Annotated in this window: 121 protein-coding genes and 1 tRNA gene (2 of these 122 running past the window's edge); 33 read left to right on the forward strand and 89 right to left on the reverse strand. The window is 62.2% G+C overall.

Features of this window, described 5'->3' with window-relative positions; genetic code table 11:
• The 21 genes from cysE to fabF all read right to left on the reverse strand — a co-directional run.
• Nucleotides 1–466 carry the 5' portion of a serine O-acetyltransferase gene (gene cysE / locus K3756_RS09925; protein ID WP_259987027.1) on the reverse strand. The gene continues 347 nt to the left of window position 1, outside the view, so the window shows 466 of its 813 coding nt (coding positions 1–466); its start codon is at nucleotides 464–466; the stop codon falls past the left edge of the window.
• An 84-nt stretch (nucleotides 467–550) separates the two neighbouring features.
• Nucleotides 551–838, reverse strand: coding sequence for a hypothetical protein (locus K3756_RS09930; RefSeq protein ID WP_259987028.1), 288 nt, complete (start codon nucleotides 836–838; stop codon nucleotides 551–553).
• A complete protein-coding gene (locus K3756_RS09935; RefSeq protein ID WP_259987030.1) occupies nucleotides 838–4770 on the reverse strand; it encodes a glycoside hydrolase/phage tail family protein in 3933 nt (1310 codons plus the stop codon). Before K3756_RS09935 ends, K3756_RS09930 begins: the two co-directional genes overlap by 1 nt.
• Entirely contained in the window at nucleotides 4770–5210 is a 441-nt protein-coding gene (locus tag K3756_RS09940) for an NlpC/P60 family protein (RefSeq protein WP_259987031.1), read from the reverse strand. The genes K3756_RS09935 and K3756_RS09940 overlap by 1 nt, the downstream gene beginning before the upstream one ends.
• A complete protein-coding gene (locus tag K3756_RS09945) occupies nucleotides 5207–6097 on the reverse strand; it encodes a DUF2163 domain-containing protein (RefSeq protein WP_259987032.1) in 891 nt (296 codons plus the stop codon). The genes K3756_RS09940 and K3756_RS09945 overlap by 4 nt, the downstream gene beginning before the upstream one ends.
• Nucleotides 6094–6726, reverse strand: a complete 633-nt coding sequence (locus K3756_RS09950; RefSeq protein ID WP_259987033.1) for a DUF2460 domain-containing protein — start codon at nucleotides 6724–6726, stop codon at nucleotides 6094–6096. Before K3756_RS09950 ends, K3756_RS09945 begins: the two co-directional genes overlap by 4 nt.
• Before the next feature lie 18 nt (nucleotides 6727–6744).
• Complete coding sequence (locus K3756_RS09955; protein ID WP_259987034.1) at nucleotides 6745–7407, reverse strand: phage tail tape measure protein; 663 nt, start codon at nucleotides 7405–7407, stop codon at nucleotides 6745–6747.
• On the reverse strand, nucleotides 7404–7607 hold the full coding sequence (locus K3756_RS09960; protein WP_259987035.1) for a rcc01693 family protein: 204 nt from the start codon (nucleotides 7605–7607) through the stop codon (nucleotides 7404–7406). The genes K3756_RS09955 and K3756_RS09960 overlap by 4 nt, the downstream gene beginning before the upstream one ends.
• The gene (locus tag K3756_RS09965; RefSeq protein ID WP_259987036.1) at nucleotides 7604–7918 is read right to left on the reverse strand and encodes a gene transfer agent family protein; all 315 of its coding nucleotides are present in this window, start codon (nucleotides 7916–7918) and stop codon (nucleotides 7604–7606) included. The genes K3756_RS09960 and K3756_RS09965 overlap by 4 nt, the downstream gene beginning before the upstream one ends.
• Nucleotides 7915–8349, reverse strand: a complete 435-nt coding sequence (locus K3756_RS09970; RefSeq protein ID WP_259987037.1) for a phage major tail protein, TP901-1 family — start codon at nucleotides 8347–8349, stop codon at nucleotides 7915–7917. The genes K3756_RS09965 and K3756_RS09970 overlap by 4 nt, the downstream gene beginning before the upstream one ends.
• A 40-nt stretch (nucleotides 8350–8389) precedes the next feature.
• Entirely contained in the window at nucleotides 8390–8800 is a 411-nt protein-coding gene (locus tag K3756_RS09975) for a DUF3168 domain-containing protein (RefSeq protein ID WP_259987038.1), read from the reverse strand.
• The gene (locus K3756_RS09980; RefSeq protein ID WP_259987039.1) at nucleotides 8797–9135 is read right to left on the reverse strand and encodes a phage head closure protein; all 339 of its coding nucleotides are present in this window, start codon (nucleotides 9133–9135) and stop codon (nucleotides 8797–8799) included. Before K3756_RS09980 ends, K3756_RS09975 begins: the two co-directional genes overlap by 4 nt.
• Nucleotides 9132–9722, reverse strand: a complete 591-nt coding sequence (locus K3756_RS09985) for a hypothetical protein (protein WP_259987041.1) — start codon at nucleotides 9720–9722, stop codon at nucleotides 9132–9134. The genes K3756_RS09980 and K3756_RS09985 overlap by 4 nt, the downstream gene beginning before the upstream one ends.
• A gap of 186 nt (nucleotides 9723–9908) precedes the next feature.
• Nucleotides 9909–11084: a phage major capsid protein gene (locus K3756_RS09990; RefSeq protein ID WP_259987043.1), complete on the reverse strand. Its 1176-nt coding sequence runs from the start codon at nucleotides 11082–11084 to the stop codon at nucleotides 9909–9911.
• Nucleotides 11081–11710, reverse strand: a complete 630-nt coding sequence (locus K3756_RS09995) for an HK97 family phage prohead protease (protein ID WP_259987044.1) — start codon at nucleotides 11708–11710, stop codon at nucleotides 11081–11083. Before K3756_RS09995 ends, K3756_RS09990 begins: the two co-directional genes overlap by 4 nt.
• 23 nt (nucleotides 11711–11733) lie before the next feature.
• Nucleotides 11734–11916 (reverse strand): hypothetical protein, encoded by a 183-nt coding sequence (locus tag K3756_RS10000; protein ID WP_409202440.1) that lies wholly within the window; start codon nucleotides 11914–11916, stop codon nucleotides 11734–11736.
• A 40-nt stretch (nucleotides 11917–11956) separates the two neighbouring features.
• Nucleotides 11957–13129 carry a phage portal protein gene (locus K3756_RS10005; protein WP_259987046.1) on the reverse strand — a complete coding sequence of 391 codons (1173 nt, stop codon included), beginning with the start codon at nucleotides 13127–13129 and terminating at the stop codon, nucleotides 11957–11959.
• Nucleotides 13130–13305: 176 nt separating this feature from the next.
• A complete protein-coding gene (locus K3756_RS10010) occupies nucleotides 13306–14532 on the reverse strand; it encodes a DNA-packaging protein (RefSeq protein WP_259993534.1) in 1227 nt (408 codons plus the stop codon).
• A 55-nt stretch (nucleotides 14533–14587) separates the two neighbouring features.
• Nucleotides 14588–14938 (reverse strand): hypothetical protein, encoded by a 351-nt coding sequence (locus K3756_RS10015; protein ID WP_259987047.1) that lies wholly within the window; start codon nucleotides 14936–14938, stop codon nucleotides 14588–14590.
• A gap of 238 nt (nucleotides 14939–15176) precedes the next feature.
• Nucleotides 15177–16361 (reverse strand): endolytic transglycosylase MltG, encoded by a 1185-nt coding sequence (gene mltG / locus K3756_RS10020; RefSeq protein ID WP_259987049.1) that lies wholly within the window; start codon nucleotides 16359–16361, stop codon nucleotides 15177–15179.
• Entirely contained in the window at nucleotides 16362–17621 is a 1260-nt protein-coding gene (gene fabF / locus K3756_RS10025; RefSeq protein ID WP_259987050.1) for a beta-ketoacyl-ACP synthase II, read from the reverse strand.
• A 170-nt stretch (nucleotides 17622–17791) separates the two neighbouring features.
• Between fabF and K3756_RS10030 the strand changes: the two genes are divergently transcribed.
• Entirely contained in the window at nucleotides 17792–18289 is a 498-nt protein-coding gene (locus K3756_RS10030; protein ID WP_259987052.1) for a DUF421 domain-containing protein, read from the forward strand.
• Here K3756_RS10030 and K3756_RS10035 read toward each other — a convergent pair.
• The 5 genes from K3756_RS10035 to fabD all read right to left on the reverse strand — a co-directional run bounded on the left by K3756_RS10035 (nucleotide 18286) and on the right by fabD (nucleotide 21657).
• A complete protein-coding gene (locus K3756_RS10035) occupies nucleotides 18286–18819 on the reverse strand; it encodes a GNAT family N-acetyltransferase (protein WP_259987055.1) in 534 nt (177 codons plus the stop codon). The two genes, K3756_RS10030 and K3756_RS10035, sit on opposite strands and share 4 nt — an antisense overlap.
• 176 nt (nucleotides 18820–18995) lie before the next feature.
• Nucleotides 18996–19229, reverse strand: coding sequence for an acyl carrier protein (locus K3756_RS10040; RefSeq protein WP_025052678.1), 234 nt, complete (start codon nucleotides 19227–19229; stop codon nucleotides 18996–18998).
• Nucleotides 19230–19432: 203 nt separating this feature from the next.
• A complete protein-coding gene (gene fabG / locus K3756_RS10045; RefSeq protein ID WP_259987057.1) occupies nucleotides 19433–20170 on the reverse strand; it encodes a 3-oxoacyl-ACP reductase FabG in 738 nt (245 codons plus the stop codon).
• On the reverse strand, nucleotides 20163–20735 hold the full coding sequence (locus K3756_RS10050) for a hypothetical protein (protein WP_259987059.1): 573 nt from the start codon (nucleotides 20733–20735) through the stop codon (nucleotides 20163–20165). Before K3756_RS10050 ends, fabG begins: the two co-directional genes overlap by 8 nt.
• Nucleotides 20725–21657, reverse strand: a complete 933-nt coding sequence (fabD, locus tag K3756_RS10055) for an ACP S-malonyltransferase (RefSeq protein WP_259987062.1) — start codon at nucleotides 21655–21657, stop codon at nucleotides 20725–20727. Before fabD ends, K3756_RS10050 begins: the two co-directional genes overlap by 11 nt.
• A gap of 155 nt (nucleotides 21658–21812) precedes the next feature.
• Here fabD and K3756_RS10060 point away from each other — a divergent pair, with 155 nt between their 5' ends.
• Entirely contained in the window at nucleotides 21813–23012 is a 1200-nt protein-coding gene (locus K3756_RS10060) for a cytochrome b/b6 domain-containing protein (protein WP_259987063.1), read from the forward strand.
• Nucleotides 23013–23132: 120 nt separating this feature from the next.
• On the opposite strand, the gene K3756_RS10065 is transcribed toward K3756_RS10060, so the two are convergent.
• Nucleotides 23133–23702, reverse strand: coding sequence for a YceI family protein (locus K3756_RS10065; RefSeq protein WP_259987064.1), 570 nt, complete (start codon nucleotides 23700–23702; stop codon nucleotides 23133–23135).
• Nucleotides 23703–23847: 145 nt separating this feature from the next.
• On the reverse strand, nucleotides 23848–24342 hold the full coding sequence (locus tag K3756_RS10070) for a hypothetical protein (RefSeq protein WP_259987065.1): 495 nt from the start codon (nucleotides 24340–24342) through the stop codon (nucleotides 23848–23850).
• Between the two features lie 289 nt (nucleotides 24343–24631).
• Here K3756_RS10070 and rpsF point away from each other — a divergent pair, with 289 nt between their 5' ends.
• The 4 genes from rpsF (at nucleotide 24632) to K3756_RS10090 (ending at nucleotide 26634) form a co-directional block, all read left to right on the forward strand.
• On the forward strand, nucleotides 24632–24985 hold the full coding sequence (gene rpsF / locus K3756_RS10075) for a 30S ribosomal protein S6 (RefSeq protein ID WP_259987066.1): 354 nt from the start codon (nucleotides 24632–24634) through the stop codon (nucleotides 24983–24985).
• Between the two features lie 27 nt (nucleotides 24986–25012).
• Entirely contained in the window at nucleotides 25013–25240 is a 228-nt protein-coding gene (gene rpsR / locus K3756_RS10080; protein ID WP_005852865.1) for a 30S ribosomal protein S18, read from the forward strand.
• A 12-nt stretch (nucleotides 25241–25252) separates the two neighbouring features.
• Nucleotides 25253–25894 (forward strand): 50S ribosomal protein L9, encoded by a 642-nt coding sequence (gene rplI, locus K3756_RS10085; RefSeq protein ID WP_259987068.1) that lies wholly within the window; start codon nucleotides 25253–25255, stop codon nucleotides 25892–25894.
• A 263-nt stretch (nucleotides 25895–26157) separates the two neighbouring features.
• A complete protein-coding gene (locus tag K3756_RS10090; RefSeq protein ID WP_259987069.1) occupies nucleotides 26158–26634 on the forward strand; it encodes a lytic transglycosylase domain-containing protein in 477 nt (158 codons plus the stop codon).
• Between the two features lie 91 nt (nucleotides 26635–26725).
• On the opposite strand, the gene tig is transcribed toward K3756_RS10090, so the two are convergent.
• Both tig and K3756_RS10100 read right to left on the reverse strand, forming a co-directional pair.
• A complete protein-coding gene (tig, locus tag K3756_RS10095) occupies nucleotides 26726–28057 on the reverse strand; it encodes a trigger factor (RefSeq protein WP_259987071.1) in 1332 nt (443 codons plus the stop codon).
• A gap of 134 nt (nucleotides 28058–28191) precedes the next feature.
• Nucleotides 28192–28476, reverse strand: a complete 285-nt coding sequence (locus K3756_RS10100) for a DUF2312 domain-containing protein (protein WP_259987073.1) — start codon at nucleotides 28474–28476, stop codon at nucleotides 28192–28194.
• Between the two features lie 123 nt (nucleotides 28477–28599).
• Here K3756_RS10100 and K3756_RS10105 point away from each other — a divergent pair, with 123 nt between their 5' ends.
• The 5 genes from K3756_RS10105 (at nucleotide 28600) to K3756_RS10125 (ending at nucleotide 31088) form a co-directional block, all read left to right on the forward strand.
• Nucleotides 28600–28839, forward strand: a complete 240-nt coding sequence (locus K3756_RS10105) for a hypothetical protein (protein WP_259987075.1) — start codon at nucleotides 28600–28602, stop codon at nucleotides 28837–28839.
• A 63-nt stretch (nucleotides 28840–28902) separates the two neighbouring features.
• Complete coding sequence (locus tag K3756_RS10110) at nucleotides 28903–29781, forward strand: MBL fold metallo-hydrolase (protein WP_259987076.1); 879 nt, start codon at nucleotides 28903–28905, stop codon at nucleotides 29779–29781.
• 24 nt (nucleotides 29782–29805) lie between these two features.
• Nucleotides 29806–30222 (forward strand): YeeE/YedE family protein, encoded by a 417-nt coding sequence (locus K3756_RS10115; RefSeq protein WP_259987077.1) that lies wholly within the window; start codon nucleotides 29806–29808, stop codon nucleotides 30220–30222.
• The gene (locus K3756_RS10120) at nucleotides 30222–30653 is read left to right on the forward strand and encodes a DUF6691 family protein (protein ID WP_259987078.1); all 432 of its coding nucleotides are present in this window, start codon (nucleotides 30222–30224) and stop codon (nucleotides 30651–30653) included. Before K3756_RS10115 ends, K3756_RS10120 begins: the two co-directional genes overlap by 1 nt.
• Nucleotides 30654–30662: 9 nt before the next feature.
• On the forward strand, nucleotides 30663–31088 hold the full coding sequence (locus tag K3756_RS10125; RefSeq protein WP_259987079.1) for a TIGR01244 family sulfur transferase: 426 nt from the start codon (nucleotides 30663–30665) through the stop codon (nucleotides 31086–31088).
• A 271-nt stretch (nucleotides 31089–31359) separates the two neighbouring features.
• Here K3756_RS10125 and K3756_RS10130 read toward each other — a convergent pair whose 3' ends face one another.
• The 5 genes from K3756_RS10130 to K3756_RS10150 all read right to left on the reverse strand — a co-directional run bounded on the left by K3756_RS10130 (nucleotide 31360) and on the right by K3756_RS10150 (nucleotide 37401).
• On the reverse strand, nucleotides 31360–32505 hold the full coding sequence (locus tag K3756_RS10130) for a FliM/FliN family flagellar motor switch protein (RefSeq protein ID WP_259987080.1): 1146 nt from the start codon (nucleotides 32503–32505) through the stop codon (nucleotides 31360–31362).
• A gap of 97 nt (nucleotides 32506–32602) precedes the next feature.
• The gene (locus tag K3756_RS10135; RefSeq protein ID WP_259987081.1) at nucleotides 32603–35320 is read right to left on the reverse strand and encodes a sensor histidine kinase; all 2718 of its coding nucleotides are present in this window, start codon (nucleotides 35318–35320) and stop codon (nucleotides 32603–32605) included.
• Nucleotides 35320–35604 carry a hypothetical protein gene (locus tag K3756_RS10140; RefSeq protein ID WP_259987082.1) on the reverse strand — a complete coding sequence of 95 codons (285 nt, stop codon included), beginning with the start codon at nucleotides 35602–35604 and terminating at the stop codon, nucleotides 35320–35322. The genes K3756_RS10135 and K3756_RS10140 overlap by 1 nt, the downstream gene beginning before the upstream one ends.
• 5 nt (nucleotides 35605–35609) lie before the next feature.
• Entirely contained in the window at nucleotides 35610–35996 is a 387-nt protein-coding gene (locus K3756_RS10145; RefSeq protein ID WP_259987083.1) for a response regulator transcription factor, read from the reverse strand.
• 109 nt (nucleotides 35997–36105) lie between these two features.
• Nucleotides 36106–37401: a helix-turn-helix domain-containing protein gene (locus K3756_RS10150; RefSeq protein WP_259987084.1), complete on the reverse strand. Its 1296-nt coding sequence runs from the start codon at nucleotides 37399–37401 to the stop codon at nucleotides 36106–36108.
• 235 nt (nucleotides 37402–37636) lie between these two features.
• Here K3756_RS10150 and K3756_RS10155 point away from each other — a divergent pair, with 235 nt between their 5' ends.
• The 8 genes from K3756_RS10155 to aat all read left to right on the forward strand — a co-directional run bounded on the left by K3756_RS10155 (nucleotide 37637) and on the right by aat (nucleotide 45654).
• Nucleotides 37637–38983: a substrate-binding protein gene (locus tag K3756_RS10155; protein ID WP_259987085.1), complete on the forward strand. Its 1347-nt coding sequence runs from the start codon at nucleotides 37637–37639 to the stop codon at nucleotides 38981–38983.
• A gap of 150 nt (nucleotides 38984–39133) precedes the next feature.
• On the forward strand, nucleotides 39134–40165 hold the full coding sequence (locus tag K3756_RS10160) for a branched-chain amino acid ABC transporter permease (protein ID WP_259987087.1): 1032 nt from the start codon (nucleotides 39134–39136) through the stop codon (nucleotides 40163–40165).
• A 3-nt stretch (nucleotides 40166–40168) separates the two neighbouring features.
• Complete coding sequence (locus K3756_RS10165) at nucleotides 40169–41395, forward strand: branched-chain amino acid ABC transporter permease (protein ID WP_259987089.1); 1227 nt, start codon at nucleotides 40169–40171, stop codon at nucleotides 41393–41395.
• 12 nt (nucleotides 41396–41407) lie between these two features.
• On the forward strand, nucleotides 41408–42169 hold the full coding sequence (locus tag K3756_RS10170) for an ABC transporter ATP-binding protein (protein ID WP_259987092.1): 762 nt from the start codon (nucleotides 41408–41410) through the stop codon (nucleotides 42167–42169).
• A gap of 11 nt (nucleotides 42170–42180) precedes the next feature.
• The gene (locus K3756_RS10175; protein WP_259987094.1) at nucleotides 42181–42933 is read left to right on the forward strand and encodes an ABC transporter ATP-binding protein; all 753 of its coding nucleotides are present in this window, start codon (nucleotides 42181–42183) and stop codon (nucleotides 42931–42933) included.
• A 199-nt stretch (nucleotides 42934–43132) separates the two neighbouring features.
• Nucleotides 43133–43648 (forward strand): acetyl-CoA carboxylase biotin carboxyl carrier protein, encoded by a 516-nt coding sequence (gene accB / locus K3756_RS10180; protein WP_259987096.1) that lies wholly within the window; start codon nucleotides 43133–43135, stop codon nucleotides 43646–43648.
• Between the two features lie 12 nt (nucleotides 43649–43660).
• The gene (accC, locus tag K3756_RS10185; RefSeq protein ID WP_259987098.1) at nucleotides 43661–45013 is read left to right on the forward strand and encodes an acetyl-CoA carboxylase biotin carboxylase subunit; all 1353 of its coding nucleotides are present in this window, start codon (nucleotides 43661–43663) and stop codon (nucleotides 45011–45013) included.
• Between the two features lie 5 nt (nucleotides 45014–45018).
• Entirely contained in the window at nucleotides 45019–45654 is a 636-nt protein-coding gene (gene aat / locus K3756_RS10190; protein WP_259987100.1) for a leucyl/phenylalanyl-tRNA--protein transferase, read from the forward strand.
• On the opposite strand, the gene K3756_RS10195 is transcribed toward aat, so the two are convergent.
• The 7 genes from K3756_RS10195 to K3756_RS10225 all read right to left on the reverse strand — a co-directional run bounded on the left by K3756_RS10195 (nucleotide 45618) and on the right by K3756_RS10225 (nucleotide 49844).
• Nucleotides 45618–45974, reverse strand: coding sequence for a DUF2155 domain-containing protein (locus tag K3756_RS10195; RefSeq protein ID WP_259987101.1), 357 nt, complete (start codon nucleotides 45972–45974; stop codon nucleotides 45618–45620). The genes aat and K3756_RS10195 overlap by 37 nt on opposite strands.
• Before the next feature lie 45 nt (nucleotides 45975–46019).
• Nucleotides 46020–46403: an NADH:ubiquinone oxidoreductase subunit NDUFA12 gene (locus tag K3756_RS10200; protein WP_259987102.1), complete on the reverse strand. Its 384-nt coding sequence runs from the start codon at nucleotides 46401–46403 to the stop codon at nucleotides 46020–46022.
• 62 nt (nucleotides 46404–46465) lie between these two features.
• Nucleotides 46466–46828 carry a RidA family protein gene (locus tag K3756_RS10205; RefSeq protein ID WP_259987103.1) on the reverse strand — a complete coding sequence of 121 codons (363 nt, stop codon included), beginning with the start codon at nucleotides 46826–46828 and terminating at the stop codon, nucleotides 46466–46468.
• 52 nt (nucleotides 46829–46880) lie between these two features.
• Nucleotides 46881–47339, reverse strand: coding sequence for an SRPBCC family protein (locus K3756_RS10210; RefSeq protein ID WP_259987104.1), 459 nt, complete (start codon nucleotides 47337–47339; stop codon nucleotides 46881–46883).
• Nucleotides 47336–47680, reverse strand: a complete 345-nt coding sequence (locus tag K3756_RS10215; RefSeq protein ID WP_259987105.1) for a helix-turn-helix transcriptional regulator — start codon at nucleotides 47678–47680, stop codon at nucleotides 47336–47338. Before K3756_RS10215 ends, K3756_RS10210 begins: the two co-directional genes overlap by 4 nt.
• A 120-nt stretch (nucleotides 47681–47800) precedes the next feature.
• The gene (clpX, locus tag K3756_RS10220) at nucleotides 47801–49066 is read right to left on the reverse strand and encodes an ATP-dependent Clp protease ATP-binding subunit ClpX (protein WP_259987106.1); all 1266 of its coding nucleotides are present in this window, start codon (nucleotides 49064–49066) and stop codon (nucleotides 47801–47803) included.
• A 139-nt stretch (nucleotides 49067–49205) separates the two neighbouring features.
• Nucleotides 49206–49844, reverse strand: coding sequence for an ATP-dependent Clp protease proteolytic subunit (locus K3756_RS10225; RefSeq protein WP_259987108.1), 639 nt, complete (start codon nucleotides 49842–49844; stop codon nucleotides 49206–49208).
• Between the two features lie 185 nt (nucleotides 49845–50029).
• On the opposite strand from K3756_RS10225, the gene K3756_RS10230 reads away from it, so the two are divergent.
• From K3756_RS10230 to K3756_RS10245, 4 genes are all read left to right on the forward strand, one after another.
• Nucleotides 50030–51223, forward strand: coding sequence for an FAD-binding domain-containing protein (locus K3756_RS10230; RefSeq protein ID WP_259987109.1), 1194 nt, complete (start codon nucleotides 50030–50032; stop codon nucleotides 51221–51223).
• A 77-nt stretch (nucleotides 51224–51300) separates the two neighbouring features.
• Nucleotides 51301–51768, forward strand: a complete 468-nt coding sequence (locus tag K3756_RS10235; protein ID WP_259987110.1) for a DUF1203 domain-containing protein — start codon at nucleotides 51301–51303, stop codon at nucleotides 51766–51768.
• A 157-nt stretch (nucleotides 51769–51925) separates the two neighbouring features.
• Nucleotides 51926–53956, forward strand: a complete 2031-nt coding sequence (locus K3756_RS10240) for a PhoX family phosphatase (RefSeq protein ID WP_259987112.1) — start codon at nucleotides 51926–51928, stop codon at nucleotides 53954–53956.
• 142 nt (nucleotides 53957–54098) lie between these two features.
• Nucleotides 54099–54347 (forward strand): peptidase, encoded by a 249-nt coding sequence (locus K3756_RS10245; RefSeq protein ID WP_259987114.1) that lies wholly within the window; start codon nucleotides 54099–54101, stop codon nucleotides 54345–54347.
• Here the strand turns inward: K3756_RS10245 and K3756_RS10250 are convergent.
• Nucleotides 54326–55408: a zinc ABC transporter substrate-binding protein gene (locus K3756_RS10250; protein WP_259987116.1), complete on the reverse strand. Its 1083-nt coding sequence runs from the start codon at nucleotides 55406–55408 to the stop codon at nucleotides 54326–54328. The two genes, K3756_RS10245 and K3756_RS10250, sit on opposite strands and share 22 nt — an antisense overlap.
• Nucleotides 55409–55492: 84 nt before the next feature.
• On the opposite strand from K3756_RS10250, the gene K3756_RS10255 reads away from it, so the two are divergent.
• From K3756_RS10255 to pcaG, 6 genes are read left to right on the forward strand one after another with little or no spacing between them, the layout of a single operon-like run.
• Nucleotides 55493–55975 carry a transcriptional repressor gene (locus tag K3756_RS10255; RefSeq protein WP_259987118.1) on the forward strand — a complete coding sequence of 161 codons (483 nt, stop codon included), beginning with the start codon at nucleotides 55493–55495 and terminating at the stop codon, nucleotides 55973–55975.
• Entirely contained in the window at nucleotides 55972–56724 is a 753-nt protein-coding gene (locus K3756_RS10260) for a metal ABC transporter ATP-binding protein (RefSeq protein ID WP_259987119.1), read from the forward strand. Before K3756_RS10255 ends, K3756_RS10260 begins: the two co-directional genes overlap by 4 nt.
• Nucleotides 56724–57515 (forward strand): metal ABC transporter permease, encoded by a 792-nt coding sequence (locus K3756_RS10265; protein ID WP_259987121.1) that lies wholly within the window; start codon nucleotides 56724–56726, stop codon nucleotides 57513–57515. The genes K3756_RS10260 and K3756_RS10265 overlap by 1 nt, the downstream gene beginning before the upstream one ends.
• Before the next feature lie 56 nt (nucleotides 57516–57571).
• Entirely contained in the window at nucleotides 57572–58741 is a 1170-nt protein-coding gene (gene pobA, locus K3756_RS10270) for a 4-hydroxybenzoate 3-monooxygenase (RefSeq protein WP_259987123.1), read from the forward strand.
• Complete coding sequence (gene pcaH / locus K3756_RS10275; RefSeq protein WP_259987124.1) at nucleotides 58741–59475, forward strand: protocatechuate 3,4-dioxygenase subunit beta; 735 nt, start codon at nucleotides 58741–58743, stop codon at nucleotides 59473–59475. Before pobA ends, pcaH begins: the two co-directional genes overlap by 1 nt.
• The gene (gene pcaG / locus K3756_RS10280; protein ID WP_259987125.1) at nucleotides 59475–60062 is read left to right on the forward strand and encodes a protocatechuate 3,4-dioxygenase subunit alpha; all 588 of its coding nucleotides are present in this window, start codon (nucleotides 59475–59477) and stop codon (nucleotides 60060–60062) included. Before pcaH ends, pcaG begins: the two co-directional genes overlap by 1 nt.
• 64 nt (nucleotides 60063–60126) lie before the next feature.
• Here the strand turns inward: pcaG and K3756_RS10285 are convergent, their stop codons facing one another.
• The 9 genes from K3756_RS10285 to K3756_RS10325 form a co-directional block, all read right to left on the reverse strand.
• On the reverse strand, nucleotides 60127–60528 hold the full coding sequence (locus tag K3756_RS10285; RefSeq protein WP_259987126.1) for a RidA family protein: 402 nt from the start codon (nucleotides 60526–60528) through the stop codon (nucleotides 60127–60129).
• Between the two features lie 15 nt (nucleotides 60529–60543).
• Entirely contained in the window at nucleotides 60544–61734 is a 1191-nt protein-coding gene (gene kynU / locus K3756_RS10290; RefSeq protein ID WP_259987127.1) for a kynureninase, read from the reverse strand.
• Nucleotides 61735–61754: 20 nt separating this feature from the next.
• Entirely contained in the window at nucleotides 61755–63377 is a 1623-nt protein-coding gene (locus K3756_RS10295; protein WP_259987128.1) for an AMP-binding protein, read from the reverse strand.
• 3 nt (nucleotides 63378–63380) lie between these two features.
• Nucleotides 63381–64529, reverse strand: a complete 1149-nt coding sequence (locus K3756_RS10300; RefSeq protein WP_259987129.1) for an acyl-CoA dehydrogenase family protein — start codon at nucleotides 64527–64529, stop codon at nucleotides 63381–63383.
• Nucleotides 64530–64585: 56 nt separating this feature from the next.
• Nucleotides 64586–65386, reverse strand: a complete 801-nt coding sequence (locus tag K3756_RS10305) for an enoyl-CoA hydratase family protein (RefSeq protein WP_259987130.1) — start codon at nucleotides 65384–65386, stop codon at nucleotides 64586–64588.
• Nucleotides 65376–65834, reverse strand: coding sequence for a MarR family winged helix-turn-helix transcriptional regulator (locus K3756_RS10310; protein ID WP_259987131.1), 459 nt, complete (start codon nucleotides 65832–65834; stop codon nucleotides 65376–65378). The genes K3756_RS10305 and K3756_RS10310 overlap by 11 nt, the downstream gene beginning before the upstream one ends.
• Nucleotides 65831–66562, reverse strand: a complete 732-nt coding sequence (locus K3756_RS10315) for an SDR family NAD(P)-dependent oxidoreductase (RefSeq protein WP_259987134.1) — start codon at nucleotides 66560–66562, stop codon at nucleotides 65831–65833. The genes K3756_RS10310 and K3756_RS10315 overlap by 4 nt, the downstream gene beginning before the upstream one ends.
• Nucleotides 66559–68850 carry a bifunctional salicylyl-CoA 5-hydroxylase/oxidoreductase gene (locus K3756_RS10320; protein ID WP_259987135.1) on the reverse strand — a complete coding sequence of 764 codons (2292 nt, stop codon included), beginning with the start codon at nucleotides 68848–68850 and terminating at the stop codon, nucleotides 66559–66561. Before K3756_RS10320 ends, K3756_RS10315 begins: the two co-directional genes overlap by 4 nt.
• 126 nt (nucleotides 68851–68976) lie before the next feature.
• Complete coding sequence (locus K3756_RS10325) at nucleotides 68977–69852, reverse strand: hypothetical protein (RefSeq protein WP_259987137.1); 876 nt, start codon at nucleotides 69850–69852, stop codon at nucleotides 68977–68979.
• A 122-nt stretch (nucleotides 69853–69974) separates the two neighbouring features.
• Here K3756_RS10325 and K3756_RS10330 point away from each other — a divergent pair.
• Nucleotides 69975–70050 (forward strand) — tRNA-Thr (locus K3756_RS10330).
• Between the two features lie 86 nt (nucleotides 70051–70136).
• Here the strand turns inward: K3756_RS10330 and K3756_RS10335 are convergent.
• Complete coding sequence (locus K3756_RS10335) at nucleotides 70137–70547, reverse strand: hypothetical protein (protein WP_259987139.1); 411 nt, start codon at nucleotides 70545–70547, stop codon at nucleotides 70137–70139.
• Nucleotides 70544–70822: a hypothetical protein gene (locus K3756_RS10340; protein WP_259987141.1), complete on the reverse strand. Its 279-nt coding sequence runs from the start codon at nucleotides 70820–70822 to the stop codon at nucleotides 70544–70546. The genes K3756_RS10335 and K3756_RS10340 overlap by 4 nt, the downstream gene beginning before the upstream one ends.
• 59 nt (nucleotides 70823–70881) lie before the next feature.
• Here K3756_RS10340 and K3756_RS10345 point away from each other — a divergent pair, with 59 nt between their 5' ends.
• Nucleotides 70882–71535, forward strand: a complete 654-nt coding sequence (locus tag K3756_RS10345; RefSeq protein WP_259987142.1) for a hypothetical protein — start codon at nucleotides 70882–70884, stop codon at nucleotides 71533–71535.
• A 24-nt stretch (nucleotides 71536–71559) separates the two neighbouring features.
• Here K3756_RS10345 and K3756_RS10350 read toward each other — a convergent pair whose 3' ends face one another.
• From K3756_RS10350 to K3756_RS10395, 10 genes are all read right to left on the reverse strand, one after another.
• Nucleotides 71560–72528: a hypothetical protein gene (locus K3756_RS10350; protein WP_259987143.1), complete on the reverse strand. Its 969-nt coding sequence runs from the start codon at nucleotides 72526–72528 to the stop codon at nucleotides 71560–71562.
• A complete protein-coding gene (locus K3756_RS10355) occupies nucleotides 72525–73193 on the reverse strand; it encodes a winged helix-turn-helix domain-containing protein (RefSeq protein ID WP_259987144.1) in 669 nt (222 codons plus the stop codon). Before K3756_RS10355 ends, K3756_RS10350 begins: the two co-directional genes overlap by 4 nt.
• Before the next feature lie 27 nt (nucleotides 73194–73220).
• Nucleotides 73221–73934: a hypothetical protein gene (locus tag K3756_RS10360; protein WP_259987145.1), complete on the reverse strand. Its 714-nt coding sequence runs from the start codon at nucleotides 73932–73934 to the stop codon at nucleotides 73221–73223.
• On the reverse strand, nucleotides 73918–74712 hold the full coding sequence (locus K3756_RS10365) for a terminase large subunit domain-containing protein (RefSeq protein ID WP_259987146.1): 795 nt from the start codon (nucleotides 74710–74712) through the stop codon (nucleotides 73918–73920). The genes K3756_RS10360 and K3756_RS10365 overlap by 17 nt, the downstream gene beginning before the upstream one ends.
• Complete coding sequence (locus K3756_RS10370; protein WP_259987147.1) at nucleotides 74702–75319, reverse strand: hypothetical protein; 618 nt, start codon at nucleotides 75317–75319, stop codon at nucleotides 74702–74704. Before K3756_RS10370 ends, K3756_RS10365 begins: the two co-directional genes overlap by 11 nt.
• Nucleotides 75316–75579 (reverse strand): hypothetical protein, encoded by a 264-nt coding sequence (locus K3756_RS10375; RefSeq protein WP_259987148.1) that lies wholly within the window; start codon nucleotides 75577–75579, stop codon nucleotides 75316–75318. Before K3756_RS10375 ends, K3756_RS10370 begins: the two co-directional genes overlap by 4 nt.
• Complete coding sequence (locus tag K3756_RS10380; RefSeq protein ID WP_259987149.1) at nucleotides 75572–75952, reverse strand: hypothetical protein; 381 nt, start codon at nucleotides 75950–75952, stop codon at nucleotides 75572–75574. The genes K3756_RS10375 and K3756_RS10380 overlap by 8 nt, the downstream gene beginning before the upstream one ends.
• Nucleotides 75953–76119: 167 nt before the next feature.
• A complete protein-coding gene (locus K3756_RS10385) occupies nucleotides 76120–76740 on the reverse strand; it encodes a hypothetical protein (protein WP_259987150.1) in 621 nt (206 codons plus the stop codon).
• Complete coding sequence (locus K3756_RS10390) at nucleotides 76740–78086, reverse strand: DUF4055 domain-containing protein (RefSeq protein WP_259987152.1); 1347 nt, start codon at nucleotides 78084–78086, stop codon at nucleotides 76740–76742. Before K3756_RS10390 ends, K3756_RS10385 begins: the two co-directional genes overlap by 1 nt.
• Nucleotides 78083–78355 carry a hypothetical protein gene (locus tag K3756_RS10395; protein WP_259987153.1) on the reverse strand — a complete coding sequence of 91 codons (273 nt, stop codon included), beginning with the start codon at nucleotides 78353–78355 and terminating at the stop codon, nucleotides 78083–78085. The genes K3756_RS10390 and K3756_RS10395 overlap by 4 nt, the downstream gene beginning before the upstream one ends.
• Before the next feature lie 225 nt (nucleotides 78356–78580).
• Between K3756_RS10395 and K3756_RS10400 the strand changes: the two genes are divergently transcribed.
• On the forward strand, nucleotides 78581–79327 hold the full coding sequence (locus K3756_RS10400) for a hypothetical protein (protein ID WP_259987155.1): 747 nt from the start codon (nucleotides 78581–78583) through the stop codon (nucleotides 79325–79327).
• A gap of 358 nt (nucleotides 79328–79685) precedes the next feature.
• Here K3756_RS10400 and K3756_RS10405 read toward each other — a convergent pair whose 3' ends face one another.
• The 14 genes from K3756_RS10405 to K3756_RS10470 all read right to left on the reverse strand — a co-directional run bounded on the left by K3756_RS10405 (nucleotide 79686) and on the right by K3756_RS10470 (nucleotide 97162).
• A complete protein-coding gene (locus K3756_RS10405; protein ID WP_259987157.1) occupies nucleotides 79686–82766 on the reverse strand; it encodes a hypothetical protein in 3081 nt (1026 codons plus the stop codon).
• A 147-nt stretch (nucleotides 82767–82913) separates the two neighbouring features.
• Nucleotides 82914–83174 (reverse strand): AlpA family transcriptional regulator, encoded by a 261-nt coding sequence (locus K3756_RS10410; RefSeq protein ID WP_259987159.1) that lies wholly within the window; start codon nucleotides 83172–83174, stop codon nucleotides 82914–82916.
• Between the two features lie 146 nt (nucleotides 83175–83320).
• Nucleotides 83321–84481, reverse strand: a complete 1161-nt coding sequence (locus K3756_RS10415) for an integrase family protein (RefSeq protein ID WP_259987161.1) — start codon at nucleotides 84479–84481, stop codon at nucleotides 83321–83323.
• 476 nt (nucleotides 84482–84957) lie between these two features.
• A complete protein-coding gene (locus K3756_RS10420; RefSeq protein ID WP_259987163.1) occupies nucleotides 84958–86568 on the reverse strand; it encodes a long-chain fatty acid--CoA ligase in 1611 nt (536 codons plus the stop codon).
• Nucleotides 86569–86708: 140 nt separating this feature from the next.
• Nucleotides 86709–88172, reverse strand: coding sequence for an aldehyde dehydrogenase family protein (locus K3756_RS10425; protein ID WP_259987165.1), 1464 nt, complete (start codon nucleotides 88170–88172; stop codon nucleotides 86709–86711).
• Nucleotides 88169–88633, reverse strand: a complete 465-nt coding sequence (locus K3756_RS10430) for a potassium channel family protein (RefSeq protein ID WP_259987167.1) — start codon at nucleotides 88631–88633, stop codon at nucleotides 88169–88171. The genes K3756_RS10425 and K3756_RS10430 overlap by 4 nt, the downstream gene beginning before the upstream one ends.
• Before the next feature lie 79 nt (nucleotides 88634–88712).
• The gene (locus K3756_RS10435; RefSeq protein WP_259987169.1) at nucleotides 88713–89159 is read right to left on the reverse strand and encodes a GAF domain-containing protein; all 447 of its coding nucleotides are present in this window, start codon (nucleotides 89157–89159) and stop codon (nucleotides 88713–88715) included.
• Complete coding sequence (locus tag K3756_RS10440; protein ID WP_259987171.1) at nucleotides 89156–90748, reverse strand: ABC transporter substrate-binding protein; 1593 nt, start codon at nucleotides 90746–90748, stop codon at nucleotides 89156–89158. The genes K3756_RS10435 and K3756_RS10440 overlap by 4 nt, the downstream gene beginning before the upstream one ends.
• Before the next feature lie 25 nt (nucleotides 90749–90773).
• Nucleotides 90774–91508: an ABC transporter ATP-binding protein gene (locus K3756_RS10445; RefSeq protein ID WP_259987172.1), complete on the reverse strand. Its 735-nt coding sequence runs from the start codon at nucleotides 91506–91508 to the stop codon at nucleotides 90774–90776.
• Nucleotide 91509: 1 nt separating this feature from the next.
• Nucleotides 91510–92367, reverse strand: coding sequence for an ABC transporter ATP-binding protein (locus K3756_RS10450; protein WP_259993535.1), 858 nt, complete (start codon nucleotides 92365–92367; stop codon nucleotides 91510–91512).
• A complete protein-coding gene (gene nikC, locus K3756_RS10455) occupies nucleotides 92367–93278 on the reverse strand; it encodes a nickel transporter permease (protein WP_259987173.1) in 912 nt (303 codons plus the stop codon). Before nikC ends, K3756_RS10450 begins: the two co-directional genes overlap by 1 nt.
• A gap of 9 nt (nucleotides 93279–93287) precedes the next feature.
• On the reverse strand, nucleotides 93288–94301 hold the full coding sequence (locus tag K3756_RS10460; protein WP_259993536.1) for an ABC transporter permease: 1014 nt from the start codon (nucleotides 94299–94301) through the stop codon (nucleotides 93288–93290).
• A 141-nt stretch (nucleotides 94302–94442) separates the two neighbouring features.
• Nucleotides 94443–96044 carry an ABC transporter substrate-binding protein gene (locus K3756_RS10465; protein WP_259987174.1) on the reverse strand — a complete coding sequence of 534 codons (1602 nt, stop codon included), beginning with the start codon at nucleotides 96042–96044 and terminating at the stop codon, nucleotides 94443–94445.
• A 56-nt stretch (nucleotides 96045–96100) separates the two neighbouring features.
• Nucleotides 96101–97162, reverse strand: a complete 1062-nt coding sequence (locus K3756_RS10470) for a dipeptidase (RefSeq protein ID WP_259987175.1) — start codon at nucleotides 97160–97162, stop codon at nucleotides 96101–96103.
• Between the two features lie 129 nt (nucleotides 97163–97291).
• Between K3756_RS10470 and K3756_RS10475 the strand changes: the two genes are divergently transcribed.
• The gene (locus K3756_RS10475; protein ID WP_259987176.1) at nucleotides 97292–98194 is read left to right on the forward strand and encodes a LysR substrate-binding domain-containing protein; all 903 of its coding nucleotides are present in this window, start codon (nucleotides 97292–97294) and stop codon (nucleotides 98192–98194) included.
• On the opposite strand, the gene K3756_RS10480 is transcribed toward K3756_RS10475, so the two are convergent.
• The 11 genes from K3756_RS10480 to K3756_RS10530 all read right to left on the reverse strand — a co-directional run.
• On the reverse strand, nucleotides 98195–99157 hold the full coding sequence (locus K3756_RS10480) for an ABC transporter ATP-binding protein (RefSeq protein ID WP_259987177.1): 963 nt from the start codon (nucleotides 99155–99157) through the stop codon (nucleotides 98195–98197). It lies immediately after the preceding gene.
• A complete protein-coding gene (locus tag K3756_RS10485; protein WP_259987178.1) occupies nucleotides 99157–100131 on the reverse strand; it encodes an ABC transporter ATP-binding protein in 975 nt (324 codons plus the stop codon). The genes K3756_RS10480 and K3756_RS10485 overlap by 1 nt, the downstream gene beginning before the upstream one ends.
• Nucleotides 100131–101075: an ABC transporter permease gene (locus K3756_RS10490; RefSeq protein ID WP_259987179.1), complete on the reverse strand. Its 945-nt coding sequence runs from the start codon at nucleotides 101073–101075 to the stop codon at nucleotides 100131–100133. Before K3756_RS10490 ends, K3756_RS10485 begins: the two co-directional genes overlap by 1 nt.
• The gene (locus K3756_RS10495) at nucleotides 101075–102055 is read right to left on the reverse strand and encodes an ABC transporter permease (protein ID WP_259987180.1); all 981 of its coding nucleotides are present in this window, start codon (nucleotides 102053–102055) and stop codon (nucleotides 101075–101077) included. The genes K3756_RS10490 and K3756_RS10495 overlap by 1 nt, the downstream gene beginning before the upstream one ends.
• Before the next feature lie 51 nt (nucleotides 102056–102106).
• Nucleotides 102107–103672: an ABC transporter substrate-binding protein gene (locus K3756_RS10500; protein WP_259987181.1), complete on the reverse strand. Its 1566-nt coding sequence runs from the start codon at nucleotides 103670–103672 to the stop codon at nucleotides 102107–102109.
• Between the two features lie 137 nt (nucleotides 103673–103809).
• Entirely contained in the window at nucleotides 103810–105390 is a 1581-nt protein-coding gene (locus K3756_RS10505; RefSeq protein WP_259987183.1) for an ABC transporter substrate-binding protein, read from the reverse strand.
• Between the two features lie 141 nt (nucleotides 105391–105531).
• Nucleotides 105532–106677, reverse strand: a complete 1146-nt coding sequence (locus tag K3756_RS10510; protein WP_259987184.1) for an iron-containing alcohol dehydrogenase — start codon at nucleotides 106675–106677, stop codon at nucleotides 105532–105534.
• A 4-nt stretch (nucleotides 106678–106681) separates the two neighbouring features.
• Nucleotides 106682–108049, reverse strand: coding sequence for an aldehyde dehydrogenase family protein (locus tag K3756_RS10515; protein WP_259987185.1), 1368 nt, complete (start codon nucleotides 108047–108049; stop codon nucleotides 106682–106684).
• Nucleotide 108050: 1 nt separating this feature from the next.
• Nucleotides 108051–109415: a glutamine synthetase family protein gene (locus K3756_RS10520; RefSeq protein WP_259987186.1), complete on the reverse strand. Its 1365-nt coding sequence runs from the start codon at nucleotides 109413–109415 to the stop codon at nucleotides 108051–108053.
• A gap of 70 nt (nucleotides 109416–109485) precedes the next feature.
• Nucleotides 109486–110523 carry a TRAP transporter substrate-binding protein gene (locus tag K3756_RS10525; protein WP_259987187.1) on the reverse strand — a complete coding sequence of 346 codons (1038 nt, stop codon included), beginning with the start codon at nucleotides 110521–110523 and terminating at the stop codon, nucleotides 109486–109488.
• 63 nt (nucleotides 110524–110586) lie between these two features.
• Nucleotides 110587–110898 carry the 3' portion of a TRAP transporter large permease subunit gene (locus K3756_RS10530; RefSeq protein WP_259987188.1) on the reverse strand. It continues 1014 nt past the right edge of the window, so only the last 312 of its 1326 coding nucleotides appear in the window; its start codon lies off the right edge, out of view; it ends in the stop codon at nucleotides 110587–110589.

The following is a 110898-nucleotide window of genomic DNA, read 5'->3' on the forward strand; positions in this document are numbered from 1 at the left end:
CGATCCGGGCAGCCGGATGGATATCGACACCGAAGATTTCGGAAATCCGCATCTGGAAGAAATAGGCGAGATCGAACTTGCCCTGCGTCCAGAGATAATGCCCCACGCGATAGGCCTGTATCGCCTGATAGCCTTTGAAATACAGGATCGGTTGCAACAACCGGTGGCATGCCGGATCACGCTCGAATATCGCCACCAGATCGGCGCGAGCGGCCTGAACCAGCGTCGGATCATCCGCATAGGCTTGCTCGACGACTTCCCTGACGACCATCATCGACATCTCGTTGGAGGCCAGCTTCGCCGCGACACGGTACGACAGGGCCTTCTCGATCGAGGCATGGTGCAGGATCGTTGCATGGACAAATCCACCAATCAGCGGCTCGTCGGCCACCGCCTTTTCTGCATCGCTGCGGATCTGATCCCAGACGGGATCGACAGATGTGATCTTGCTTTGAAGTTCGACCATTGGACGGCTCCTCGAAAAAAGGTCTGTTCCCTCTATTTAACATGAAACCTCAAAACGCAAACCCTTCGGGGCGCATCAGCTCTCTCAACCCGCGTCCGGCCGCGCATCCAGCGCCGCCAGAACCAGCACGTGGCACTCGCGGTATCCAGCATCGCTCAACGCCCGTCCGAAAGCATGGTCACGTCCCCGGCACGCTCCCCGCAGGCTGCCATCGCCCCACTGCGGGTGGAGCTTGCGCAAACGCTTCACGTATTTGTCCGCCGCATGGGCCTCGATCAGCAGTTGACGCGCCAGCGCCGCGCGGTCCCGCGGCGCCACGGCCAACAAACACCGCGCCGCAGCCAGCAAATCACCGGTCTGAACCGCGCGCATCACATGGTCAACGCGATGCGGCGGTAAGGCCCGGCGCCATAGGCTGCTGACACCTGCGCGACCGCAATCTCCAACCCTGCCGCCCCCCCGTCGGCCGCCACGTCTTGCGCCGCATAAGTGTATTCGGGGGACGAAACGGTGACCTGCCGTACGGTTTGCCCGTTGCGCGAAATTACCAGATCATAGCTTTCGGTCTCTTCGCCCAGCGGCACCTCCATACCGTCCCAGGGATCTCCGTCGACGCGGGTGCGCCGGACCCACGACACATCAATCCCGGAATCAATGCGCATACGGGCGCGCAGATGCACCGGCACATACGGGCGCAGACCGTTACCGTCGAAAGCACGCTGCAGATGGGTATAGCTCGGATCATCTACCGACCGCAGGGCCGGACCGATCCGGAAAAACTGCGACACACGCCGCAAATTGCGCTGCAGTTCGATCTGTTGCGGCACCCCATTGAAAAGCACAACCGTAGAGCCGACAGGCCACGCCTGCGGCATCAGACCATCGGACCCGGCCTGCCCACGCAAGCGTTCGCTGAGCAGATAAGTCTGCGGTGCCAGCAGATCGGCCTTGCGGAACTGGAAGATCTCCCAGTTGTCGCTTGACCCGTCCCCGATGGCCGCCAGATTTGCACCGCTCAAAAGCGCGGCTTCGCTTACGGTTTCAAGGGTACCGCTGAACAGCTGCACCTCCAACGGAGCGCCCCTGTCGATGAGAGCGGGGCTGGCCGCCCGCATACTGGTGCGCGTGCGCCCGATGATAGCGCGGCTCGGAAGGATTGTGTTCACGGCATAGTTTTCATCTGTCGCAGAGCTGTAGAGCGCGACACTTCCCGGCCACGGTTGTGCAGTCGCGGCGATATAGGGCGCATGGGGAACCTCGTCTCCGCGCAAGAGCGGAATATCGAGGAAGAAAGGCTCGACCGGGATCGGCGCCACAAACGCCCGTGTCGCCGCCAGATCATCCTCAAGCGGTGCGGGATCATAGACTTGCGGATCGATCCGTACCGCTTCAAGCTTCTGATACGCTCCCTGCTCTACTCGGTCCACGCGGTAGCGGGCGGGCTCTTCGTCTCCCTGCCCCGGCAACTCCACAACATCACCCGAGCGGACCGACAGGCCGCTGAGAGGCAGCGAGAACGTGACAGTGTCGCGGGCGATGCGTGCCTCGTTCAACCATCTTTCGGTGACCTGGCGCCCTTCGCGCCGCGTCAACGCCATCGAAAACTCGCTTGCCGAAACAGCGTGGGTTTCCTCGTCAGGCAACACCGCTTCTTCGGCGATGACGTCGTAATCCCCATCGGCCTGAACGAACCGCAATCGGATCCGCCCCGAAAGTGCGGCTTCGGCATCACGTGTCTGCACCTGTACGCCGTCTTGCTCGTCACTCACGACAAACCGCTCGGGATCCAGAGGCAGCTCGCGCAACCCGTCACGCATCAAAAACGTCAGCACCCCGTCGCGCTCTACCGCATCAAACCCGAAACGGACCATCAAAGGCTGCAAGGCACTGCGTGCGTCGGCGACATCGGTGACCGCATACCCGCGCACATATCCGTGCAGACCCGATGTATCATAGGCCAGAACGCCCGCCTCGCGGCAAATCTCGTTCACCACGGATGCCAGTGTCCGTGCGGACGTGCGACCGTTCAGCCAATGCCCCTTGGCGTAGCTCTCCCCGTCGCTCCAGAGACCGCGATTGTTGGGAAAGAAAGGAAACGGGCGCGTGTCCCACGCCCAGACAAAGGCGCGTTGCATGTCGATCATTGTACCATCGTACTCGGCACTCTGGGGGTTGTTCCGGGGTTCTGACCAATAGTCGATCGTCGCACGCAGGTACTGCATCTGGATCAGGTCATCGCGGGCACCATCGCTGAAATGCGGCAGGCTGCTTTCGGAACTCCGCAGATCCGTGAACCTGTTGGGCTCGTTTGTACCTTTGTCGACTGCCGCACATCCGAACTCGGTAAACCACACAGGCTTCGATGACGGCTGCCATTGCGTTGGATCATTCAGCCGCACACCGCCAACGCGGTTGTGATGCAGATTGCTCCACCAGTTGCGGATATCCTTGTAGCGGTAGATCCACGGCTCATCAAAAGCACCGTCGGTAATCGGCTCGCGTATCTGCGCCTCGCGTTCCTCTTCGGACGGGTAATACCAATCGTAACCTTCACCGCCCTCGATGTTGGATTGCAAATAGCCTAGCGCGTGGATGTCATCCCAAGACTGCGCATCAAGGTGATCGACGCCTTCGCGCCAATCCGACAGGGGCATATAATTGTCGATCCCGATGAAATCGATGTTTTCATCCGCCCAAAGGAGATCGAGGTGGAAAAAATGGTCACCGCTTCCGTCCTGCGGTGTAAAGCCGAAGTATTCGCTCCAGTCCGCCGCATAGCTGAGGCGCGTGTCGGGCCCGAGGATACTGCGTACCTGCGCCGCGAGGTCCCTAAACGCGTCTACGGCGGGGAATGTCTCGCGGGAACTACGGATCTGCGTAAGCCCCCGCATTTCCGACCCGATACAAAACGCATCGACCCCGCCAGCAGCGGCGCACAGGGCGGCATAATGCAGGATGAACCGCGACAGGCTCCATTCCTGCGGACCGGTGTAGCGCACGCGGTCACCTTCAATGCGGAAATCCTGTGCAGAGGCGGTCCCGAAGAACCGTTGCACATCAGCGGCCGCCTCTGCGGTTTGGTCCGCACTACCTTCACGTCCTGGCGCACGGTCGAGCGTGATACGCCCCCGCCAGGGCAAAGCCGCTTGCGATTGTGCATCGCTATAGGGATCGGGCAGCGTGTTTTGCCCTGTCTGGTCCATCAGGATGAAAGGATAGAACATGACTGCCTTGCCAGCGGCGTTCATGGCCCGGATGGCCTCGACCACGGACTGGTCCGCAGGGGTGCCACCGTAAATCGGGCGGTCATCCTCAGCCCTTGCAATCACTCCTGCAGAGCCTCGCGTCAGGTCAGAAACCCGCCACGGAATTTCGTCCCCATCAATGTCGGGGTCCTCAACCTTGGGCCGCACCGTACAATGGCCACAGCGCAAGTCATCACCGAACCACGATACAACAAGGGATGCCGCCTCCAGCGCGGGCAATTCCTCGCCCAAGGCTTCCAGCGATGCGGTGAAATCCGTGACACCGGCAGGCGAATTGATGTTTGCGCTCCAGCGGGCCCTGTCATCGCCTTTATAGGTGACCGGTGTGGTGGCCAGCGCGTATTCACCCGTACCCGGGATCATCGCGACCCCCTTCACCGCGTGCGGTAACGCATGTGACGCGTCAGGTGCGCCGACCTGCTCGGGGCGCATCACCTCGAAGGAAAACTGCGGCACGCGGTTGCCGAATTGCCCCAGCGCCAGATCCTCGAACACCACATAGGCGGTCCCGCGGTACGCCGGTACCATACCGGCGCCCTCAATGGCCTCCATCACGGGATCAGGATCCTGTGTCATGCTACCGGTATAGACCCGCATGTTCAGATCACGCGGCGACATCTCCTCGCCATCGGCCCATATCCGTCCCACGCTGGTAATTTCGCCTTCGCACAGGGCGATCGCCATGTTCACGGCATAGCTGTATTCGGTCGTCTTCGGTTTGGGCGGACCGCCCTTGCCGCCCCCGCTTGTCGAGGACGTCTCCGAAAAATCGGACGCCCAGATCACCTGTCCGCCCAACCGCAAACGACCGTAGAGTTGCGCAACCGGATCGCCCTCGCCCGCACTGGTCAATCTGAACCGGTCAACGCGGCCCGTCTCGATTGCCTGACTGCCCTGCCCGAGAATGCGCTGATCGACCACACGCCCCAACGTCGCGCCAACGGCACGGCCCAAGGCCACCGATGACAACCCCGCAACCGTACCACCGATTGACCCACCTACCGCGGCCCCCGCCGCCGAAAGAACTACCGTCGCCATCAGATGACCTCCTTGGGAAATTCGAAACACGCGACAACGCGCCGTCGCCACGGGGCGCTCAAGGCGCTCTCCACCACTCCATGACCGGAATAGGCATGAATGAAACTGGGGCGACCGCCCTTTTGCGAAAGAATGCCGAGATGCTTGGCCACAGCGCCCTGCCGCATCCGGAACAACACCACATCTCCGCAAACGCCTTCGGCCACGGGTTTGGAGCGCAAGTGGCGCAATGCGGCCGCCCAGAGACGTTCCTCGCCCTGCGGCTCCGACCAGTCCATCGAATAGGCGGGAACGGTCTCCGGTTCCGCACCGAACCGTTCACGCCAAATGCCGCGCACCAGACCCAGACAATCGGTTCCCGCCCCTTTGAGCGCAGCTTGATGGACATAAGGCGTCCCGATCCAGCTGCGGGCGGCCTGCACTATCTCGGCCCCGCTCACCGGCGCGATCCGCCAGTGTTGGCGCCGCTGCTGCGCGGCACCGCCACAGACCAGTCCTCACCGGGCAGATCGGGAAATCCCTGAAAGTTGACGAAGTTGTTGAACTTCAGCCGACAGCTTTCCTGACGCTTGTCGCACCCTGCGACCAAACGCACCTGCGTGCCGGTCTCAACGGCCCCCTTCATCGGCTCCCAAAGCTCGATCACTCGGGTCTCGCCCTCGATCCTGTCTGCCTTGATCGTTTGCCAAAGTCCCGTCGCGGGACCGCTCAGCACCTCGAACCGGCCACGGGTGAACCAATCGGGGTCAAATCCCAACAGACCGGTCCACCGAAATGTCCGGCGCTTTTCGACCTGCGCGACATCAAGCGTGCGAAAATACCCCTCGCGGCCCAAATTGAAGCGGCACGCGCCATCACCCAGAACCGCGGTGCAGGGCTTTTGGTACACACGGCCCAGCGGACGATTCAACGCTTCGGTCAACCCACGAAGCTCTGCACGAAACGCGCCATCGCTGCGTGTCAGCTCGCCAATCGTGCCACGAAAGCTCAGCCAATGTTGATCGGTATCGGCCCAATTCACCACCCACGCACGCACTTCGGCACCGTCAAAGCGGCCCTGCTCGATCTCGTCCTCGCGCAACGACGCATCGCTCAACGCCCCCAGGGCTTCGGTATTGTCCACCGACAGCCCCGTCGACTGCGCAAGCGCCAACGCGCTCAAACCCGTGTCCGCCCGGAATTCGAGGCCGGCAAACCGCAACGGCCGATCGTGATCCGTGAACGCGAATTCCTTTCCGTCCCGACGTGTAATTGCCCACGCGTGGCAGACGGTCGTCAAACCTCCGGCCAAATGCGCGGCAAGCCCCTCGTTGAACACCGCCGTCATACCCGCACCTCGATCACCGGAATATCCGGCACCTGGCCCGCCTGAAAACTGGCCACACTCGCCTGAATGCGGTCACTGTCAAACCGGACCGGCACGTCGAACTCATAGCCCGCATAGACCCGCGTATCGGGGTCTGGTGCGTGATTGAACCGGATCAGGCCACGGGTCGTATCCACCTCGAAATCAACGCTTTCGGACAGCTGATCCTGCTCGACCGAAATGACGACACTGCCAGCAACGGGCTTCTCGATCGGGCGCGCGTAAGAATGCACGCCGGAACGATAGGTCTTGATCAGCTGGAATTCGGTCGTAACGCCGTCACCCGTGGCAATCTGCTGGTCTTCGGATGTCACCTCGCGCGAGGGGCGTGCCGATTTGTAATCCGCCCAGTCCTTCCAGCGAAAGCCATACATCTGCCCGTAGCGGGCCTCGTAAAACCCGATGACGTTCTCCAGATCATCCAAGGACCGCAGCCCCAGCCCCGCGTCATAGACGCGCCGCGAATGGGCCCAGGGTGTGTTGCGCTCCTCGTAGCCGTTGCTGAGCGGCACCACGTCGACGCGCCGCTGTGGACCACCCAATGCGCCGAAACTCAGGTTTGGCGGAAATAGAACTTCGTGAAACTGCATTGCGTGCCCCTTCTTGAATTAACGGTTGCGCTGACCCGAGCTGAGCGCGCGGCTCATCTGGGCTGCGATCTGTGCGCGGCTGCGTTGAAAGCCTTGCACATCCGGTGTCGAAATGTTCATGGTGACCGAAACGTTCTGACCACCTCCGCCGCCGGCGCGGACGCCCAACTTTCCGTCGGGCCCGCGGGAAAGCGGCATGATGGCTTCGGGTCCGGCTTCGCCCATTACGCCCAGGCCTCCGCGCATGCCAAAGTGGGTGGCCTGACTGATCACGCCTCCGTCGGCAAAGGGCATGACCTTGCCCTGGCTGAACGGCGCACCGTTGGCAAAGGGCAATACCCCCTGCACAAGCCCGCCAACCCCTTGGGTGATAAGACCGCCAAAATGGTCGGTCACGGGTTTCACGGCGGCATTATAGGCCGTACGGGACAGCGATTGCGCAACGGTCGTCAGCGCATCGGACAGCTTCACACCGTCCAGAACGACCCCGTCGAACGCTTTGCGCAGACCTCGGCTCAACCCTTTCTCGAAGGTCGCCATATCCTGCCCCGTCGCAGCAAGCGACGCGCGCATCCGGCGCAATTCGCTGTCAAATCCGGCAACCAGCGGCCCGGTCTGGGCCAATGTCTGGTTCAGCGTGCCCGCTTCATCGTTCAGACCATCGAAATTCTCGTCCGTCATTCTTGCGATCCTTTCACTTGATCGGGATAGGCCGCCATAAGGGCCGCCAGCCCGTCGCTCAGCAGTGGCCGCGATCCGCCCGCGTCACCCAGCATCATTTGCAACTCTGCAGGGGTCAGCGCCCAGAACGCGTCCGGGCTCAGCCCCACCCCCTGCAACCCGGCCCGCAACAATGCGGGCCAATCAAAGCCGCCACTCATGTGTCGAGCGCGAAGGCCCGCGCCAGTAGCTCTGCCGCGGCCCGCGCCGCAGCAACAGGCCCGCCTTCAATGTCCGCCTGCGCCAGCGCAGTTTGGGTCACTTGCGCGCCGCCTCCCCGTAGACCCGCGCCCAACAAGGCCAAAACGTCACGGCTGGTAAATTGGCCGCTCTCGAACCGCTCCACCAAAGACACCAGTGACGGCTCGGCAAGCGCCTCCTCAAGCTCGGCCAACGCGCCCAAGGTCAGCTTCATGCACTGGCGTTCACCGTCGATCACCAGTGCGACCTCGCCCCTCCAAGGATTGGTCATGGCGCAACCACATCCTCGACGTCAGGCACGAAGTTCAGCTGGCCCGCCGACTGAAGGCTCAGCTCATAGGTGGCCTCCCCGTTCAGCTGGCCGGAATACTCCAGCGATGACACCTGGAAAGGCCCTTCGACGATGCCGAAATCCGGGATCACGATCTGGAAATTCGGGGTCAGCCCGTCGAAAAACAGCTGGCGTGCCCGCTCGTCGGTGCTTTCGTCGCGAAACACACCCGACCCGCTGATCGCAGCAGAGCGTACGCCGGCCCCGCCCAGCAATTCGCGCCAGCCACCGGCACTGTCGAGCGATGTCACCTCGACGGCCTCCGCGTTAAAGCTGACCCGCGTGGCACGCAGGCCCGCGATGGTTTCAAAATTGCCGTCTGTCGTCATGTCGACCTTGATCAAAAGGTCCTTGCCTGCTTGAACAGCCATCTCGTCTTCTCCTCGTGAAATGCCTTTGGGCGGTTAAGTTTCAGTCGTCCTGGAGCCGCGCCACAAAGCGCAGATCAATCTGGCGGGTCTGGGCGCCGTCGCGGCGCTGCGCGGTCGCCCGCTCGAAATTGAGAAACACCAGCGTGCCGCGATCCAGCGTCAGATCCGCTCCGTGCAACGCGTCGCACACCGCACCGGCTGCCTGCTTGGCCGTGGCGAAACCGGGGGCTGCGGTGATGATCGACACGGCAAAACGGTGGCGCGCACCGGCGCCCGTGCCGTCGGATGCATCCGTGACCTGCTCATCGCCCAAGCGGATGTAGATATCGGGCAGTGTCCCCGCCGGAACCGCGTCATAAATCGCGCCGCCGACCAAGGCATCCAATGCCGTATCACTGCTCAGCGCGGCGAAAACGGCCGCCTGCAAAGCCCCTGAAAGCGCATAGCTCATACCACCGTCTCCTCTTCGGCGCTGCACAGCAGATACCGCCCTTCGGGATCGCGCTCGGCGACGGCGGCGATGGTGTAGATCCGGTCGCCCTCGCGGAACCGCTGTTGGGGCATCGGACGGGCCGGATCGCCAACCGGGGCGCCGCGCACCGTTATCCGCAGACCACTGCGGCTGACCGGTGCACCGGCCTGCGCCGTCTCGCGCCCCGCGCGGGCCACGACCTCGGCCCACATGGTCCCCAGCGGCACCCAGCCCTGCACATAGCCCCCCGCCCCGTCGCTCAGCTGATCGGGATGCTCCAGCACCAGCCGCCTGTTCAACCGTGGCGCGCTCATGGCTTGGCCCCCAGACGCATCATCCGGAACCGCTCGATCAGGCTGGTCACACCGAAGGGCATGCACCCGTCGGACAGCGCAGTATCGTGGCGGTATTCATAGAAATGCGCGGCCAGCATCAGAACGGCCTGCTGCAGATCACCCGGCAGCCCGGCCCAGTCGCTGGCGAACCCAGCCACCAGTTGCACGCGCAGCTCACCGCCCTTTTCGGGACCCGGCAACGCGGTGCCTGTGGGCCGGATGCGCGGGCTGTGGCCATCACGCTCCAACCAGTACACCGCCGGATCGACAACCGTGGCCATACCCGTCCGGCTGATCAGCGCCAACTGGGCAATCTCGCCCACCGGTGCGACGGGAATGGACTGGGCCGTCGCATCCGACCACCCGGCCAGCGTCCAGCGGAAAGTACGCCGCATCAGCGCCTTGCCGGTACGGGCCTCGATGGCCGCCATTGCAGCCCGCAAGAAGCCGCGCAGCACTTCGTGTTGCACATCCTGCGTGCCAAAACCGCTGCCCATGCGCATATGCGCCTTGAACGCTTCAACCGGCAGGGCCGCGTCCGGTACGCTTGTTTCTTCGATCAACATGCCAAAGCCTCTTTCCTGTCCCCTCGAATTCTCACCACCCCGGCCCCCGGTGCCGGACGCACACCCGTCATCGCATCGCTCGGTTGGAGGGGAGCAGCTGGACAATGCGATAACGGTATTGCTTGGGCGTACGCCCGGGCCATGGGGCGAAGATCCATCGCCTTCGCCCCACCTTCGACGCCGCGCTTAAGCGGTGCCGAATTTCAGCAGTTTGATGGCCGCAAAGTCGCTCACATCGCCGCCCACGCGCTTGGTGGCATAGAACAGGACATGAGGTTTGGCGCTGAAAGGATCGCGCAGGATGCGCAGATCGGGGCGCTCGGCGATCGTGTAACCCGCCGCAAAGTCACCAAAGGCGATCGACAGCGAATCCGCCGCCGGATCGGGCATGTCCTCGGCGATCAGCACAGGATACCCCATCAAACGGGCAGGCTCGCCCGCGGCCAGACCGTCGGACCACAGGAAACGACCATCCGCATCCTTGAGCTTGCGCACCTGACCGGCCGTTTTCGAGTTCATCACGAAGGAGCCGTTGGCGCGGTACTGCGCACCCAGCGCATAGACCACATCCACAATCGCCTCACCCGTGACCTCTCCCGCAACATCGGTCGGCACATAGCCCAGATTGCCCCAGGCCCACACGTCATTGTCGACCGTGGCATGGGTCAGGAAACCCTTGGGCTTGTCGATGCCATCACCGGCGACAAAGGCGTTGGCCTCTGCGCGGGCGAACTTGTCAGCGATGCGGCCCGCAAGCCATGCCTCGATGTCGAACGCCGCATCGTCCAGCAAACGCTGCGACGCTTTGGGAAGGGCGCTCAGCTCGTGCAGCGGTACGGTGATACGGTCGATCTGGGGCGTGTCGCTCTCGGCGACGGAGCCCGTCTCGCTCGCCCAACCGGCACCGACGTCGGTGTGATCGACCAGCACGTCGTACGATGTGGCCTCCACGTTGACGACAGTGGCAATCGCACGGATGGATGCCGTGGTGCTCAGCACCGACTGCACCGTCTGCGACGTCTGCGGATCGACAAGGTAGCCACCGTCGGAATTGACGGCCGTGGACATTGCCTTGCCCTCCAGCTCAAGGCCGCGCAGGCCGTCGTCGTCGCCGGTACGCACATAGGCGTTAAAGGCTTTCTGATGCGGCGCACCCGCATCAACAGCACCACCCAAAGGGGGACGTGCAGCAGTCATTGTCTTGCGATCCAGCATGGTCATACGCTCTTCCGTTTGTTGAAGTTTGGTCTCAATGTCGGCCTGAAAGCCCTTGAAGTCGTGGACAAATCCCGTCACGGCACGTCGCACGTCCTCTGCTGGGGACACCTGAGCGTTCCCAGTCTTCTGTTCGGTCCTGCTCATGGGCATTCCCCTTTGCTTGGTGGTTGCAGCGGCATGTTGAGATCGGCCCGCGCCGCCTCGAACGTCGCCGCCATGTCGCGCAGGATGCAGTCCAGCCCGACAAAACTGTCGGCCTTGGCCCCCACCCGCGCACTGGGCAACATCGGGAAGGTCACCAGCGACACCTCCCAAAGCTCCAGTTCCTGCAAGAGCCGCTGGCCCTTGGTATTCTTGCTGGCCCGCACGGTGCGGTACCCGATCGACAACCCGTCGATGGCCCCCGCATTGATGAGGGCAATCGCCTCACGGCCCTTTTCGACCGATGCCAGGATACGGCCCTTCACAAACAGACCGCGCGCATCCTCGCGCACTTCATCCCAGACGCCGATGGGCTGCGCGGCATCATGCTGCCATAGCATCTTCACGCCACGGTCGGCCTCCCGCAGGGCCTTCAGGCTCGCCGCATAAGCCCCCGCTTCGACCACATCATTGCCTTGATCGGGATCGCCGAAAAAGCTGGCGTAGCCACTGATCTCGACACCCTCGTCAACCTGCGCCACCGCATCGAGCGCCATAAACTTGCGCTCCAGTCCGGGCAAACCTCCTCCGGTCTCCGGGCCCAGCCCGAAGCTCATACTCGTCTGCATGTCGCTAACTCCTTATTCGCGTCTCAGCCCGCTACCGGGGCCACCACCAGAAATGACTGCACAGCCTGCGCCAGGATCACGGCGACGACCCCGTACACCGTCAGCCAAAGCCGTTTTTCCAACCGCTCCATCATCTGCTCGATCCGGTCGAGCCTGCGTTCAAGGTTGGCGAAATGGATGCCTGTGACCTGTTCATGGGCCTGCAGCCGCATTCCCGGTGCGCATTGAAACCGCTCCACCGGCAAATCACTCATCCGCTGCGACCGCCGGCAGCCCCAGCAGGCTGCGCTTTTCCGCGTCGCTCAGAAAGGCGGCTGAGGCCACGCGTTTCCATTGCGCATCGCGTTCCGCGCTCAACGCCGGCACCTGGTCCAGGTCGGGCTTCAGCTGCACGTCGTCGCCGGTAAACTCCGACAACCAATGGCTCAGCACGGCCGTCACACGGGTGGCCAAGGGCAACACCGTCAGGCGGTAAAACGCCCGGTGCGCCTCTTGGTAGTTTGCATAGGTGGCATCCCCCTGCACCCCGATCAACATGGGCGGCACGCCCAGGGCCAGCGCGATCTCGCGCGCGGCGGCTTCCTTGGTTTTCTGGAACTCCATGTCCGAGGGCGAGAACCCCATCGGCTTCCAGTCCAGCCCCCCCTCCAGCAGCATCGGCCGACCGGCATTGCGCGCGCCCTGATGGTGGGTTTCCATTTCGCTGACCAACCGTTCGTATTGATCCGTGCTCAGGCTGCCTTGCCCTTCGGCCCCGCGGTACACGATGGCCCCCGATGGCCGCGCCGCATTATCAAGCAGCGCCTTGCTCCAGCGGGATGCAGAGTTGTGGACATCGACCGCCGCGGCCGCCGCCTGCATCGGGGCAAACCCGTAATGATCGTCCTGCGGGTGGAAATTGCGGATGTGGCAGATCGGGGCCGCAGCACTCACGTCAAAGCGGTGCTTGCGCCCGCCGACCGCGTACTCATAGGCCACCGGCCATCCATCGCTGCCCGGCACCACAGACATCCGCTCCGAGCGCAGCACGTGCAATTCGACAGGCGCGCCCATATCGGCACCCACCGCCTCGACGTATCCATCCCCCGACAGCAAAAGCTGGGCATAAAGCGCCTCAAGCAGCTCCGCGCGGCCCTGCGCCCCGTTGGGACGGGCCATCAGGGACAGCAGAGGATGGGTCTCGAAGCGGCGTGTGTCGTCCTGCAACACCAGCGGCAGCGCCGCGGCCGCCTCCGCAATCAGCTTCACCGACCGGAACCCGATGGGGTTACCCGCAAAACCGGTCCGCGTCAGCGATTGTGTGTCGCGCGGGCTCCACGCCACACGGCCGTTGGTCTGCATCGCAACCACACGCCCGGTCGCCGACGCCTTCGCTTCCGGCACCTCTGCCGTTCCACGCCGTAGAAAATCAAACACCATGCCGCGCTCCTGATCCATCGTCCCGAAAATTTCCGCCAGACCCTCTGGCCTGTCCGCTTCGAAAATCAATTTCTCACCGAAGCATTAACGCGCGCACACCAGTGCGTACGCCGCCCGCGCAACACGAAAAAAGGGGGCCCGAAGGCCCCCTTTTCCATTCCTATGCCCATCCTGCGCTACAGGCTGCGCACACCGGGTTGGCGCCACGACGCCGCAGGCGCGATCATCAGCTCATGCAAGGCCCAGACAAGCGCGTCGACACGGTCGGGCGATCCGCCGCCCTCGTATCCTTGCGCGGTCATGCGCACCATCTGGTCCTCCAGCGCGTCAAGCCCCGCCACATGGGTCACGCGTCCCTGCTCGTAAAGCGCGGCAACCGGTTCCGCGCGTGCGACCTTGCCGCGCGACGCATGAACACTCTTATAGGGCACCAGCGGATCAATCTGGCGAATGACCTCCTCGACAAGCTGGCCGCCCTGGTTGACCTCTGCCACCAACCGGTCGGCGCCGTAGTGCTCCATCGCGGTGATGGCCGCCCGCGCCCAGCCGCTCGGGCCCATACCCTGCACCGTCGCGTCCCCCAGAACATAGGCACGCCAATCCTGCGGCGGTCCTTGCTGGACCACGCCCGCAACCACGATGCCGCATTCGTCCGATCCCGCCCCCGCGGTCGTGGCAGGATCAACGGCCACGACAATACGGTCGAGCGTGGGCACCTTGCGGGCCCGCAAATTCTCCAGCATCCGGGACGACCACAACGCGCCGTCGGCATCGGCCAGCAACACGCCGTCCAGTTCCTGACGGCCCAACCGTGTGCCTTCGTACCGCGCGCGCACCTCCTCGAGAAACGATGCCGCCAGATTGGCGCGATTGGCCTCTGTCGGGGCTTGCGTGACCACCGTCGATGGCGCATCCAGCAGGGTCTTGAGCACCCCGACATTGCGGGGCGTGGTGGTCACACACACCCGCGGATCATCGCCCAGCCGCAGCGCGAACTGCAGCATGTCCCACGTCTCTTGCGCCTTTTTCCATTTCGCCAGCTCATCGACCCAGGCCCCGTCGAATTGGGGCCCGCGCAGCCCTTCGGGATCATGCGCGGAATGCACGGTGGCAATCGCTCCGTTGGGCCAGACCAACCGCTTGCGGGAGGCCTCCCAACTCGGCTTGCGGTCGTCAGGGGTGCACGCAAGGATACCGCTGTCGCCGAAAATCATGACCTCGCGCACCTGATCGACGGTTTCGCCGACCAGCGCGATGCGTTTTGCCCGTCCTGTGTCCAGCGGCAGCGATCCCTCGACCATGCTGCGCACCCATTCCGCACCGGCGCGCGTCTTGCCTGCACCGCGCCCCCCCATGATCACCCAGGACCGCCAATTCCCGTCGGGCGGCAACTGGTGATCCATCGCCCAGAACTCGAACAAAAAAGGGAGAGCACGAAGCTCTCCCTCATCCAGTCCCTCAAGGAACGCCGCCTGGATCGGCGGTGCAGCGGAGGCGATCCAGCTTGCACCCGATGTCAGCCCGTGCCCGGTCGAGATCGAGCGCGTGCCCCCCGCGGGCAATACCGGCTTGTTTGTTTCTGCAGTCATTCAGCAAAAGCTCCGCTTTCTGGCAGCGACCAACCGCATCACCAACACTGGCAATGGTCTTGGACGCCGCTGTTCCATTGATTTCCTCCCCGGCTTGGGCCCGTTGTTTCAGGCTCTCTAGTTCTACCCGCAGATCGGCGAGTGCACGGCGCACCGAAAGAAAAAGCTCTTCGGTTTCCGCCAACTCGGCATCTGCGTGGGCCGGGGTGAGTACAGTCATCTTGTCAGATGTCCTTTCGCTTGGGGTCTCCAACCGACAGGCACGAAAAAACGGCCACTGACATCCGTCAGGGCCGATCACCCACGCCTCCTAGCGTATTACAATCTATACGGGAAAGCGTACGCAAAGTCAAGGTTGAAGGGGTTAACAAGCCCTGCCGGCGGCGTGCGCCCGCTTCACCAAATGGCCCTTCGTGCCCACGAAAAAGGGCCGCTGCGCGGCCCCGTTTCACGTCTGATCAGTTCCCGCTGGCAGAGGCATCTTCAGCCGCCGCCGCGGCCCGCTCGGCCTCGATCTCGCGCCAGCGCGCGACATTGCGGTTATGCTCGTCCAATGTCTGGGCAAACGCGTGACCGCCTGTCCCGTCCGCCACGAAAAAGATGAACTCCGTCTCCGGCGGCTGTGCAGCGGACATCAGGCTGGCACGTCCCGGGTTGGCGATGGGCGTCGGCGGCAGCCCTTCGATCACGTAGGTATTGTACGGCGTCGCCGCCCGCAGCTCGCTGCGGCGCAGCCCCCGGCCCAGCACACCTTCGCCATTGGTGATGCCATAAATCACCGTGGGGTCGGTCTGCAGGCGCATGCCCTGGTTCAGGCGGTTTACGAACACGCTGGCCACCTGCCCGCGCTCCTCGGCCACCCCTGTCTCCTTCTCCACGATGGAGGCCAGCGTCAGCAGATCCTCTTTCGTCTCGATCGGCAGATCCTCGTCGCGGGCCTCCCACGCCGCATCCAGAAGCCGCACTTGGGCCGCCTGCATCCGTGCGATGATGGCACCGCGGTCGTCGCCCTTGCGCACTTCATAGCTATCCGGCGCAAGCGATCCCTCCGCGGGTGTTTGCGCGATCTCACCGTCCAGCACGTCCATCTGCTGCAAGGCATTGGCCACCTGCCAGCTTGTCACACCTTCGGCCATCGCCACACGCAGGCGCGTGTCAGCCTCGGCCAGTGTTTCGGTATAATCTGCGGGCGTTTCATCCTCGGCGGGATCAAACTGCACCACTTCGCGGAACTGGTTGGTCGCGGGGTCGAGTTCACGGACCTGCACGCTGATACGGTTCACACCGATGCGGTAGACGACTTCGGTGCCACAGGTGCTGGCGCCGCCGCGGGTCACCACATCGACAATCTCGCGCATGGTCGATTCCGGCTCGACAAGGAACGAACCGGCCTTCAACTGGCCCGTCTTTTCCTCGTAATCCGCACCGACCCTGAAAATCGCCGCCGAACTGACAGCCCCCTCATCGGCAAGCTGTTCGGACACCCGTCGCATGTTGCTGCCGCTCTTGACCTGCAGACAGATCGCCTCGCTCAGCGGACCGGGCGTGTCGTATTGCGCCCGCCCCCACAGAATGACGCCGCCCAGCAGAAACAGACCCACCATCAGAAAGGTGATCGCATTGGCCGCAACGTGTCGCCACATCTAGTCGACCTTTCCGAACAAAACGCTCGCGTTGGTGCCGCCAAAGCCGAAGGAGTTGCTGAGTGCGACGTTGATTTCACGCTTCACGGCGGCGTTGGGGGCAAGATCGATCGCTGTCTCGACGGCCGGATTGTCAAGGTTGATCGTCGGCGGGGCAATCTGGTCGCGGATCGCAAGGATCGAGAAGATGCCCTCGATCGCGCCTGCCGCCCCCAAGAGATGGCCGGTCGCAGACTTCGTCGATGACATTGTCACCTTGCCCGCATCGGGGCCCATCATCCGCTCTACGGCACCCAACTCGATGGTATCGGCCATCGTCGATGTGCCATGGGCATTGATATAGTCGATGTCCTTCGGCTCCAGACCAGCATTGCGCAGGGCCGCGCGCATGGACCGCTCGCCGCCTTCGCCGTCCTCGGACGGGGCGGTGATGTGATAGGCATCGCCCGACAGACCATAGCCGATCACCTCGGCATAGATCTTCGCGCCGCGCGCCTTGGCGTGCTCGTATTCTTCCAGCACCACGATGCCCGCGCCCTCGCCCATCACGAACCCGTCGCGGTCGGCGTCGTAGGGGCGGCTGGCCGCTTTCGGATCATCGCCGCGCTTGGTCGACAGCGCCTTGCACGCGTTGAAACCGGCAATCCCGATCTCGCAGATCGCAGCCTCGGCGCCTCCCGCGACCATCACATCCGCATCTCCGTGCTGGATCAGACGGCTCGCGTCCCCGATGGCATGCGCGCCGGTCGAACAGGCCGTCACCACCGAATGGTTCGGCCCCTTGAAGCCGTATTTGATGCTGACCTGACCGGAAATCAGGTTGATCAGCGCACCGGGCACAAAGAATGGGCTCACCCGCTTGGGTCCTTTTTCCGCCATCATCACGGCGGTGTTGGCAATCGAATTAAGCCCGCCGATGCCCGACCCGATCAACACACCCGTGCGCTCGAGGCTCTCGCTGTCCTCCGGCGTCCAACCGGCGTCTTCGATGGCCTGTTGCGCCGCGGCCAGACCGAACAGGATAAAGGTATCGACCTTGCGCTGGTCTTTGGGAGCCATATAGGTGTCGGCACAAAAGGTGCCGTCGCTGCCATCGCCCAACGGCACTTCGCAGGCGTATTGCGTGACCAACTTGCTGGGGTCAAAGTTGGTGATCGGCCCCGCACCCGACTGGCCGTCGAGAATACGGCGCCAGCTTTCTTCGACCCCGTCCGCCAACGGCGTGACCAACCCCAACCCAGTGACAACCACTCTGCGCATAATTTCAGGCCCTTCGGTATGAATTCCTTGTCGCGCTATACAGTGGGGATGGCGGGCAGTTCAAGCCTCCTGCCGCGACACCGGCAACCGGCTGCGCGATGTGTCGCCGCGCGGGGCGCGGAACCATCGGGCAACGTGCGGGGTTGAACCGGACAATCCAAGAGGGCCAGATGCCGGAATTCCTGTTTATCGTACTGCGCACCATCGTTGCCCTTGGCGTGATCATCGCGCTCACCCGTTACTTCGGGTTGCGCAGCTTTTCGAAAATGTCGGGCTTCGAATTTGCGGTCACCGTGTCCATCGGCTCGGTCCTCGCGGGGGCCGTCACCACGCTCGACACACCGCTGTTTGTTTTCGTCATCGCGTTGGCTGCACTGTTTGCGGTGCAATACGGGCTGGCGCGCTTGCGCACCTTGAACGACCGCGCTCAGCAGGCGCTGGACAATGACCCCCTGATGATCCTCGAAAACGGTGAAGTGCTGGACGAAAATCTGGCACAGGCCGGCATGACCCGCGATGATCTGTGGGCCAAGCTGCGCGAGGCGAATGCCTATGACATCTCTGCCGTCTTTGCGGTGGTGGTCGAAAACACCGGTGACATCAGCGTGCTGCACGGCCCGTCCGAAAACGGCCCCAGCCCCGAATTGCTCGACGGTCTGCGCCGCTAGACCGGTGGCCCGTTGCGCACCATCAACTGCACCCGATCGCCCTCTACCTGCGTCTCGCGCATCGCGACATAGCCCAGCTCGGAGGCAAGGCGCAGCGATCCGTCGTTCTCGGGCGTGATCATGCACACGGTGCGGCCCGCCACGATCCGGTCAAACCAGTCGTGCGCGGCATTCGCAGCCTCCAGCCCCAAACCCTGCCCCTGCGCATCCGGCGACAGGATCCACCCCGCCTCGGGATAGGGGTCGAAATCGGAGCCAAGCCCGCGTGAGCCGAAAAAGAAACCGGTCTGGCCGCTCATCTGGGTCTGGCCGTGGACCTGCACCGCCCACTGGCCAAAGCCCGCGATCTGCCAATGGCCCGCGTTGCGCAAAAATGCGTCCCAACTGCGCGCCTTGGGCCACGGCTTGCCGCTGATGTGCGTGACAACGGCGGGCGTGGCCCAGATGTCCGCATAGCGGTCGAAATCCTCACGGCGCATGGCCCGCAGGGTCAAGCGTTGGGTATTGATGGTTGGTACGGTGCGCGACATGGCGGTGAATTTCCTTCACTCTGACGGTCGGTAGGGCCTGCTGTACCGTCAGATTATCAACACGATGCCGCGCAACAAGCTTAAATCGCGTTAAAATAGAAAAACGGCGCCGTTCCGCATAGGAAGGCGCCGTTTTGTGTCTCAAAATCCACCGGTTGCCCGGCAGAGCCCGCCGCTTAGGAGGCTTCCTTGATGAACTTGACCGCGTCACCGAAGGTCTGGATGTTCTCTGCCGCGTCGTCCGGGATCTCGATGCCGAATTCTTCTTCAAACGCCATCACCAGTTCAACGGTGTCCAGGCTGTCTGCGCCCAGGTCGTCGATGAACGAAGCGTTCTCTGTCACTTTGTCCTCTTCAACACCAAGGTGTTCCACAACGATCTTCTTTACGCGTTCTGCGACGTCGCTCATTCTTTAGTCCTCACATTTGGGCCAGTAGGCCCCTTTGGGTGCCTGCCCGCCACGCGAACGCGAGGGGCAGAAAATGCCCCAAAAGGGGCGGCTCGTTACCCTTGCTTGCACAAGGTGGACAGCACAATCAAGCACTGGTCCGGATAAATCTGCGCCCCCTTTAGCATAAGACACGAGGGACGCAAACGCTTTCGCAAAGCGCCTTACAACATGGCCATGCCACCGTTCACATGCAAGGTTGCGCCCGTAATATATGCCGCTTCATCGCTGGCCAGATACACGACCGCACCGGCAATTTCGCCCGGTGTGCCCATGCGGCCTGCGGGAATCTGGCCCATGATTCCCGTTTTCTGATCATCGGTGAGCTTCTCGGTCATCGCCGTTTCGATAAATCCCGGGGCAACCGCATTGACGGTGATGCCGCGGCTTGCCACCTCGTAGGCCAGCGATTTGGACATGCCCACCATCCCTGCCTTCGACGCCGCATAGTTCGCCTGTCCGGGATTGCCCGTGGCCCCCACCACCGAACTGATGTTCACGATCCGGCCCCAGCGGGCTTTCATCATCCCGCGCATCACGCCCTTGCACAGCTTGAATGTCGCCGTCAGGTTCACGTCCAGCACCGACTGCCATTCGTCGTCGGACATCCGCATGAACAGGTTGTCGCGGGTGATGCCTGCGTTATTGACCAGAATATCAACCGATCCCATCGCTTCGGCGGCCTGCTTGGGCAATGCCTCGACCGCCGCCATATCGCTCAGGTTACACGGCAGCACATGCGCCCGCGCGCCCAGATCCGCCGCAAGCGCCTCCAAAGGCTCTGTGCGTGTGCCAGACAGGCCGACGGTCGCGCCCTGTGCATGCAACTGGCGGGCGATATCGGCGCCGATGCCCCCCGACGCGCCGGTCACCAACGCATTTTTACCTGTCAAATCAAACATCTGTCCGTCCTTCCGTGTTCAAGGGGCGCAGCGGCGCTGTCAAAAGCCCCGACTGCGAAACCTCCGTCTCGCTCAGTGCATGTATCCGGTCTGCGCCTGCGTTACGCAAGCCAAAGGCGCTTTGGGTGGCCGGTCCGGCCATCCGCGCGGCAAATGCGGCCAGCGCCGGATCGTCCCATCCGACGGGCACGATTTGCGCACCGGCAACCGCTTCGCGGGTCACACCGCCCAGAAAAGGCGCGATCGCGGCTCCCGCAACGCGGCTGTCGCTTTGCAGATGGGTCGACAATCCGCCCGCCCGCACGCGCATCCCCATGGCGATTGCGGCCGCCACATCGTGACGCCCGCCCATATCCTGCACAAAAATCTCTGTAATCTGCGGGTTCTGCGCAAGGATCGTGGCAAAATCATCCGCCGTGCGTGCCGTGATCCGGCCCGACATCAGCAACCTGTTGCCTGTGCCTGTAAAGCTGGTGCGCGGCAAAACACGCGCGCGCACGCCGCACCCCGTCATCATCGCCAGCGCGCCCAGCATCACGGCCCTGCGGCCGGTCTCAGCCCTCAAGGACGGCCTTCACATCCGCCGCCACACCCACGTTGCGCAGCGTGGCGTCCTTGTGGATGCGCCGGATCATGCCCAACAGCGCCTTGCCCGCGCCAATCTCCCAGAACTCGGTCACGCCATTGGCGACCATCCACTCCACCGACGACCGCCAGCGCACCCGGCCCGTGACCTGCTCGACCAACAGGTTCGGCACCTGTGCGGCATCGGTCACGGCGGCGGCGGTGACATTGGCCACCAGCGGCACGCGCAACGCGCCGGGCGTCACCTCGCCAAGCGCCGCGCGCATTTCGTCGGCGGCAGGCTGCATCAGGGCACAGTGGAACGGGGCGGATACCGGCAAAGGCAAGGCCCGCTTGGCCCCCGCCGCCTTGGCCAGCACGATCGCGCGCTCCACCGCGTCCTTGTTGCCCGAAATCACGTTCTGTGTGGGGTCGTTTTCATTGGCCAGCTGGCACACATCGCCCTGTGCCGCCTCTTGCGCCACCGCGGCCACCGCATCCGCGTCCAGCCCCAGCACGGCTGCCATGGCGCCCTGCCCCACGGGCACCGCCGACTGCATCGCCTGACCGCGCGTGCGCAGCAATCTTGCCGTATCGGCCAGACCGTACACACCGGCCGCACAAAGCGCGGAATACTCACCCAGCGAATGGCCCGCGACGAAAGACGCGCGATCGATCTCCACGCCCTCTGCCTCCAGCGCCCGCATCGCGGCAATCGACGTGGCCATCAGCGCGGGCTGCGCATTCTGCGTCAGGGTCAGCTCTTCGATGTCACCCTCCCAGATCAGGGTGCTGAGCTTTTCGCCCAAAGCCGCGTCGACCTCCTCAAAGACCGCCCGCGCCGCGGGATAGTTTTCGGCCAGATCGCGGCCCATGCCGATGCTTTGTGCGCCCTGACCGGGAAATACGAATGCGATGCTCATGAACGGGACCCTTCCGTCGTGTGTTTTGCCTTGGTTTACCTGCCGTCGCCCAATTCAACAAGGGCGCACACAAACCGTGCGCGCCTCCCCATTGCGGCCACCGGTCACCTGCGTATCCTGCCGGGGCAAAGCTACCCTCCCGAAGGATACACACCATGCCCCTTTCCAACACCACGACCCGCTACGGCAGCGTGACCAAAGGTTTTCACTGGCTGACGGCCCTGCTGGTGCTGACGCTCATCCCCGTGGCGGTGATCGCGAACCGCCTGCCCTATGACACCTCCGAACAGCTGGCGCAAAAGGCGTGGCTGTTTTCGCTGCACAAGACGCTGGGCGTCACGGTGTTTTTCGTGGCGCTGCTGCGTATCGTCTGGGCGGTCGGGCAGCCCAAACCGGCGCTGCTGAATGCCGATCGCAAGCTGGAGAGTTTCGTCGCCGAAGCGGCGCACTGGCTGCTCTACGGCTCGCTGGTGCTGGCGCCGCTGTCGGGGTGGATCCACCACGCGGCCACCAGCGGTTTCGCCCCGATCTGGTGGCCCTTTGGCCAGTCGCTGCCGCTTGTGCCCAAATCCGAAAGCGTCGCGGGCGTGTTTGGCGGTCTGCACTGGGTCTTTACCAAGGTCATGGTCGTGACGATCCTTGCCCATATTGCAGGCGCGCTGAAACACCATCTGGTTGATCGCGATTCCACCCTGCGGCGGATGCTGCCCGGCCAGGCGACGCTGCCACCGCTCTCGGCGGCGGACCACTCCAAAGGGCCCCTTGCCGGTGCGCTTGCCGTCTGGGCACTGGCCCTCGGTCTGGGCTGGGCTCTGGGCGTCTATGCGCCGCACGGCGAGACGGTCGCCGCCGCTGAACTGGCCGAGGTCGCATCGGATTGGGAGGTTCAGGAAGGCGAGATCGCCATCACCGTGACCCAACTGGGCTCCGAGGTAACCGGCAGTTTTGACAGCTGGACATCGGCGATTGCCTTTGACCCCACCATCGACACGGGCAAAATGGGCAGCGTCGAGACACAGATCGCCATCGGCTCGCTCACGCTGGGATCGGTCACGGCGCAGGCGCTCGGCCCCGATTTTTTCAATGCGCAGGCTTTCGAGACAGCCACCTATTCCGGCGATATCTTCAAAGCACCCGACGATTACGAGGTTCGCGGCACCCTCACGATCAAGGACACGTCCGTTCCCCTGACCCTGCCGTTCCAGCTGACGCTCGACGGGGAAACCGCCGACATGCAGGGCCGTCTGACGCTGGACCGGCGCGATTTCGGGATCGGCGACAACATGACAGACGAAAGCTCGCTCGCCTATGCGGTGGACGTGCGCATTGCACTGCAGGCCACCCGCGCGCCTTGACCTGCGCAAAACGAAAGGCCGGCCCCCGCAGCGGCCGGCCGATTTTGAGTATTTATGGCCAAATGAGAAAACGCCGCCCCGTATTTCAGGGGCGGCGTTTGTCGGGACGGGGCAGAAGGTTTATTCGGCCTTCATCGCCTCAATCGAAATCGTCACGTCGACTTCGTCGCTGACATTCGGGGCGAAGGCGCCCACATTGAAGTCCGAACGGAGCAGTGTCGTTGTCGCGTCAAAGCCGGCCCAGGCCTTTTGCGCCATCGGATGTGTGCCCGTCTGGTTCAGCGTGGCATCCAGCACCACCGATTTGGTGACATCGTTCATGGTCAAATCGCCGGTGATCTTGGCGGTGTCGTCGCCCGTCACTTCGATGGCGGTCGAGGTGAAGGTGATCACGTCCTCATCGGTGGCGCCGAAGAAGTCATCGGACATGAAGTGCGCCTCGCGCTGTTCCCAGCCGGTGAACATCGATTTTGTCGGCATGGAGACGGTCACGGTGGAGTTGGACGGATCTTCGGCGTCGAACATGATTTCGCCTTCGAAACCGGAGAACATGCCGAATGTGGTCGAGAAACCAAGGTGATTGTAGGAAAACAGAACCTGGCTGTGGCTGCTGTCGAGCACGTATTTTTCCGCCGCGAAGGCCATGCTGGCAGAAGCGGACATCAGGGCGGCAAGGACGAGGGATTTCATAGGGCGTATCTCCTGTTTGGTGTAAGATACGGCACTATGTGATCCATCCGGGCGCGATCGCAACTGCGCAGCGCTCCACAGGTTCTGCGCAAAAGCGAACATTCGCCGGTGCGCGGATGCACAAAACCCTTTCAACAGTCGGTGTTCAGGCCAGTTTTCCGACCCCGCGCAGGGCGCCGATCAATTTGGCGTGTGCGGCGGCATTGCTGAGCATGATCTCGGCCAGCATCCGGCCATCGGCGGCAAAGAACGCCAGCTGGCGGCCATCCTGCTGCACTTTTTCCAGCGCCGCGAAGCTGTGGCGTTCGATCAGGCGGCGGCCGCCGTTCGACTGTTCGCGCACCAGCCGCAATTCGGAGGCGGCCGCGTCGATCTCCACCGTGGGCGCGAGGGGCGACAGGCTGTTTTGCCACAGGCCGATGCCTGCAAGGGCCGCGATGGCCGACAGGCTCAGCTTGAACAGCATCATGTCCGGCTCCCAGCTGGCACCGGGGGCCATCCACAGACCGACGGTGGTGATGACAAGGGCAACGGCAAAGACGCGCTGCAGGATACGGATCAACATCCGCGACCCGTCGACCGTACGCACGAGGGCGAGGTTGGGTACATCGGGCTGGGCGAAATCAGCTGTGGCAGTCATCTTATTTCCCTCGTCAGTTGTTTTCCAAGAGTTGGACGGGAAAAGAGACCAAATCGGGGCAGCTGTGCGGCGCGGGTCGGGCGATCCTGGGGTATTTACACACAGTGTCGCGGTATCACGCGCGCCGTTGGTGCGATACGCCACGCTGGGCGCTTGCACGTCTGGCCAAACCGTGTATATGCGGGGCTTCTCTTGCACAGAGACATGAACCGCGCAGTCTCTCGTGGGGGGGCCGCAAGAGGAACACAGCCCCGCCTTTGAAATGCGCCTTGAAATAAGTGGAGCACACATGCCGCTATATGAGCATGTCATGATTGCGCGTCAGGACTTGTCCAACACGCAAGCCGAAGGCCTTATCGAACATTTTGGCACCGTCCTGTCCGACAACGGCGGGAAACTCGTGGACAGCGAGTACTGGGGCGTCAAGACGATGGCCTACAAGATCAACAAGAACCGCAAGGGCCACTACGCCTACCTGCGCTCCGATTCTCCCGCGCCCGCGGTGCAGGAAATGGAACGCCTGATGCGCCTGCACGACGACGTGATGCGCGTGCTGACGATCAAGGTAGACGAACACAAAGAGCTGCCTTCCGTGCAAATGCAAAAACGTGACGAGCGTGAAGGCCGTCGCGAACGCCGCTGATCTGGCTTGAAGAAGAGGACCTAACCCATGGCTGCAAAACCATTTTTCCGCCGTCGTAAAGTCTGCCCCTTCTCGGGCGACAATGCACCGGCGATCGACTACAAAGACACACGTCTGCTGCAACGCTATATTTCCGAGCGTGGCAAGATCGTGCCATCCCGTATCACCGCGGTATCCGCCAAGAAACAACGCGAGCTGGCCCGTGCCATCAAACGCGCCCGTTTCCTGGCCCTGCTGCCCTACGCCGTGAAGTAAGGAGAAACCGACATGCAAGTTATCCTTCTTGAACGTGTTGCCAAGCTTGGCCAGATGGGCGACGTCGTCGACGTCAAACCCGGCTACGCACGCAACTATCTGCTGCCCCAGCAGAAGGCCCTGTCCGCGTCCAAAGCGAACATCGAAGCCTTCGAGACGCAAAAGGCACAGCTTGAAGCACAGAACCTGGAGACCAAGAAAGAGGCCGAAGCGATGGCCGACAAACTCTCCGGTCAGCAGTTCATCGTGATTCGTTCCGCTTCCGACGCAGGCGCGCTCTATGGCTCCGTCACCACCCGTGACGCTGCCGAAGCGGCCACCGAAAACGGCTTTACCGTCGACCGCAAGCAGGTCGTGCTGGGTGCGCCGATCAAATATCTGGGCGTCCATGACGTGCAGGTCGTTCTGCACCCCGAAGTCGAAGCCACAATCGAGCTGAACGTCGCCCGTTCGCCCGAAGAGGCCGAGCTTCAGGCATCCGGCAAATCCATTCAGGAACTGGCCGCGGAAGAAGAAGCCGCCGCTGATTTCGAGATTGCCGAACTGTTTGACGACATTGGCTCTGCGGCATCCGAAGACGACGATCTGGCGGAATCCGCCGGTGTGTCGCCCGACGACACGCCAGACAACATCGTCGAAGGCGCGCGCGACTGATCGCCAGCGCCCGATCGCGAAGAAATCGAACGCCGCGCAGCTTCTGCGCGGCGTTTTTCGTATCACACCCGCCGCTGTTGGGCACAATCACCACCACAGGACACCCGCCATGATGAACAGTCCGTTCGACGCGTAAAGGCCCCCTGCCTGAGCCCGCGGCCTCCGGCAACTCCCCGCCGACCCCGCCGCCTGCGCGGCAATGGCGCTTGCCCCGTGCCCCCCGCTCGGCGATCAAGGCCATGCAACAACCCGACAGAGCGATCATGCCCCACCCCACACGCCGAACCTTTCTTACCCTCCTGTGCGGTGGCGCATTGGGGGCATGCGGCGCCCGCACGCCAGAACCGGCCGCACCGCCAGCGCTCCCGCTCTTTCCCAACGAAACGCCGGAATTGCGGGCCAAGATCAACTATTGGGCGGATTTCTACGATCTGCCCCGCCCGCTGGTGCACAAACTGGCCGTGCGCGAAAGCACCCATAACCCAAAGGCCCGCAATGGCCCCTACTACGGGCTGCTGCAAATCCTGCCCGCCACCGCGCGGACGATGGGGTTCCGGGGCCAGCCTTCCGATCTGCTGGACGCCGATACAAATCTGGAATTTGCGTTGAAATACCTGCGCGGTGCGTGGCTTTTGTCGGACGGCGATCATGCCACCGCAATCCAGTGGTACGCGCGCGGCTATTATTACGAGGCCAAGCGCCGTGGCATGCTGGTCGAAACGGGGTTGCGCCCCGGCTGAGCAGCCGCCCATCTTCCAACAAAAAAGCCCCGCAGCGTAAACTGCGGGGCTTTCATTATGGAAAACGGCCCGCAGGCCCCGCCCATAAGGCTTACTCTTCTTCCAGCGCTTCTACAGCTGCCTGAAGATCGTCCTTGGACACTTCCTTTTCGGACACGGTCGCTTTTTCGAACACGTGATCGACAACCTTGTCTTCAAACAGCGGCGCGCGCAGCTGTTGCTGCATCTGCTGGTTTTGTTGAACGAATTCAAAGAACTGGCGCTCCTGACCGGGGTACTGACGCGCCTGGTTCATGATCGCCTGGGTCATCTCGGCGTCGGACACCTCGACTTCGGCCTTCTGGCCCAGCTCGGCCAGCAACAGGCCCAGACGGACGCGGCGGGCGGCCAGCTTCTTGTGCTCGTCGGTGGGTTCGATCTCGGGGTGATCGTGGCCTTCGACTTCGGGGTTTTCCTCGTGCCACAGCTGGTGGGCAATCTGGCCCGCTTCCGCATCCAGCAGCGACGGCGGCAGATCGAAATCAACCAGCTTGTCCAGCTCGTCCAGCAGGGCACGCTTCATCACCGCGCGCGACGCGCCGGTGTATTCGGCTTCCAGACGCTCACCGATCTGGGTTTTCAGACCGGCCAGATCCTCGGCACCGAACTTGGTGGCCAGCTCGTCGTTGATCTCGGCGGCAACGGGTTCCTTGACCTCTTTGATCGTGCAGGAGAACACGGCCTCTTTGCCTTTGAGATGCTCGGCCTGATAATCGTCGGGGAAGTTGACGGTGACGTCCTTTTCTTCCTCGGCCTTCACACCGACCAGCTGCTCTTCGAAACCGGGGATAAAGCTGTTGGAGCCCAGCACCAGCGGGTAATCCTCGGCGGAACCGCCCTCGAATGCCTCACCGTCGACCTTGCCGACGAAATCCATCACGACCTGATCGCCGTCTTTTGCCTTGGAGCCCTTCTTGCGGGCTTTGAAATCCTGCGCCGTCTCGGCCAGCGAGGACAGCGCCTCGTCGATGGAGGCGTCATCGGCCTTCACAACCAGCTTTTCCAGCTTGATGCCGGACAGATCGACCTCGGGGATCTCGGGCAGCGCCTCATAGGACATCGTCACTTCGACGTCGTCGCCTTCTTTCCAGTCCTCGTTGGTCATCTTGACCTCGGGCTGCATCGCGGGGCGATCGCCGGACTTCTCGAAATGCTCGTTCATCGCGCCGTCGATGCTTTCCTGCATCGCTTCGCCCATAACGCGCTGGCCGAACTGCTTTTTCAGCAGCGCCATGGGCACCTTGCCCTTGCGAAAGCCTTTCATTTCAACTTCGGGCTGGGCTTCTACCAGCTTTTCGTTGACCTTGGCGTCCAGCTCATCCGCCGTCAGCGTGATGGCGTAACCGCGTTTCAGACCGTCGTTCAGCGTCTCTTTGACCTGCATGTGTGCTCCATAGCGTAGGGCCGCGCGCGGGCGCGGGGCATCAAAATTTGTGCTCTTCTATTGAGGCTGCGCCCAAGGCGCAAGGGGCCATTGCAGCGTGCCGGAATTGGCCGGTTGCAAAGGCCCCGGCGGGCTCACATGCCCAGGGCTTCCTTGTACATGTCCAGCACCGCTTCTTCTTCGGCGATGTCGTCGGGCTCGCGCTTGCGCAGGGCAATCACCTTGCGCAGCACCTTGGTGTCATAGCCGCGCGATTTCGCCTCGGCCATCACTTCCTTTTGCTGCTCGGCAAGGTCCTTCTTCTCGGCATCCAGCCGCTCGATCCGCTCCACGAACTGGCGCAGCTCGTTGGCGGTGACGCGGTACTGCGCGTCGCCGGGGGCGTCCTCGGTGACGGGATTTGTGCTCATATCGCTCATGGGCGGCTCCTTTTGGGGGTCAAACGTGGGGGGATTGGATCGGTTGGCTGCCTGACTATCGCGGCCCGCCCGCCCCCGCAAGCCGCACTTGCCGGGGCGGCGGGATTATCCTAAAGCGGGGCCATGGAACAAGACGCCTCTCCCGCCCTCGACGCCCTGATCTGGGCCGGAACAGCCGTGTCCCTTCTGGGGCTGCTCGGCCTGATCTACTGCATCATCCGCGTTAGCCGCGCCAAAAAGGCAGGGCTGAACGACGAAGAAATGCGCGACGTGCTCAAGAAAGTCGTGCCGCTCAACATGGGCGCGCTGTTTTGCTCGGTCATCGGCCTGATGATGGTGATCGTGGGCATCTTCCTCGCCTGACCCGCACCTGCCTCTTGTGGCAACGCCCCGCCCTGCGTATCCTCACCGGCAGGAGGACCCCCCATGAGCGACGCCATTGCGACCCCCTTGGTCACCGCCTTTTTCGACGAGGCCACCAATACCGTCAGCTACGTCGTGCAGGACCCGCAAGGCAGCGCCTGCGCGATCGTGGATTCAGTGCTTGATTTCGACCACGCCGCAGGCCGCACCGATACCGCCTCCGCCGATCGCCTCATCGCCTTTATCACCGACAACAATCTGCGCTGCGAATGGATCCTCGAAAGCCATGTGCACGCCGATCACCTCTCCGCCGCGCCCTACCTGCAGGAACATCTGGGCGGGCGCATCGGCATTGGCGGCGAAATCACCACCGTGCAGGATACTTTCGGCAAGGTCTTCAACGAAGGCACCGAGTTCCAGCGCGACGGCTCGCAGTTCGATGCGCTTTTCCGCGATGGCGACAGTTTCCACATCGGACAATTGCGCGCCGACGTGATGCACACACCGGGCCACACGCCCGCCTGCCTGACCTACGTGATCGGGGATGCGGCCTTCGTGGGCGACACGCTGTTCATGCCCGATTTCGGGACCGCGCGCTGCGATTTCCCCGGCGGCTCGGCGCAGGATCTCTACACCTCGATCCAGCGCATCCTCAGCCTGCCCGACGACACCCGCATCTTTGTCGGCCACGACTACAAAGCACCCGGGCGCACGGAATTCGCGTGGGAAACCACCGTGAAGGCGCAAAAGGATGCGAATGTGCACATTGGCGGAGGCCGCGCTGCGGATGACTTCGTCGCCCTGCGCGAAACCCGCGATGCCACCCTGCCGATGCCGAAACTCATCGTGCCGTCGCTGCAGATCAACATGCGGGCGGGCCACATGCCCGAACCCGACGACAGCGGCACGGTGATGCTGAAGCTGCCGATCAACAAACTCTGATTTCACACGACAAAGGACGATCCCATGCCGATGGACTGGATCTGGGGCGCGGTGGGCGGTTTGCTCATCGGCAGCGCCGCCGCACTTTATCTTCTGGGCAACGGGCGCATCATGGGCGCCAGCGGCATTATCGGCGGGCTGATTGATGGCTCGGCTTCGGCGCAATGGCGCGAACGGGCGGCCTTTGTCGCGGGTCTGATCGGGGTGCCCGCCCTGCTCTTTGCCGCAGGCGCGCGGGTTGATACCGGTCTGACATCCAACTGGGTCCTTATCATCGCGGGGGGTCTGTTGGTGGGGCTGGGCACGCGCATCGGGAACGGCTGCACATCGGGCCACGGGGTCTGCGGCATCTCGCGGCTCAGCCTGCGGGGCATCGTCGCAACATGCGTCTACATCGGCGCAGGCGCGCTGACCGTCGTGGCGCTCCGGGGGATACTGTGATGCGGTTGGTGATTGCGCTCGCCGCCGGTGGCCTGTTCGGCCTTGGCCTGCACCTGTCGGGCATGACCGACACCACCAAGGTGCAGGGATTTCTCGACTTTTTCGGCCAATGGGATCCAACACTGATGTTCGTGATGGGCGGTGCGATCCTGCCCATGGCCGTGGCGTGGCGGCTGACCCGCAGCCGCCAGCCGCTCACCGCCGATCATTTCCCCGCGCCGCCCGCCACCACGCTCGACCGCAAACTGGTGCTGGGCGCGGTGATGTTCGGTGCCGGTTGGGGGCTGACGGGTCTATGCCCCGGTCCGGCCATCGCCTCGCTCGGATACGGCGGTGCGGGCGGCGCGGGCTTCTTGCTGGCCATGCTGGCGGGGATGGCGCTGGCGCCCCGCGCCCGCGCACTTCTGGACAGCGCCGCAGTGCAGCGTTAAGCTTCGCGCATGGATATTCGCAAGCTGACCCCCCGCTATTTTGTTGCCCCGCAAATCTCGCCCGACCAGATGGGCGCGCTCAAAGAGGCGGGCATCACGCGCATCCTGTGCAATCGCCCCGACGCCGAGGTCCCCCCCAGCCATTGCGCCACCGAAATGCAGCGGGCCGCCGAGCAGGCCGGCATCGAATTTTGCGAACAGCCCCTGACCCACCAGACCATGACCGAAGAGGTCATCGCCAACAACCGCGCCCTTGGCGCCGATCAGGAAGGCGTGACACTGGCCTACTGCGCCTCCGGCACACGGTCCTGCATCGCGTGGGCGCTGGGACAGGCGGGCATGATGTCGGCGGATGACATTATCGAAGCGGCAGCCGCAGGCGGTTACGACCTGCAACAAATGCGCCCCTATCTCGAAGCGCAAGAAGCAGACTGACGGTCGTCCGACCCTACGGAACTGTTTAAAGGCTGAACGCCGAAAACGCCGCCGGTCCGGCCACACCACAGTTCACTGCACATCAAAGCGCAGCCCTCCCCGAACGACCGCGAAGGCAATCCCGCTGACCGTTCGGGTCGATCTGACCGCGCCCTAGACGCGTGCCTTTCGCGGCACCTCTCAGCCTCCGGCCTTTGCCGCGCGCAGTCATTCCCGTCGGGACAACCGGCGCAGAACCTCTATTTCGCGCCCTACCGCGCCCTGCACCGGGTCACGCTTCCTTTCGCAACTGCGCTGCCGACGGTGACGCAGTCTGTGCCCCGTCGGCTGCATCATCGAGCCCTTCCAGATCGGACATATCGGGCAAATCGCCCGCCATCACGTCCTTGGAAACGGGCACCGCTGCGCTCATCTGCACCAGATTCTGGGTCTGCGGTGGCGCCGTGTCTGCGGTTACATCGGGCAGGTCCAGCTCTGCGCGGTCCGATGCGCGGCGGCGCGGATGGATGTGGGGTTTGGGCATATGCTCGAGCTGCAGCGCGCGCGTGCCGTTCAACTGGCCCAACACGCCACGGCTGATCATACGGCCCGTCATATCCTGCACCATCGCGCTGTCCATCGTGTCGGTGCCCAGATCCAGCACCGATCCCGCCTGCATCCCGGTCAGCTCGGACAGCGGGACCTCGATCTGCGCCAATGCCACGCGCAGATCGGCGTGCACCCGCATCGCGCTTTCGGCCAGCTGCGGTCCCGTGCGCGGCGCGGCACAGGTCTCGGAATCACCCGCGCGCGTCTCGTCCGGGGGCGGGCTGCGCCGCGGCGGGGGCGGCACCGGCATCAGCAGGCTGATCGCGCCCTGACACAAGCCAGCAGCCACATCGACCGTCATAGACATCTGCCTGAATTCCGCAGCCTCCAACCCGATCAGGGCCTGACGCGCCGTCGGGGCCCAGATGCCGAAACGGTATCCGGCAAGCAGCCGTTGCTCCTCGGCGTCTTCCAGCTGGTCGGCGGCCTGCCGGATCAACCGCTCGATAAAGGGCGCGGCCAGCCCCGCGTCGATCCCCGTCAACGCCCGTTCGCTGGGCGCATCGGGCTTGTTCAACTGCCCCGTGGTCTGCTGCTGGGTCAACACGGTGACAAGGGTGCGGTCCAGCGTGGCCAGCCCGACGCGACCGTCGGTATGATCCAGCAACAACAGCAGGTGATCGGTCTCGAACGCACCGTCCAGCTGGTCATTGCGCAGCGCCCGTTCGGTGACCGACATCGCCGCCAGCGCCAGATCCATCCGGTCCTCGGCCAGCTTGGCCAGCGTCAGCCGCAGCGCCTTGAGCGGTGACATGCTGCGTGTCTGCTGCAACACGCGGCCCGCCCGTGTCTTGCGCAGCAACACCGATCCCGACTGTTCCGATGACATGGTTTCTCCCGCGCATGGGCGCATTCAGCGTATCTCACCCCCAGTGCTACCCGCAAAAGGGTTAACCGCCCCTGAACGCCGGTCCGATTTCTGCCGCTCAGGCCGGCATCATCAACCGGTACGACGGCTCCGGCGCGGCGGGCGTGGCGGGCAGCAAAACCTCGAATGTCGCGCCCCCCCGCCCCGGCACATAGCGGATATCACCGCCCAAGCGGGTCATGATCTCGCGGCAAATCGCCAGCCCCAGACCCGCGCCTTCGTTGCCACTGCTGTCAAGCCGGGCGAATTTTTCAAAAATCAGCCCCTGTGCGTCGTCGGCAATGCCGCTGCCATTGTCGGCAAACGCCACGATGACCGTCTCGCCCTCACGGCGCACCGCAATATCCAGCGCCGGATCGGACGCGTCGCAATATTTGCCCGCATTTGTGATCAGATTGATGAAAACCTGCGCCAGCCGGTCACTGTCCGTGACCAAATCCACATCCTCGCCCGCCGGGCGCCGTGTCACCTCCAGCGCCCGCCCCATCCCAACGGTGGCTGTCGTCACCGCATGATCGAGCACGTCCGACAGGTTGACGGCCCGCGCGTTGAGGCTCACCTGACCGTTCTCGAGCACAGACAGATCCAGAAGATCATCCAGCAGACGCGTCAGTCGGATCGCTTCGGTGTGAATGATCGAGGCATAGCGGGTCTTTTCCGACGGGCTCAGACTGTCGGCATCGCGCAGGATTTCCGAAAACGACCGGATCGAGGTCATCGGCGTGCGCAATTCATGGCTGATCTGGCTGAGAAATCCGTCCTTTTGCAGCGACAGCTGGGTCAGCTTTTCGTTGGCGCGGCCCAGCTCGCGGGCGGTTTCGGCCAACTGGCGCGACTTGGCCTCGAGCCGACTGGAATACTCCAGAATCTGGGCGGATTCGTCCGCCACCGCCATCAGATCCTCCACCGAAATGGACTGGCCCCCGACAATCTGGCTGATCATCGCGTTCGCCGTCGCCGCCCCCACCGATGCAGCGAGTTCACGCTCCAGCGCCTGCACAAACTCCGGCGTGGGCGCGGGCAGACGGCCGCCTTGGCCTTGCGCCTCCGCCGCCCCGTCGAAAAAGGCCTGCGCCTCCGCCGCGCCCAGAATCCGCTGCGACATGATCATCAGATCCTCGCTGCCCGCCGCGGCGGCATTCCACCCCCGCGCCGCGCTGGAATGGTCGAACACATTGACAAACTGCGCGCCCTGCAACCGCTCCAGCGGCAGCGGAAAGGTAAAGATCGACACCGCCACAAAGGCCGCGGTGTTCAGCGACAGGCTCCACCAGACCGCATGCACCGTGGGGTCCAGCCCCGCAATCCCGAACAACGCCTGCGGGCGCAGCGCGCCAATGCCCCACGGCCCCTGCTGCATGAGCGTGCTGGACAACACCGCATCGGCGCCGAAACTGGGCAACAGCATCGTCCACACCCACAGCGCAAACCCCACGCTCAGACCCGCGATCGCACCGGACCGCGTGGCCCCACGCCAGAAAATCCCGCCCAGCAGCACCGGCAGGAACTGCGCGACCCCACCGAACGAAATCAATCCGATCGCGGCCAGCGCCCCCGATCCGCCCGACGCGCGATAGTAGAAATAGCCAAGCGAGATGATCAGCAGGATCGACAGCCTGCGCGCGCGGATCACCACCTCGCGCACGTCGCCCGACTGTTGCGCCCCGTCGTTGCGCAGCTTGAGCCACACAGGCATCACGATGTGGTTCGACATCATCGTCGACAACGCCAGCGTCGCCACGATCACCATGGAGGTGGCCGACGAAAACCCGCCCAGAAACGCCAGCATCGCCAACCCGTTCTGCCCTTGGCTCAGCGGCACGCTCAGCACGAACAGATCGGGGTTGGCGCCCTGCGGCATCAGATCAAGCCCCACAACCGCGATCGGCACCACGAACAGGCTCATCGCCATCAGGTACAGCGGAAAGGCCCAGCTCGCGATTTGCAGATGCCGCTCGTCGTCGTTCTCGACGACCATCACCTGAAACATGCGCGGCAAACAGACAAAGGCCGCCGCCGCCAGCACGATCAACGCGCTCCACCGCCCGCCGTCGGTGCGCCACACGCCAATCTCGGAGGCATCGATGCGGGCAAATGTCTCGGCCACACCCCCGGCCAGCCCCCAGACCACGAAAACCCCCACCGCCAGAAGCGCGACCAGCTTGACCACCGCCTCCACCGCCACGGCAATGACGACCCCGTGGTGACGTTCGTTGGCGTTGAGGTTGCGGGTGCCGAACAGAACCGTGAAAATCGCCAGCCCCGCCGCCACCCAAAACGCCGCCGACACGGTGTTGAGCGGGCTGGTCGCTGCATCCGCCGCAGGGGCCGCGAATATCGACAGCGACAGCGTGACAGATTGCAGTTGCAACGCGATATAGGGGGTGACCCCCACCACCGCCATCACCGTCACCATGATCGCCAAAGTGTTCGATTTGCCATAGCGCGCCGAGATCAGGTCAGCCACCGACGTGACCCGCTGGGCCCGCCCGATGCGCACCAGACGGCGCAAGATCCACCACCAGCCGATCATCACCAGCGAGGGGCCCAGATAGATGGTCACATACTCCAGCCCCGACCGGGCGGCATATCCGACCGCGCCGTAAAACGTCCACGCGGTGCAGTAGATCGACAGCGACAGCGTATAGACCAGTGGCGACCGCAGCAGCCAGTTGCCGCGCCCGCGCAAAGCCGCCCGCTCGGCCAGAAACGCCACCACGAACAATCCCGCCACATAGATCAGGCAGACCCCGACCAGCTGGTTCAGCGATACCATCACCCGTCGCCTTCGCCGCGCAGCGGTGCATCCAGATCCTGCGGATCCTTCATGCGTCGCCACAGCAACGCAGAGGCACAGATCGCCAGCAACCAGATCACGAACACATAGCTCAGCGCCTGCGACATGGTCGTGGCGTTCCCGGCCTGCGCTGCATCACCGCGCGGCCACATCAACGGGACCAGCCACAGTATCAGCACCACGAACGGCAACACCCTGAGCGCATCGATCATGCGGCGCGCGCGATAGCTTTTGCGGTGCAGGAAAAGCGGCGTCTTGGCCATCGGGGTTACGCCGCGCCGCTGGTGCGGTCCTCGGTCAACTCGCGCACCGCGGCCAGCATGTCCTCGTTGGAAAACGGTTTGGTCATGAAGCGGCTCGCCCCCACCTGCATCGCCATGTCACGGTCGCGGGCGTGGCCGCGCGCGGTCAGCATCAGCACCGGCAAATCACTCAGCGCCGTGTCACTGCGCAGCTCCGCCAGAATCTCGAACCCCGATTTGCCCGGCAGCATCACGTCCAGCATGACCAGATCGGGCCGCGCCGCACGGATCACCTCCGCGGCACTCGTGCCGTTTGCCAGCGTCTCCACGCGCCAGCCCTCGCGGCCCAGCAAAAAGCGGATCGCCTCGGCGATGTTGGTCTCGTCCTCCACCAACACGACGTGTTTTGTCATGTCACGCATCCTCCCCAATGCGGACGGGGAGCGATATGCTGTGCACCACGGTCCCCGACAGGCCAAGGATGCACCAGTCGCGCAGGCCTGTCAAAACGTCAAAGCCGCGTCAGGCGCTCAATATCGACAATTCGCGGCGCGCCGCACAGCTGGCGTGCGGGCATATCCGGCAGGTTGCCCCGACATCGCGGGCGGGCAGCGCCGTGTCGCCCACCGGCACCGGCAACAGCAGCATCACCCCCTGCATCATCGGCGGCGCGTTATAACGCGCGCCGCCCTGCGTATCTGCCACCGCCACGGCATCGAACCGGGTCTGGTCGCGGCCCAGCTGCCCTACCCGTTCGCGCAACACCATGCCGCCGCCTGCCAAGGCACCGAAAAGCGGCCACAGGGGGCAACACGCGCCGAACCGCGGCACGCTGAACCCGTCGACGGGCTTGCGGAAAATCACCGTGCCGGAGCGGTCGCACACGACCAGCCCCGCGCCCATCTCCGCCACCGCGGCCAGACGGCGCAGCACCACCGGCACCGGCACCCGCAGCCACCGCGCCAGTGCCACAGGATCGGGCGCCTGACCGGGCTCCAGCGCGCCGCGCAGCGCCGCCATCGGCAACAACCGCGCGTCCTGCGCGACCTGCGTCAGCACACCGCCCAGGATATAGCGGCCCGTCGCACTCATCCGCGGTGCCTCTGCCTGCAACAGCGCCTCCACCGCCTGCGCACTCCCCCCCTCTTCGAGCGTGTCGAAATGATAGCCGTGGGTGTCGAGAAAATGCTCGACCTCCTCCTGAGCGGAGCGTGCGGTGTCCTCCGTCTCCTGCTCCAGCTCGAGATATTGGACAAGCGCCTGCGCGCTGTCGGCCAACCGGCGGCTGTCGGCATCGATGTTGGTATGGAACCGGTCGCGCCACTCGGGCTCGAGCGTCTTTGTCTGCGCCAGAATCTCCGCGGTGGAGCGGATCGCCGACACGGTGGTCAACAGCTCGTGCATGGAAGCCGCCAGATGCGGATCGTGGGTCATCCGGTCGCTCAGTGTCTCGACCGTGCGCTCCAGCGTGGCAATCCGGCGCTGGCTCTCGGCGAGCGCCTCCGCCCAGCCGGGGAAACGCCCCGCGAATTCATCGGCACGCGCGGCCTCGTCCTGCGACAGATCCGAGGCCACCGCCGCCTCGCGCAGATGCCCCAGAAGCGCCGCTTCCGCGCCTTCGGTCAGCGCCTGCGGCTCCACCTGCAACTGGGCCGCAATGTCGAGCAACAGCTTGCCGCCGATTCTGCGCCGGTTGTGCTCGATCAGGTTGAGATAGCTGGCGGAGATGCCGATCCGGCGCGCCAGATCGGCCTGTTTATAGCCCAGAACGCCGCGCCGTTCGCGAATGCGGCTGCCGGTCAGCCCCTCACGTGCCATGCGCAACCACAAGGGTAATATCGCCCGAATTCAGGGACTTTCTGCAATGCAACATCATGAAATTTACAACCCCCACCGGATATCGGTTCATTTATTTACAAATAAATCGTTTCCATCAAGGGGCTTGTTGATGCGTTTTCAGGTCACGGCGATACTGCTTTTGCACAAATAGTGCCAGCACCACCGGTCACAAGAATGCCGAGGTGCATGTTTCAACACTTTCGGGAGGACATTCATGTCAATCTTCAATCCGACACGTCGGGCACTGATCCAAACCGGCGCCGTCGCCGGTGCGGGCCTCGCACTGCCGACGTATCTGCGCGCCGACGGCCACTCCGGCTTTACCAACGCGCCAACAGGCTCCACCGTGACGCTGGGCTTCAACGTACCCCAAACCGGCCCCTACGCCGAAGAGGGCCTGGACGAATTGCGCGCCCAGGAACTGGCGGTCGAGCACCTGAACGGTGAAGGCGATGGCGGCATGATGAACACTTTCAGCTCCAAAGCGCTGAAAGGGAACGGCATTCTGGGCAAGAAAGTCGAATACGTCACCGGTGACACACAGACCAAATCCGATGCGGCACGCGCTTCGGCCAAGTCGATGATCGAAAAAGACGGCGCCATCATGATCAACGGCGGCTCGTCCTCGGGCGTGGCCGTGGCCGTTCAGGGCCTGTGCCAGGATGCGGGCGTGATCTTCATGGCGGGTCTGACCCACTCCAACGACACCACCGGCAAGGACCGCAAGGCCAATGGCTTCCGTCATTTCTTCAACGCCTACATGTCCGCCGCCGCGCTGGCACCGGTGCTGGAAAAAGCCTACGGCTCCGACCGCCGCGCCTACCACCTGACAGCCGACTACAACTGGGGCTGGACACAGCAGGAATCGATTGCCGCGGCAACCGAGGCCATGGGCTGGGAAACCGTTCAGGACGTGCGCACACCGCTGGCGTCCACCGACTTCTCCTCCTACATCGCGCCTGTCCTGAACTCCGGCGCGGACGTGCTGGTGCTGAACCACTACGGCGGGAACATGGTCAACTCGCTGACCAACGCGATCCAGTTCGACCTGCTGAGCAAGCAGGCCAACGGCAAGGACTTCCAGATCGTCGTGCCGCTCTACTCCGAACTGATGGCCGCCGGTGCGGGCGAAAACGTGCAAGGCGTGATCGGCTCCATGAACTGGAACTGGCAGCTGCAGGACGAAGGCTCCAAGGCGTTCACCAAATCCTTCGGTGAAAAATATGGCCGTCCGCCCTCGAACTCGGCGCACACCTGCTATGTGCAGACACTGCTCTATGCGGATGCGGTCGAGCGGGCCGGCACCTTCAACCCGTGCGGTGTTGTCGAAGCGCTCGAAGATTTCGACTTCGACGGCATGGGCAACGGTCCGACCACCTACCGTGGCGCCGACCACCAGTGCTTCAAGGACGTGCTGGTCATGAAGGGCAAGGACAACCCGACCAACCAGTACGACACACTGGAAATCGTCGAAGTCACACCGCGCGCGCAGGTCGAGTATGCACCCGACCACCCGATGTTCGCCGGTGGCGATCTGGGCGAATGCAACCCGGGCGCATAAGGCGTCCCGCCCCGGCGCGCGACCGCGCGCCGGGGCCACTTTAACCAGTATAAATTACAGCGTTGCCAAGTGCTTGGCGCGCAAACTTCAGGCAGGGCCACCGCATCGCGCGGGCGGCGCTATAGGATCCCTTTCGCTTAGGTGGAGACAATGGACGCAATCCTTCTTCAAATTCTGAACGGTCTGGACAAGGGCTCCGCGTATGCGTTGATCGCCCTCGGTCTGACGCTCATCTTCGGCACGCTCGGGGTGGTGAACTTCGCCCACGGCGCTCTTTTCATGATAGGGGCGTTCTGCTCGGTGACGCTGCAACGTGTCCTGACGCTCAGCTCGGTCACCGAAGACCCCACGCAAAAGGACTTTCTGGGCAATCCGCTCAAGGTCGAAACACCCTACGTCCAAAGCTGGTTCGGTCCCGAGACGGGGGCCGCGATCATCGACTGGTCGGTGCCTCTGGCGATCCTTCTGGCGATCCCGGTGATGCTATTCATCGGCTTCGTGATGGAACGCGGGCTGATCAAACACTTCTACAAACGCCCCCACGCCGACCAGATCCTCGTGACTTTCGGTCTGGCGATCGTGCTGCAGGAAGTGATCAAGTATTTCTACGGGGCCAACCCGATCCCCACCCCTGCCCCCGACGCGTTCAAGGGCAGCTTCGACTTCGGGATGCTGCTGGGCATGGATCCCAATGCGGTGATCTACCCCTACTGGCGGCTGATCTACTTCGGCTTCTCGGCGCTGATCATCGGTCTGGTGTTCGCCTTCCTGCAGTTCACCACCTTCGGGATGGTCGTGCGGGCCGGTATGGCCGACCGTGAAACCGTGGGTCTTCTGGGCATCGACATCGACCGCCGCTTTACCATCATGTTCGGCATCGCCGCCGCGGTGGCGGGGCTGGCCGGGGTCATGTACGCGCCGATCAACTCGCCCAACTACCACATGGGCATGGACTTTCTGGTGCTGAGCTTCGTCGTGGTGGTCGTGGGGGGCATGGGCTCTCTGCCCGGTGCGGTGCTCGCGGGCTTCATGCTGGGCATCCTCGAAAGCTTTGCTTCCATGAACGAGGTCAAGGCCATCCTGCCCGGTATCGACCAGATCATCATTTATGTGGTGGCCATCATCATCTTGCTGACACGTCCACGGGGCCTGATGGGCCGTCGCGGCGTGATGGAGGAATAATCCATGTTCGGACTAGCCAAACGCGATCTTTCGCTTCTTCTGGTGGTGACGGTGCTTGCTCTGTTCGCCCCCTTCATCCTCAACCCTTTCCCCGCCGACAGCGCCATGGCGCAGTTCAACGCGGGCTATCCCGACCTGATGCAACGGTTCGTGATCTTCGGCATCTTCGCCATCGGCTTCAACCTGCTGTTCGGCCTGACAGGGTACCTGTCGTTCGGCCACGCGGCGTTCCTCGGCGTGGGGTCCTACGCGGTGGTATGGATGTACAAGCTGCTCGATTACAACGTGCTGCCGGGCCTTGTGCTGTCGGTGCTGATCTCGGCGCTGTTCGCGCTGGCGATCGGCTTCATCAGCCTGCGCCGCTCGGGCATCTACTTCTCGATCCTGACACTGGCCTTCGCGCAGATGATGTTCGCGATCAGCTATTCGGACCTTCTGGGCCGCTTCGTGGGCACGACCATCACCAACGGTGAAACCGGCCTGCAGGTCTATACCTCCGATCCGCAGATCCTGATCAACGAATGGGAAACCGTGCCGCACCTGCTGGGCCTGTTCGAGATGCGCTCGACCTACCGGATGGACCTTGGCGCGTGGTCGTTCGATTTCAACGCGGGCTACTACTTCTGCGCGATCATCATGATCCTAGCCTTCTATCTGGCGATCCGTATCTTCCGCTCGCCCTTCGGCATGATGCTGCGGGCGGTGAAATCGAACCAGCAGCGGATGAACTATACCGGCCTGAACACCAAACCCTACACGCTGGCGGCCTTCGTGATCTCCGGCATGTACGCGGGCCTCGCGGGCGGTCTGATGGCGGCGATGGATCCGCTGGCCGGCGCCGAACGGATGCAGTGGACCGCCTCTGGCGAAGTGGTGCTGATGACCATCCTCGGCGGTGCAGGCACGTTGATCGGGCCGGTGCTGGGCGCGGGCTTCATCAAGTACTTCGAGAACATCTTCTCCAAGATCAACAAGGCCACGCTGGAAGGCTGGTTCGCCTTCATGCCGGAGGGGCTGCAGGACATCTTCGTGTCGCTGCTCTACCCCTTCATGGGCAAGGGCTGGCACCTGACACTGGGCCTGCTGTTCATGCTGGTGGTGATCTTCCTGCCCGGTGGTCTGGTCGAAGGCGGCCAACGCATCGGCCGTGTCTTCCGCCGCCGTGACCGCAAATCGCAAGACGCCGAACTGCAAGCCGCAGAACAGCGTCAATCACCCCCCGCCGAATAAGGAGCGCTGACAATGGGTATTCTTGAAGTCAAAAATGTCGGCAAACGCTTCGGCGGCCTTCAGGCGCTGGGGGATGTGAACCTCAGCGTTGCGGAAAACTCGGTGCACGCGATCATCGGGCCGAACGGGGCGGGCAAATCCACGCTCCTGAACTGTCTGGTGGGCAAACTGATCCCGGATTCGGGGTCGGTGATGTTCGACGGGCAATCGGTGCTGGGGCGCAAACCCTACGAGATCAACCAGATGGGCATCTCCCGCGTGTTCCAGACGCCCGAGATTTTCGGCGATCTGACGGTGCTGGAAAACATGCTCATCCCCTGCTTTGCCAAACGCGACGGGGCCTTCCAGCTCAACGCGATCAGCCGGGTGGTCAAACAGGGCGATATCCTCGACAAGGCCGAAGAGATGCTGCACGACATGAATATGGCCGACAAACGGATGATGACGGCCTCGTCGCTGTCGCGCGGCGACAAACGGCGGCTCGAAATCGGCATGTGTCTGGCACAGGGGCCGCGGCTGCTGCTGCTGGATGAACCGACGGCGGGCATGGCGCGGGCCGATACCAACAACACCATCGACCTGCTCAAACAGATCTCCGAGGAACGCGACATCACCATCGCGATCATCGAGCATGACATGCACGTGGTGTTCAGCCTCGCACAGCGCATCACCGTGTTGGCGCAGGGCACACCGCTGGTCGAAGACACGCCCGAAAACATCAAGGGCCACCCCAAGGTCAAAGAAGCCTACCTTGGCGAAACCCAGGCCGCGTGAGGACACAGAACATGACCACCGCAACACTCGATAAAAACGCAAACCACGCCAGAACGGCGCCTGCCTTCCTGTCGGTCTGGGACATCCACGCCTACTACGGCGAAAGCTACATCGTCCAGGGCGTCAGCTTCAACGTCCACGAAGGCGAGATCCTCGCCCTTCTGGGGCGCAACGGGGCGGGCAAAACCTCGACCCTGCGCACCATCGCCCAGATCGGCGATCCGGAGCTGAAGAAAGGCGAGGTCTGGCTCGACCACCAACCGCTGCACACCATGAAAAGCCATCAGGCGGCGGCGGCAGGGTTGGGCCTCGTGCCCGAAGACCGGCGCATCATCGCGGGCCTCACGGTCGAGGAAAATCTCAAACTCGCGCAGATCGCCCCGCCCGTGGGCTGGTCCATCGAAAGGGTCTATGAGCTTTTTCCCCGTCTGGGCGAGCGCAAGAACCAGGAAGGCGTGACCCTGTCGGGCGGTGAGCAACAGATGCTCGCCATCGCCCGTGCGCTGTGCCGCGACATCAAGGTGTTGCTGCTTGATGAACCCTACGAAGGGCTGGCACCGGTGATCGTGGATGAAATCGAAAAAACGCTCGAAATCATCAAATCGCAGGGCATCACCACCATTCTGGTCGAACAGAACGCGGTGCGGGCGCTGAAACTGGCGGACCGCGCGGTGATCCTCGACACCGGCGGCGTGGTCTTTGACGGCTCGGCGCAGGAAGTGCTCGAAAACGAACAGTTGCGCGCGGAATATCTCGCCATCTGACGCCCCCGGTTTTCCCGTAACGATTTCGCCCTGCCGTTCGCGGCGGGGCTTTTTTCTGCCCGGCCCGCCTGCCCCGGCCGCAAACCCCTGTGGCCCCTGCGTAAAGTCGCGGCTTTCCTTGCTGTTGTGCATGCCATATAAGCGGCCCGAGCAACGGGCCACCTCAAAGGCCCCCCTTCGCAACGGTCGAGGACATTAAATGACAAAGAACACCCACGACGCCGATGTGGCCTTTATCAAGGCGCTGGCCGAACTGCTGAACGAAAACGACCTGACGGAACTGCAGGTCAAACGCGATTACGCCGAAGACGACAGCCTCAATGTCCGGGTCTCGCGCAAACCACCCCAACAGGTCGTCGCCCAGCAGATGCACGCCGCACCCGCGCCGATGGTGTCTGCCGCACCCGCCGCCGCCATGGCCGAACCGGCCGCCGGCGCAAGCGCCGCTCCTGCCGCGGCCACCGACGATCCTGCATCGCACCCCGGTGCCGTTTCCTCGCCCATGGTCGGCACCGTCTACATGCAGCCCGAACCCGGCTCGCCCGCCTTCATCAGCGTCGGCGCACAGGTCAGCGAAGGCGACACGTTGCTGATCGTGGAGGCGATGAAAACCATGAACCACATCCCCGCGCCCAAATCCGGCACGGTGAAACGCATTCTGGTCGAAGACGGGGCCGCCGTCGAATTTGGCGCGCCGCTCGTCATCCTCGAATAAAGGGGGCGGTTCATGTTCAAAAAGATACTGGTCGCCAACCGCGGTGAAATCGCCCTGCGCGTGATCCGCGCCGCGCGCGAAATGGGCATCGGCAGCGTCGCCGTGCACTCCACCGCCGACAGCGACGCGATGCACGTGCGCATGGCCGACGAATCCGTCTGCATCGGCCCGCCGTCCTCGACGCAATCGTACCTGTCGATCCCCTCGATCATCGCCGCATGCGAAATCACCGGCGCCGAGGCCATCCACCCCGGCTACGGCTTTTTGTCCGAAAACGCGGGGTTTGTGCAGATCATTCAGGATCACGGCCTGACGTTCATCGGCCCCACCGCCGACCACATCCGCGTCATGGGCGACAAGATCACCGCCAAGGACACGATGAAAGAACTCGGTGTGCCTTGTGTGCCGGGCTCCGACGGCGGCGTGGACACGCTCGAGGATGCGCTGAAGATCGGCGAGGAATTCGGCTATCCCGTGATCATCAAGGCGACCGCCGGCGGCGGCGGCAAGGGCATGAAGGTCGCGACCTCGGCCAAGGATATGGAAAAAGCCTACCGGACCGCACGTGCGGAGGGCAAATCCAACTTCGGCAACGACGAAGTCTATATCGAGAAATATCTCACCACGCCGCGGCACATCGAAATTCAGGTGTTCGGCGATGGCAAAGGCCGCGCGGTCCATCTGGGCGAGCGGGACTGCTCGCTCCAGCGGCGCCACCAGAAGGTGTTCGAGGAAGCCCCCGGCCCCTCCATCACCCCCGAGGAGCGCGACCGCATCGGCAAGATCTGCGCCGACGCCGTGGCCCGCATCAACTATATCGGCGCGGGCACGATCGAATTTCTGTATGAGAATGGCGAGTTCTACTTCATCGAAATGAACACCCGCCTGCAGGTCGAGCATCCCGTGACCGAAGCCATCTTCGGCGTCGATCTGGTGCGCGAACAGATCCGCGTCGCCGAAGGGCTGCCGATGTCGTTCACGCAAGAGGACCTGCAGATCAACGGCCACGCCATCGAGGTGCGCATCAACGCCGAAAAGCTGCCCGATTTCCGGCCCTGCCCGGGCAAGATCACCCAGTATCACGCCCCCGGCGGTCTGGGCGTTCGGATGGATTCGGCGCTCTATGACGGCTATTCGATCCCGCCCTACTACGACAGCCTGATCGGCAAGCTGATCGTGCACGGACGCGACCGGCCCGAAGCGCTGGCCCGGCTCAACCGCGCCTTGGGCGAATTGATCGTGGACGGCGTCGACACCACCGTGCCGCTCTTCCACGCGCTCTTGCAGGAAGAGGCCATCCACAAGGGGGATTACAACATCCACTGGCTGGAACACTGGCTCGAAACCAATCTGGGCTCCGGCTGAGCCATATGGGGGAGATAACACCCGAACTGCTGCTGCATGGCTACAGCGTCGGTATCTTCCCCATGGCCGAAAGCCGCGACGACCCCGAGATTTTCTGGGTCGATCCGCGGCAGCGGGGCATTCTGCCGCTTGACGGATTCCACCTGTCCCGCTCGCTGCGCCGCGCCATGCGGCACAGCACCCGGCGCTTCACGACCGACCGGGATTTTGCGGGCGTGCTGGCGGGCTGCGCGAACCGCCGCGACACATGGATCAACGAAGAAATCCGCGACCTCTACCTCGCGCTGCACGCCAACGGCCATGCCCACTCCGCCGAAGTCTGGGAAGACGGCAGGCTCGTCGGGGGTGTCTACGGGGTCGTACTGGGCGCAGCCTTCTTTGGCGAAAGCATGTTTTCGGGGGCGACAAACGGGTCAAAAATGGCGCTGTGCTGCCTTGTAGATCATCTGAACTCGGGCGGCTTTACCCTGTTCGATACACAGTTTCTGACGGCGCATCTGGCCACGCTGGGGGCCATCGAAATCCCCCGCGCCCAGTATCAGGCCAAACTGGCGCACGCCAAGGCCCGCACCGGCATCTTTCGCCAGGCCGATTACACCGGTTTTCAGGATGTCGTGCAGCGCATGACCCAGATGTCGTAGCGCGGATGCTCCATCGCGTTCAGCGCGGGCGCAGAGGCGATCATCCAGCCGCTGAACACTGTGCCGGCCTGCCCCACCTCGGACACTTCCAACGCCACGAAAGCATCGCCCGACGGGTTGCCCGCGGGATAGCGGCACTCCTTGACGACGACCTGCATCCGGCCAATGCGTGCGCCCTGACCGCTGGGTACCGTGATGTCGACCGTATTGCCCGACGTCTTGTCCAGCGCCCGCAGCACCGCGCCGCTGGCCGTCGTCGCCTGCTGGGCCGAAACGGCCGAGGCGGCGAGCATACCAAAAGCTAGGAGAAGGCGGCGCATGTCTTTATCCGATCTCGAAAGGGAGAGAGGGCAGCACGTCGGGGCTTACTCGGGGCTCCACGCCTCGTAGTCGCCACGGTCGGCGGGGTTTTCGCGGCGGATGGACCCGGCAGGCGCATAAGCCAATGCCGTGCCGGTCAGGTTTTCCTGATGCGGCTTTTCCCAGTCCTTGCGCACCAGCGGCCGGTCGGTGGGCGGCTCGTCCCATGTGCGGTGCAGCCAACCGTGCCACTCGGGCGATACGCGGCTGGCCTCGGCCTCACCGTTGAAGATCACCCAGCGGCGGCTGTCGTCCGCGTTGCGGTAAAAGACGTTGCCCTGATCGTCCTCGCCCACTTTCTCGCCCTTGCGCCAGGTGAAAAGCTGGGTGTTGAGGGTCTGACCATTCCACCAGGTCACGGCCCGCAGCAATGTGTTGAGAAGTCCCATGGGTGCCTCCGAAATAGGGTGATCCCGATATGGCCTACCTTGCGGCAAAGGTCCAGTGCTGGTTAGCCCGGCAACAGCGCCGTCACCTCGATTTCGATGCGGTATTCGGGGTCGATCAATCCGCATTCGATCATCGTGGCCGCGGGCGGGTGCGCCCCGAACGTCTGGGAAAGCAGGGGCCAGCACGGCGCGAACTCTTCGCGGTCGGGCAGCATATAAGTAACGCGCAACACATCGGACCAATCCGCGCCCGCCTCGCGCAGGGCGGCATGAATGATCGACAGGGCATCGGCGCATTGGTCCGTGACCGTATCACCCTGCCCTACGGTGCCCGCCACATGGACAAACCCGCCCGCCACGACGGCCCGGCAATACCCGACCTGCGGCTCGAACGCGCCGCCCGAATGAATACGCCTGATCGCCATGATTGCCCCCTTTGCGCGTGTCGGCCCATTTGGCCGCAGGGCGCGGGCGGGGTCAATGGGCGCGCAGGTGCTGCACCAGATTGTCGAGCGCATGGGTCCAGCCGCCCTCGACCTCGCCCAGCATCTCGTCGCCGACGAAACTGACCACCTGCACGGTCACCCGCAAGGCGGTGCCCGCCCCGTCGGCAGTCACCTCGAAGGTCGCAAGACTGGTGCCCAGCGTCTGGCCCTCTGCGGCAAGGGTCTCGACATAGACCAGCAGGCCGGGTGGCTCCATCAGCACCCAATCGGTCGTCACATCGACGTAAGGCGTGTCGCGCGGTCCGCAGCGGGCGTGTTCACGCAGCCCTGCGGCGGGCGGGGGCGCATCGGGGTCGATCTCCACCACGTGGCCGGTGTCGGGCGGTCCCCATGCCATGCGGTCTGCGGGATGGGTCAGCGCCTCGAACACCCGCGCGGGCGGTGCATCAAGGGTGCGGTCGAAGCGGAGCTCTCCGAATTGAGCGGTCATTGGCGTTTCTCCTTTTCAGTGGCGTCGAGATGGGCGGCCAGCCGGTCAAGGCCGCTGCCCCAGCGGGCGTGTTCGCGGGCCAGCCAGTCCTGCAGCGGGCGCAAGCCCTCGGGCTGCAGCTGACAGGTCCGCACGCGCCCGGATTTGCGGGTGACGATCAACCCCGCCCGCTCCATCCGGTCGATGTGCTTGAGAAAGCTGGGCAGGGCCATGTCATGGGCTGCCGCCAGCTTAGATACTGCCTGCGGCCCCTGCCCCAGCGCCCGCACCACCGCGCGGCGCGTGGGATCGGCAAGGGCTGCCAGCAGGGGCGACAGGAGATCAGCATTTTGGTTAGCCATAAGGCTAACTATCACATCGGAACGCCGGTGTCACCTGCGCCCTTTACCCTGCACCATCCGTTTCGCCAAAACGCGAAAAGGCGGGGACCAGCCCCGCCTTTCAAAAACATTTTCAGATACTTAGCCTGCGCTTGCGGGCTCTTTTTCGGCCTCGGCGTGGATCATCAAAGGCGCCGCATCGGAATTCACGGCCTCTTCATTGACGACAACTTCGGTCACCGAATCCAGTCCCGGCAATTCGAACATCGTATCGAGCAGGATGTCCTCGAGGATCGACCGCAGACCCCGTGCACCGGTCTTGCGCTCGATGGCGCGTTTGGCGATGGCACTCAGCGCGTCTTCGGTAAAGGTCAGCGTCGTGTCCTCCAACTCGAACAGACGCTGGTACTGTTTGACCAGCGCGTTCTTGGGCGCCGTCAGAATCGTCACCAGCGCATCTTCGTCCAGATCCTCCAGCGTCGCCAGAACCGGCAGACGACCGACAAATTCCGGGATCAGACCGAATTTCAACAGATCTTCGGGTTCCAGCTCCTGGAAAGTCTCGCCGATACCCGCATCGCTGTCGTCGCGCACGTCGGCACCAAAGCCCATCGCGCTGCCCTTGCCACGGGCCTTGATGATCTTGTCGAGACCGGCAAAGGCGCCACCGCAGATGAACAGGATGTTGGTGGTGTCGACCTGCAGGAATTCCTGCTGGGGATGCTTGCGCCCGCCCTGCGGCGGCACGGAAGCCACGGTGCCTTCCATCAGCTTGAGCAAGGCCTGCTGCACGCCCTCGCCCGACACGTCGCGGGTGATGGAGGGATTTTCGGATTTGCGCGTGATCTTGTCGACCTCGTCAATATAGACGATGCCGCGCTGCGCGCGCTCCACATTGTACTCGGAGGCCTGCAGCAGCTTTAGGATGATGTTCTCCACGTCCTCACCGACATACCCCGCCTCGGTCAGCGTGGTGGCGTCCGCCATGGTGAACGGCACGTCCAGAATCCGCGCCAGCGTCTGCGCCAGCAGCGTCTTGCCGCAGCCTGTGGGGCCGATCAGCAGGATGTTTGATTTCGCCAGCTCGATCTCGCCGCCCTTCTGGGCGTGGTTGAGCCGCTTGTAGTGGTTGTGCACGGCCACCGACAGAACACGCTTGGCCATCGCCTGACCGATCACGTAATCGTCCAGAACCTCGCAGATGTCCTTGGGGGTGGGCACGCCGTCCGTCGCCTTGAGACCGGACGCCTTGGTTTCCTCGCGAATGATGTCCATGCACAGCTCGACACACTCATCGCAGATGAACACGGTCGGACCCGCGATCAACTTGCGTACTTCATGCTGGCTCTTGCCGCAGAAGCTGCAATAGAGGGTGTTTTTGCCGTCGCCGCTGGATGAATTGGCCATGTGAACCCTTTCAGGTCTTTGTGAGTGCGGTGCCGCCCGATCGTAATGCAACCGGGCCGCAAAATATGCTGTTTTCCAAGTCTAAGGCAGCACCGGCGGTCCTACAACCTCATAAACCCCGCCGGTGCCCGCTTGTGGCTTACTTGCCCTTCTTGTCGTCGTCGTCCGCCTTGCCGCGGCTCTCGACGATCTCGTCGATGAGACCCCAGTCCTTGGCTTCTTCGGGCGACATGAAGTTGTCACGCTCCAGCGCATTCTCGACCGCCTTGAGCGTCTGGCCGGTGTGCTTGACGTAAATCTCGTTGAGGCGCGTCTTGAGCTTCTGGGTTTCCTGGGCGTGGATCATGATGTCGGTCGCCTGACCCTGGTATCCGCCCGAAGGCTGGTGCACCATCACACGGCTGTTTGGCAGCGAGAACCGCATGCCCTTCTCGCCCGCCTGCAACAGCAACGACCCCATCGATGCCGCCTGCCCGATGACCAGCGTGCTGACCTTGGGGCGGATGTACTGCATCGTGTCATAGATCGACAGACCCGATGTCACCACGCCACCGGGGCTGTTGATGTACATCGAAATCTCTTTCGACGGGTTCTCCGCCTCGAGGTGCAGCAGCTGCGCCACGATCAGGCTGGACATGCCGTCATGCACCGGCCCATTGAGAAAGATGATCCGCTCCTTCAACAGGCGCGAGAAAATGTCGTAGGCCCGTTCGCCGCGGCTGGTCTGCTCGACGACCATGGGAACGAGATTCATATATGTTTCAACGGGATCGTGCATAATCGGGGTGCCTTTGTTATCCGCAACACGGGACCATACCCGCCGCTGCTTTGAGCAAAGACTAATGGCGCTGCGGGGGGGCTTCAAGGGGGCGCGAACCATTGCCGCGTGGTAAGGCGTGCCCGGGCGCAACCTGACGTTGATCAGGCTTGAAGCAGTCGCCCCGCGCCCTACCTCGCCTCGCCATGACAGATGCACTCGAACACTTCCCGCCCACCCGTGCCGCAGCCACCGCGCGGCTCGACGGTTTCGCCCCCGACGCGGGGCGCGCCTATGCCGCCAAACGCAACTTCGATCTGGGTGCGGGCGCGCACAGCCACGTATCAACGCTGTCGCCTTACGTGCGGATGAAACTGCTCGACGAAGCGGATCTGACCCGCGCGGCGCTGGACCATCACGGGGCCGATGCGGCGGAAAAATTCATCGCCGAAGTCTGGTGGCGGACCTACTGGAAAGGCTGGATGGAACAGCGCCCCGCCGTCTGGGCCCAGTACCTCGACGATCTGCAGCGGCTGCGCAACGACATCCAGACGCAATCGGGCCTGCGCCAGCGGTGGGAAGCGGCCTGCACCGGCGACACGGGGCTCGCGCCCTTCGACCACTGGGCGCGCGAACTGGCGCAAACGGGGTATCTGCACAACCACGCGCGCATGTGGTTCGCCTCCATCTGGATCTTCACGCTCGATCTGCCGTGGCAATTGGGCGCAGACTTCTTCCTGCGCCACCTGCTCGACGGTGACGCGGCGGTCAACACGCTCAGCTGGCGTTGGGTCGCGGGCGTCCAGACGCAGGGCAAGACCTACCTCGCCCGCCCCTCCAACATCGCCAAATTCACCGATGGCCGCTTTGTCGGCGTGCAAGGGCTCGCCACCGACGCGCCGCCGGTGGCTGGCCCCAAACCGCCCGAGCGTCAACCGCTGCCCGACATTGCCGCCTGCGCGGGCGCACCGGGGGACCGCGTGGGGCTCTTGCTGCACAGCGACGATATGATGGCACCGTTCCTCGCGGCGCACGGCATCACGCCCGCCAGCGTCGCCTATCTCGACCGGACCGCCGCGCAAAGCCCGTGGGCCACGGCCGCGATGGTCACCGATTTCCGCGCCGCACTCGTGGCCGACGTTTGGCCCGATGCGCAGCACATGACCGAAGCAGCAGAGGTCACCGACTGGGCGGCCAAATCCGGCCTCGATCACATCATCACCCCGCACGCACCGGTCGGTACGGTCCGCAGCACGTTGAAATCGCTCCGTAAATCCGACGCGACCCCGCCCATCAGCGAAGTCCGCCGCGCCATCGATACCGCGGCATGGCCGCACGCCACCGCCGGTTTTTTCAAATTTCGCAAGCAGATCCCCGAGCTTGTTGACCAGTTCGTCTGAATGCGCAGGAAACGGGTTTCGCCCAAGCGCCTCCCTTTGGCACATCTTCCGGCACCACAACCTTTCAGGAGCCTATGATGTCCTTTCGTATCCGCGGGCTTGATCCCGCCCCCTTCGCCCCCCTCTTCGGCCAAAGCGACAGCCAGCTTGCCGCCCGGAACATCCACCGCAGCCGCGTCGACAGCAGCCCCGGCGTGCCCGACCGCATCACCATGACCGATCTGGAAGTCGGCGACTCGGTGCTGCTGCTCAACCACACGCACCAGCCGCACGCCTCGCCCTACCGCGCCGCGCACGCGATCTACATCAAGGAAGGCGCGCAAGACGCCTACGACCGGACCGATCACATCCCCGAGGTGTTGCAGCAGCGCACCCTGTCGCTGCGGGGCTTTGACACGGATGGCATGATCGCCGACGCCGCGCTTGTCGACGGCGCCGATTGCGCCGACGCGATCGAGACGTTGCTGGCCGATCCGCAGGTCGCCTACATCCACGCGCATTTCGCCGCGCGCGGCTGCTACGCGGGTCTGATCACCCGCGCCTAGGTGCTATTGGCAGGATTCCGCCACCGGACGAGCGCGTTGCCCGATGGCGGATTTTCTCGGTATAGTTGTGTCACCCACTTGTCACGGCCCTGTCACAAACCTGTAGCGCCCGCGCGGCAGGCTCAGCCAGACCCACACGCCAGACCGGAGCACGCACATGACCCGCAAAGAAATCCTCAACGATCCCGCCATCGGCAACAAGGCCGAAGCCTTCGAGGCCTTCGACGACATTCCCACCAATCCCAACCTGCAGCGCACCATCGGCGAGGTCATCTCCGAACGCTATTCGCGGCGCGAACTGTTCCGCGGCGCACTTGCCGTCAGCGCCACCACCGCGCTTTTCGGCACCTCCGCGCTGATCGCGCCCAAGGGGGCCGCCGCCGCAAGCACCAGCCGCTACAACTTCTCCGAACTGGCATGGGGCAACGACACCACCCACCACGTCGCCGACGGCTACGAGGCCGACATCCTGCTGCGCTGGGGCGATCCGATCACCGCCGACGCGCCGGAGTTCGACGTCATGAACCAGACCGCGGACGCGCAGTTGCAGCAATTCGGCTACAACAACGATTACGTGGGCTTTACCGCGCTGGACGACACCGGCACCCGCGGCCTGCTGTGCGTGAACCACGAATACACCAACGAAGAGGTGATGTTCCCCGGACTGGGCCGTCAGGACCGCGCCGGTTTCACCGGCATGACGCGCGAACTGGTGGACATCGAAATGGCCGCCCACGGCGGCTCGGTCGTGGAAATCGCCAAGGGCACGGATGGCAAATGGGCGCTGGTGCGCGACAGCCCCTATAACCGCCGCATCACGCCCCACAGCACCGACATGACGTTCTCGGGCCCTGCCGCGGGCCATCCGCGCATGCAGACCAACGCCGATCCCGACGGCATGACCGTGATCGGGACCGTGAACAACTGCGCGGGCGGCATGACGCCCTGGGGCACCTACCTGATGGCCGAAGAAAACTTCCACGGCTATTTCTGGACCGACAAGGTCGACGCCGAGGGCAAACCGGACGTCACCGGCATGGAAGAAGCCACCGCCCGGCGCAACGGACGCTACGGCGTGCCGGGCATGTGGTACGCCTGGGGCAAATACCACGACCGCTGGAACATCGACCGCGAACCCAATGAACCCAACCGCTGGGGCTGGATCGTCGAGGTCGACCCCCGCAACCCCGACGCGCTGCCGATCAAACACACCGCGATGGGGCGCTTTCGCCACGAAGGGGCCGAAACCACCGTGTCCTCCAGCGGCAAGCTGGTGGTCTACTCGGGCGACGACAACCGCTTCGACTACATGTACAAATACGTCTCTGGCGGCACGGTGACCGGCGATGAAGGCTTCGGATCAACGCTGATGTCGGACGGCACGCTCTATGCCGCGCGCTTCGATGCGGACGGCACCGTGACGTGGCTGCCGCTCGTGCACGGGACCGGCCCGCTGACGGCCGAAAACGGCTTTGACGATCAGGCGGACGTGCTGATCGACACGCGCATGGCGGCCGATCTGATGGGCGCCACCCCGATGGACCGCCCCGAAGACGCGCAACCGCGTGGCGACGGCACGATTTATGTCATGCTGACCAACAACTCCAAACGCAAACCCGATCAGGTCAACGCCGCCAACCCCCGCCCCGAAAGCGCCTTTGGCCACATCATCGAGATCAAGGAAGACGGCGGCGATCACGCGGCCACCACCGGCACCTGGTCCATCCTGGTGCAATGCGGCGATCCTGCGGTGGCCGAAGTGGGCGCGATCTGGAACCCCGACACATCGGAAAACGGCTGGTTCGGGTCACCCGACAATGCCGCCATCGACGCGGACGGGCGGCTGTGGGTGTCGACGGACCAAGGGTCCAACTGGGCCAAGACCGGCAAATCGGACGGGCTCTACGCGCTCGAAACCGAAGGACAAGCGCGCGGCACGTCCAAGCTCTTCTTCCGCTGCCCCGTGGGGGGTGAAATGTGCGGCCCCTATTTCACCGACGACAACGAAACGCTATTTCTGGCGGTCCAGCACCCGGGCACCGACGGCACCAAGGATCTCGAAGGGTTCGAGCGCGCCTCCACCTTCGAAGATCCCGCCACGCGCTGGCCCGATTTCGACCCCGACATGCCGCCGCGCCCCTCCGTGGTGGTGGTCACCAAAACCGGCGGCGGCAAAATCGCCCTCTGACCGTCGCGCAGATGTCCAACGGCCCCGCCCCACCGGCGGGGCCTGACGCGCGACCGCCCCCTTGCCCGGGGGCCCGGCCTGCTTTATTCTGCGCCCGGCAGACCGCCGGGTCCACGGCGCTGTTTACCTGAAAGTTCTGGAAATGACGCTTTTGAAGCTGGCTCGGTTCGAGCAGCCGTTGAAGTGGGTGGCGCTGGCGCTCGGCCTGTGCAGTACCGTGTCGATCGTGCAGGACAGACAACTGGCCGCGATGCTGTTCGGCCTGCCGTTCTGTCTGATCTGGGTGTTCTGCGGCTGGCTGCGCACCGAACCACAGCTGAAATACATCAACATCGTGTTCAGCGCGCTCTACGCCTACGGCATCGTGCGTTACTTCGTGCTGGGTGCCTGACCGCCCAGACACGCGACCAACGCCTGCCCCAGATTGCGCAGCATTCCAACGTAGGAATCGCCGCCCAACGGGTCGAGCGTGCCAATTGCCGTGTCATGACCCTCGACCGCGACCTGCAACAGGGCAGGATCGATCTGCGGCTCGGCAAAGGCACAGCGCACGGGCGTTTCGCTCAGCGCATCGCGCAGCGCCTGCACCCGCGCGGGTCCGGGGCTGACCGCATCGCCAAGCGACACAGCCCCCACCGCCTCGATCCCGAAACGGGCCTCGAAATAATGAAACGCATCGTGCAGCACCAGAAACGGCACATCCTGCACCGGCGCCAGCTCTTCGGCCAGCGTCTGGCGCAGCGTCTCCAGCTCGGCCTGCAGGGCTTGGGCATTCGCCGTATAGGTTTGCGCATTCTGCGGATCCTGTTCTGAGAGGGCCTGCGCAATCGACGCTGCCCAGACCGCCCCGTTCACAGGGTCCAGCCACGCATGCGGATCGACACCGTCATGCCCGTGATGGTCGCCATGGTCCGCGTGATCTTCGTGGACCGCATGATCCTCGTCCGCGCCGTGGGCCTCATGGTCCCCGTGATCATCGTGGTCCTTGTGGTCGCCGTGATCCTCATGGTCCTCGTGATCCGCATGATCGCCATGGTCCTCGTGACCGTCATGCCCCTCCGCGCCCTCACCGTGACCGTGGTCATGCGCCTCAAAGGTCACCCCCGTCCGGAATTCCAGCAGCTGCGTTCCCTCCACCTCCAGCAATGTCAGCGTCGTGGCATCCGCGCCCAGCGTCTCTATCGGGTCGCGCATCCATCCGGTCAGTGACGGGCCGATCCAGACCACCATATCCGCCTGCCCCAGCGCACGGGCGTCCGACGGGCGCATCGCGTAATCATGGGGCGACGTGCCCGGCTGGACCAGCACCTCGGGCGTTCCTACCCCATCCATCACCCGCGCCACGATCGCCGCCACCGGCGCAATATCCGTGACCACCTTGGGCACATCGGCGGCAACCGCCTGCGTGCTTAGCGTAAAACCGGCCAGTGCGGCGCGCAGGAATGGGGTCATCATCTCTCTCCAAAATCAGGATTCGGCATCTTGCTAACAGCGATGTTATAACATATCAATCCCCGACAAACGGACGGAGACATCATGTCTGACCCCATCGCCTTTCATGACCACGATCACACCGCCTGTGTCGCATCGACCCTGCGCGAGGCCGAAAGCCATTGCGCGGACACCGGTTTGCGGCTGACCCCCGTGCGCCGCCGGGCGCTGGAAATCCTGCTGGCCGAGCACCGGGCGCTGGGGGCCTACGACCTGCTGGCGCATCTGACCGCCGAAGGGCTGGGCGCGGGTCCGCCCGTGGCTTACAGGGCGCTCGATTTTCTGGTCAAGGCGGGGTTCGCCCATAAGATCGAAGCGCTCAATGCCTACGTGGCCTGCGCCCATCTGGGCCGCGATCACGCCCCCGCCTTTCTGATTTGCCGCGCCTGCCAGTCGGTCGCCGAGGCGGGCACCGATCCGGCCGCCGGCCGGTTGGGCGACGCGGCCCGCGCCGCGGGCTTCAAAATCGAACGCACCGTGGTCGAGGCACAGGGCCTCTGCCCCGCTTGCCAGGAAGACACTGAATGACACTGATCGAAACACGCAATCTCACGCTCGGCTACGGCGGCAACACCGTGCTGCGCGGCGTGAACCTCAGCCTCTCGGCGGGCGAAATCGTCACCATCGTCGGGCCCAACGGGTCGGGCAAATCCTCGCTGCTTCGGGCGCTGATCGGGGCGCTGCCCGCCACCTCCGGCAGCATCAGACGGCGGGACGGTCTGCGCATCGGCTACGTCCCGCAAAGCCTGTCGATCGACGCCACCCTGCCCATCACCGTCACCCGGTTTCTCGGCCTGCCGCGGCGGGCCGCCCCCGACGCCACCGCCGCCGCGCTTGCCACGGCGGGTGCCTCCGATCTGGGCAACCGCCAGCTTGCGGCGCTGTCGGGCGGGCAATTCCAGCGGGTCCTGCTGGCGCGGGCGCTCCTGTCGGACCCCGACATCCTGATCCTCGACGAAGCCACCCAGGGGCTCGACCAACCCGGTGCCGCCAGCTTCTACCGCCAGATCGAAGCGGTGCGTGCCGCACGGGGCTGCGCGGTGCTGATGGTCAGCCACGATCTGCACGTGGTGATGGCCGCCTCCGACCGGGTCCTGTGCCTCAACGGGCACGTCTGCTGCGAAGGTGCGCCGCACGTTGTGGCCGACGCCCCCGAATACCGCGCCCTCTTCGGCACCGGCACCCAAGGCGCACTAGCGCTCTACCGCCACCACCATGATCACGACCATGACCATGACCACGATCATGCGCACGACCATCACGAAGGAGCGGCCTGATGCTCGACGATTTTGCGATCCGCGCGCTGCTGGCCGGGCTGGGCGTGGCGCTGGCCGCGGCACCGCTGGGGTGTTTTGTGATCTGGCGGCGCATGGCCTACTTCGGCGACGCCACCAGCCACGCGGCCCTCTTAGGCGTGGCGCTGGCGCTCGCCACCGATTTGCCGGTCTTTGCAGGCGTGCTCGCGGTGGCGCTGGCGATGGCACTTCTGGTCTCGGGGCTGGGACAGCGGCAACTGGGCACCGACGCGCTGCTGGGGGTGCTGGCGCACGCCGCGCTGGCGCTGGGTCTGGTGGCCGTGTCTCTATCGGGACAGGTGCGCGTGGACCTCGACAGCTATCTCTTCGGTGAAATTCTCGCCGTGACACGCGGCGATCTGGTGGTGATCTGGTCAGGGGCCGCGGTGGTGGTGGGGCTGCTGGCGTGGCGCTGGCAGGCACTGTTGACCAGCACGCTCTCGCCCGATCTGGCCAGCGCCAGCGGGCTCAACCCGCGGCGCGAACAACTGGTGCTGACGCTGGCACTGGCCGTGACGGTCGCAGTGGCGATCAAGGTCGTCGGCGCGCTGCTGATCGCGGCCATGCTGGTGATCCCCGCCGCCGCCGCACGGCCCCTGGCGCGCACGCCCGAAACCATGGCGGCAGGCGCCAGCGCGCTGGCGGGGGCAGCGGTGCTGGCAGGGCTCTGGGGCTCGTTCCGGCTCGACACACCGACCGGACCCAGCATCGTGGCGGCCGCGGCACTGGCCTTTGCCCTGACCGCAGCCATCGGGGCCGTCCTGCGGCGCTAAAACCGCTGGCCTTTCACGGCAAAGCGAATACCCTGCCCGCAAAAGGCGGAGGTATCATGCGAACGCAAGTGGTGATAATCGGCGGCGGGCCGTCGGGGCTGTTGCTGGGACAACTGCTGCATGGCATCGGCGTCGACGCGGTCGTGCTGGAACGGCAGACACGCGCATACGTGCTGGGCCGGATCCGCGCGGGCGTGCTGGAACAGGGGCTCGTGGGGCTGCTGGAACAGGCAGGCGTCGCCGGACGCATGCACGCCGAAGGCTTTGTGCACGACGGCACGCTGATCGCGCATGACAACGACATGTTCCGCGTGGATTTCGCCAAACACACCGGCGCGCGCGTGATGGTCTATGGCCAGACCGAAGTCACCCGCGATCTGTATGACGCCCGCGCCGCATGCGGTGCGCGCACGGTCTTTGACGTCGAGGATGTGCGCATCACCGGGGCCGACAGCGACGCGCCCGAGGTAAGCTACACGGTCGCAGGCACCCGGCACACCGTGTCGTGCGATTTCGTGGCAGGCTGCGACGGCTTTCACGGGGTCAGCCGGCGCAGCATTCCCGAAGAGACGCGGCGCGAATACGAAAAGGTCTACCCCTTCGGCTGGCTGGGCATCCTGTCGCAAACCCCACCCGTCAATGACGAGCTGATCTACGCAAACTCGCCGCGCGGCTTCGCGCTGTGCTCGATGCGCAACGCAAACCTCAGCCGCTACTATATCCAGTGCAGCATGGCCGACCGGGTGGAAAACTGGTCGGACGACGACTTCTGGACCGAACTGAAACGCCGCCTGCCCGATCAGGTGCTGTCACAGTTGCACACCGGCCCGTCGATCGAAAAATCCATCGCCCCGCTGCGGTCCTTTGTCACCGAACCGATGCGCTGGGGGCGGTTGTTCCTGTGTGGCGATGCCGCGCATATCGTACCGCCCACGGGGGCCAAGGGGCTCAACACCGCCGCCTCCGACGTGCATTACCTTTTCGAGGGCCTCAGCGCCTTCTACCGCGACAACGACCCCGAAGCGCTCGACCGCTACTCCGAACGCGCCCTCGCCCGCGTCTGGAAGGCCGAGCGGTTCTCGTGGTGGTTCTCGACCCTGATGCACCGCTTTCCCGATCAATCGCCGTTCGATCTGCGGATGCAGGTGGCCGAACTGGACTTCTTGCGCTCCAATGACGCGGCCCAACGCGCCATGGCCGAAAACTACGTGGGGCTGCCCTACTGATGACCGACACACCGCCCACCGGATACCTCCCGCGCGATCCCGCCAGCCACCCGCGCCGACGCCATCCCGGCTATAAATCCAGCCTCAAGCGCAGCCCGACCCACGCGCCGCTGGTCCTGCCCACCTCCGCCTCCGAAGAAACCGGGCCGGTGTTCGGCCATGCGGCGCTGGGGCCGCGCGACGGCGATCTGCTGCACAATTTCGGACCGCAGGATCAATCCGCCATCGGGCCGCGTATCATCGTGCACGGGCAGGTCCGCGATCAGTTTTCCCGCCCCGTCGCAGGCGCCCTGCTCGAGCTGTGGCAGGCCAACGCGGGCGGGCGGTACCGGCACAAGAACGAAGGCTACATCGCCCCGCTGGACCCCAATTTCGGGGGATGCGGGCGCGTGATTACCGATGAACAGGGCCGCTACGAGGTGCGCACGGTCCAGCCCGGCCCCTACCCCTGGCCCAACGGCCCGAATGACTGGCGGCCCGCGCATATCCATTTTTCGGTCTTCGGGCACGGCTTTGCCCAACGGCTGATCACGCAGATGTATTTCGAGGGCGATCCGCTCATTGCCCGGTGCCCCATCGTGCAGGCCATCGCCGATCCCGCGGCGGTCGATCGGCTGATCGCGCCTTTCGATCTCGACCATACCGCACCGATGGACGCGCGCGCCTACCGCTTTGACATCACCCTGCGGGGGCGCCACCAGACCCATTTTGAAAACCGACCCGAGGGGCTGTGATGAGCGATCTTCCCGAAACCGCGAGCCAGACCGCCGGACCTTACGTGCACATCGGCTGCACGCCCAACGCGGCGGGTCTCACCGGCGTCTATCCCGAAGATATGGGCGCACGGATGATCACCGCGCAGGCGACAGGGCCGCGTATCGCGCTGACCGGTCTGATCCTCGACGGTGACGGCGCGCCGATGGGCGACGCGATGATCGAAGCCTGGCACCCCGATGCCGCGGGCCGTTTCGCGGGCGATCCGCTGGCCGACCCGCACGCGACGGGCTTCGGGCGCGCCGCCACGGATGCCACCGGCCGTTACCGGTTCGAGACGATCAAGCCCGGAGCCATCGCATTGCCCGCCGGTGGGATGCAGGCCGCCCACATCACCCTGTGGATCGTCGCACGCGGCATCAATATCGGCCTGCACACCCGCGCCTATTTCGCCGATGATCCGGCACTTGGCGCTGATCCGGTTCTGTCTGGCATTAAGGACCGTGACCGGGTCGGCACCCTGCTGGCCCATCCCGATGGCGGGGGCACCTACCGTTTCGATATCCGGGTGCAAGGTGCTGACGAAACGGTGTTTTTCGACGCCTGAGAAAGCGTGCCGCCGGTGTATGCACAGACGGTGTACGCGCGGTGCACAGCGTGTGACACTATCCTCAGCCCGTTGAAATCACCGCCGTCGCCTCGATCTCGACCTTGGCTTCGTCCTCGATCAGCCCCGCCACCACGACCATCGCCATCGCGGGAAAATGGCGGCCCATCACCGCGCGATAGGCCCGCCCCACTTCCGCCTGTGCGGCAAGGTATTCGGCCTTGTCGGTGACGTACCACGTCAGGCGCATGATGTCCTCGGGCGTGCCGCCCGCCGCTTCGACCACGTCCCGGATGTTGCGCAAGGCCTGGGTCATTTGTCCAATGAAATCATGCGCTTCGAACCGTTGATCGGCTGTCCAGCCGATCTGGCCACCAACAAAAAGATGTCCGTCCGCGCTGAGCATTCCGTTGGCATAGCCCTTTGCGGGGGCCCATCCTTCGGGCTGGATGACTTGATGCGACATACGTGGCTCCTTTTCTCAGGTGACTTTGCCGCGGATCTTGTATTTTTCCTGATCCCACAAGCGGTTATCCATCACGTCCTTGATGACGGCGACCGCGGCACTGACGTCTGCGGCATCGATATACATCGGCGTGAACCCGAACCGCATGATATCGGGCGCCCGGAAATCCCCGATCACACCACGGTCGATCACCGCCTGCATCGCGGCATAGCCTTCGTCGAAGGACCACGACACCTGACTGCCCCGCGTCCGCGGGTCGCGCGGGCTGGCCAGCGTCAACTGCGGCACGTCACGCTCGATCTCTTCGATAAACTGCTCCTGCAACGCGACCGACGCCGCGCGCAGCGCGTCCATGTCCACGTCTGCCCAAAGCTCCATCGCGACCTCGAGTGCTGTCAGCTGGATCACGGGCGGCGTTCCGACGCGCATCCGCTCGATGCCCGACCCTGCCTTGTATTTCAGATCAAAAGCAAAGGGTTGGCGGTGGCCAAGCCATCCGCTCAGCGCCGGTTCGACCTTATCGGCCAGATCGGGGCGCACGTAGATGAACGCCGGTGCGCCCGGCCCCCCGTTGAGATATTTATAGGTGCACCCGATGGCAAACTCGCATCCCGACCCCGCCAGATCGACCGGCAAGGCCCCGGCGGAATGGGCCAGATCCCACACCATCACGGCACCGCTCGCATGCGCCATTTCGGTCACCGCGCGCATGTCGTGCTTGCGCCCTGTGCGGTAATCCACCTCGGTCAGCATCACCGCCGCGACACTGTCGTCTATCGCCTCTGCCACCTCTTCGGGGGCGACGGTTTTCAGCGTGTAGCCCTGCTCCAGCAGCCCGACCAGACCCTCTGCCATATACAGATCCGACGGAAAATTGCCGGTATCGCTGAGGATGACACGGCGGTCGGGGTTCAGCTTGACCGCCGAGGCCAGCGCCTGAAACACCTTGATGGACAGGGTGTCGCCCATCACCACCGATCCCTCGGGTGCGCCAATGATGCCGGCCACCATGTTACCCACGCGGGACGGCTGGTCCATCCAACCGGCCTTGTTCCAGCCGCGGATCAGCATCTCCCCCCATTCCGCGTTCAACATCTGCTGCACACGTTCGGGCACCTCGCGCGGTATTGGCCCGAGTGAGTTGCCATCCAGATAGATAACGCCTTCGGGCAGGACAAATGCCTCTTTACGCAGGATATTGGACAAGTGCGGGTCTCCTTCGGGGATCATTTGAAGTTCTGTTCGCGCAGGGCGAACCGTTGGATTTTGCCCGTCGCGGTCTTGGGCAACGCCTCGATAAAACGCACATCGCGCGGGTATTTGTAAGGGGCGATCGTCGCCTTCACGTGATCCTGCAATGCCTTGACGGTTGCCGCGTTCGCCGCTGTGCCTTCGGTCAGCACGACATGCGCCTGCACGATGCTGCCGCGCGCGTCGTCGGGGGCGCCCACCACGCCGCATTCGCTTACTGCCGGATGCGACAGAAGTGCGGCCTCCACCTCGGGGCCCGCGATATTATAGCCCGCAGATACGATCATGTCATCGTTGCGGGCGGCAAAATGCAGATACCCCTGCGCGTCCATCACAAAGCTGTCGCCCGTCACGTTCCAGCCGTCCTGAACATAGCTTTGCTGGCGATCATCATCGAGATAGCGACACCCCGTGGGCCCCCGCACGGCCAGGCGGCCGACAACGCCGTGCGGCACTTGCGCGCCCGCCGCATCGATGATCTTCGCCTCATATCCGCGCACGGGTTTGCCGGTGCAGCCCGCACGGTGATCGTCAAAGCGGTTCGTCACGAAAATATGCAGTATCTCTGTCGCGCCAATGCCATCGAGCATCGGCTTGCCGGTCTTTTCCTGCCACTCATGATACACTGGCGCTGGCAACGTTTCGCCCGCACTGACGGCGGCGCGCAGGGAGGTGAGGTCCGCGCCCTCTTCCATCGCCTGCAGCATCGCGCGGTAGGCGGTCGGCGCGGTGAAACACACCGTCGCCCGGAATTTTTCGATGATTTCGATCATATTCGGCGGGCTCGCCGTTTCCAGAAGCGTCGCCGCCGCCCCGAAGCGCAGCGGAAACACCGCCAGCCCCCCAAGCCCGAATGTAAAGGCCAGCGGGGGCGACCCCACAAACACGTCATCGGGGGTCACCTGCAGGACCTCGCGGGCATAGCCATCCGCGATGATCAACAGATCGCGGTGAAAATGCATCGTCGCCTTCGGATCGCCCGTCGTGCCCGATGTAAACCCCAGTAGCGCCACATCATCCTGCGCGGTATCGACCGCGTCAAAATCGACCGGCTTCTCCAGCGCCAGCCGGTCCAGCTCCGCATCGTGATTGGAGGTGCCGTCGAAGCCCACAACCGTGCGCAAATGCTCGGATGTCTTGGCGCAGGCGGCCATCTCGTCCATCAGACGGGTGTCGCAGAGCGCGTGACTGATGCGGGCCTTGTCGACAATCGCGCCAAGCTCGACCGCGCGCAGCATCGGCATGGTATTCACGACCACGGCACCCGCCTTTGTCGCGGCAAGCCAGCAGGCAACCATTGCCGGATTGTTGGCCGAGCGGATCAACACGCGGTTGCCCGGTTTCAACCCGAGGTTCTCGACCATCGCTCTCGCCAAACGGTTGGTCCAGTCCGCCAGCTCCTTATAGGTGCGCCGACGGCCGTTTCCGATCAGCGCCGTGCGGTCCCCAAACCCGCGCCTGACCATATCGTCGGTCAGGGCAACGCCGACATTCAACCGTTCGGGATAGTCAAAACCCGCCAGCAGAAGATCCGGCCAAAGGGCGGGATCGGGCAGATTGTCACGCGCAAAACTGTCGGTGTGACCGGAGCGGTGCATGGCTCAGCTCCCCCCCAGCGTCTGGCGGGCAATCACGACGCGTTGCACGTCCGATGCTCCCTCATAGATGCGCAAAGCACGGATCTCGCGGTACAGGCTTTCCACCATCTGGCCGCTGCGCACCCCGTCTCCACCGTGCAATTGCACGGCTGTATCAATCACTCTCTGGGCATGGTCCGTCGCAAAAAGCTTGGCCATCGCCGCCTCGCGGGTCACGCGGGGTGCGCCGGCGTCCTTGGTCCATGCCGCGCGGTACACCAAAAGCGCCGATGCATCGATGTCCACCGCCATATCCGCAATGTGGCCCTGCACCATCTGCAAATCAGCAAGAGGCTTGCCCTGAACGTGCCGCGCCGTGACCCGTGCGATGGCCTCATCCAACGCGCGCCGCGCAAACCCCAAAGCGGCAGCCGCCACCGTCGAGCGGAAAACATCAAGAACGGACATGGCTATCGCAAAGCCCTGACCCGCCTGTCCCACCAACGCCGAAACCGGAAGCCTGCAGTCGCTGAATTGCAAGGTGGCCAAAGGATGGGGCGCCATGACCTGCAACCGCTCCGTGACCGCGAGCCCCGGCGTGTCTGCCGGTACGACAAAGGCCGACAGCCCCCGCGCACCGGGCCCCTCGCCGGTGCGGGCAAACACGGTATAGACATCCGCGATGCCGCCGTTCGAAATCCACGTCTTTTTGCCGTTCAACACAAAATCATCGCCGTCACGCTCCGCCGTCATGGTCGAATTTGCAACGTCCGACCCCGATTGCGGCTCCGTCAGCGCAAATGCCGCAATTGCCGCTCCCGTGCGCGTCTTGGGCAACCACGTGGCGCGCTGCGCGGCTGTCCCGAAAAGCGATATGGCCCCTGTACCCAACCCCTGCATGGCAAAGGCAAAATCCGCCAACCCATCATGACGGGCCAGCGTTTCGCGGATCAGACACAGGCTGCGCACATCCAAAGGCGCATCATCCGAAACTGCAGAGTGCTCGAGCCATCCGGCACGGCCCATACGCGCAACCAGATCGCGGCAGGCGACATCGACGTCGCTGTGGTCCACGTCAGCCAACTGCGCCGCGGCCCACGCGTCTAACTCATCGGCCAGCACCCTGTGGCGCGGCTCAAAGAACGGCCAGTCCAGAAAACTTCGGTCAGACATGCCACCCTCCGTGCACCTTCATTTTGCCTTTAAACTCACATCCCGACCGCGCCACTCTAGTTGCCCTCGAAAACGGGCGTCTGCTTGGCCACAAACGCCTCATAGGCCCGCGTGAAATCGGCGGTTTGCATACAGATCGCCTGCGCCTGTGCCTCTGCCTCGATGGCCTGCTCAATCGACATGGACCACTCCTGCGCCAGCATTGTCTTGGTCATCATGTGGCCGAAATTCGGGCCGGCGCGCAGACGCCGCGCCATGTCGGCCGCCGCTGCGTCCAGATCGTCTGCCGCAACGACCCTGTTGTAAAATCCCCAGCGTTCGCCTTCCTCGGCCGACATGGACCGACCTGTGTACAACAACTCCGCCGCGCGGCCCTGTCCAATCAGCCGCGGAAGGATTGCGCATGCCCCCATGTCACACCCGGCAAGACCGACGCGGGTGAACAAAAACGCACATTTCGCACGGTCCGACGCGATCCGCAGGTCCGAGGCCATCGCGATAATGGCGCCCGCGCCCACGCACACGCCATCGATGGCTGCAATCACCGGTTTGCCACAATTGACGATGGCCTTGACCAGATCTCCGGTCATGCGGGTGAACTGCAACAGCTCTTTCATGCTCATCTTTGTGAGCGGTCCGATAATATCGTGCACGTCCCCGCCAGAACTGAAATTGCCTCCGTTAGACCCAAAGACCACCACATCGACGTCATCGGCATAGACGAGGTCGCGAAACCAGTCGCGCAGTTCCGCGTAGCTTTCAAAGGTCAGCGGGTTCTTGCGGTCCGGCCGATCCAGACGCAGGGTCGCGATACGGTCTTCGATCACGCATTGGAAATGGGTCACATCACTGCGCATGGCTGAATTCCTTTTCATCGCGGGTGTCCGCGAACCTGTTGAGTGTCTGGGCAAGTGCGCGGGCGTCTTGCGGGCTGAAGCCTGCCAAAAGCTCATTGATCCAGGCTTCGTGGGCTGCGGCCTGCCGCGCAAACTCCGCCGCCCCCGCCGCCGTGAGCCGCAGCAACATCGCACGGCGGTCGTCTGGCACGGGCACCCGCTCCACCAGCCCTTCGTCGGCCAGACGATCGGCGATGCCGGTGACATTGCCGTTCGACACACGCAAAAGGCTCGAAAGACGGCTCATCTTGAGGCCCTCGGGATGCCGCGAAAGGGCGGCAAGCACATCGAACCGCGGCAATGTCGTATCATGCTCGAGACGAAAGCGGTTGCGCAGGTCCCCCTCGACCGCACGGGTGATCTTCAACAGCCGCAACCACAGGCGCAGGCGGTCCTTGGCACCGCTCATACCTCACCGCCAGACAGCGTGAGGGTGTGACCGTTCACCGATCCTGCTGCATCTGACAAAAGGTACTGAACGGCGGCAGACACTTCAGCGGTTTCGACAAAGCGGTTCTGTGGATTCGATTTCTTCAAGATGTTCTTCGCTTCTTCTTCATTTTTTCCAGTGGCTTGCACGATGTTACTCACGCTATGCGTTAGGAGCGGTGTATCGATGAACCCCGGACAGACGGCGTTGACGGTGATGCCACTGCGCGCCAGTTCCACGGCGAGCGCGCGGGTCAGCCCCACCACGCCATGTTTGGCCGCAACGTATCCCGCCACATACGGATACCCCTTGAGCCCGGCGGTCGAGGCCACCGCGATCAACCGGCCCTTGCCCGCCTGTTTCATCCCCTCTAGCGCCGCCTGCCAGACGTTGAACACACCCGTCACGTTGACGGCCAGCATGGCGGTCACATCCTGTGCGGTCATCCGGTCGAACGGCGCGGAATGGGCGGCGCCTGCGTTGGCGACGACACCGGTAATCGCGCCGCGCGCGGCTGCCGCGTCCGCAAAAGCCGCGCGTACCGCATCGGGATCGTTCACGTCGCAAATCGCATAGGGCAGTTCTTGCGCGGCAAGCGGTGCGTCGCGCCGGCCCATGATGGTCACCGCCGCGCCACGCGCCGCGATGTCATGCGCGATGCGGGCACCCACCCCCGTCCCGCCGCCGGTGATGACAACGTGGCTCATACCTGCTCCATATCCGCGGCGCGGTCCGCAAGGCGCCAAAGCTGGTCGCGCCCCGCCTCATAGGGGCGTGGCCAGGCCGCGTGACGGTCGCCGATGCGGGCCCCTTCCCGTAGTGTCCAGTAAGGATCGGCAAGATGCGCGCGTGCAAGGCACACCAGATCGGCCCTGCCTGCCATCAGAATGGAGTTGACGTGATCGGCCTCGTAAATATTGCCGACGGCCATGGTCTTGATCCCCCCGTCGTTGCGAATGCGATCGGAAAAGGGGGTCTGGAACATGCGGCCATAGACCGGCTGCGCCTGCGTCGAGGTCTGCCCTGCCGACACGTCGATGATATCCGCACCGGCAGCTTCGAACATGGACGCGATGGTCACCGCCTCTTCGGGCGTGACCCCGTCATCGCCCGCCCAATCGCTGGCCGAGATGCGCACCGACATAGGCTTGCCCGAGGGCCAGGTGGCACGCATCGCAGCGAAGACTTCGAGCGGATAGCGCATACGGTTTTCCAGCAATCCCCCGTAGGCATCGTCGCGTTTGTTCGACAGCGGCGAAATGAAGCTCGAAATCAGATATCCGTGGGCGGCGTGCAGTTCGATCATGTCGAAGCCCGCCCGCTCGGCCATTTGGGTGGCGGCCACAAAATCCGCCTTGATCGCGTCCATATCGGCGCGGGTTGCCGCCCGGGGCGTCTGGTTTTCGTCCGACCAGGGTATGGCCGAGGCCGACACAAGCGGCCAATTGCCGTCTTTCAGTGGCAGGTCCATGCCTTCCCACCCGATGCGGGTCGACCCCTTGCGCCCGGCATGACCGATCTGGCAACAGATTTTGGCTTCCGTCTCGGCGTGGACAAAATCGGTCAACCGCCGCCACGCTTTTTCGTGCGCGGGATCGTAAAGGCCCGGACATCCCGGTGTGATGCGCCCTTGCTCGGAGACGCAGGTCATTTCCGTATAGAGCAGGCCCGCGCCGCCCTTTGCCCGCTCGCCGTAGTGGATCAGGTGCCAGTCGGTCGGCGTGCCGTCGACCGCCTTGTATTGTGCCATTGGCGACACGACGATGCGGTTCTCCAGCGCCATGTCGCGCAGCTTGAAGGGCGCAAACATCGGCGGCCGCACAGGGCCGTTCGCGCCCGCGCCTGCCTGCTCCATGAACCACCGCTCGGCCCCTTCGAGCCATCCTGCATCGCGCGTCCGCAGGTTTTCGTGGCTGATGCGCTGCGAGCGGGTCAGCATGGAGTAGTTAAGCTGCACCGGGTCCAGATCCAGATAACGCTCGACATCCTCGAACCATTCTACGGAATTGCGCGCCGCGGATTGCAGGCGCAGCACCTCCAGACGCCGGACTTCTTCGTATTTCTCGAAAGCGCGGGGTAAATCGGGCTCGATGCTTACATGCTCTGCAAGGCTGATTGCGGATTCCAGCGCCAGCTTGGTCCCCGATCCGATCGAAAAATGGGCCGTCGCCGAAGCATCACCCAGCAACACCACGTTTTCATGGCTCCAGCGTTCACACAAAACGCGGGGGAATTTGATCCAGGCCGATCCGCGGATGTGGCTGGCGTTGGTCATCAACGCGTGCCCCCCGAGGTGATCCTTGAAGATGTCCTCGCAAATCGCAATCGTTTCCTGCTGTGTTTTCTCGCCGAAACCGTAAGCGTCGAATGTCTCCTGACTGCATTCGACGATGAACGTCGCCGTATCGGGATCGAATTGGTAGGCGTGCACCCAGACCCAGCCCTTGTCTGTTTTCTCGAAAATGAAGGTGAATGCATCATCGAATTTCTGGTGTGTGCCCAACCAGACGAAGGGACACCGGCGCACGTCGATGTCAGGCTTGAAGGTCTCTTCGAACTCCATCCGTGTTTTGGAGTTGAGACCGTCACAGGCCACCACCAGATCGTAGTCATCCATGTAGGCGGAGGCGGACTTCACCTCTGTTTCGAATTGCAGATGAACGCCCAACGCGCGGGCACGCTCCTGAAGGATCAGCAGCAGGCGCTTGCGCCCTATACCACAGAACCCGTGGCCCGAACTGGTGACCGTATGCCCCTTGTGGTGCAGGGCAATGTCATCCCAATAGGCAAAATGGGCGCGGATTTCATCGGCGGATTCGGGATCGTTCCGAGCGAGATTGTCGAGCGTTTCATCCGACAGAACAACGCCCCAGCCGAACGTATCGTCGGCCCGATTGCGTTCGAGAACGGTCACCTCGGCGTCCGGCTGCCGCAGCTTGAGAGAAATCGCAAAATACAGCCCCGCGGGCCCGCCGCCCAAGCAAATCGCGCGCATTCATCTCTCCCTCTCACATCGTGATGCCAAGAAACGTAGCGCGCTGGCCCCGTTGCTTCAAGGGAGAATATTTCATATCTAAAGCAAATTGGCGTGCCGTTACCTCAGGCCGCTTCCGTTTGGCACTCAAGCTTGCAGCACCCGCACCTGCGGCATTTGGGAAATCACCTCCAGATCGCGGTCGTAGAGATCGGTCAGCTCATCGACCAGCTCTTCGGTCCACCCCGGCATGTCCAGCTCTTCCTCGACCTTTTCGTCGATCGCATATTTGTCGAGAAACGCTGCAATGGCGCGGCGCTTCTGGTGCTCTGTCATGACCGGATGGTCCTTGAGATAGGCACGGAACCGCTTCATCCCCTCCGCCGTCATGATCGATGCCAGCAGATCGAACCCGCCAACGATCTTTTCGTTTTCCGGAATGAGCGCCATCTGCCGGATGATATGGGCCCAAATCAGCGGAATATCCTCGTTGCACCATACGGTCAGACGCGCGTCGGGCACCGCCTCGCTGATCAGGCCGATCGTTTCGGACCAGCGGATGTCATGCGGGCGCCGCCCACCCCAAAAGGCGGTATCCTCCTGCTGGTTGGCCTTTGAGTAGAGCAGTGGAAGCAGCCCTGCCGGATTGCGGATCGCCATGAAAATCTCGATCTGGTCCGTGGGGAAAAGCTGTGCCATGCGGGCCATGCGGACCGGTGCCGCAGGATAGAGCACTCCCCCCTGCATGGCGGTGCGCGGTGTGCGGAAGAAATGCGGATCCGACAGGATCACCCGCTCGGCAGTGTGGTCGTCGAGGATGGCGTCAACAAGAACATCGCGCGCGCCCTCGGACGCGGGCGTGTTTTTCATCGCGTTCAGCGTGTCGCGCAGGATTCCGCGGTATTTGCTGGGCCCGGGCACCGCCACGCCGCGCTTCGCGAAATCCTCGGCATTGCGCAGCAGGCATTTCATCAACCGTTCGTCCTCGGTGAAATGTACGCCTGTATGCAGGACCAGTTCCATGTCGCGATGCCCTTCTTATTGTCGGGGTTTTCTACCTAAATACGGGGCGGGTGTAAAACGTGATGAAAGGTCAAAAAAGTCTCTTGCGTGCGGCGCAGGAAGCCATTAAACGACCGCCCAGTGCCCCTATAGCTCAGCTGGTAGAGCAACTGATTTGTAATCAGTAGGTCCGCGGTTCGAGTCCGTGTGGGGGCACCATTTTTATTATATATATCAATAAGATGAGAGCCGCCCGCCAAGGCGACCCTCGTTGTTCTGGTAGGCTCCGCAACAATTCTACAACATTAGTCAGCTTCGCCTTCGGAATCGCGTTGTGCGAGTTCATCGTAACGGTCTTTGGCGTAGCGATAAGAAACGCCGTCAAGCTGTTCATGCCAGACTCCGATCAGGAAGCCAGAGTCGTAGTGCTTGTCCAAGATGCGCTTGGCTTCTTCGATCTCTGACAACGCTTGCGCGTCAGTCATTGGTGGCTTTTCGCGTAGGTCTTCTAGGATGTCCGATAGCAGCGAGGCCAAGTCATCGAGCTTGCTCAGTGTCGGCTTGTGATGAGCCAACACTTCCAGCAGGTCTTGGTCAAAGCCGTCAGCCAAGTTGATGGCGTGGCCATTTGACTCTATCGTGGCTTCGCACCAGTTGTCGGATTCCTCCACGATCTGCATTGCAGCCTTGAGGATTTTTGCGTTGTGAATGCTCATGCCGCCACCATCTGTTTGAGCAGTTCGACACGCCCGTCATATGCGCGCTGCATTTCGCGCAGCTCCTCCGCCATCACTTCGATTGCGCTGACAGCGAAGCCGAACTCCTTGCTTGCCATCAGGATCGACAGCACTTCCTTGTCGTCGGGGTCTTGTGGGCAGAGTTTCTGACCGGCGACCATTACGCGGATCGAACAGAAGCTGATTTCTGTCTCGTCAGGGTGCGTCGCGAGAATCGCGAGGGCGCGTTGGAGATTGTGATCGTGGTTTGCCATTGTGTTTGTCCTTTCATGGCTCATTGTGTGGGTAGTGAGCCTGTTATGAAGGGAAGCGCATGAGGAAGCCTGTCTGCCCCGGTGACATCAAGGCTAACAGCCCGGAGGCCGAAGACATCGCCATCGGACCAGAGGAGATGAAACAGGCCATCCAACTAGGAATTGTTCCTGATGAGTTAATCGAGGCTGGCAGGCCTTACGTCACACACGCTGAGATGGACCTCTACGGCATGAAGGATGAGGCAAACTTCATGTCCCTCGGCTTGACAGCTTGGCGCGCAATAGCGTTCGCCTTGGAAAAGGACTTGGCGCTGCCGAATTGGGTGTGCCAGTATTTAAGGAATGTAGCCGAAGGTATCGACCATTGGGCGATCCTGAACGAGCATCCCAGCGCGTTGAAAGATGTTCTAGGGCTACATGGAACGCGAAAGTACGAGCAGGAAAACGAAACTAGCGACCCTAGGTGGATTTTCGCGACGATCTCTCGAATGAAAGAAAACGACCCGTCCAAGTCAGTGACCGATCTTTGCGGCGAATACCTCAAGCAGTATCCAAAGCTAAGCTACAGCGACGAAGCAATAAGGCAGAAGTATTACGAAGGCAGAAAGCTTGCGGAAACCGGCGAGGACTACAAAGGCCGTGGCCGGAAGAAGGAGATTCAGACCACGCCGATGGTTGGTGTTGAGCGGGATGAGCCAGACATCGACTTTTGATCCCGGACATTCTGCGTTTGAACCCTAGCCCAACAACGAAAGCAAGGTTGCTTTGATCAAGTCGTATGCAGCTCCGAGGACGACTGCCGAACCCACAGTTGCCGCGACTCCGCGATGGATGAATGCGCCCAACCGACTGCGCTTGTAGTATTCCATCGGTGGAAACAACCAACGAACGTATTGGAACACGAACCGAGCGAGCAGCAGCGTCAGCAGTATCGCATAGACGCCAAAGACGACGTTCAGGAATACTGACTGACTGTCCAACCATGTCGCGAGGCCCGATCCTTGCTTATAGAAAAGCCAGATCGTTGCCGGCAGAAACAGCAGATAGATGAAATAGTCGTAGGTGCCAGACCCGTGAATGATCGGGCGCACCGCCTTCCGTTTTCTTAAGAAGTCCTCGATCTTTTGCGCCGTGGAGATCACCCAATCCTCGTCACGGCCCGCGACGTTTATCACGCTACGGTTTTCCGTCGGGTTAGATGGCAACGTCTGAAGATCGAACTTCAAAGACGGCTTGTCGAACCCAAGAAACATCTCCACCGTATTTAACGGCCTCAAGTTGATCGAGCGCTCCGCAAAAGAGGCGTTCGAAGCAAAAACTGACTTAAGTTCGTCAGGGAACGCGCGCTCATCAGTTTTCGGAATCCCAAGCCCTTGCACGGAATCACCATTGGCCGCGGTGTAGTTGTACTCAACCGGCATAACCTCATTGACGCGCTGCTGCGCCTGCTCCGGGCTTTCAAACTTGCTAAGATCGAGTTTTCCGTACTCAAGCTGCTTCGCCTTCTCGTTGGCCTCCGACAGCAATTCGCAGAATTCTTTGAGGTCTTCTGCCGACAAGACAAGGTTAGTCGGGAACAAGTCGCGTCGATATAACGGCACCCGCACCGGATCAGTCGGCTGCACCTGCTGTGGCCCTTGCGCGTCGATGGCTTCCGGCAGGTTGCCGGGCGCGTCGGTCCGCAAGTTCTCGGGGGTGTCAGTCATTTATTCACCTGCTGAACGACGAAAGCGCGCCCTGCATCCGACAACTCCCACACGCCGCGCGGGGAATCGTCCCGAAACAGACCTTCCTTCACAAGGTCTGAACGCTCCCAGCAGGTAGCGTTCCACCAGCGTTCTTCGCCCGTCGAAACGGCTTCGAAGTCGTCCTCGGTCAGCCGCGCCTTCATGGCGGGCAGCATCTTGTCGCGAATGTCTTTCACCTCAGCCGAGCCGCCAAGTTCGAGCAGCACCTTCATGAGCGGAAGTCGGAAGTCACGCTGGGGCGTCTTGTTACCACGACGGCGCGTCTTCTTGGGCTTCGGGGCGGCAGGCTTGACCCCTTTCGACTTGTCCAAGGCGTCGAGCGCGAGCCGCACGACATCCTCCGCCGTGTCCTCAAGGGGACGGGCGTGGGTTTGAAGGCGGGCGAAGGTGGCGTCTGAAATACGGATAACAGGCATCATGGCAATCTCCGGGTTGTGGCGATTACCTTGTAACAAGGTTACATTTTCAGTCAATGCGAAAATGTTGCCCGGCCAGCGCGCGTCTAAGGCGCGTCGCGGGCTGGCAGGCGCAATGATGCCCAAAATATCGAGACACCCGTCAGCGTGCGATTTTTCGGGGGTGTTTGCCCGCGTCTCGTGCGCAATGGCAGGCGCGACGGCCACGAGCGCGACGACAGCGCGGGATTTCTTCTACCAATAGCCCTTGAGCGGGGCCTCCCCGATGTGCGCCCCGACGCTGCGATGATCGGACAGCCACAGGGCCAGCGAAGCGGACACGGCGAGGTCTGCGTGGCCGAACTTTGTGCCGCCTTCGATCCGCACGCGCCCGGTCGATCCCACGTCAGCCTCGAAGCTCTCAAGCTCTTGACGCATGAGGTCGCGGGCCTCGAAGTTGCCGATGGACAGGTCGCCGGTGTGGATGGCCGAGTTCAGCGCCGAAAGCAGCCGCGTGCGGCCCACGTTGTTGAAGGTGCGCCCGCGTTCCTTCGCTTCCGTCTCGTTCTCACCGGCCACCATCTGAACGCGGGTGTGCTGGACCGACTTCGAGTCGAGCAAATCACAAAACGCACGGCCAACCCCGGAGGAATCCACCACGAGATAGGCGCGGCCTGCGATGGACGGGTCCATCATCAGGTTCCGAGTCACGATGGCGAGGTCTGCGTAGGACATGGCGGGCAGATGATCCGCCCGCACGATCTCCCGGCGGCGCTTGGTCAATTCCTGCCGTCCGTTGGCATCGTAGAACGGCACTCGCTCGTCGAGCAGTATCGAATAGGCGTTCCGGTCCTGCGCCTGTGCAATGTCGAGGCCCACGAGGAAGCGGCGATAGCCTTTGACGATCTCGACCGCCGGATCGGCGTTTGGCAGGATCAAGTCCTCGCCCTTTTCAACCAAGCCCTGCATAGAGGTCTCCTAGCCTAAGTTGCGGTGTGTCGGTGAAGGCGGCAGCGATGGCCGCCGAGTCAAAGAACTGCTGTCCCCGCCCCATCCAGTTCAGACCGTGTTCAACATCGAACTCGAACTTGGACAGCACCTTTCGCTGACGCGCGACCAGCTTCGCCATGCGCGGCAGATCAAGGGAGCAGGCGCGGATGCGTTCGACTTCGGGATACATCTCCCAATCGCTCCACATCTCATAGGCCTTGCCCGATTTGCCGCCGGGTGTGGTAATCAGGATCGTCTTGGCGTTGTCCTCGGCAATCGAAAGCGTCGAGCCGAAAACATCATCAGGGATGAACGCAGCCTCGTCATAGATCAGCAGGCCATTTTTGACGCCGTAGCCACGGGCCTGTTCACCGTTTTGACCCGCCGAAACGCAGACCACTGACGAGCCGTTTTTCAGGTGCAATTCGGTCATGGTGCGCCGCTTGGCTTCGATAGGCAGCCCCATCTTTTCCCAAGTGAACGCGATCTTGGCGAACAGCAGTTGAGACTGTGGCAGTGTCTTTGAAAGGATGATTACCTGATGGTCAGGTTTGGACAGTTCCTGGCCTGCCATGACGCCCACGGTTGTCGATTTGCCGATCCGCCGCGACGCCAGCACCATGATGATGTCCGACGCGGAATTCATCAGCTTGCGCTGCCAATCGTCGGGCGGGCCTGCGACGACCCGCTCAAGCAGCAGCTCCGGCCTTATCCGCTCATTCAGCGTGCGGAGGAAAAGGCCAAGGTCATTCGACATTGAGCGGAATCCGCCGGTCAGTGACAACCTGATGGAAGGTCTCGAACGCCTCTGGGTGCGCATGGAAAACAACCCACAACACGTCCATCAGTTTTTGCACGTCGGGGTGCTCGTTCAGACCCAGCACAATGGTCGTCTTGTCGCGCAGGTTTGAATAGACCTTGAGCAGGTTTTCGTAGGATTTGTTCTGATCCCGCAGCAACTGCATCATCGGAGTCAGCACGTCGAACAGGTTGTCGCCGCCTTCTGCCACCATGTCGTTGAGGGCGCGATACAGCCGCTTTTGCTCCTTGAGGATGCCCTCAATGCCGCCTTCGATCTTGTCTTGAGCGCTGTTCACTTCCTGATCGAGCGAGGTGGCGTCCAGCTTGTTCGCCTCCACCAGTACGATCTTCTCGACCTCAGGCGTAATGAACCGCTTTCGGAACCGCGTCAGGCTTTCGAGATCGACGCAGCACCTTTGGGCAATCTCCTTGAACTGGCGGCGACGCAGCACGCAGTCGAGGACAACCTCAACCACGTCCGACCGGGCGCGGATCGTGGAACGGCGGCCATTGCCCGATTCCACGGGCAAGGCCTCCTTGATGCGGTCGTAGTTGATGGTCATGCAGCGGCCCGCCAGCCTGTTGCCGTGCGCCCGGCCAGTTCGACCATGTGCGGGGCCATCCGGCCAATGACGCGCCGCGCATCCCGGCCATAGATCGCGTGATCGGCAACGTCGCGGATGAAGTCGGGTTCTTCTGCCGAGAACAGGCAGTCAAGAATGGCGTTGCGCGCGAGGGTCACGTCGAACTCCCGCACGGTACGATAGATGCCCGACAGGAACTCGCGGGCGGTGGCGTCTGCCGCCTTGTCGAGATCAGTCATCGGAAACGATCTCCAAAGTGGTGCCGACCTTCTCGGCCTGCGCCTTCGCGCGGCGATAGAGTGCGGCGTCACGGGCCTGCACGCGGGTCAGACGGATCGGTTCGGGCGACAGGGCATCTTTGATCGACGCCGGGTCGCCTTTGCGTTCGAGCAGTGTCTTGAATTGCCCAGCCTCGGCCTGCTCCTTCGCGGCGGCTTCCGCTGCGGCCCGCTTCTGATCCTTGATCTCGTCGAGCATCTTTTCGGCATTGGTTTTCAGCCCGCCGATTTGATCTTCGATCTGCTTCGAGACCTGTTCCGTCAGCGCCTCAAGCAGCTTGGGCGTCGCCTTCTCGATAAATTGCTCCATCAGGCGGTCGTTGTCCTCAGACATGTGCATCTCCTTCACGTTCGCACAAAAAGAAAGGCAGACCCGGAAGCCCGCCTTTCTCCTGAACGTGAAGATCTGCGCGACGCCCGGTCTGCGTGATCACAATAAGTGACTGCTTTTGCTCAATAAAGATCAGTATCAGGTGCTATGGGAGAAAGACCTAAAGTAGGTCAAGCAGCCGCCAGAACGTAGGTGTGGTTTTCGTCGTTTCTGACGATCTCGCCCTTGTTGATTGCGTTGGCGAGAACCTTGCGGATTGCAGCATCGCCAAATTCACCATCGGTGGCGTGGATCAAATCCCTGAATTGCCGGGGCTTCGACAGCAGCGGAAGGACCGCAGAGCGGACGGTTGAATAACTCGCTTTTACCCGGCGAGGCCGAGCCGTCTGTTTGCCAGCCTGTCGCTTGGTCCGCTGCTCCTGCGCTCGTGCAGGTGCGCTCTGTTCCGCTGCCCACAATACGCGGGCCGCGTCGATGCCACCGAAGGTGCTGCGATGATCTGCGCCGACGATCTCAGCCCCAGCCAGCACGCGCAGGATATTTGACCGCAGGTCGTCTGCATCGAGGCCAGCCGCGTCGCAGAAATTGCGACGGGACTCCGCCCACGCGCCGTGCTCCCGTGTCAGGAAGTAAAGCGCCTCCCGCCGCGCAAGCTGGGCCTCATCCTGTTCGGAGGCCGGGATGACCTTGCCGAACAGATCGAGGACCGACCGAGCGATGGCCGCCCGATAGAGAGCCTGCGCCCCGTCAGGCCGCGAGGCGTGAAGGCCATAGTCGGGGTCGATCAGCATCAGACATCCCGCGTGCCGATGATCGGAGAAATGTCGCCCCCGTCCTCGTCGATCATGTCGCGCTCGTCCTCCCAAGACCGATCTGCCCGCACGATCTCGCCCCTTTGCAGGTTCTCATGGAGCGAGGCGCGGCTGATGATCCCCGACAGATACAGCTTCATCTGCTGCTCGATCATCTTCGGCTCCATCGCGCTTTCGATGAAGTCCCGCGATAGGGTCACGGAGGCCTCGTTAGTATCATCACCTACCCATTCAGCAGCAAGGCGCAGCAGGCGGTTCAGGCCAGCCTCGACGGACACGACGACGCCATGCAGGAGCGCAAGCTCTGACCGCGTGCGCTGTGTCGCCGTGCCAAGCGTTTCGTTGCGGTTGACGGTGGACGATAGCATCCGAGCGCCGAGCGAGATCATCGTTTCGGATTTCTCCTCCATGATCTCCTTCATTGCCGCGACTCCGGCCCCCGTGAATTCCAGCATCCCCACTTCGGTGCCTTCGGGCAGCGTCCAGACAGCGCCCGATCCGATCTGCGTTGGCACCTTGTTCGCCGGGATCGACCCGGCCACCCAAGGCGTCGGGCTGGCCGTCAGGAAAATGGCGTGTTCCCGATCCGCGCTGTTCTTGAAGTGCGAGATCGCCACCTTGCAGAGCGACAGGAACGGCGGGCTGACATGCTCCGGGCGCAGGCCTTCATGGCTGACCATCAGGAACGGGATATAGTCGAGCGGCTTGCCATTGATCGTCGGGATATGGTTCTCGCCCACATCGACACGGGTTTTGTGCTGATCCCGGATGAAGCGGCGGAACTGATAGACACCGGCCTCAAGGATCAATTCATAGGTAACGTCCGACCCCTCCCAATCCTCGTCCGAGGCCAGATGCACACGCGTCAGCACCTTCCGCCCGTCAACGAAGCCCGTGGAGAAATCTTCGATGGTTTCGGCTTGGAAGGTTGAGATATGCGGCACGGCATTTGCGCTTGCGCCATCTGCCGGAAAGTCGAGCAGGATGCCGAAACGCCCCATCGTCGCGACCTCGCGCACCATATCCTCGACGAGCACCTGCATCGGCGCGTTCTCATAGGTCGCGTTCAGGCGCATTGGTTCTAGGCGCGGCGGCAGCATTATCACGGGGTCTTTGCGCAGGGCCAGCCCGACGAGGGCGCGGAGTGTCATTTCCGGCGCTCCGTAGAAGCAGGCCCGGTCGAGATAGTGGGTGTAGTTCTGCGCCGACATGCCGTCAGGTTTCGGGACATACAGTTGCCCCTGATCCTTCACGGCGTCCTCGCCGTCGAGGCAGTCGCGGATAAGGTGATACTGCGCTTGCAGGCGGTCCCAGTGCTTGCTCATTCCGCTGCCTCAAGCACGAGCGCGAGTAGGTGCCGATAAGGCAGTTCGAAACGACCCCCGCCTGCGTGAACGCGCAGGCCATCGCGTCCGCGGTCGATCATGACGGCATCGACCGACACATCGCGTTGCTCCGGGTTGAGTAGCAGTTCACGCAGGCCTGATTGCAGGGCCGGTTTCGAGATTGGGATTGAAAAGGCGGTTGAGGAGGAAACGGTTTTCTGGGCAAGTGTGCAGGCCGCGTCACCATCCGCGGTGAAAGTGATTTGCATGGGTTGATGCTTTCTTTGTGGGTGAACGGCCATCCGAAAGGAACGTCGCGCGAAAGATGGCCGTTCAGGAGAGCCAAGCCGCGCATATCGAATGTGGACGGATGCCGCCGGGGCGCTCAACTTGTGTTTGAGGTGTTGCGGAGGGTTGCGGCTGATAATATCAGGTGGAGGCGGTCCATCCGCGATTAATCAAGATCATGACATTCCGCTTGAGAAAGAAAATCCATGAAAACTAAGGCGTTTTGGAGGTTTACGCAGAGGATTGGCTACTATGATAGTGACATAGAATTGTGTGATCTTTTGGTTGCAGCTTATATGCAAAGAGCAAATTCAGGCGACGACATTGCCGTAGATTTGGGTGCCACGGCAGCTTCGCATCCAGTACTTGCCGGAAGACCCAATACGCTCGCATCTCGAAGGACAACGGGCAATCATTTGCGCACTACAGTTGCCGCCGCCTACATTAAAGACCTCTACGAAGATTTCTCAGAGTATTTAGCTGAGATTATGGCAAAGGCAGCATTGAAGGGCATTAACCCTGGTCAGTTTGTTGGTGATGTAAAGTTTGACATCCAAGCCAAGGATATTCTCGCGGCTGGTAGTTGGGATAACGTAGTCAATCAAATTTCAGAAGGGATTTTTCGCAAACTCGAAAACGAGAAGAGTACGCGGGATTTGGTGCGAAAAGCTAGCATCCGCCTTGGCTTAAATATCAACAACGCCCTCCTAGATGGAGCGATGCCTTACCTTGATGCTCGACATATCCTTGTCCATCGAGACGGAAAAACTGATCAGAGGTATCGTGATGCTTATCCAGCCGTTCGATTGCGGTCACAAAAGATAATAACTGACTTATTATTCGCAAAAGACGCTAAGACTGCTGTCAGAGCACTGGCCGATGACATTGATGCAAAGATGATTGCTGCTGGTCTAATACGGCCGCAAGACATCAATGGAAATGCTGCCGGGTGAGTTAGATCGGGGCCGGTCGCAGATTATTGCTCAGATATTTCCGAGTGTGGGGCCGGGTTTCCACGTCAGCAGCAGGGGGTTCCAAAAGGTGCCGGTGTGTATCTGCGACTCGGTCGCAACTGGATGTTGCAGCGTTGTTGCAGAGCCTGACCAACCGCTTGAGGTGCCACGGCAATTCACCGGCGGAATTGATCGGTGATCAATTGGTCGGGCGCAAAGTATGTCAGCATTGTTGACGCATCACGGATAGACCGCTCCGAGTGACACTTGCAGCACGTCCGCAGCGCAACATCACGGGCAGCAAGTTAAACGTGCGAACTCGTTAATATAGAGCTATACTATTAACTGTTTCGCACGTTTAAAACTGCCACGGCCATGCAGCCCGCGCGCCCTGCGCCAACTGCCCAATGTCCACGGCATCATCCCCCGGCTCAAGCGTCACATCGCCCACAGGCATCGCACCATCATCGTCGATCCATGCCTCGCGCTCGAAGGCCTCACGCAGCACGTCCACTGCATCTGGCTCAACGAGCCATCTGTTCTGCTCGATCAGCGCCTTGAACTTGGCCTCGTCGTCATCCTTGCGCAGCCTTGGCACGCGCTGATCGACCATCCCTAGCCGTTCCAGCGCATCCCAGCCCTGCCAGCCCGCGACGAAGACCCGTGACCATTGCCGTTCACCATCGAAGCGCACCTCTGCGAACTCGGCCCTGTTCTCAATCGCCCACTGATACACATCACCGACCTGATAGCGGAACGAAGACTTCGGCGTATCCGCGAACTTCGCGAACAGGCGTTTTGCCAGCCCCCAAGAAGTCGTCCGAACAGGCGCGACCTTGTAGGCCAGTTCATCCGGCAGCAGATCGTCAAACCGGATCACTTCGTCGACCTCCAACGGCAGCGGCGTGCTGTTCAGGATCGTGATCTTAGCGGCCTCGCGGACGTAACGGGTCCGCGCTACCGCCTGCAAGATTGCGCCCTCGCAGATCGACCACCGGACAGCTTCGCAGCGCGGATCAGGATGACGCTCTGTCCACGCCATGCCCTTCTCGCCGACATAGGCGATCTTCTTCTTCGGATACCATGCGCCAATACTGGTGATGGGCTGGCCGTTCTGCCAGACCGCGCGGGCAATGTCCTCGACCACATACGGCAAGGGCAGTGGACGGCCTAGAATGAACGCATCCTGTCCGCGCCATTCATCGACACCTTCGACCCCGTTGAACCAGCCCGTGACCTCGTCGCCCAATTCAGCAACACCTTTGAAGGTGAACAGATTTTCATCGCCAACGATCTTGGCAACATCGGCACGGAACTTCGCGGCTGCGGCCTTCTTTGCGGTGTTGGTCTCGCCATATTCCTCCTCGCGGTCGCCGGTGCCGTAGAGCAGCGCGGCCTTCGAGCCAGGTGCATTGGCCTGCCGAACGACTGAGTTATCGTGCTTCTGCACGTCGATCTCGACCCATTCATCGACATGGAAAAACTGTTCGATCATGGCCCGGTCCATCGTCGCGGACATTAGGACCGTTTGCACCTTCACCCGGCCATCATCATCAACCGGCAGCGCGTTGACGATGGAGGCCCAGTTGGTCAGTAGCTTTTTCTTGTCCTTCGAAATACGGATGCGGTTCAGGGACCGGGCTTCAAGGCAATCGCGCAGGCGACGCCAGACGCTTTCATACTTCCACCAGTGGCGGTCATAGGCTTGAGCCGCCTTGAGGCTCTGCTCGTCGTCCATGTCCGGCGTCACATCGACCTGCGGCTTGAGATCACCCTCGGCCTTGATCAACTCGGCGCAAATGTCCGGCGTGAACCCGGCCTCGTCCAGCGCATCAATGGACAGCCCGCCCTGCACAACCTGATAGAAGCGCAGCAGCCAGTTACTCATGTCGTGCCGGGTCACGTCGCAAAGCTCTTTGATCTCGACAGACCCGTGATGCAGCAGCGAAGAGATCGGGTCTTCGTCGATCACCACCACATCGACTTGTCGGCGGTTCTCGTTGCTTTCACCCTCGGCCTGCAACGACAGAAACTCATGAGGCCTGATACGCAGATCGCAGGACTTCGAGCGGGCCTTGATGTCTCGCCATGTGCAGGTGTTGAACGCGGGGCAATAGCCCAACGTATCGTTACCGCACAGGACCGCCGAAACGTCCAAGACGACCCCGTTTAGTTCCTTCGCGGCCTCATGCTTGAAGCAGACCGGTTTGCCACCCACTTCCTGACTGCGCCCCTTCTCGACAACAGCATCAAGACCTTCGGCCTGCGCCTTTGCGGCCAGTTCGTCGCCAAGCCGGTGGGTCGGCACATAATAGTCGGCCATGAACACGAAGCCGAGTTCATCCATATACCGTTTTTCAACGCCAAGCTGACGAAGCGCAGCCGTTGATTTACCGCCGCCTGCCGTGATCCGTATTCCAGTCAGTCGCGGCCTGTCACGATCCCCGATAGCGCGGCGCATCACGTCAGCCAGCCGGGTTTGCGCCTCGTCGAGTGGCATGGGGTCATACTGCTGGCGGAACGCCCGTGTCGTGCGACGAGAGCCTTTCACGCCGGGGAATTTCTTGCGGGTGTATTGCTCGCCAAACTCGCGCCGATCCTTAGCCGGGACATTGAGCCGGTCATATTCAGCCGACAGCGCCTGCCATGCTTGCACCCATGACGCATCAGACCCGTTCGCATCGCGGTATTGCCGCCAGAAGTCGAAGACAGAGTTGTGCCGCTCGCCATCTTGCCAGTGCAGGGTTGGCTTGCCGCGCCGTCCGGTGACGGCAATTTCTACCATGTCTTCGGGCGCAGAAAAGGTCTCAGGGGTCTTGTCGCCTTCGACATAAAAGGCGCGGACCGGGTGCGGGTTGTCGATGCCACGCAGATCGGGACGAGACGTGAAGACAAAGCCGCCAAGATGGTAGATCGACGTATCGACCCACTTGCGGAACAGGCCTTTGCGCAGCGAAATCTGCTCGTTGAGTGCGATGGCATATTCGTTCTGATCTGCCACCGTCAGGCTGATGCGCCAAATCACACGCAGCCGCCAGCCCGCCTTGATCCCGGCAGACGGCGAGAAGTAATAGACGAACTCCTTGCCACGCAGAAACGGGAACAGATCGTAGATCGCGTCTTCCGCCGTGCCGTCAAACTCGAAGCCGTCCACATCGGCAAAGAACAGGTCATAGCGACAATCGTGGTATTCGTCTCCGCTATGCCCCTGCCGCTCTGACTTTGGTTCACCAAGAACAATTGTCGATAGCGGATCATTCGATTGCTTTTCGAGGAAGTCCCGCAATTGGGCGAGATCGTCCGCATCATAGTGCCATAGGTCAAATTCGTTCCAACGCTGGAAACCTTCTTCGGTCTCCAATCGCTTCGGACCATCTGGCCCGGCCTGATAGACCTTACGGAGTTCAGGCCCTGTGCTGGTGGCTAGGTGTATTCGCATCTGCTTCTTTCACACAGACGCTACTACCTTGTTTTTCAGTCGGATTCTACCAAAGCGTGTCTTATAAGCGAGTTGTTGATGCGATGGGTTCGCTTGCTTTGATGGAAATGACTGAGGGACGAGGTGTAGCGGCTTCGTCCCTCTTTTTCAGTTCACGCGGTGAGAACGCGCCCATTCGAGAACGTCCTCCCGATCATACAGGATTGTCCGGCTGGAAATGTGCAGGAACGGCGGGCCGCTTTCGGCACCTGCGTTGCGTTCCTTGCGCCAGAGGTAGAGCACCTCCTCGGAGCGGTTCAGGTATTCCGCACATTGCGCAGGCGTCATGAGATCAGGCAACGCCTGCTTGACCTGCAAGCCGCGCAGTTCGTCGAGCAGCGCACGGATTTCTTGTGTGAGTTCGTCCATCGACAGGTTCCTTCACGTTCAGATTAGACGCAGGCCTGTTGATGTGCTGGCGGATGCCTTCATACGATCCGCCACCAGCCCCTGATGGATCGAATATGGTCACGCCGGTTTGTTCAGCCGCACAGCGGCACCGACGCGCCCTGACATTAGCGCCTGCCGCCGATCTGGACAACATTCGAAGAAGGTACTGACCCGCATTCCACCTCAATTTGTTTCGCGATGGCGTTCGCATGTCGGTGCGAGGCCGAGCCTTGGTCGTAGATACCCTGAACACCTTTTTCCACGTCGCCGCGCAGTTGGTCGATAACGTAGGCTGGCAGATCAGCGCGGCGGGCGGCAGTGGTGAACAAGCGGCGGCAGTCATGTGGACGCAAGACAATCTTGCCATTTGACAGTCGATCCGGGTGGTAGATGTGCTTCTCGGTATCGTGCTGCGGGAAAACCCATTCGCTGTGCTTCGGCAGCGCCTCAAGCAAGGCGACAACGCGGTCAGCAAGGGGGAACATACCCACGCGCCCATTCTTCAATCGTGCAACCCGGAGCTTGCGTGCTGTGAGGTCAATATTCTCCCAGCGGAGTGAGATCACGTTCCCGGCGCGCAGGCCTGTGAAAAGCATCAACTCAAAGGCCGCACCGATAATCTGGTTGGAGGCCTTTTTCGCCTCAATTAGATCAAGGGCAGGCCACCGTTCATCCGCATCGAACTTGACCGAATTGTCGGGCTGGTAGGTCTTGGTATCGACTTTGAGATCATCCGCGACGTTGAAGCAGCGGCGGACGGCGGCGGCTCGTTTAAACGAGGTTCGAATGATCTGGGCCAGATGCTTCTGAGTGGCGACGCCTTTGTGGCGCATGACCGCTTCCTCAAGGTGATCGAGCGTGATGTCTTCGATCTTCATCTTGAACAACTCGGCCATGTTGTTACTTACCTGTGCCCGATATTCACTCTTTGTTCTTTCAGAGGCATTGGAACGGTTGATATGGGATTCCAGCGCGTCGCCTAGAGTATGAATGCCCGTTGATGCAGCGTCCGTTCGGGTCGTCACTGCCGCCATCTTTTTCTTGGCCTCGTCACGCGCGGCAAACACCGTAGGCAGGTCGGGCCATGAACCTAGGGTTATGGAGCGCAGTTTGCCGTCGATGCGCTTCGACAAAATCCACGTCTTGGTTGTGGCACCGACAGCAAGCCGGATGCCGCGTGCGTCAGGATCAGATTTAATAGTGAGGTCGGAATACATGGTCGTCTTGCCGGGGGTCGGTTTGATCTTGGCGACTTCCGGGCGTTTGGTCAGGTCATGGTTTGGCATTGCTCTACAACATCCTCTGCAACATTCAGTAACGGCATACTACGGTATACAACCATAGGTTGACCACTTTTTTTTGTTGTAGAACAGTGCTTTACCTGATTTTTATGACGTATTCCGGCGAAGCCGGTATCAACGGTGATTTCTTTGTAATCAGTAGGTCCGCGGTTCGAGTCCGTGTGGGGGCACCACTTCTTCTCCCTAGATTGACACTAGCCTCGTACGGCTTGACACGTCTTTACAGGCTATAGTCATGGCGTTTTTGCAATTCGGCTTTTGGCGCTGTTTGAAGCTGCCTCAAAGAGTTCCTGTCAGCGATGGCTCTGGCAGCAACCGTCGTAGTCCGGTCATTTGCGCTGAACCTATCGACTGTGTGGGCCCTGAACGCACGAGAACAAACCTGTCTTCGCGCCGTGAGCCTTTGCAGTGTCCAGACCGCCGTGCCAGCCGTATCGGAAGATAAGGCTGGCCGCCGCTTTTCATGCGATCAAGCAATCCCCGTACACATCGCGCAGCTTGTTCTTTTGCACTTTACCGGTGGACCCGATGGGCAATTCATCAACAAAGATCACCTTGTCCGGCACCTGCCAGCTGGGCACCTTGCCCTCGTAGAACGCCAACAAATCCGCTTCATCGACGTCGGTGGCTTTCATCACGAGAAGAACGGGGCGTTCATCCCATTTTTCGTGTCGCGCGGCGATGGCCGCGGCATTTGCCACGCTGTCATGGCTGATGGCGATATTCTCGAGCGTCACGGTCGAAATCCACTCACCGCCCGATTTGATGATATCTTTGGATCGGTCACGGATGATCATGAAGCCTTCGTCGTAGATGGTCGCCACATCGCCCGTATCGAACCATCCGTCAGCGGTGAGCGCGCTCTGATCCTTTCCGAAATAGCTGTCGAGTATCCAAAGGCCGCGGATTTGCAGATCGCCCTGAGCCTCGCCGTCATGCGGTAAGGCGGTGCCGTTTTCGTCGACAATGCGCAGATCGACACCGTAGGGCGGCCGCCCCTGCCCCAACCGGATCTTGTCCTGCGCCTCCTTGCTGAGCGCCTGATGACGCTGCAGCAGCTGGTTCATTGACCCCAGCGGGGACGTTTCCGTCATGCCCCACGCATGGATCAGATCGACACCGTATTCGGCAAACTTCGGGATCATCGACGGCGGCAGCGCCGATCCCCCGACTACAGTGCGCGTCAGGCTGGGCACCTTGCTGCCCGTTTCGGCCAGCGCCCCCAGCAATCCCATCCAGATCGTCGGCACCCCCAGCGCCAGTGTGACCTCGGCCGCGTCAATCAGATCGACAAGGCTTTTCCCGTCGAGATTCGGGCCCGGAAGCACAAGTTTGCAGCCCGTTCCGGCCGCGATATAGGGCACGCCCCATGCGTTGACGTGGAACATCGGAACCACCGGCAGTACCGTATCCTTGGCCGAGATCGCGATGCCGTCCGGCTGGTTGCCGCCCAGCGAATGCAAAACGGTCGAGCGGTGCGAATACAATACGCCCTTGGGGTCGCCCGTGGTGCCCGAGGTATAGCACAGGCTGGATGCGGATTTTTCGTCCAGATCGGGCCAGTCTGCGGAGGCGTCACCAGTCGCGATCAGTTCATCGTAGAAAACCAGACCGTCAAGCATCTGCGCCTGTTCGTCATTGCGCGGCCCCATCAGCACGATATGCTTTACCGTCTTGAGATGCGGCGCCAGTTTGGCGGCTGCCGGCAGGAAGGTCGCATCGATGAACAGCACTTCGTCGGCGGCGTGATTGATCACATAGATCATCTGCTCGGGGCCCATGCGCGGGTTGATCGTGTGGCACACCATGCCCCCGCCCGCCACGCCGAAGTAGATTTCCAGATGCCGCCGGTTGTTCCACGCGATCGTACCGCAACGCGCGCCCAGTTCGATCCCCTGTTTGTGCAGGGCATCGGCCAGACGGTGGGCATTTGCGCCGATTTCGGCCCAGCTTGACGTTTCGGTGCCGCCCGATGTTTCCACCGACACGATTTCGCCCGCCCCGTGGAAACGTGCGGCGTGGTCGATAAGGCTGCCGATGGTCAGCGGCAAGTGCATCATTTGTCCCAGCATGGGGATCCTCCCGGTTGTTGTCTGCGCCGTGATCCTGTCCGCACCCTCCCCGGCGCGACCGATCCTGCGACCTTGTGGAAAAATGTGGCCCAATCCGTCGGGGCCGTCCAGCGCAATTGCGCAGGCTCACGCCGGGGCAGCTATCCGTGGGCGGCGGCGACGGTCTTGAGGCTTGTGAACGCATAAAGTGCTTCGAACCCCTTTTCGCGGCCATGGCCGGACAAACCGCGCCCGCCGAAGGGCAGCTCGACACCTCCCCCGGCCCCGTAATTGTTGATGAAAACCTGACCTGCGCGCAGCGCTTTCGCCATGCGCATCTGGCGCGCGCCGTTTGCGGTCCAGACCGCCGCGACCAGCCCGTATTCCGTCCCGTTCGCGATTTCGACCGCATGTGCCTCGTCATCGAAGGGTATGATGACCTGCACAGGCCCGAATATCTCCGATTGCGCGAGCGGATGGCCGGCGGGCACGTCATCAAACAGATGCGGAGCGACGTAGGCACCGCCCGCGGGGGCGCCCGTAGCGATTTCACCTCGTGCCGCAACGCTCAGATCGCCGCCTTGCTGCAAGAATGTCTCGACGATCTGTTTTTGGCGCGATGACACGAGCGGGCCGAGTGCCAGATCATCCAAGGCAGGCCCCGCCCGTAATTCACGGTATCTGGCGGCCATCATGTCGCGCACGCGCGCGTGCACATCGCGGTGCACAAGAATGCGAGAGGAAGCCGAACAGGTCTGGCCGGCGTTCTGGATGCCCGCGCCCACCAGAAACGGCAATGCCGCGTCAAGATCGGCATCCTCGAACACCACCTGCGGCGACTTGCCCCCCAGCTCGAGCGTGACGGGCACAACGTTGCTGCCTGCCGCCTGCTGTACCAGCCGACCGGTGTTGACGGACCCGGTGAACGACAAATGATCGATCCCCCGATGGCCCGCAAGCGCCGCGCCCGCGTCCTGCCCCAGCCCCGGCACAACATTCAAGGCCCCGTCCGGCAGACCGGCCTCGCGCGCCAGTGCGGCGAAGGCCAGAGCGGTCAGACAGGCCTCCTCGGCGGGCTTGAGCACGGTCGCGTTGCCGGTGGAAAGCGCCGCCCCGACCGACCGGCCGATGATCTGCATCGGGTAGTTCCACGGGACAATATGGCCTGTGACACCGTGGGGTTCGCGCAGGGTATAAACGGTATAGCCGTCCTGATAGGGGATCGTCTGGCCATGCAGCTTGTCGGCCGCCCCGGCATAAAATTCCATATAGCGGGCCAGAGCCACAACATCGGCCCGCGCCTGTGCAAGCGGTTTGCCGACATCCAGCGCCTCGAGCCGTGCAAGCGTGTCGATATGTGCCATCACTAACGCGCCGAGGCGGGACAGCACACGCCCCCTTTGCAGGGCAGTTGTCCGACCCCAGTCATGCTCGAACGCGTGTCGCGCCGCGGCCACTGCGAGATCGATGTCTGTCGCACCCCCGGCGGCGATTTCGCACAGCGTGCTGCCGTCAGACGGATTTATCAGCTCCAGCCGACCACCACCCGCGGGGGCCTGCCAATGCGCCCCGATGAGGCAGTGGTCAGTGGCGATATCAAAGGCGGCAAGCACGTCAGATGTCATCGCGGCTTCCTTGACTGGCGTTGCAGATCCGGATCGCCGAAGTCTGGCTCGGGCATCATCCGCGTGACAAGACCGATCAGAAACGCCGTGCTGATCGCAAAGGCCAGCAGCCCGGTGATCGCCGCGAAGGTCGCGACAATGCGGTAGTCCGGCCCCAGCACGATATCGCCGTAGCCCAGCGTCGTGTAGGTCACGATCGAGAAATAGACCGCCTCGTTCAGGTCGGGCAATGCGTCCTTGGCCAGCCAATAGGCGGCCCAGATCCAGATCTGCAGGGTGTGGGCAAGGATGATCGCGCCCAGCATGCCGCCAAGCAACAGCAGCCTGCGCCCGTGGCCCCGACGCACACCCAATAGAAGTATCGCGCGGATTGTCGCGGGCGCCGCGAAAAACAGCACCGTGACGTGCAGCATACAGCATCCCATCAGAAACAGGCTGCCCAAGATGATCTGTCCCAGCATGGAGGTCCTCGCAAAGCGGTGAGCGATCGCAGACACCATTGCACCTGCCCGCGCGGGGCGCAATCACGGGTCGTGGCGGCTAGTCGTGCAGGTCGACCTGTGCCATGGCGGCCAGAATTGCGGGGCGGTGCGTGGCGATGCGCGTCTGGATTGCCGCGACCCGATCGCGCGTGAAATACCCCGCAACATCGAGAATGTTTATCGTTCCCGTCACCTGACCATCCGCCCCCCGCAGCGGCACGTTCAGCGCAGATTGACAGCCCAGGCTTTCGATCAACGCGTGGTCGGCGAAGTATGTGGCGAACTCCTCCACCGAATTGGCGACAAAAGTCTGGCCCTCTTCGATCACCATGCGGGTCCAGTCGCCCTGGGCCATCGGTTTGGTCCCGGACACGGGGTAGTCGACAGGATGCGAGCTGTAGGCCCGCCGTGCAAGTCCCGCCTGCCGATCCAGAACCGTGGCCGTGAACAGCCGCCCGCCCAGATTGGCGTGCAGCCGGTCAAACACATCCGTCCAGTGCGTCATTCCTTTTCGACCAACCGGTAAAAGACATAATCCGATGTCGCCCCGTTCACGAACCCCTGCACATTGTCGCGCATCGCCACCTGCTTGATCGCCTGAAACATGATGACAAACGGTGCTTCGGCCTGCGTTGCGCGTTGCAATTCCATGTACATCTCCAGCCGCTTGTCCGCGTCCTGTTCGGCCAGTGCGGCGCGTGTCATCGCGTTCATGTCCTCGGGCGGCATCCACGCATTGCGCCATGTGGTCGTGGAAGCGTATTTGTCATCGGCGTTGTCGGCATTGTAGGCGAATGCCTTGGCGTTGGAGTGCGGGTCCATGAAATCGGGGCCCCAGTAGAGCAACATCGCCTCATGCGTGCGGGCGCGGTATTTGGTGATGACCTGAGCCCCCGTGCCGGCGACGATTTCGAGGTCGATGCCGCCTTGCGCAAAGGACGATTGCAGCGACTGGGCCATATCGACGAAAGGATTGGCCGATATCACATCCAGCGTCACGTTGATCGGCGTCTGCACGCCGGCGTCAGCGAGGATCTCGCGCGCTTTTTCGGGATCAAAGCTGAAGGGGGTGTCTGTCAGCGCACCGGGAAAGCCTTCGGGCCAGAAGGCCTGGTGGATTTCCATCTGCCCTTTCAGGAGCGTATCGGTCATGCCCTTGTAATCCACCAGATAGCGCGCGGCCTCCCACACGGCGGGATCGGTCAGCGCGTCGACCTTCTGGTTGAACGACACCCAATGAACGGCGGCTTGCGGATAGGTCTCGACCCTGATGTCCCCTTCACCCGATAGACCGCTGATCTGGTTCGGATCGAGGTTCTTGGCGATATCGACGTCCCCCGCAACAAGCTGCAGGCGTTGGGAAGCGCCTTCGGGCGTATGCTGGATGATCACCCGCTCCATCTTGGGGGCGCCCTGATAATACTCGGGGTTTGCACCCAGTGACAGGATCTCGGCCGGTCTGTAGGTCTTCAGAATGAACGGGCCGGTGCCCGCCGAATTCCTGTTCATCCACGCATGGCCCATGTCCCCGTCGACCTCATTGGCCATCACGGTCTGCATATCGACGACCGATGCGGGGCGTGCGGCCAGTACGTTCAGGACGAACGACGGGGCAAAAGCGCCCTCATAGCGCACGGTCACGGTATTGCCGTCCACCTTGACCATGTCGCGGATGTTGTCCTTGGTCCAGCCAAGCTGCGTCAGGATAAAGCTCGGCGCCTTGTCCAGCGCGACCACCCGCTCCCAGGATCCAACGACGTCTTCGGCCCGCAGAGGATTGCCCGAATGAAAGGTCACCCCGTCGCGCAGCGTGAAGTTGACCGTTTTGGCGGCGGCGTCCATGGTCCAGTCGGTAGCAAGTGCGGGTGCGAGCGTGGTGGTGTCCTGTGCCCCGTACCGCACCAGAGTGTCGTAGGTGTTGGCGACATATTCACCGGAGCTGAATTCATAGGCAGACGCAGGGTCGATGGTTACGATGTCGTCGATATTCTGGGCAACCACCAGCATGTTCGGAGGTGTCTCGGCCTGTGCAGGTGCTTGGGCCAAGGCCACCGCCAGCACGCCGGCCGTAACGAGAGAGGTAAAATAGCTCATTCTTCTTCTCCTTGTTGGGACGCGGTCACACCGACGCCTCTAGCAGATGTTTGGAATAGGGATGCGTGGCCTGCATCTGCCGCAACGCGGCCACGTCCAGAATTTCGACAATCTCGCCGTCTTTCATCACGGCCAGCCTGTCACACATGTGCCCGACAACCGACAGATCATGCGAGACCATGACATAGGTCAACCCGCGGTCCGCGCGCAGATCGGCCAGCAGATTGAGTATTTCGGCCTGTACGGATACATCCAGCGCCGATGTCGGCTCATCCAGCAGCAGCAACTCCGGCTCGGGGGCAAGCGCGCGGGCAATGGCGACGCGCTGCCGTTGCCCACCCGACAACTGGTGCGGATAGCGGAAGCGGAATTTCTGGCCCAGCCCGACGTCGTCGAGCAGACGCACAACGCGGCCGTCAATGTCGTCAAAGCCGTGCAGCTGCAGCGTCTCGCCAAGCACCTGATCGACGGAATGGCGCGGATGCAGCGACGCATAGGGGTCCTGAAACACCATCTGGACCTGCTTGAAAAAGCGCCGCCCGCGTTTCCTTTGCACCGGTTGCCCCGAGACCTCGATATGCCCTGACCACTGTGGGGCGAGCCCCGTGATCGCCCGCAGGATGGTCGATTTGCCTGACCCGCTTTCGCCAACCAGACCAAAGCTTTCGCCCCGCTTGACCCGAAAACTTGCCGATTTCACCGCATCGACACGGTCGGCGCCGCCGCGAAACCAGACATCGAGATTTTCAATCTTCAGCATATCAGATCCGCCCGCTCACCGATGGTGCCTCTTGCCACGCGGGATCGCGTTTGAGCACTTCGAGACGGGCGCGCGGTTGATCGAGCCGGGGAAGCGAATTCAGCAGGCCGCGCGTATAGGGGTGCGTGGCAGCGTGCAGCTTGTCGGCATCGCAGACTTCCACAATGCGGCCGGCGTACATGATCAGCACGCGGTCGCAGAAATCGGCCACGAGGTTGAGGTCATGGCTGATGAAAATCAGCCCCATCCCACGCTCTTTGACCAGTCCATCCATGATGTCGAGGACCTGCCGCTGCACCGACACATCCAGCGCCGAGGTCGGTTCATCCGCGATCATGATTTCGGGATTGGGGATCAGCATCATCGCGATCATGATGCGTTGGCCCATGCCGCCCGACATCTCGTGGGGATAGGCCTTCATCACGCGTTGGGGGTCGCGGATGGAAACGGCCTCGAGCATCTGAACCGCCTTGGTATAGGCCTCTGCCTTGGAGGCCCGCGCGTGCAGCCTGTAGGCTTCGATGATCTGCGCGCCGATTGTCATCACCGGGTTGAGCGAGAACTTGGGGTCCTGCATGACCATCGAAATCTTCTGCCCCCGCACGTCGCGCATCTGTTTTTCGCTGAGCGACAGCAGATCGGTGCCATCCAGTCTGATGTGGTCGGCCTCCACCATGCCGGGAGGGCGGATAAGCCGCAAAATGGCACGCCCGGTCATGGATTTGCCCGATCCGCTTTCGCCCACGATCCCGAGACGCTCGCGACCCAGCGTGAAGGAAATACCCCGCACCGCATCAAAGATGCCCTGTCGGGTGGGGAATTTGACCCAGAGGTTTTCGACATCCAACAAGGTATCCATCATTCGCCCGCCTTCGGATCAAGCACGTCGCGCAGACCGTCGCCGAGCAGGTTGAACGCCAGTGACACGGTGAAGATCGCCAATCCCGGCATCGTGGCCACCCACCAGTGGTCAAGAATGAAACGGCGGCCTTCGGAGATCATCGCGCCCCATTCAGGGCTGGGCGGCTGTGCCCCCAGACCCAGAAAGCCAAGCCCGGCCGCCGCGAGAATGATCCCCGCCATATCAAGGGTTACCCGCACAATCAGCGACGAGATGCACAGCGGCCAGATGTGTTTCGTGATGATCCGCAACGCGCCTGCGCCCTGCAACTGGATCGCGCTGATATAGTCGGAACTGCGGATGGTCAGCGTTTCGGCCCGCGCGATGCGGGCATAGGGCGGCCATGCGGTCAGCGAAATCGCCAACACCGCGTTTTCGATCCCCGCCCCGAGTGCCGCCACGAAGGCAAGCGCCAGCACGAGGCGCGGAAAGGCCAGAAAGATATCCGTGATCCGCATCAGCACCACGTCGACCCACCCGCCCACGTAGCCCGATACCGTTCCCACCAGCAGCCCGACAACCGGGGCGATCAACGCGACGAGGGCCACGATATAGAGGGTGATCCGCGCGCCATAGATCAGGCGGCTGAGGATGTCGCGGCCCAGACTGTCGGTGCCGAGCAGATGGCCCTCGGCGCCCAGAGGCGCGAGCCGGTTGCCAAGGTTCTGCACGAAGGGATCGTGTGGCGCGATCAGGGGCGCGGCAAAGGCAATCGCGACCAGCGCAATCAGGATCCACAGACCCACCATCGCCATCGTGTTCGATTTGAACGACAGCCACCCCTGATACAGGGCCGACATCTTGGCATGCCTGCGCGAGGTCGGTGTGTCGGTCAGCAACCACTGACGCCATGTCATCGTATCGGCCATCACCGCCCCCTATTTCGAACGCGGGTCAAAAACCCGGTACAGCAGATCGGAAAAGATATTGAGCAGGATGAAGATCAGACCGACCACGACCGTGCCACCCAGCACCGCGTTCATGTCCGCGCTCAGCAAAGCGGTTGTGATATAGCTGCCGATGCCCGGCCAGCTGAAGATGATCTCGGTCAGCACCGACCCTTCGAGAAGATTGGCATAGCTCAGTGCGATCACGGTAATCAGTTGTACCCGGATGTTCTTGAAGGCGTGTTTCCAAACCACGTCCCACTCCGACATGCCCTTGACCCGCGCGGTGGTGATGTATTCCGCGCTCAGCTGTTCGAGCATGAAAGACCGGGTCATGCGGCTGATGTAGGCCAGCGAATAGTAGCCCAGCAATGACGCAGGCAGGATGATATGGCTGAAGGCGTCCTTGAACACCGCCCAGTTGCGATCCAGCGCCGCGTCGATCAGTATCATGCCCGTTACAGACGGCACAACGTCGACATAGAAGATACCGACACGCCCCGGCCCGCCGACCAATCCGAGGATGCCGTAGAAGATGAGCAGCCCCATCAGGCCCAACCAGAATATCGGCATCGAGTAGCCCACCAGTGCGACCACCCTTGCGATCTGGTCGATCCAGCTGCCCTTTCGCACCGCGGCCAGGACGCCTAGCGGCACACCCAACAGGATGCCGAAGGTGATCCCGAGGGTGGCCAGTTCGAGTGTTGCGGGGAATACCCGCGCGATGTCTTCCGACACCGGCCGCGCATTCAACAGGGAGGTGCCAAAATCAAGATGCAGCACGTCCCACAGATAGTAGAAAAACTGAACGATCAGCGGCTTGTCGAGCCCCAGTTCGAGATAGACCGCATCATATGTGGATTGGGAGGCGCGTTCGCCGACAATCGACAGGACCGGATCGATCGGCATCACCCGCCCGATGATGAACGTGATGAACAGCAACCCCAGCATCGTGACCGCGATCGAACCGACCGTCAGAAGTGTGGTGCGGAACCACGGCGCCATCAGACTGCGTGGCGCTTTCTGGCCCGGCGGGACGGGTTTGGGGGGCGGATCGACTGTTGCTGACATGACGGATGCTCACGGCTGACGGAAAAGAACCAAAAGGCCCGCACCTGCGGGCCTTTTGGCGTGATGTGGCGCGCGTTACTTCGTCACCTGCCAATAGGCCGCCGACGTGACCGCCTGTCCGGTGGACCAGTTCATCACATTGTCACGCAAAGCGGATTGTTCGATTTGCTGGAACATAACGACAAACGGTGATGTTTCGCGGAATTCGGCCTGAATATCCTCGTACATCTGGATGCGCGTGTCGCGGTCGCCTTCCGTCACCGCGGCTTCGACCTGCGCGGTCAGACCGCCGGTATCCCAGCTGTTGCGCCACGCCAGCAGGCCGGTCGCGTTCGCCTCATCGGAATTGTCTGGGTTGTAGGCAAATGTACCCGCGTTGGTCTGCGGATCGGGGTAGTCAGGCCCCCATGCGCCCAGATAGACATCGAGTTCGCGCGCACGGTAGCGGGCGAGGATCTGCTTGGCCGTGCCAACGGTGATATTGACCTTGATGCCGACCTGCGCCGCTGCGTTCTGGAATGCCTGTCCGATCTCGATCCGCTCTTGCGCCTCGCGCACGCCGATTTCGATTTCCATCCCTTCCGGAACGCCTGCCGCATCCAGCAATTCCTTGGCCTTGGCGATGTCGTAGGTAAACGGGTTCTCCTCGGACGCACCAAGATAGGTTTGCGGCAGGAAGTTTTGCTGGATCGTGTACTGGCCCTTGAGGAAGCTGTCGCGCATGCCTTCGTAATCGACAAGGTATTTGAAGGCCTGTCGCACTTCGGGCTTGCTCAGTTCGGGGTGTTTCTGGTTCAGGGCGATATACATCAAGCGCCCCTTCAACTCGTCGCTGATGACAACACCGTCGGCCGATTGTGCGCCGGACACGTCTTCGGGGTTGAGGTTGCGCGCGATGTCGATATCACCCCGCTCAAGCAGCAGACGTTGCGAGGCACTTTCCAGAACGTGCCGGACAATGACGCGTTTCATCTCGGGCGCACCGCCGTAGTAATCTTCGTAGGCGGACATGGTGACGCTCTCGTTGGGCTTCCAGCCGTCGAGTTTGTAGGGGCCCGAGCCTGCCGAATTGGTTTTCAACCACTCGTTGCCCATGTCGCCGTCAACCGCATTGGCCATCACCAGTTCCTTGTCCACGATGCCACCGATGGTCGCGGTTAGACAGTTGAGCACAAAGGACGTGGCGTATTTCTTGTCGGTGGTGATGGTGAGCGTGTTGCCATCGGCCTTGATCGTCTCTTCGACGTTTTCGGGGGTGAAGCCGAACTGCGTGAGGATAAAGGCGGGCGTTTTGTTGAGGATAACCGCACGCTGCAGCGAGAACGCGGCGTCCTCGGCACGCACGGGATTGCCGGAATGGAACGTCACGCCTTCGCGCATGGTAAAGGTGATGGTGCGCCCGTCGTCCGATACCTCCCAGCTCTCTGCGAGATCGGGCTGATACCCGGCCTCAAGATTCAGCGGATCGAGGTTCACCAGCCGCGAATAAACGTTGCGACTGATATCGGAGCCTGCAAATTCAAAGCTCTCGGCGGGGTCGACGGTTGTGACATCGTCGATGCGGTGGGCGATCACCAGCATGTCGGCGGGCGTTTCGGCCCATACCGCAGGCGCGGCCATCGCGGTTACGGCGGCGCCAAGTGCGGCACTGGTCAGCAATCTGGATAAAGCGTTCATTTTCGTTTTCCCTCTGTGTTGGACTGTCGGTTCAGGTTCTGTGGTCCCCGGGATCATTACGCGCCCCAGGTTTTTTCAAGCACGCGCAGCCAGTTTTCGTGGCACAGTTTTGTCATCAGCGCGTCGTCGTATCCGTGATCGGCCATCGCCTGCCGCAATGCGGGCAGGCCTGCCACCGAAGTAAGCGGTCGCGGGACCATCGCTCCGTCGTAGTCGGAACCAAAGCCCACACGGTCTTCGCCCACCTGCGAAATCAGGTGGTCAAGGTGCCGCAACATCTGCGTCAGCGGCACATCGTCAAGCATGCGGCCGTCCTCGCGCAAGAAGGCAACGGCGAAATTCAGCCCCACCATGCCGTCGCTGTCGCGGATCGCGTGCAGCTGTCGGTCGGTCAGGTTTCGACTGTGCGGGCAAATGGCGTGGGCGTTGGAATGCGTCGCCACCAGCGGGTGCGTCGAATGGCGCGCCACGTCCCAGAACCCCTTTTCGTTCAGATGGGACAGATCGATCACCACACCCAGATCATTGCACCGCCGCACAAGCCGCAGACCGTGATCGGTCAACCCATCGCCGATGTCGGGACCAGCCGGGTAACGGAACGGCACGCCATGACCGAAGATTGTCGGCCTGCTCCACACCGGCCCGATCGAGCGCAGGCCCGCTTCGTATAGCACATCGAGCGTGTGCAGATCCGCGTCGATGCCTTCGGCGCCTTCGATATGGAAAACGGCAGCCATGCGGCCCGCCTCCATTGCCGCGCGAATGTCAGTCACGCTTCGGCAGACTGTGAGCGCGCCGCGTTTCTCGAGATCGAACAGGATCGCAGCCTGTGCCATCACCACCGCAAAGGCGTCTTCCCAGTCGATCGCGTCGGGCAATGGCAGATCATAAGCCGGTTTCGACATATCGTCGAATTTATCCTCGAGATCGACAGCCGAGGGAATATAGACCGCGAAAAAGCCACCCGCAAAGCCACCCTGCCGCGCGCTCGGCACATCGATGGCACCCGCCGTCCCGTCAAGAACAGTCTGGACAGCCGTCATGCCGCCCCCGCGGTACAGGCGGCAAAGCACATCATTGTGGCCGTCGAAAATGACGGGCGTTGTCGCGGCTGTCAAAGTGAGTCCCCTCAGCAGTTGCAACCGATGGTAAGCAATATTTGCTCATGAAAGTCAGAAATTGACTTGATAAAACCTCATAACCGAATGAGATATATGTAAACGCATAGAGTCTCATGGAGGCGCTGGATGAAAACCTGGCACAGCTTGCCCGAATATCAGGCACTGCGCGCGTTGATGGACAGTGGCACGACCTCGAAGGCCGCAGTGCGGCTGGGCCTGTCGCAATCCGCCATCAGCCGCTCTATCGCCAGCTTGGAGACCCGGTTGGGGCGAATTTTGTTCGAGCGCGACGGTGGCAGACTGCGGCCCACGTCAGAGGCCGCGCAGCTGAACCGCAGGCTCGATCCGTTGTTCGAAGCACTGGACCGGATCGAAGGCCCGCCAGTCGCCACGCAGGAAACCTTGCGGATCATCGCGCCGCCGACCTATGCCCACCGGTTTCTCGTCAACCAGTTGACAGGTTTCCAAATCACCCATCCCCAAACGCTTGTCTCGCTCGAAGTGGCGACATCCGAAGACGTGATCCGCGGCGTTCAGGAGCAAAGGTTCGATATCGGGTTGATCGGGACGGAACTTGCCCGCGAAGGGGTCAGCCTCACGCCCTACCGCCTTTCAAATGCGGTCTGCGCCCTGCCCCGCGATCATCCGCTGGCCGGGGCGGACGAAATACGTCCGCGTGATCTGCATGACCAGCCCTTGATCGCGCTGACACACCGTCATGCCCGTCGCGGACAGCTGGACAAGCTGCTCACGCGCAGCCGTGTCGTCCCGCGTGTGGTCGCCGAGACTTCGACCTCTTTTTCCGCGGTCGCGATGGCGCAGGAAGGAATGGGGCTGGCGGTGATCAATCCTTTCCCCGTGCTGCAAGAGCGTTGGCCCAATCTTGTCTTTCGGGCATTCGCTTCGCCCATCGAGTACCGGAGCTATTTCGCCGCCTCGGACGACAGGCCCGCATCCGGTATCGCGCGGGCCTTCATGCGCCACCTGCGCCTGCACACGCCGCGCACACCTTTCACGCGAAAACCGTGATCATTCCGCCAAATGGCACGCCACGCGGGTGGCGCCGATGGCGCGCATCTCGGGACGATCGGTGCGACAGACATCCTGCGCGATCGGACAGCGTGGATGGAAAGCACAGCCCGACGGCGGGTTGATCGGATCGGGTATCTCGCCTTCGGGCGCACTGATTTCGCGCCCGAAGCCGTCCATGCGCGGTGCCGCTTCCAGCAGCATCTGTGTGTAGGGATGTTTGGGATCGTTGAATAGATCCTCCGGCGCGGCCTCTTCGACCAGACGGCCCAGATAAAGCACGCCGATGCGGTCGGCCATATGGCGCACCACCGTCAGATCGTGGCTGATGAACAGATACGTCAGACCGAAGTCATCCTTGAGATCGCTCATCAAATTGAGCACTTGCGCCTGTACCGACACATCAAGCGCGGAGGTCGGCTCATCGCAGACAATCAGGCGCGGCTCAGAGGCGAGCGCGCGCGCGATGCAGATACGCTGGCGCTGGCCGCCCGAAAACTCATGCGGAAACTTGCCCGCATCCTGGACCGACAGCCCAACCTGTTCGAGCAGCTTTTCGGCCAAGCCTTCGGTATCCCCGCCCCGCGATGCGACGGGTTCGACGATGATGTCCTTGACCCGCCAGCGCGGATTGAGCGAGGCATAGGGATCCTGAAAAATCATCTGGATGTCGGATCGGACCTTGTCGATGCGGGCCTTGTCCTTTTCGTGGGCCAGATCGACACCGTCAATCTCGACGGTCCCGTCGCTCGCGTTCAGCAGCCCCACCAGCATCTTGCCGATGGTCGATTTGCCGGAGCCGCTTTCGCCCACCAGCGCATAGGTGCTGCGCGCCTCTATGTCGAAATCGACTTCGGACACGGCAGTCAGGTAGGCTTTGGCCCGACGCTCCAAAACGCGATTGAGCCAGGGTTTGGACACGTCGAAAAGGCGCGACAGATTGTTGACACGGACAAGCGACATCAGGACACGGCCTCCTCGACCAGGGGGTGCCAGCAGGCGGCATTGCCACCTTCGACCTTGGGCGCCGGATCGCGGCGGCAGGTATCGGTCGCGCGGGGGCAACGGGGGTTGAACGCGCATCCGGCGGGCACCGCGTCAAGACGCGGCATGGCGCCGGGGATCTGGTGCAATCGGCTCTTGCCCTGCGACGCCAGTGGCGTGGATGCCATCAGACCGTGGGTATAGGGATGCGCGGGCCGTGTCAGGACATCGCGGACCGGCCCCAATTCGGCAAGCCGCCCTGCATACATCACCGCGACACGGTCGGTGGCTTCCGCAATCACCCCCATGTCGTGGGTGATCAGCATGACGGCCGTTCCCCTGTCGCGACACAGCCGTTTCAGCAGCGCGATGATCTGCGCCTGTACCGAGACGTCAAGCGCAGTGGTCGGCTCATCCGCGATGATGAGCGATGGCTCCGCACATAGGGCAAGCGCGATCACGACCCGTTGGCGCATGCCGCCAGAGAACTCGTGGGGATAGCTGTTGACCCGCTCCGCGGCACCGGGAATGCCCACTTCGTCCAATGCGGCGATGGCACGTTTTTCGGCCTCGGCCTTGGTGATCGACAGATGCGTCAGCATCGTTTCGACCAGTTGATCACCGATCTGCAACAACGGATTGAGCGATGTGAGCGGGTCCTGGAACACCATCCCGATATGCTTGCCGCGCAGACGCCGCATGGCTTCGCCGCGTAACTGGTCGATGCGCTGGTCCTTGAGCCAGATTTCGCCAGACGCAATATGTGCGGGCGGATTGAGCAGGCCGATCACCGCATTGCCAGCCATCGATTTACCCGCGCCGCTTTCGCCGACAATGCCGAGGATTTCGCCCGCGGCGATGTCATAGCTGACCCCGTCGACGGGTTTGACGATGCCGTGGCGGGTCGGAATCTCGACCGCCAGATCGCGAACGGAAAGTACGGTTTCAGCCATCAGCGCAGCCTCGGGTTCAGCGCGTCGCGCAGCCAGTCGCCCAGCAGGTTCACGCTGAGCGCCAGCGCAAGAAGCGTCATGGCAGGAAAGAAAAGAATCCACCATTCACCGGAGAACAAAAAGCCTTGCCCGATGCGGATAAGCGTGCCCAGTGACGGTTGGGTCGGGGGCGCGCCGACCCCCAGAAAGCTCAGCGTGGCTTCGGCGATGATGGCCAATGCCAGCGAGATCGTCGCAATGACAAGCACCGGAGACAGAACGTTGGGCAGGATGTGGCGCAACATGATGGCACCGGGTTTACGTCCGATCAGACGGGCCGCCTGTACGTATTCCTTGTTCTTTTCGACCAGCGTGGCCCCCCGCACGACGCGGGCAAATTGCACCCAGTCTGACAGGCCTATGGCCAAAATCAGCACCCAGATCGCCATCTGGTCACGGTATTCAACGGGGGTGATACCCTTTGCGATCCCGAAGATCAGCATCGCAACAAGGATCGAGGGAAATGTAAGCTGAACATCGGCGGTGCGCATGATGATGGTCTCGGTCCAGCCGCCGACATAGCCCGAAATAAGGCCGAGCGTGATGCCCAGCACCATGGCGAACGCCACTGCCGTCACGCCGACGAACAGGGAAATGCGCATGCCATACAGGATGGTGGAGAAGACGTCCCTGCCCTGATCATCGGTTCCCAGAAAGAACGTCTCTCCGGTGAAAGCATTCGGCGTGGACGGAGGTGTGAAACCGTTCATCAGGTTCAGCGACGCAGGATCGAACGGGTTTGTCGGTGCGATCAGGGGGGCGAACACGGCCGACAGGACCAAAAGCAAGACCACGACCATCGACAGAACCGCGACGGGTGAGCGGCGGAAATTGTAGAAAATATCGCTTTGGGCAGCGAGCCGCAGACGCGACACACGGCGCACGGGGGTTGGCATATCGCTCATCAGTGGCCTCCCGACCGGTCCGCCCGCAAACGCGGATCAATGAAGAAATACAGGATATCCACCAGCAGGTTGATGCCCACGAACATGACCGAAATCAGCATCAGGTAGGCCGCCATGACCGGGATGTCGACGAACTGGATGGCGTTGATGAACAACAGCCCCACCCCCGGCCATTGGAATACCGTTTCGGTGATGATGGCAAACGCGATGATCGCACCAAGCTGAAGACCGATGACCGTGATGACGGGCACCATCGTGTTCTTGAGCGCGTGGCGGAAATTGACGGCGCGGCTTTTGAGCCCGCGGGCACGCGCAAACCGGATATAGTCCTGCCGCAGCACTTCGAGCATCTCCGAGCGCACCAACCGCATGATGAGCGTCATCTGGTAAAGCCCCAGGGTGATCGACGGAAGGATGAGCGCTTTCAAACCACTCTCTGTCAGAAAACCCGTGGACCACCCCCCCAGATCAACGGTGTCGCCGCGCCCGAAACTGGGCAGCCAGCCCAATTCGACCGAAAAGACATAGATCAGCAGGATACCGATGAGAAAGGTCGGCAACGATACCCCGATCAGGGAGGCCGACATGATTGTATTGGCCAACCACCCGTTGCGCCGGATCGCCGTAAAGACGCCAAGCGCGATGCCGAAAAGGATTGCCAGCAGCCCCGAGACCGCCGCCAGTTCCAGCGTGGCAGGCGCGCGCTCCAGCAAGATATCGGCCACGGGCCGCCCCTGCCTGTAGCTGACACCGAAATTGCCCTGAACGGCCTCTTGCAAGAACTTGAAGTACTGCACCGGAAATGGCTGATCGAGCCCAAGCTGCGTGCGCAGCCGGTCAATATCGGCTTGGGTCCGTTCCTGGCCCAGCATGTTGTCGATCGGATCACCGACAAAGGTGAACATCGAAAAGGCGACGAGCCCGACAATCAGCAATACGAGAGCGGACTGCCCCATGCGCCGGATGATATATGCGAGCATGCCGCCCCCGTTCTAGTAGATCGGGGGCCGCGTGGCCCCCGAATTTCGCGCTTAGTTAACAGTGACCCAGCGCAGGATAAAGAAGTTATCGGGCCTTTGTGTCAGCTCGATATTGCTGCGGGTGCCCCAGACCAGCGGCTGCACGTACATCGGCACATAGGCCGCGTCATCCTGAAGGATTTGGGTAACTTCGTCGATCATCGCCTGCCGCTTGGTCGCGTCGATTTCGGACTGGATCATCGGCAGCAGCGTGTCGACGCGTTCGTTCGAATATCCGCCAAAATTCCAGCTGCCCAGCTTCTTTTCCTCATTCGGCGTAGCGGCCAGAAAACGGATGGGGTGTTCGGCGTCAAAGGTGCCAGGCGACCAGCCCAGCAGATACATGTCGAAGTTGTCGGCGCGCAATTCCGGCCAGTAGTTCTGCACCGGCATCGCATCGAGTGTCGCCCTGATGCCGACCTGCGCCAGCATTCCGGTGATCGCCTGACAGACCGCTTCGTCGTTCAGGTAACGGTTGTTCGAGCATTTCAGGCCGAAAGAAAATCCGTCGGGATACCCCGCCTCGGCCAAGAGCGCGCGGGCCTTTTCGGGGTCATAGGCGGGGCGGGCCGCCAGCGCGGTCGAAAAGCCCTGCATCGCGGGGCTGACCAGTTGGCTCACTTCCTCGGCGTTGCCACGCATGATGGTCTGCAAAATGGCCGGTACGTTGACCGCATGGGCCGCGGCCTGTCGTACGCGCACGTCCGCAAAGGGGTTCGCGCCCTCCACATCGGATGAATACTTCAGCGTGTCGGCTTCGTGGGGGAAGCCCAACATGATGACCCTGGCCTCGATGCCCTGAATGACGTTGACGTCGGGATTGTCCTTCAGCCGCGCGACGTCCTGAATGGGAACGGGGTTGATGAAGTCGACGTCGCCCGACAGCAATGCCGCGAGCGCGGTCGCCGCGTTCTGGATCGGCGTCAGTTCGGCACGTGTGATGTTGTGCTCTGCCTCGCCCCACCAATCGGCGTGCGGCTCCAGCACTGTGCGCAGGCCCGGTTCACGCGCGGTGACCCGAAACGCGCCGGTGCCGTTGGTGTTCAGCGTGGCAAAGTTGCCCGCTTCCTTGTCCGGCAGCGCAGCATTGTTGGCTTCGGCCCAGTCGCTGTCCATGATCATGAAGTTGGCGATGGAGCCGGGAAAGATCGGGTTCGGTGCGCTGGTCATGAAGTCGATGGTATAGTCGTCCACCACTTTGACCTCGGACACGGGCGCGAACCAACTGCGGGTGTCGGAGGCCTCATCCGCGGCGCGGGTGTAGGAAAACATCACGTCTTGCGCGTCAAAGGTGCTGCCATCGTGGAACGTCACGCCTTCGCGCAGGGTAAAGCGCCAGCCTTCGCCATCGCCGATGGGTTCCCATCCGGTGGCCAGTGCCGGTTCGATGGTCATGTCCTTGCCGCGGCGGACGAGCCCTTCGTACACATTGTTGAGAAAGCCCAGAACCGGCGCGGAATTGACGGCATGCGGATCCATTGTTTGCGGATCGGTCGTGACAGCCCAGGAAAACTCCTTGGCCTGTGCGACGGGGGCAACCAGCGCCACACACGCCGCGAGTGAGAGGGTTCGAAACATCGGATTTCCTTTGTGGCTGAGAGGGCCGGCCGCCAGACCGACGGAGCGGGATTGCGGGAGCGGACCACCTTTTGCGATCCGCCCCGATGGGTGCCAGCCGCAGCCATCCCTTTCGGAACGGCATACGGCCTTTACCATCAGTTCATGGTGAAGTATTTCACCTTAGGCTGGTCTTCGGGATCGACATCGATGCCGACCTTGTCCGACATGCCCCAGTTCAGCACCTGGTGGTGGATCGGGATATACAGCGCTTCGTCCTGAACCACCCGCCAGATATCCGCGATATCCGCGTTGCGCGCTTCCAGATCGGTATTCGACGCGAGCGATTTGATCTTCGCGTCCAGATCGTCATTGTCGAAACCGGTACCGTTCCATGTGCCGATGTCGCTTTCACGACCGTGGACAAGGAAGTTGAAGATGTATTCGGAATCGTAGGTCGGAACGCCCCAGCCCAGCATGTAGAAATCGGTCTGGCCATCGGTGATCAGCGGGAAGTGCTGCGCCTTCGGCTTGGCGTCGAGGTTCACTGTCACGCCGATCTGGCCCAGCATGCCGACGGCCGCCTGACAGATCGCTTCGTCGTTGACATAGCGGTCGTTGGGGCAATCCAGACGGATGGAGAACCCGTCGGCATAGCCCGCTTCGGCCAGCAGTGCCTTGGCGCCTTCCACATCGGTGGAGGATTCTGCGTCCATCGCCTCGGTCCAGCCGTTCACGAAGGGCGGTGCGATCATGCCCGCAGGCTGGCTTTGTCCGCGCATCACGACCTGACGGATCGCATCGCGGTTGATGGCCATCGACATCGCCTTGCGTACACGCACATCGGCCAAGGGGTTCTTGCCGTCGACATTGTCGGCCTCGATATCGTCAGCACCCTGATTCATCCCGAAGAAGATCACCCGGTTCTGTGGCGCCTGCTTGACCCCAAGACCGTCCGCGCCGTTCACGCGATCCAGATCCTGTACCGGCATGTCCTGCAGAAAGTCGATTTCACCAGACAAAAGCGCGGCAACGCGGGTCGCGGCGTTCTGGATCGGGGTATAGACGATCTCGGTCACTTCGAGCGGGAATTGATCCTTGCCCCAGTAGTTCTCGTTCAACGTCATGACCGTTTTGACATCGGGCTCGCGGCTTTGCAGCACGTAAGGACCGGTGCCATTGGCGTTCGTGGTGGCGAAGGTGATTTCCCCGCCTTCGAAGTCCTGCACGTTGACAGTGTTGTTTGCCTCGGACCAGTCCTTGTCCATGATGAAGAGGTTGGTCAGGTTGCTGGGCAGGATCGGGTTCGGCCCGTCCGTGACCATTTCGATGGTGTAATCGTCAACTGCGCGCACTTCGGTGATAGAGCCGATAAGCTCTTTCATATCCGAGTTTTCCTGCTTGGCGCGTTCAAAGCTGAACACCACGTCCTCGGCGGTGAAATCGGCACCATCGTGGAATTTCACACCTTCGCGCAGATTGAAGACCCAGACGTTAGGATCGTCGGCCTTGGGCGCCCAGTCTGTCGCCAGCGCGGGCTCGAACGCGCCGGTCACGTCGCGAATGATCAGCGGCTCGTACATCTGGTGGCGCACGGTATGTGTCGGCCCTTCGTTCTGGGCGTGCGGATCAAGCGTCAGCGCGTCGCCGGAGCGCGCCCAGCGCAGTGTTTCGGCCGTGACCGGCGCCGTGCTGGCCAGCAAAACGGATATCATTGAAAGAGCGAATGTCTTTTTCATCATACTTCCCTGTCTTTTTTGATTGTCACATCGGATGTGAGGTGCATGCAGTGTTTGGCAAGCGGACCGGTTTGACAAGACGCAACTTGCGCGAATCCAAACCGGCATTTCGCTTGGCGAAACAAACCCCCTCCGTGCGGCTCAGGCGATACGCTCGAGCAGCGCGGTGGTGTTCTCGCGGGTCATCTCGACCGGGTTGCCGCCGGTGCTGGGATCCGCCAGCGCGCCCTCGACCACGCGCGCCACGTCAAGATCGTCGATACCCAGCCCCGTCAGGGTCTTCGGGATGCCAAGGCTTTCATTGAGCCCGTCGACATAGGCGCAGAACCCGTCAAACCCGCCCGGAATATCCAGATACCGCGCCGCCGCGTCGATGACACCGGTGATCGCGGGCTTGTTGAATTGCAAAACGGCGGGCATGCAAACGGCGTTCGTGGTGCCGTGGTGCGTGTGGTAGATCGCACCGATCGGGTGCGACAGCGCATGAATTGCGCCCAATCCCTTCTGGAATGCGGTTGCCCCCATCGCGGCGGCGGACATCATGTGCGCGCGCGCCTCGATGTCACTTCCGTCTGCGTAGGCCCGCGGCAGGTATTCTTTCACCAAACGCATGCCTTCGAGCGCCATACCCTGCGACATCGGGTGATAATGCGGCGAGCAGAACGCCTCGACACAATGCGCAAAAGCGTCCAGCCCCGTGCCAGCGGTAATGAACTTCGGCATCCCGACCGTCAGTTCAGGATCGCAAATGACGACAGACGGCAGAAATTTGGGATGGAAGATGATTTTTTTCTCGGCCGTTTGCGAATTCGTGATGACCGATGCGCGCCCCACCTCTGATCCGGTGCCCGCGGTGGTCGGGACCGCGACGATAGGTGCGATGGCGTCGGCGTCGGCGCGGGTCCACCAATCGCCAATATCCTCGAAGTCCCACAAGGGGCGTGTCTGGCCAGCCCAGAATGCGACCAGCTTGCCCAGATCGAGCCCGGAGCCGCCGCCAAAGGCCACGACCCCGTCATGACCGCCCTCCCTGAAGGCGCGCACACCCGCTTCGGCATTCTGTTCATTGGGGTTCGGATCGACGTCCGAAAAAATCGCACGCCCCAGCCCCCCTGCTTCCAAGAGGTCGAGTGTTCGCGTGGTGATCTCCATCTCGGCCAGACCGCGATCGGTGATGAGCAATGGGCGTCTGATCCCCGCAGCGGCACAGGCGTCCGCGATTTCCGAAATGCGGCCCGCTCCGAAACGGACGGCAGTGGGATAGGACCAGTTGGCAGTTGGCGACATGGGTTCAGGCTTTCTTCAGGTGGTATGATTTTGGACGGGTCAGATTGTGATAGCCGATCACCGACAGCCCGCCCCCGCGTCCCGTGTCCTTGCATCCGGTCCAGCATAGGGCGGGGTCAAGATAATCGGCGCGGTTCATGAAGACGGTTCCGGTTTCGATGCCGTCCCCGATGGCCTCGGCGCGCTCCGTGTCGGCGGTCCAGACCGACGCTGTCAGACCGAAATGGCTGTCGTTCATCAGCCGCAGGGCTTCGGCATCGTCCTTGACCGGCATGATGCCGACCACAGGGCCAAAGCTTTCATCGCGCATCACCCGCATGTCGTGGGTCACATTCGTGAGGATTTGCGGACTGAGGTAGGCGCCGCCATCGTCTTCGGCGAAGGTATCGATATGCGCGGTCGCCCCGTCTGCCACGGCTTCGCTGATCTGGGCGCGGACCTCTTGGGCGAAGCGTGCGTGGGCCATGGGGCCCAGCGTGGTGTTGGTGTCCAACGGATTGCCCAGCTTGTAGCTGCGCACGATGGCGACCGCACGCTCGACGAATGCGTCGAAATGCGGCTCGGCCACGTAAATCCGCTCGATCCCGCAACAGCACTGCCCCGAATTGAACATCGCACCGTCAATCAGGGTTTCGGCCGCTGCATCCAGATCGGCATCGTCGCAGACATAGCCGGGGTCCTTGCCGCCCAGTTCGAGACCGACGCCGGTGAATGTCCCCGCGGCCGCGCGCTCGATGGCCTTGCCGCCGCCCACCGATCCGGTGAAGTTCACAAATCCGAACGCCTTTGCCGCAATCAGCCCGGAGGTGGTCTCATGGTCGAGGAACACGTTCTGGAACACATCACGCGGCACCCCTGCCCCATGGAAGGCGTTTGCCATCCGCTCGCCCACGAGCGGGGTCTGGCTGGCATGTTTCAGCACCACGGCATTGCCCGCGATCAGCGCGGGCGCGACGGTGTTGATTGCGGTCATGTAGGGATAGTTCCACGGGGCGACCACAAGTACGACACCATGCGGGACACGTTTGATCAGACGCCGAAAGCTGTCGCTGTCCTCTATCTCGATCTCGGCCAGGGCGTCACGGGCAATGTCGGCCATATAGGCCGCGCGTTCGTTGAAGCCGCCGAATTCGCCGCCGTAGCGGACGGGCCGCCCCATCTGGTGGGCCAGTTCCGGTACGATGTCGTCGTTCATGGCACCCACGGCCGCAACACCGGCCATCACGCGGCTGATCCGGTCGTCGAGCGGCAGGGCTGCCCATTCGGCCTGCGCCTCTCGCGCCCGTTCGACCGCATCGGAAGCCGCTTGCGCAGACAGCGTTTCACGGGTGGCGTAAACCGATCCGTCGATCGGGGAAATGCAGCGGATCATATCAAGCCCTTTCAAAGCCCCGCGCGATTTCCCAATCGGTCACGACGCGGTCAAATTCTTCCTGCTCCCATTCGGCGCAGCGTGTGTAATGGTCTACGACGCCATCACCGAATGCGTCGCGCAGCATCGCGGAATCGCGCAGGCTTTGCGTGGCTGCACGCAGCGATTGCGGAATGTCCTGCGCTTTCGCATCTTCGTAGACATCACCGCGTGTGGGAGGCGCAAGAGCCATCTTGTCCTCGATCCCCTTGATGCCGGCGGCCAGCATCGCCGCCTGCGCCAGATAGGGGTTCAGATCGGACCCTCCGATGCGGCATTCCACGCGGATGCCCTTGGTCCCGTCGCCACACAGCCGGAACCCCGCCGTGCGGTTGTCCACGGACCAGACGGTCTTGGTCGGGGCAAAGGTACCCTTGGCGAAACGCTTGTAGCTGTTGATGTAGGGAGCGAGAAAAAATGTATAATCGGGCGCGTAGGCGATCACCCCTGCCATGTAGTGGCGCATCAGATCCGACATGCCCAACTCGGCATCGGCGTCATAAAAAGAGGGCGTCCCGTCTTTCCAGAGCGATTGATGCACATGGCTGGACGAGCCGACCTTGTCGTGGTGCCACTTGGGCAGGAAGCTCGCCGCGCGCCCGTGCTGCCATGCGATCTCCTTTACTGCGTTCTTGGCGATCGTATGGTGATCGGCGCAGGCCAACGCCTCGGCGTAGCGGATATTGAGCTCTTCCTGACCGGTTTCGGCCTCGCCCTTGGTATTCTCTATGGGCAGACCCGCGGCAAACAGATGGTTGCGGATCGGGCGCATGACGCCTTCTTCCTTGGTGGTCTGCAGAATGGCATAATCCTCGTTGTACCCGCTGATCGGTGTCAGATCGCGAAACCCGCCCTTGCGGATGTCATCGAAGGATTGCTCGAACAGGAAAAACTCCAGCTCCGTCGCCATCATCGCGTCAAAGCCCAGATCCCTGAGCCGCGCGATTTGCGACTTGAGCATCTGGCGGGGCGCGTGCGGGATCGGTTCATGGCTGTGATGGTCGAGGATATCGCACATCACCATCGCTGTCCCTTCAAGCCACGGCAGGCGGCGGATGGTGGAAAGATCGGGCGCCATGACATAGTCGCCGTAGCCCTTCTCCCAGCTTGACGCGGCATAGCCCTCGGGCGTTGCCATCTCCAGATCGGTCGCAAGCAGATAGTTGCAGCAATGCGTTTCACGAAAGCTGGTTTCCACAAAGTTGACCGCGTGAAACCGCTTGCCCATCAACCGCCCCTGCATGTCCGGAAAACAGGCCAGCACCGTATCGATACTACCGTCCGCAACCGCCTGTTTCAGATCGTCGAATGAAAGCATGCCTGGCATGGAGATGTCCTTTTGTCAGTGGCGGATGCCCCCTAAAACCGGGGACATCCGAGTAGCAAATGCAGATGGGTTACTCGAAGTTGTACGGGGCACCCGCCTGATTGATGACGCTGTTGTACTCCTTGAAGATGTTGACGATCTTCTGATGTACCTCGCCTTCTTGCGCGACTTCTTCCCAGAATTCCTTGGCCGCCGCTTCGACTTCGGCCCATTCGCCCGCGGGCACAGAGCGCAATTGCAGCTTGTCGCCGTTGGCACGCAGGGCCGCTTCGCCGCCCCAGTACCATTGGTTGCGGTAGGTGTGGCCCGCTTCGGTCGCCGCCATCACCACCGATTTGAGGTGGTCGGGCAATTCGGCCCAGCGTTCTTCGTTGACGAACCACGACCCGATCCATGCACCCGAGATATTGTTGGTCAGGAAGTAATCGGTCACGTCCGCCCAGCCCACGGTATAGTCCTCGGTGATGCCGGACCACGCCATACCGTCGAGCTCGCCTGTCTGTACGGCGACTTCGGCGTCCTCGTAGGGGATGTTCACCGGTACCACGCCGAACTTTGACAAGAAGCGGCCCGCCGTCGGGAAGGTGTAGAGCTTGAGCCCATCCAGATCGGCAACGGAGGTGATTTCCTTCTTGGTGTTGAAGTTACACGGGTCCTGCCCCGCCGCGGACAGCCATTTGACACCGACCTTGGCGTATTCCTCATCCCAGATTTCGCGCAAACCGTATTGGTTGAACAGCACCGGCACATCGAGAATATGTTTGGTCGCAAAGGGGAAGTAGCCGCCGAACTGGCGCAGCGGTGTGGGCGACGCCATTGAATCGTCGTCGGAATGGACCCCGTCGATGGTGCCGCGCTGAAGCGCCTGGAACAGTTCGCCCGTCGGTACGATCTGATCGGCATAGAACAGCTCGACCTCGAGCTCGCCGTTGGCATTGGCGTTGATGTAGTCGATCACAGGCTTGGTCACATGCTCGCCCAGCGCGCTGCCGGCGTAGGTCTGGAACCGCCATTTGATCGCGGTTTGCGCCTGCACGATTGCGGGGCTGGCAAGCGCGGCCGCACCGCCAACACCCGCTGTGGTCAAAGACTTACGTCTGGTGGTCATTTCTATATCCTCTCTGTTGAAGGTCTTGATTTGAAATGTCCTGTTTTCAGGATCTTCTTTCTTTTAATTTCCATAGACATAGCCCGGCAGCCACAGGGCGATTTCGGGAAACGCCATGATTGTCCCCAGCGCCACGACCATCACCAGCACGAAAGGCAGGATGGATCCGTAGATGTCACGCAGCGTGATTTCCGGCGGCGCCATCGCGCGCATCAGGAACAGGTTGTACCCGAATGGCGGCGTCATATAGGCGATTTGTGTGGTGATGGTATACAGCACACCGTACCAGATCAGGTTGAAGCCCAACTCCCCCACCAGCGGCACATAAAGCGGGGCAACAATCACCAGCATCGCGGTATCGTCAAGAAATGTGCC

This window comes from Sulfitobacter sp. S190 (assembly GCF_025141935.1).
In the GTDB taxonomy this organism is placed as follows: Bacteria; Pseudomonadota; Alphaproteobacteria; order Rhodobacterales; family Rhodobacteraceae; genus Sulfitobacter.

What these genes read in the sequence shown, in the direction of transcription:
- K3756_RS09990 (WP_259987043.1), bottom strand. Translation starts at nt 11,084, where the DNA reads ATGAGCAGGACCGAACAGAAGACTGGGAACGCTCAGGTGTCCCCAGCA.
- K3756_RS10205 (WP_259987103.1), bottom strand. Translation starts at nt 46,828, where the DNA reads ATGGCGATCAGGCGTATTCATTCGGGCGGCGCGTTCGAGCCGCAGGTC.
- K3756_RS10445 (WP_259987172.1), bottom strand. Translation starts at nt 91,508, where the DNA reads ATGCTGAAGATTGAAAATCTCGATGTCTGGTTTCGCGGCGGCGCCGAC.
- K3756_RS10385 (WP_259987150.1), bottom strand. Translation starts at nt 76,740, where the DNA reads ATGCTGATCGACCCCGACTATGGCCTTCACGCCTCGCGGCCTGACGGG.
- K3756_RS10495 (WP_259987180.1), bottom strand. Translation starts at nt 102,055, where the DNA reads ATGCTCGCATATATCATCCGGCGCATGGGGCAGTCCGCTCTCGTATTG.
- K3756_RS10070 (WP_259987065.1), bottom strand. Translation starts at nt 24,342, where the DNA reads ATGACTGCCACAGCTGATTTCGCCCAGCCCGATGTACCCAACCTCGCC.
- K3756_RS10480 (WP_259987177.1), bottom strand. Translation starts at nt 99,157, where the DNA reads ATGTCGCTTGTCCGTGTCAACAATCTGTCGCGCCTTTTCGACGTGTCC.
- K3756_RS10140 (WP_259987082.1), bottom strand. Translation starts at nt 35,604, where the DNA reads ATGGCCAAGACGCCGCTTTTCCTGCACCGCAAAAGCTATCGCGCGCGC.
- K3756_RS10130 (WP_259987080.1), bottom strand. Translation starts at nt 32,505, where the DNA reads ATGTCATCGGAACAGTCGGGATCGGTGTTGCTGCGCAAGACACGGGCG.
- K3756_RS10375 (WP_259987148.1), bottom strand. Translation starts at nt 75,579, where the DNA reads ATGACTGATCTCGACAAGGCGGCAGACGCCACCGCCCGCGAGTTCCTG.
- K3756_RS10035 (WP_259987055.1), bottom strand. Translation starts at nt 18,819, where the DNA reads ATGTCGCGCACCGTACCAACCATCAATACCCAACGCTTGACCCTGCGG.
- K3756_RS10060 (WP_259987063.1), top strand. Translation starts at nt 21,813, where the DNA reads ATGCCCCTTTCCAACACCACGACCCGCTACGGCAGCGTGACCAAAGGT.
- K3756_RS10315 (WP_259987134.1), bottom strand. Translation starts at nt 66,562, where the DNA reads ATGAGCCACGTTGTCATCACCGGCGGCGGGACGGGGGTGGGTGCCCGC.
- K3756_RS09955 (WP_259987034.1), bottom strand. Translation starts at nt 7,407, where the DNA reads ATGACGGACGAGAATTTCGATGGTCTGAACGATGAAGCGGGCACGCTG.
- K3756_RS10030 (WP_259987052.1), top strand. Translation starts at nt 17,792, where the DNA reads ATGCCGGAATTCCTGTTTATCGTACTGCGCACCATCGTTGCCCTTGGC.
- K3756_RS10490 (WP_259987179.1), bottom strand. Translation starts at nt 101,075, where the DNA reads ATGAGCGATATGCCAACCCCCGTGCGCCGTGTGTCGCGTCTGCGGCTC.
- K3756_RS10285 (WP_259987126.1), bottom strand. Translation starts at nt 60,528, where the DNA reads ATGTCGCATCAAGTCATCCAGCCCGAAGGATGGGCCCCCGCAAAGGGC.
- K3756_RS10230 (WP_259987109.1), top strand. Translation starts at nt 50,030, where the DNA reads ATGACAGATGCACTCGAACACTTCCCGCCCACCCGTGCCGCAGCCACC.
- K3756_RS10515 (WP_259987185.1), bottom strand. Translation starts at nt 108,049, where the DNA reads ATGATCCGCTGCATTTCCCCGATCGACGGATCGGTTTACGCCACCCGT.
- K3756_RS09975 (WP_259987038.1), bottom strand. Translation starts at nt 8,800, where the DNA reads ATGAGCTATGCGCTTTCAGGGGCTTTGCAGGCGGCCGTTTTCGCCGCG.
- aat (WP_259987100.1), top strand. Translation starts at nt 45,019, where the DNA reads ATGGGGGAGATAACACCCGAACTGCTGCTGCATGGCTACAGCGTCGGT.
- K3756_RS10065 (WP_259987064.1), bottom strand. Translation starts at nt 23,702, where the DNA reads ATGAAATCCCTCGTCCTTGCCGCCCTGATGTCCGCTTCTGCCAGCATG.
- K3756_RS10175 (WP_259987094.1), top strand. Translation starts at nt 42,181, where the DNA reads ATGACCACCGCAACACTCGATAAAAACGCAAACCACGCCAGAACGGCG.
- K3756_RS10155 (WP_259987085.1), top strand. Translation starts at nt 37,637, where the DNA reads ATGTCAATCTTCAATCCGACACGTCGGGCACTGATCCAAACCGGCGCC.
- K3756_RS10110 (WP_259987076.1), top strand. Translation starts at nt 28,903, where the DNA reads ATGAGCGACGCCATTGCGACCCCCTTGGTCACCGCCTTTTTCGACGAG.
- K3756_RS09950 (WP_259987033.1), bottom strand. Translation starts at nt 6,726, where the DNA reads ATGCAGTTTCACGAAGTTCTATTTCCGCCAAACCTGAGTTTCGGCGCA.
- K3756_RS10370 (WP_259987147.1), bottom strand. Translation starts at nt 75,319, where the DNA reads ATGACCATCAACTACGACCGCATCAAGGAGGCCTTGCCCGTGGAATCG.
- K3756_RS10415 (WP_259987161.1), bottom strand. Translation starts at nt 84,481, where the DNA reads ATGCCAAACCATGACCTGACCAAACGCCCGGAAGTCGCCAAGATCAAA.
- K3756_RS10120 (WP_259987078.1), top strand. Translation starts at nt 30,222, where the DNA reads ATGCGGTTGGTGATTGCGCTCGCCGCCGGTGGCCTGTTCGGCCTTGGC.
- K3756_RS10500 (WP_259987181.1), bottom strand. Translation starts at nt 103,672, where the DNA reads ATGTTTCGAACCCTCTCACTCGCGGCGTGTGTGGCGCTGGTTGCCCCC.
- K3756_RS10430 (WP_259987167.1), bottom strand. Translation starts at nt 88,633, where the DNA reads ATGCTGGGACAGATCATCTTGGGCAGCCTGTTTCTGATGGGATGCTGT.
- rplI (WP_259987068.1), top strand. Translation starts at nt 25,253, where the DNA reads ATGCAAGTTATCCTTCTTGAACGTGTTGCCAAGCTTGGCCAGATGGGC.
- K3756_RS09995 (WP_259987044.1), bottom strand. Translation starts at nt 11,710, where the DNA reads ATGCAGACGAGTATGAGCTTCGGGCTGGGCCCGGAGACCGGAGGAGGT.
- K3756_RS10255 (WP_259987118.1), top strand. Translation starts at nt 55,493, where the DNA reads ATGTCTGACCCCATCGCCTTTCATGACCACGATCACACCGCCTGTGTC.
- K3756_RS10245 (WP_259987114.1), top strand. Translation starts at nt 54,099, where the DNA reads ATGACGCTTTTGAAGCTGGCTCGGTTCGAGCAGCCGTTGAAGTGGGTG.
- K3756_RS10425 (WP_259987165.1), bottom strand. Translation starts at nt 88,172, where the DNA reads ATGACATCTGACGTGCTTGCCGCCTTTGATATCGCCACTGACCACTGC.
- K3756_RS10260 (WP_259987119.1), top strand. Translation starts at nt 55,972, where the DNA reads ATGACACTGATCGAAACACGCAATCTCACGCTCGGCTACGGCGGCAAC.
- clpX (WP_259987106.1), bottom strand. Translation starts at nt 49,066, where the DNA reads ATGGCCAATTCATCCAGCGGCGACGGCAAAAACACCCTCTATTGCAGC.
- K3756_RS10320 (WP_259987135.1), bottom strand. Translation starts at nt 68,850, where the DNA reads ATGCGCGCGATTTGCTTGGGCGGCGGGCCCGCGGGGCTGTATTTTGCG.
- K3756_RS10215 (WP_259987105.1), bottom strand. Translation starts at nt 47,680, where the DNA reads ATGGCTAACCAAAATGCTGATCTCCTGTCGCCCCTGCTGGCAGCCCTT.
- K3756_RS09980 (WP_259987039.1), bottom strand. Translation starts at nt 9,135, where the DNA reads ATGAGCGCGCCACGGTTGAACAGGCGGCTGGTGCTGGAGCATCCCGAT.
- K3756_RS10460 (WP_259993536.1), bottom strand. Translation starts at nt 94,301, where the DNA reads ATGGCGCCGTGGTTCCGCACCACACTTCTGACGGTCGGTTCGATCGCG.
- pobA (WP_259987123.1), top strand. Translation starts at nt 57,572, where the DNA reads ATGCGAACGCAAGTGGTGATAATCGGCGGCGGGCCGTCGGGGCTGTTG.
- K3756_RS10340 (WP_259987141.1), bottom strand. Translation starts at nt 70,822, where the DNA reads ATGGCAAACCACGATCACAATCTCCAACGCGCCCTCGCGATTCTCGCG.
- K3756_RS10235 (WP_259987110.1), top strand. Translation starts at nt 51,301, where the DNA reads ATGTCCTTTCGTATCCGCGGGCTTGATCCCGCCCCCTTCGCCCCCCTC.
- K3756_RS10105 (WP_259987075.1), top strand. Translation starts at nt 28,600, where the DNA reads ATGGAACAAGACGCCTCTCCCGCCCTCGACGCCCTGATCTGGGCCGGA.
- K3756_RS10015 (WP_259987047.1), bottom strand. Translation starts at nt 14,938, where the DNA reads ATGACTGTACTCACCCCGGCCCACGCAGATGCCGAGTTGGCGGAAACC.
- K3756_RS10210 (WP_259987104.1), bottom strand. Translation starts at nt 47,339, where the DNA reads ATGACCGCTCAATTCGGAGAGCTCCGCTTCGACCGCACCCTTGATGCA.
- K3756_RS10265 (WP_259987121.1), top strand. Translation starts at nt 56,724, where the DNA reads ATGCTCGACGATTTTGCGATCCGCGCGCTGCTGGCCGGGCTGGGCGTG.
- fabD (WP_259987062.1), bottom strand. Translation starts at nt 21,657, where the DNA reads ATGAGCATCGCATTCGTATTTCCCGGTCAGGGCGCACAAAGCATCGGC.
- K3756_RS10465 (WP_259987174.1), bottom strand. Translation starts at nt 96,044, where the DNA reads ATGAACGCTTTATCCAGATTGCTGACCAGTGCCGCACTTGGCGCCGCC.
- K3756_RS09970 (WP_259987037.1), bottom strand. Translation starts at nt 8,349, where the DNA reads ATGGCTGTTCAAGCAGGCAAGGACCTTTTGATCAAGGTCGACATGACG.
- K3756_RS10165 (WP_259987089.1), top strand. Translation starts at nt 40,169, where the DNA reads ATGTTCGGACTAGCCAAACGCGATCTTTCGCTTCTTCTGGTGGTGACG.
- K3756_RS10345 (WP_259987142.1), top strand. Translation starts at nt 70,882, where the DNA reads ATGAGGAAGCCTGTCTGCCCCGGTGACATCAAGGCTAACAGCCCGGAG.
- K3756_RS09965 (WP_259987036.1), bottom strand. Translation starts at nt 7,918, where the DNA reads ATGACCAATCCTTGGAGGGGCGAGGTCGCACTGGTGATCGACGGTGAA.
- K3756_RS10420 (WP_259987163.1), bottom strand. Translation starts at nt 86,568, where the DNA reads ATGCTGGGACAAATGATGCACTTGCCGCTGACCATCGGCAGCCTTATC.
- K3756_RS10485 (WP_259987178.1), bottom strand. Translation starts at nt 100,131, where the DNA reads ATGGCTGAAACCGTACTTTCCGTTCGCGATCTGGCGGTCGAGATTCCG.
- K3756_RS10450 (WP_259993535.1), bottom strand. Translation starts at nt 92,367, where the DNA reads ATGGATACCTTGTTGGATGTCGAAAACCTCTGGGTCAAATTCCCCACC.
- fabG (WP_259987057.1), bottom strand. Translation starts at nt 20,170, where the DNA reads ATGTTTGATTTGACAGGTAAAAATGCGTTGGTGACCGGCGCGTCGGGG.
- K3756_RS10135 (WP_259987081.1), bottom strand. Translation starts at nt 35,320, where the DNA reads ATGGTATCGCTGAACCAGCTGGTCGGGGTCTGCCTGATCTATGTGGCG.
- K3756_RS10040 (WP_025052678.1), bottom strand. Translation starts at nt 19,229, where the DNA reads ATGAGCGACGTCGCAGAACGCGTAAAGAAGATCGTTGTGGAACACCTT.
- mltG (WP_259987049.1), bottom strand. Translation starts at nt 16,361, where the DNA reads ATGTGGCGACACGTTGCGGCCAATGCGATCACCTTTCTGATGGTGGGT.
- K3756_RS10325 (WP_259987137.1), bottom strand. Translation starts at nt 69,852, where the DNA reads ATGGAACTGGTCCTGCATACAGGCGTACATTTCACCGAGGACGAACGG.
- K3756_RS10335 (WP_259987139.1), bottom strand. Translation starts at nt 70,547, where the DNA reads ATGAGCATTCACAACGCAAAAATCCTCAAGGCTGCAATGCAGATCGTG.
- accC (WP_259987098.1), top strand. Translation starts at nt 43,661, where the DNA reads ATGTTCAAAAAGATACTGGTCGCCAACCGCGGTGAAATCGCCCTGCGC.
- K3756_RS10250 (WP_259987116.1), bottom strand. Translation starts at nt 55,408, where the DNA reads ATGACCCCATTCCTGCGCGCCGCACTGGCCGGTTTTACGCTAAGCACG.
- K3756_RS10090 (WP_259987069.1), top strand. Translation starts at nt 26,158, where the DNA reads ATGCCCCACCCCACACGCCGAACCTTTCTTACCCTCCTGTGCGGTGGC.
- K3756_RS10305 (WP_259987130.1), bottom strand. Translation starts at nt 65,386, where the DNA reads ATGCGCAGTGATGTGACCCATTTCCAATGCGTGATCGAAGACCGTATC.
- K3756_RS10300 (WP_259987129.1), bottom strand. Translation starts at nt 64,529, where the DNA reads ATGTCTGACCGAAGTTTTCTGGACTGGCCGTTCTTTGAGCCGCGCCAC.
- K3756_RS10115 (WP_259987077.1), top strand. Translation starts at nt 29,806, where the DNA reads ATGCCGATGGACTGGATCTGGGGCGCGGTGGGCGGTTTGCTCATCGGC.
- K3756_RS10145 (WP_259987083.1), bottom strand. Translation starts at nt 35,996, where the DNA reads ATGACAAAACACGTCGTGTTGGTGGAGGACGAGACCAACATCGCCGAG.
- accB (WP_259987096.1), top strand. Translation starts at nt 43,133, where the DNA reads ATGACAAAGAACACCCACGACGCCGATGTGGCCTTTATCAAGGCGCTG.
- K3756_RS09935 (WP_259987030.1), bottom strand. Translation starts at nt 4,770, where the DNA reads ATGGCGACGGTAGTTCTTTCGGCGGCGGGGGCCGCGGTAGGTGGGTCA.
- K3756_RS10160 (WP_259987087.1), top strand. Translation starts at nt 39,134, where the DNA reads ATGGACGCAATCCTTCTTCAAATTCTGAACGGTCTGGACAAGGGCTCC.
- K3756_RS10475 (WP_259987176.1), top strand. Translation starts at nt 97,292, where the DNA reads ATGAAAACCTGGCACAGCTTGCCCGAATATCAGGCACTGCGCGCGTTG.
- K3756_RS09960 (WP_259987035.1), bottom strand. Translation starts at nt 7,607, where the DNA reads ATGAGTGGCGGCTTTGATTGGCCCGCATTGTTGCGGGCCGGGTTGCAG.
- K3756_RS10505 (WP_259987183.1), bottom strand. Translation starts at nt 105,390, where the DNA reads ATGAAAAAGACATTCGCTCTTTCAATGATATCCGTTTTGCTGGCCAGC.
- K3756_RS09945 (WP_259987032.1), bottom strand. Translation starts at nt 6,097, where the DNA reads ATGACGGCGGTGTTCAACGAGGGGCTTGCCGCGCATTTGGCCGGAGGT.
- K3756_RS10225 (WP_259987108.1), bottom strand. Translation starts at nt 49,844, where the DNA reads ATGCACGATCCCGTTGAAACATATATGAATCTCGTTCCCATGGTCGTC.
- K3756_RS10350 (WP_259987143.1), bottom strand. Translation starts at nt 72,528, where the DNA reads ATGACTGACACCCCCGAGAACTTGCGGACCGACGCGCCCGGCAACCTG.
- K3756_RS10390 (WP_259987152.1), bottom strand. Translation starts at nt 78,086, where the DNA reads ATGAGCAAGCACTGGGACCGCCTGCAAGCGCAGTATCACCTTATCCGC.
- pcaG (WP_259987125.1), top strand. Translation starts at nt 59,475, where the DNA reads ATGAGCGATCTTCCCGAAACCGCGAGCCAGACCGCCGGACCTTACGTG.
- K3756_RS10525 (WP_259987187.1), bottom strand. Translation starts at nt 110,523, where the DNA reads ATGACCACCAGACGTAAGTCTTTGACCACAGCGGGTGTTGGCGGTGCG.
- K3756_RS10440 (WP_259987171.1), bottom strand. Translation starts at nt 90,748, where the DNA reads ATGAGCTATTTTACCTCTCTCGTTACGGCCGGCGTGCTGGCGGTGGCC.
- pcaH (WP_259987124.1), top strand. Translation starts at nt 58,741, where the DNA reads ATGACCGACACACCGCCCACCGGATACCTCCCGCGCGATCCCGCCAGC.
- K3756_RS10200 (WP_259987102.1), bottom strand. Translation starts at nt 46,403, where the DNA reads ATGGGACTTCTCAACACATTGCTGCGGGCCGTGACCTGGTGGAATGGT.
- K3756_RS10125 (WP_259987079.1), top strand. Translation starts at nt 30,663, where the DNA reads ATGGATATTCGCAAGCTGACCCCCCGCTATTTTGTTGCCCCGCAAATC.
- K3756_RS10360 (WP_259987145.1), bottom strand. Translation starts at nt 73,934, where the DNA reads ATGCAGGGCTTGGTTGAAAAGGGCGAGGACTTGATCCTGCCAAACGCC.
- K3756_RS10295 (WP_259987128.1), bottom strand. Translation starts at nt 63,377, where the DNA reads ATGCACCGCTCCGGTCACACCGACAGTTTTGCGCGTGACAATCTGCCC.
- rpsR (WP_005852865.1), top strand. Translation starts at nt 25,013, where the DNA reads ATGGCTGCAAAACCATTTTTCCGCCGTCGTAAAGTCTGCCCCTTCTCG.
- K3756_RS10365 (WP_259987146.1), bottom strand. Translation starts at nt 74,712, where the DNA reads ATGTCGAATGACCTTGGCCTTTTCCTCCGCACGCTGAATGAGCGGATA.
- K3756_RS10195 (WP_259987101.1), bottom strand. Translation starts at nt 45,974, where the DNA reads ATGCGCCGCCTTCTCCTAGCTTTTGGTATGCTCGCCGCCTCGGCCGTT.
- K3756_RS10395 (WP_259987153.1), bottom strand. Translation starts at nt 78,355, where the DNA reads ATGCAAATCACTTTCACCGCGGATGGTGACGCGGCCTGCACACTTGCC.
- K3756_RS10310 (WP_259987131.1), bottom strand. Translation starts at nt 65,834, where the DNA reads ATGAGCGGTGCCAAGGACCGCCTGCGCCTGTGGTTGCGGCTGTTGAAG.
- K3756_RS10010 (WP_259993534.1), bottom strand. Translation starts at nt 14,532, where the DNA reads ATGGATCACCAGTTGCCGCCCGACGGGAATTGGCGGTCCTGGGTGATC.
- K3756_RS10380 (WP_259987149.1), bottom strand. Translation starts at nt 75,952, where the DNA reads ATGTCTGAGGACAACGACCGCCTGATGGAGCAATTTATCGAGAAGGCG.
- K3756_RS10240 (WP_259987112.1), top strand. Translation starts at nt 51,926, where the DNA reads ATGACCCGCAAAGAAATCCTCAACGATCCCGCCATCGGCAACAAGGCC.
- K3756_RS10150 (WP_259987084.1), bottom strand. Translation starts at nt 37,401, where the DNA reads ATGGCACGTGAGGGGCTGACCGGCAGCCGCATTCGCGAACGGCGCGGC.
- K3756_RS09930 (WP_259987028.1), bottom strand. Translation starts at nt 838, where the DNA reads ATGCGCGCGGTTCAGACCGGTGATTTGCTGGCTGCGGCGCGGTGTTTG.
- rpsF (WP_259987066.1), top strand. Translation starts at nt 24,632, where the DNA reads ATGCCGCTATATGAGCATGTCATGATTGCGCGTCAGGACTTGTCCAAC.
- nikC (WP_259987173.1), bottom strand. Translation starts at nt 93,278, where the DNA reads ATGGCCGATACGATGACATGGCGTCAGTGGTTGCTGACCGACACACCG.
- K3756_RS10005 (WP_259987046.1), bottom strand. Translation starts at nt 13,129, where the DNA reads ATGGTGTTTGATTTTCTACGGCGTGGAACGGCAGAGGTGCCGGAAGCG.
- K3756_RS10170 (WP_259987092.1), top strand. Translation starts at nt 41,408, where the DNA reads ATGGGTATTCTTGAAGTCAAAAATGTCGGCAAACGCTTCGGCGGCCTT.
- K3756_RS10435 (WP_259987169.1), bottom strand. Translation starts at nt 89,159, where the DNA reads ATGACGCACTGGACGGATGTGTTTGACCGGCTGCACGCCAATCTGGGC.
- K3756_RS10400 (WP_259987155.1), top strand. Translation starts at nt 78,581, where the DNA reads ATGAAAACTAAGGCGTTTTGGAGGTTTACGCAGAGGATTGGCTACTAT.
- tig (WP_259987071.1), bottom strand. Translation starts at nt 28,057, where the DNA reads ATGCAGGTCAAAGAGACGCTGAACGACGGTCTGAAACGCGGTTACGCC.
- K3756_RS09985 (WP_259987041.1), bottom strand. Translation starts at nt 9,722, where the DNA reads ATGTTGATCGAAGAAACAAGCGTACCGGACGCGGCCCTGCCGGTTGAA.
- K3756_RS10410 (WP_259987159.1), bottom strand. Translation starts at nt 83,174, where the DNA reads ATGGACGAACTCACACAAGAAATCCGTGCGCTGCTCGACGAACTGCGC.
- K3756_RS10510 (WP_259987184.1), bottom strand. Translation starts at nt 106,677, where the DNA reads ATGTCGCCAACTGCCAACTGGTCCTATCCCACTGCCGTCCGTTTCGGA.
- K3756_RS10405 (WP_259987157.1), bottom strand. Translation starts at nt 82,766, where the DNA reads ATGCGAATACACCTAGCCACCAGCACAGGGCCTGAACTCCGTAAGGTC.
- fabF (WP_259987050.1), bottom strand. Translation starts at nt 17,621, where the DNA reads ATGCGCAGAGTGGTTGTCACTGGGTTGGGGTTGGTCACGCCGTTGGCG.
- K3756_RS10520 (WP_259987186.1), bottom strand. Translation starts at nt 109,415, where the DNA reads ATGCCAGGCATGCTTTCATTCGACGATCTGAAACAGGCGGTTGCGGAC.
- K3756_RS10100 (WP_259987073.1), bottom strand. Translation starts at nt 28,476, where the DNA reads ATGAGCGATATGAGCACAAATCCCGTCACCGAGGACGCCCCCGGCGAC.